Below are 115,343 nucleotides of genomic sequence, written 5' to 3'. Positions count from 1 at the left end.
CGTTCATACCCTCTTTTTGTCCATTTGTCCAGCTGAGGCTTCCGAAATCCGTGCTCTCTGGTAAGGACCACAACGATTTTATCATATCCCAAATCAATGGCTCTCTGATATGCAATTGGCATGGAACAGCCTCCATCCAGATATTTTTTCCCTTTTACAGGGATCATGCCGGATAAAATAGGGATACTGCTGGAAGCCTTTACTGCACTGACAAAATCATCGCAGGAACTTTTTTCAAAATATTCCGGCTTTCCCGTCTTACAACGGGTGGCAACTACCTCAAAGGTCTGCCGGGACTTCCAAAAGGTATCATAGTCAAAGGGAACCAGCGTATCGCATAATTCCCCAAACAGGAAATCAAAATTAAAAATTGAGCGGTTTTTTACCATATTCCGAAAGCTTAAAAACCGTTTATCATTGACATAATCCAAATCCACTTTAATGGTACGGCCGATCTGCTTGCTTACATAGCTCATGCCGCACATGGAACCGGCCGATACCCCATTTACATAGGACATTTCAATTCCCTGTTCCATGAACACATCCAAAACCCCGGCCGTGAACACCCCTCTTAAGGAACCCCCTTCTAAAACCAATGCTCCTTTTGTCATCTTTTATCACCTCGCCTCCTATTTTATTGCATTTCCACCGTCCGGTCAATCCTTTTTCCTAACTAGGAGAACTGGCTTTGGTATAATTTATAGTAGGCCCCCTTCTGATCCATCAACTCTTCGTGGCTTCCTGACTCCATGATATTTCCCTGATCAATGACAAAAATGCGGTCCGCCTTACGGATAGTGGAAAGGCGGTGGGCAATGACAAAGGAAGTTCTGCCCTTTAATAAGGCATCAATTCCCTTCTGTACCAAAAGCTCTGTATGGGTATCAATGCTGGAGGTAGCCTCGTCAAGGATCAGAATCCCAGGCCTTGACACCATCGTTCTTGCAAAAGCCAGAAGCTGCCTCTGTCCGATGGAAAGTCCTGCCCCTCTCTCGCTGATTACCGTGTCATATCCATTTTCCAGCTTCATGATAAATTCATGGGCATTGACTGCCTTCGCTGCCTCCATCACCTCATCATCAGAAGCCTCCAGACGACCGTATTTGATATTATCCCGTATGGTCCCGGAAAAGAGGAAGTTATCCTGGGTCATAATTCCCATCTGGCTTCTTAAGCTCTTTAAAGTCACTTCTTTGATTTCATGGCGGTCAATGAAAATACTACCGCTGGTGGTTTCATAAAAACGGCTGATCAGATTTACAATGGTGGTCTTTCCCGCACCAGTTGGTCCTACCAGCGCAATGGTTTCACCTGGCTTAACGGTAAAGTTTACGTCATCTAGAATCAGCCGGTCCGGCTCATCTCCATAAGCAAAGGATACGTGCTCAAAGACCACTTCCCCCTTTATCTCCGGTAAGATCACGGCTCCCTCCTGATCTGTTATTTCCGCTTCCGTATCAATGATATCAAATATACGTTCCGCAGCGGATATGTTGGTGGTCAGTTTATTGTAAAAGTTAGCCAGATTCCGGATCGGGCTCCAGAACATAGCGATATAGGTTGAAAACGCAAGAAACGTACCGATTCCGATATTTTCCACTCCAACAATCCGGATTCCTATAAAATACAGCAGGAAACCGCCCAGTCCCCAGGTTATTTCAACCAGAGGTCCGAAGCCATCCGCCACAATGACCGCATCCATAAAGGATTTATAATGCTGGTTAACAAGGTCATGAAATACCTCTTTTGTCTCCGGCTCCGCCGCAAAGCTCTGTATAATCCGGATGCCGGATAAGTCTTCATGGACATAAGCATTTAAATTTGATGTTTTTTTACGGTAGATCTGCCACCTTCTGTGTACTGTAGTTTCAATCAGAAACATGCCCACGGCCAATATGGGAAGGGTCAGCAGTGCCGCCATTGCCAGGCGGTAATTCTTTAACAGCATGATGACCGCCACACAGACGACCGTAAGTAAGTCCGGGATCAGCTGAGTCACACTGTCTGATAACACATCCTTTAAGGCATTTACATCTCCAATAATCCTTGCAAGCACCTTTCCCGTAGGACGGCTGTCAAAAAAGCCAAAACCAAGGGTCTGAATATGTTGATAAAGCTCTTCCCGGATATTCAAAAGCACACGGTTGGATACGTCCGCCATAAGGCGCATGCGTATCTTGGTACCTGCAAGGAATAAAAGGAACAGCACGGCTGCACCAGAACCCAGCCATAAAAGGCCTGCCATATCCTTATTAGCCACACAGGAATTGATGGCATATTCCATCATAAGGGGTGCTGACATGCTGATGGCTATGGTACCGGCCATGATAAAAAGAACGATGATGATCTCCTTTTTAAATTCCAGGAGATACCGATACAGGCGAAGCAGGGTATCCTTTTTAAAAACTTCCTTCTGATCTTCATCTATTCTGCTTGAATTGACTGCCATTTCATCTCCTCCTCTCCATACTGTACCTGATAGGTTTTATAATATTGTCCACGCATTTCCATAAGCTCCTCATGGGTTCCCCGTTCCACGATCCGTCCTTCCTCTAAGATCAGGATCTCATCGGCACGGCGCACAGCTGAAATGCGGTGGGCGATAATGATTTTCGAACTGTCCTTTAATTCCGCAAGATGGGCCTCGATCTCCTTCTCTGTCTCCATATCAAGAGCCGAGGTGGAGTCATCGAGAATTAAAAGAGGCGTTTCTTTTGCAATGGCTCTGGCGATGCTGATCCTCTGCTTCTGTCCCCCGGAGAGTCCGACTCCCCGTTCGCCGATTACCGTATCATACTGTTCTGAAAGCTTTTGAATAAAGCCGTCAGCTCCAGCCGAGATGGAGGCCTGCTGCACGCTTTCCCATTCCGTCGCATCCTTATTTCCAGTCTTAATATTTTCCGTAATGCTGTCCGAAAAAAGGAATACATCCTGCATGACCACCGATATCTGCCCCCTTAGAAATGCTAAAGGCAGATCCTTTACATTGATCCCGTCTAATAGGATTTTTCCCTTTGTTACGTCATAGAAACGCTCGATCAAATTGACAATAGAGCTTTTTCCCGAACCGGTGACTCCCATAATGCCAAGGGTCTTGCCCTTTGTTAAGGTAAAATCAATGTCGCTTAAAATACTCTTTCCATCCAGCTCAAAGTCCACATGCTGAAAGGCCAGTTCTCCCTGGACCGTCTCCGGCAGGACCGGGTTTTCCGGATTGCAGATGACCGGCCGCTCCTCCATGATCTTTTTGATCTTTTTGTTGGAGGCTACCGCTGCTGCAATATCATTGCTGAGCCAGCCCACCATTTCCATCGGCCAGATAATGTTATTGGCATACTCGGAAAATGCCCCCAGATCTCCAATGGTCATCTTATCATGAATAACCAAAATACCGCCTATAACAATAATTGCCATTAAAAGAACCTTTGATAAAAAGGATATGTTAGGCTGGTAGCGGACGATCAGTTTGGCCTGCTTCATATTTAAATCGTAATACCGCTTATTGTGTTTCTTAAATTTTTCGATCTCGTAACCTTCTCTTGCAAAGGCTTTTACGGTACGGACCCCTGCCAGATTCTCCTGTGCTACCGTATTTAATTCAGCGGTCTGCTCACTGATCTTATCGTAAACCTCTCCCAAACCATTTTCCATTTTAACCGCATACCAGGCGATCAGGGGGAGAATTACCAGCGGTATCAGTGTAAGGATGGGGCTTAGACGGTACATGCATACGATAACAATGACGGTGTGAATGGAACATTCTAACACCAGCATTCCCACAAATCCGAACGCATTCCAGATTCGTTCCGCATCATCCTTGATTCTGGCCATCAATTCTCCTGTATTGTGGCTGTCGAAATACCCCATGGACAGGGTCTGGATGTGGTCAAATAAATCCTTCCTTAAGCTGCATCCAATCCCGGATGCGGCATAGTCAAAAATAAATTCCTTTGTGTACTGAAGCACCGCTCTTCCAAGTCCAATTCCTACCAGCCCTAAAAGCAGCCTCATGAGAATCTGCATCTCTCCCCCCACAATGACATCGTCAATGATATGCTTTGTGATCTGGGGAGCCGCCGCATCCAAAAGAATGCTGACGATCATAGCTGCAATCGCCAAAACATACAGAAAACTGTACTTCTTTCCATACTTCCATAGATTTTTCATACTTTTCCTCCTTTATTTACTGCAAGCATGAATGGGTTATTCGCCCTTTTATGTAAAAAAAACCGAAAAAAACTGCATAGAGCGGTCTTTTTCGGTAAATAACAAAAAAAACCGCAGTCCATCCCGACTGCGGAAAAACTCATTGAAGCAGCTCCCGAATAGAGCTGACACTCATCCCGTGACACTTATGATCACAAGATTTTATCTTCACTGAGGCAGACTGGATGAATATAAAATAAATTCTCTATTCTATTCCTTCTAATTGCATCAAAGTTACGTTTCATAGTTTCTGCCTCCTTTTCTTGGAATTATTGGTATTTATTGTACAATTACTAGAATACAGCCAATTTTTTATTTTGTCAAGCAATATATCACATTTCTTTCTCTATTACATTTCTCCCAACCGGTCAAGCTCTTTTCCCATGCAAAAAAGCGGCTTTGGAACTGTATCCTGCAAAACCGCTTTCTGCCTGCTTGCCAATTATTTAACCGGATAAAAACCGGAAGGAGATTCAGTTAAATTGATCATGATATTCTTTGTCTGGGTGTAGTGTTCCAGAATGACCTTATGTGTCTCACGGCCGATTCCCGAAGTCTTGTATCCCCCGAAAGGAGCTCCCTCAGGAATGGAATTATAGGTATTAACCCACATACGTCCGGTCTCCACCGCTCTGGCAACCCGTATTGCCCGATTGATGTCTCTGGTCCATACTGCTCCACCCAGTCCGTACTGGCTGTCATTGGCCATAGCCACGGCCTCATCCTCTGTCTTAAACTTAATGATACATGCCACAGGTCCGAAGATCTCTTCTTGTGCCACCCTCATGTCATTTGTCACATTGCCAAGGAGCGTAGGCCTTAAAAATGCTCCGTTTTCCAGTCCGTCCTCCAGAATCTGCTCTCCGCCGCAAAGCACTGCCGCTCCTTCTGATTTTCCAATCTCTATGTAGCTTAAAATATCCTTCATATGCCCTTTGCTGATCTGACTTCCCATCTGGGTATGTTCATCCCACGGAAGACCGACCTTTACCTGGTTAAACCGTTTAACCGCTTCTTCCACAAACTTATCGTAAATGCTTTCCTGCACAAAGACCCTGGAACCCGCACAGCATACCTGGCCCTGGTTAAAGAGAATCCCCAGCTGTAAGCCATCCATGGCCATCTCCCAATCACAGTCCTCAAAGTAAATATTAGCCGATTTGCCGCCCAGCTCCAAAGTAGCCGGAATCAGCTTTTCCGCTGCTGCTAGGGCCACGTTCTTTCCGACTTCCGTTGAGCCGGTAAATGCAAGCTTCCGGAATCCTTCATGTTCCAACATATATTGCCCGGACTTGGAACCCGCTCCGGTAATCACATTAAACACCCCGGCCGGGATCACATCCTGGATTAGCCTTGCCAGTTCCAGAACGCTGAGAGAAGTGGTGCTGGAGGTCTTAAAGACGGAACAGCAGCCGCTTGCCAGTACCGGTGCCAGCTTCCAGGCTGCCATCAGGAATGGGAAATTCCAGGGAACGATCTGCCCAACCACGCCGATCGGTTCTTTCAGGATCAGACTTAAGATATTTTCTCCCAGTATACTGGCACTGCCCTCTTCCGCCATAATACAGCCTGCAAAATAGCGGAAATGCTGGGCACCAAGAGGTATATCCACCGTCAAGGTTTCCCTTATGGGTTTCCCGTTGTCCAGGGTTTCCACCATGGCAAGATGTTCCTTATTCGCATCTATGATATCCGCAATCTTATTCAGAATGGCAGCTCTCTGGTTTACCGGTACATTCTTCCAGGTTTCAAATGCCTTCCATGCTTCCCGGACCGCCTCATCCACGTCATCCTTTGTTGCCTCAGCGCACTCAGTCAGCACCCTCCCATCGGCCGGGCAGATTGTCGGAAATGTTTTTCCATCGGAAGCATCCTTCCATTGCCCGCCTATGAATAACTGATATTTCTTTAGAAGCTCTACATTCTGCAAAATTTTATCTCCTCTCTATTAACATTTTATGGTTCCGGATTCTTTAATTATGTATTCATTATACCTCAGGATTATATCTGTCAATTTAGTTACTTTTTTCACATTATTGTTATTTAATTATCTTTCTTTTTTACTTTTTAACAATTCATTCAGAAACCTATTCGTTCAAACTGGATTCCATTTATCAATGCGATTGAATGTTTTTATTTCTTTTTCCCGTATAGGATTTTTTAAGGTTTTTTCCAGCTATTTTTCACTTTTTATTGGGCCTTCTTTTTATCTTTAGCAGCTGCATCATATCACCGAATAGCGATTGATCCTTTATAAAAAACATCATCCATTTTCCATCATGATAGGTTGTTGATTCATCATATACCTTCTGAACTTCCGTAGAATAGTTCTGCCGTTCCCGTTCAAAAATTTCCCGTTCCCCTTTACCCATAATCACCATGAATCCAAAACAGTTCTCTCTGGCATATAACGCGCAGAGGGTTTTCCCGCCCCTGCGGTATTTAAACTCGTACCTCCAGGCTTTTCCGCCGCTGTTCCACATGCGCTCCATATCATACGTCTCATCAATTCTTTCACAAAGAATTTTCCATGACTCAAACAAAGCCTCTCCCATCAGGGAAGTCATTTCTTCTTGTGTTGGTTTTTTTTCCAGCATAGCATCCCCTTCTTTCAACAATCTTTATATTTTCTACTTTTCTCATGCATCATACCAGCCCAATTATGACAACAATATGTCACTGTTGATGAATCGGTATACCATGACACACCGTTCATGATTTTAAGATTGAACGGCGATACTCTCAGAAGCCCATTCTGCATTCTGCCGTATACTGCTGATTCAATTCTATTATAATATAATATCAGGAAAAAGGGACGAGATTTTCTGATTATGTTTATCAGCAGCTTTTATTTCCCTTCCGCGAAAAATAAAAAGCGGCAGACCGGAAGAATTTACTTAAACTCCTGCCGTCTGCCGTTTGCATTTATGATCTTCTATCTATCGTAAATTCAGTTACAAGCTCTTCTTCCCCACTTATGCAGTACTCCTGGTGAACCGGTGCTCCCCAGCTGTCATCACCGCCGACTCCTCTCATGGCACCTAAAATGTTCACTACCGTATATCTTGGTACCGGAAGCTCCTCCCTGTGGGTAGCCGCCTCCAGTTCCTCCGCCGTATAAGGGAGTACGGAAGCATCAAACACCTGGCCTGATGCGCAAAAGCTGATGGAATGTCCGTCCATGTCCGATACCTTGAGCCAGCGGACTCCGGTCCTGTTACCGCACTCCTGAGGTACCAGATAACGGGAAAGGTTGTTATCCGGCGTATCCTCATAGATCCCTAGCCTCGCTCCTTCATTCCTGTCGCAGTAATTTTCCTCAGGTCCTCTTCCATACCAAGTGAATTTCTTGGCTGTTTCCGGTGTGATAAGCCTCATTCCAAAGGCAGGAAGCTCTGGCAATCCCTTTTGCCCCCGGAATACGGCCTTTACATGAATCGTTCCCCTTCCATTCACTTCGTAGGTAACCTCTGCTGATGCCTTGGGAACCGTGGTAAGCTCATAGGTATAGGTCACCTTTATGCTTCCTTCCTTCTCTTCCACCTCACAATTCTCATTGCTGTAATAAGGGAACTTTCCTGCCCCATACCACACAGAGCTTGTCACGGAAAATTTATTTCCTTTATCATTATCCGTAGTCGCCCTCCAGTATACCGGCATCATCGGTCTTCCGATCCATTCGTTTCCGTCGTAAACCAGGGAAACGATACTGCCTTCCTGCCTGGAGAACAGAATCCGGAACCCCTCACCCATAACGCCGATGTTGACGTCGCCATGAATTACTTTCAAAGGCAGTCCGCAGCATTTTTCCTTATGTCCTTCTATTACTGAAACTGCCTCGCCAAAGGCTGTTTCATAGCCGGAATCAGCCCATAAGGCATCACTTTTAAGAAGAGCTGAAACCTGGAAAACATATTCTCCCGGCTCTGTGAAATCCGGTACCGGGACAGATTCATATCCTGTATCCAAAGGCTTTACCCATGCTTCAAAGCTCTTTTGATAAACCGGTTCCCCGTTCTTTAACACTGTATAGACAAACTCTAAGTCAGAGGTATCGGTAAACAGCCTTCTGTTTTCAATGGAAACACCTTTGGAATCAGGGATCAGCCGGATGTCCTGATACAAGTATTTCACCTCCTGGGCCTTTGGTGAAATGGTCCTGTCCCCGTAGACGATCCCGTTTCCACAGAAACTGTAATCCGTAGGCCTGTCTCCAAAGTCCCCACCATATGTCATGTGCTCTCTTCCGTATGTATCCTTCTTCATCAGAGACTGGTCGATATAATCCCAGATAAATCCACCCTGGTACATGGCGTACTTATCTTCCAGATCCGTATATTTCTTCATGCCTCCCAGAGAATTGCCCATGGCATGCATATACTCGCAGAGAATAAAAGGCTTCTTAGGGTCCTTCTCCAGATATTCCGCCACTTCCCAAGGCTTTGCATACATGCGGCTTTCCATATCACTGGTCCGGTCATACTCCCTGTTCCAGAATACACCCTCATAGTGGACCAGCCTGGAAGGATCACGCTCCTTATAAAACTCCGACATGGCCAGAATGTCCTCACCTGCATAGGACTCATTGCCGCAGGACCAGATCAGGATGCTGGGATGGTTTTTATCCCGTTCCAACATGGATCTTGCACGGTCTACCACGCAATTCTTCCACTCAGGAAGGTTTCCGGGCACATTCCAGGAAGGTTCGCAGGCTCCCATCTTCTGCCAGGAACCATGGCTTTCTAAATTTGCCTCATCAATGAGATAAATACCATATTCGTCACAAAGCTCATACCATAAGCTTTGATCTGGATAATGACAGGTTCTGACCGCATTGATATTGTGCCGCTTCATGAACCGGATGTCCCACATCATGTCCTCTTTTGTAATGGAACGGCCTCTTCTTACATTAAATTCGTGACGGTTGATTCCCCGGAATACCACCCTCTTTCCGTTTAAACACATCAAACGGTCTTTCAGTTCAAAGCGGCGGAAGCCCACCTTCTGCGTAACGATCTCTATTCCATTTCCCTGTTCATCGTATAGGGTGATGGTAAGTTCATAGCGGTAAGGGTCTTCTCCGCTCCACAGACGGACATTGGGAATACGGCAGGTTAATTCCACCGTTTTCCCTGACGGTACGGATTCCCAGGACGCTGCCGTCTCTCCAGCCCTGTCTTTTAATACGGCACTGATCCTTCCTCCGGTTTTCCCGGCTAGAGTCAGTTCTGCCCGGAACAGGCCATCCCGGTAATCATCCGAAACATCTCCGTGGACAAACAAATCCTCCACATGGCATTTTGGAACTGCATATAAATATACATCCCGGAAAATCCCTGAGAACCGGAAAAAGTCCTGATCCTCAATCCAGCTTGCACTGCTTCTTTTATATACCTCCACGGCCAGACGGTTGGTACCTGGAAGAACCGCTTCGGTTATTTCAAATTCAGAGGGAGTAAAGGAATCCTCGGAATACCCGATAAAGGTACCGTTCAGCCAGACGTAAAATGCCGTTTCCACTCCCTGAAAAGACAGGTACAGACGTTTTTCCTTCAATGGCTCTTCCAGTTGAAACTCTCTGACATAGCTTCCTACCGGATTGTTCTGTTTGTCCGTATAGGGGGGCCTGATGTCAGCCAGACCATCCCATGGGTACATGGTATTGATATACTGGCAGCCGCCGTATCCCTGAAGCTCCATATGACCCGGAACCTCAATGGTGCCAAAGCCGTCCAGGTTAAAATCTTTTTCGTAGAAAAATTCCTTTCTTGCTGCGGGATTTTCCGCGAAGGAAAATCTCCATGTGCCGTTTAAGGACTGGCGCAGCTCCATGTTTCCCTTTAACGCTTCCTCTTCTGTCTCGTAATAGGAGTGATCGGAATGGGCAGCCAGTCGGTTCACTGCGAAGACCCGTGGATCATCCAGCCATTCCAGTTTTGCGGTTTTCTGTTCCATTGTAAGAAACCTCCTTTTATAAATGCTCCAGATCCATTATAAGCGACTGTGAATCAAGAATCCATTGCATAGTTACGATTTATGTATCTATTATTCCTTTACCGCTCCCGCAGCGATTCCTGCAAGAATGTATTTCTGGAAAAAGATATAAATCAGGATGGTGGGCAGCATGATGATAATGATACCAGCCGCCAGCTTCTGCCAGGAACCCTGCTGGGCATTGGCGTAATTCATGAGAAAAGTGGTCAGGGTCCGAAGCCGGTTCTTAGGCATATACAGGTATGGAATGTACATGTCATTGATGATGGTAATGGCCTTGATGATCACCACCGTAGCTGTGGCAGGTGCTAACAGGGGGAAAACAATCTTAGTAAACAGGCCGAAATAGGAACAGCCGTCCAAAAGAGCGCTTTCATCAAGGGACACCGGAAGGGTCGAGATGAACTGCCGGTAGATGTAAAGCTGCATTAAGTCTGACGCCACATAGATTACCATTGGTGCACCCAGGGTATTGTAAAGCCCGATGCCGTTAATAATCTTAAATCTGGCAATTTCCGTAACAAAGCTGGGGATCAGCATGCCTAAGAAAAAAAGGCCCATAATCACCTTTTTAAGCTTAAACTCAAAACGCTCCAATATAAACGCAGTAATGGTGCCAAACAGCACATTAAACAAAATGCTGACTGCCAGTATGATGCCCGTATTCTTAAAGCCGATGAACAGATACTTATCTCCTAATACCTTTTTAAAGTTTGTAAATGTGATTCTATCCATCGGCGGCAGAAGCAGGGGGGATGTATTTACCATATCTGCCTTTGTCTTAAAAGCTGCAAACAAAGTCAGTGCAATGGGCGCAAGAACGACCAGAACCATGCCTATGCAGATGATCTGTTTGAAACTTTGTTCCATTGTACGTGTTTTCATCTTATTTTCTTCCCCCTTTCAGAATGATTCCGTGAATGATCTTGTTCTGAATCAGATAAATAACCACGATCATAATCATGATAGCTACCGCCATGGTGGAAGCAAGACCAAAGTTGCTGTATTTAAAGGCCGTATCAATGGTATAAAGCGTAAAGGTGGAGGAGGCATAGCCCGGTCCTCCGCTGGTCATAACATAAGGGATATCAAATACCTGAAGGGCGCCCCGGATGTTATCGAAAAGGACAAAATCCACCATGAGCATAATGGCAGGAATCTGGATGTACCGGAACATCTGCCATGCATTGGCCCCATCCACTCTGGCCGCTTCCTGCACATCCTGGGGAAGAGACTGTAGGGCCGCCATAAATAGGATCACATGGTACCCGGAAAACCTCCATAATGAAACAACGGTCAGGACAAAATTGACGATTTTAGGATCTGACAGCCAGTTCCTGATGAGATTTTCCAGATGGAATACAGTCAGGATCTCATCAAATGCTCCGTTAATAGGGGAAAAGAAATAGGAAAAGGCGTAGGAAATGGCAACTCCATTGATGATATATGGCATAAAAACCATGGTTTTATAAAATTTTGCCGCCCTGAGCCTGGAGGTCAAAAGAACAGCAAACATCAGTTCAATAGGTATGAAGATCAGATGTCCGAAAAAATATACCGCATTGTTTCTAAGGGACAGCCATAAGTCCCTGTTGCGGAACATAGCAGTGTAATTGTCAAAACCAATGGCATCGTAGGTCTTGGAATATCCATCCCAGTTTGTAAAGCTCATGCGGATCAGGTCAAAAGCCGGAAACACCACAAATCCAATAAGCAAAGCCATGGGAACGGCGAGGGAACATACAATAAACCTTTTTTTCTGTTTTTCCAGTGAATTCATAGAAACCTCCTGATATATGTCCTTGGAGGAAAAGGGGGCAGGATTCCATCACCCTGCCCCCCTTTCCATTCTGTTTATTTAATACCCAGCTTTGTTCTGGCCTGTGCCCATTTTGTATTGAGCCCATCCAGTTCCGCCTTAAGATCAAAGCCTTTGGTAAACATCTGAGCCCCAAGCTTCTTATAATCAAATGCGATTTCGTTCTGGATTGCCTGGAAATCGTCTCCGCCGCCGTCATACATAACCAGTTCCTTATCCGGCTGCTGCTCATCTGACTGGGCCAGAATAGGATCCTTCTCCTTTGGGAAGTTCTTCATGGAGGAGGCACTGGTCACATAGTTGATGTATCCTGGATACCAGTCTTCGCTGTAGAACCATTCTACGAAAGCCTTTGCCAACTCCGGATTTTTGCTGTGGGTGGTCACTCCCATAAAAGAATCCCCCTGTACAATGACGCGGAAAGGATCATCTTTGGAATCTCTTACCGGAAGATAGAAGGTACCCAGCTCAGAAGCATCGTCCGTACCGCTCTGAATATTCTGCAGACCCCAGTCACCCAGAGCAATGATGGCTGCCTTTTTCTGGGCAAACAGGGAGGTTACCTGGTCATTTCCCATGCCCAGAGGATCTTTGCCGAACACATTCTTGCTGAACAAACGGTATACCTTATGATACGCCTTGCTGATGTCCGTTCCATCTGCAAAAGGTGCGTCAGTCTTTGCCATGTCGTTCCAGTTCTGTCCATTGCCGCCCTGAAGTGCCGGCATGAATTCCATGTAGGGATAATCCGGCCATTCGTCTTTAGCTCCCAGCGCAATTGCCATGAAATCCGGGTCTTTTTTCCCATAATAATCCTGAAGGGTCTGTGCTGCCTTTTCAAAGTCCTCCCAGGTTGTGGGAACCTCAACGCCAGCTTCCTTAAACATATCTTTCCAGTAATAAACATATTCATAACCCGCTGTCATGGGAATTCCCAGAACCTTCCCATCCATTGCATATCCGGCAGCAAGCTCATTGTTTTTTGACGCTTCCAGATCGGATAAATCCACCAGATAGTCCTTAAACCTGGATAAAGTAAATGGTTTATTAAACATGACATCCGGAAGCTGGTTTGCCGATGTCCTCATCTTCATGGAATTCCAGTATTCTGAATCATCCTTGATCTTTTCTACTTCAATTTCCGCATTGGGATATTTCTCCTGGAATTTCCCAACCATATCATTTTCATCAATATAATCCATCAGGTTATTATCCCAGATAGCAAATACCAGACTTCCTTCCAGGTCTTCCGCTGCCTTTGTTTTTCCGGCTTCAGCAGAAGTTTCTTCCTGGCCTTTCGCCGTAGTTTCTTCCTTTTGGGTTTCTGCTGTTCCCTTTGACGGGGAGCAACCGGCCATAGTTCCCATTGCCATTGCTGCACAAAGTCCCAAAGCCAACACTCGTTTTCTCATTGTTGTAATACCTCCCTTGTTTTGATGATAGTAATTATGAAAACCAAAAGACGTTTTCATAATCAGATGGACGGCAGGAAAATGCACTGCCATTTTTCAGAAATACGAAAAGCGATTTCTGATCACTATATTATCATTTCAAAACAGCCTTCTCCATGAGAAATGGTTTGAAAACTTGATGTTTTGTCAGGTCTTTATTTCCGGTACCCTCCCGGACTCACTCCGCACAGCTTTTTAAACACTCTGGTAAAATGCTCTACGCTGTTATAGCCTACGCTTTGGCTGATTTCATATATTTTTAAATCTGTTGTCTCCATCAGCTCCCCTGCCTTCCGTATGCGGACCTCAGTCAAATAATTGCTGAAGGTCATTCCCTCCTCTTTTGTAAATCTGGTACTGAAATATTTTTCATTCAGTCCTACAAAACCCGCCACACTTCCCAGTGTCAGCTCCGGATTGGCATAATTGTCCATAATGAATCTCTTTGCCCGGATCATCATATCCGCCTGCCTTCGGTCCGTCTGGTGGGCATTATAATCCATGATCCATCGGAAAAAATTATTCAGCCATAGCTCCAGGCTTCTCATTCCATCCAAACGGCCGATTTTCACATAATAATTGATCTCCTCCACAAAAAGGGCGGTAATATCATCATGATTATCGGAAAGCTGCCAGGCCATATTGCAGATGATACAAAGGCAAACATCTTTCGCCGCCTTTAGCTCCATTTTATAAAGGTCTGAAAAGAGCCGTTTCTTTTCCGACCAAACAGACAGCTCATCTCCTACCATCAGTCCCTTTAAAAGCCGCGCATACTCCAGTCCGGTCTGCCGGACCTCTTCAAAGGAAACCACATCCTTTTCCCAAGGATCGCAAATCTTTGCTTTTCCTTTTAAGTACTTGAGCCTTAACCGCTCCCCTGCCTCTTCAAACCGGGTCAAAAAATCTTTGGATCCATTTCCCGGACTGCTGATTCCCACGGACACAGAAAGGTTCATAAAATGCTTCCACACATTGCATAGCTGTCTGCAGGCAGAAACCGAATTATCCATATACTGTCCCGGATCTGTTATCCGGTACAGCATGACATAACGGGAGGGCCCCACTGCCCCAAAAATGCACCGGGACGCCACCCTGGGGATCTGGCCGGCCAGTTCTATCATGGGTTTTATCAGTTCTTCTTCAAAATCCTCTCCAAACCGTGCAGACACCTTATGAAAATCCTCTATTTCAAATTGTATCACCAGATATTCCTGCTGAAAAAAGGATTCGTCAAGGGACCGTTTTCCCAATGCCATGTCCCCAAGAAGGGAGGAATCCGGGATTGCTGTCACCGGCTTCTTCTCTTCTCCAGTTTCGCCCTGTTGATCTTGAAAGACCTCCTCATCCATACGTTTCAGCATGGATACAAGGGTTTCCTCTGTTAATCCGGCTTTTAAAAGGTAATCACTGGCTCCCAGCCGGAACGCATCACGAACCAGCTTGAAATCGTCATAGCCGCTTAAAACCAGCACGGCTGGCATGTCTTTGAAACGGTTCAATTCCTCCAAAAGGCCAATTCCATCCATGACCGGCATCTTCATATCGGTGATCACAAGATCCACCGGGTGATCCTTTATAAAATCCAATGCCTGACGGCCATGAATGGCATCGGCGGCAATATGATACCCCTTCTCTTCCCAGTTGATCAGAGAACGCAGGGTAATCCGGACAATGGTATCGTCATCCACGATCAGGACATTTCTCATTGGTTTTCTGGCTCCTTTCTTCTTATGGGAATACGGATGGAAGTTTTGGTGAACCGTCCCTCGACGCTTTCCATCTCAAAATAACAGCTTTGTCCATAATTTAGGGCCAGCCTGGTCTTCACATTGGTAATCCCTATGCTCACATGATCCTTTTGCCCTTCCCATTTCCCCTCTCCCTTCATAATTCTGCGTATCTCTTCTTCTGACATCCCTTTTCCGTTATCCCGGATCTCAATAGAGAGTAACCCATCCTCCTCATGGGCCGTCAGCCACAGCTTACCCATTTCATCCATCAGGCCGCTGAAACCATGGACTATGGAATTTTCCACCACCGGCTGCAGAATAAGACGGGGAACCAAACAGGAACGGCAGCCTTCTTCTATGTCATAGTTTATCTCAAATCCGTCAGAATAACGGATTTTCATCAGATAAATATAACCGTCCAGGATCTCCAGTTCTTCTTTGAAGGTATAAAATCCCCCATTGCTGCGAAAGGAACAGGACAATATTTTAATGAGCGCCTCTGCCATACGGGCAATGGACTCGTATTTTGACATTTGGGCAATAAACCGGATAGAATTTAAGGAGTTCACCAGAAAATGAGGATTGATCTGAGACTGCAGCGCCCTGATTTCCGCTTCGTGTTTTTTCTGCTGCTGTTCCTCATTTTCCTGCATCAAATGTTTCAGCCGTCTTGTCATTCGGTTAAAGGAATGGATCATCAGGCGCAGCTCCGGCTGACCTTTTGGCTCCACATGAACCAAAAGATCTCCCTCTTCCACCCGTTTCATGCCTTCCACCGTAAAATGGATGGGGTCAATGATGCTTTTTAAGAAATAGCTGGAGAAACGGTAAAACAGAGCAAACAGGATGAGGGTAACCGCCACAATGACAGCTGCCGTCCGGTTAAATTTTCTTGTCAGGGTTTCATATGCAACCACACTGATAATCCTAAGGCCTGTCACCGGCTCTTCGGTCACCACTCCCATATAGGGTATGCCATTTGTCCGGTACTGAAACTCCCGCTGATTCAGGGAAATGTACCCGGGCAAAAGGTCCATGGTGCCTTCCGCATCAAAAATAACGTTTCCTGACTGATCCGTGATCATGGTGGACCCCAAAACCTGCTCCTTATTATAATCCTTGATCATCCGTCCGGTCTGGGAAGAGGTAAACAGCGCTGCCATCTCTATGACCCCGTCCCTGTCCACATTCATTCCAGGGGATAAACCTGCGGCAATGGTCAGAGTATAAGCATTTTTTCTGGAATTGGTCACACTCCGGTCATAAAAACCCACCTTTACCACGTTAGGCTCTGCCAGGGCCTCCTGATACCAGTCAGAGGCTTTTAATTCCCCTATGTCAAGAGTAATATCATCCTTCATATAGGTATGATCCCCGTCTTTCATATAAAACACGGCAGACAGGATGTCCTGCACCGGAACCATGGCATAATGAAAGGATTCGGTCAGGATTTTGGTATAACGGTATTTTTCAGCCACATCTTTTGTACTGGTTTTTGCTGCATTTTTAATGATTTCATTGTCGTTGACATATACGAAATGGGATAAACGGAGGGATACATCCTTCACTTCACCTCCCAGAGCCGATGCAATGTTATCCTGGGCACGCCGGATGTTGGAAACTGCGGAATCCACCATCATGGTACGGATAATAAGGATGGACAGTAAGATTATAAAAAGAATGGGGATGACAATAAGGGCGAAAAAGCTGTTATAATAAGAAGCCTTTAAATTCTGCTTTTTATTCATCCACATCTTTTTTCGCCCTCCTCTCTGTCATTGGTCCATGAACCTATTATACAGCGAAAAAACATATAAATCAACGGATCATCTTAACGGACAAAACTCTCCACCTTTGTCATGCTGCTGCCATGGCACATACCAAAACAATGCTCAATGTCCTTTTTTTCATTGTATTCCCTCCTGATTTGATTGTGTTTATGTAACCTCCATACGTCCCATTGGATTTACCATAGTTAAATTGTAGCGCCGGACCGGGCATTTAAAAATGGAAAATATCTTTCATAATATTCACTTTTTATTCACATCTCATTGACACCTTGTTAAAACATGCACTTTACATAATAAACAGTAAAATTTCTCTTTTGCATACAAATTGATACGATTGTATTCAGAAAGGGTCTGTTTTTCATTGACATTATACAGCAAATAAGCTACCTTTTAGATAGAAAAACCATTTCCATAAGAGAAATCTTTTCCTCCTGCAGCTTAAATGAAGTTGATAAAAAAGTTACGGGGCTTTCTCCCCGTGAATTCATACAGCAAAATACCGTCAACCCTGACGGAAATAAATAAGGAGTATACATCATGATCACAGAATATGCAAATAACAGAAAGAAACCATTGTCCTGCTTTCCCCCCTTTCCCCAGGCCTCAGACCGTAATGCCTGGAATTCTTTACCGGAGGATTTTAGAAGCCGCCTTATAAAAAGCGGGGAAGACTTTTTAAATTTCAGCTATCCTTCCTTAACTGCCGTTGATTATATGGAATTTACAAGAAACGGGAACAGAAGCCGTTTTCAGGAAAAGCTGTTTTTAAGAAGGACCGTTCTTAATGCTCTGGTTCTGGCTGAATGTGCAGAATACAAGGGGCGTTTTCTTGATGACATCATCAACGGGCTTTATTTAATCTGCGAGGAGAATGCCTGGCAGCTTCCTGCCCACAATTCCTATATCCGGGATACAGTCCCTTTCATCCTTCCCGATGTCACCCGCCCTGTGATTGATTTATTTGCAGCAGAGACCGCCTCCGTGCTGGCCATTGCAGAATATCTTTTAAGGCAGGAGCTTCATTCTGTCACGCCCTTCCTTTCAAAAATGATTGATAAAAATCTCAATGAACGGATATTCACTCCTTATCTAAAGGAGCACTTCTGGTGGATGGGCGACGGAACCAGTCATATGAATAACTGGACGGTCTGGTGTACCCAGAATATACTTCTCTCCGCCTTTACAAGAGAGCTCCCTCACCCCCAAAGGGAGGACATTCTGATAAAAGCGTGTAAAAGCATTGATTATTTTCTGGCGGAATATGGAGAAGACGGATGCTGCGATGAAGGTGCCCAGTATTACCGTCACGCAGGGCTTTGCCTGTTTAACTGTCTGGAGGTTCTAAACGGGATTTCAGACAATGCCTTTCTGCCTGTATATGAAATAAGGAAAATCAAAAATATTGCTTCTTATATCCTGACCGCCCACATTGATGACGGATATTATGTGAATTTCGCCGACTGCTCACCCATTGCGGGCCGGTGCGGAGCCAGGGAGTTCCTCTTTGGAAAGAGAACAAATAATGAAGCGCTTATGTCCTTTGCAGCATGGGATTACCAAAACAGTGAAGATCCTTTGACATTAGACGAACACAACCTGTTTTACCGTTTGCAGACAGTCTTTACCCACAGGGAAATGGTGGATTTTGCCAAATCTCCCATTGTACATAAGGATTTCTGGTATGAGAGTGTGGGGCTTTTCATGGCAAGGGATGAACAGCTTTATCTGGCTGTAAAGGCCGGAGATAATGACGACAGTCATAATCACAACGATACGGGTAGCTTTACCATTTATAAGGACGGAAAACCCATGTTTATAGACGTAGGCGTGGAAACTTATACAAAGAAAACCTTTTCCAAAGACCGCTATGACATCTGGACTATGCAGTCCCGCTATCATAACCTTCCTACCTTTTATGACGGGGAAAACCAGATCCTGCAAAGGGAGGGGGCAGAATACCGGGCGGAAAACGTAGACCATCAATTAGGAACCTCTGAATGCGGTATCTCCATGGATATAGCGGCCGCCTACCCGGATGAAAGGATCCGATCCTATACCAGAAATGCGGTACTAAAAAAGGGAAATGGAATCACCATTTCCGATCATTACGAAGGAACCCTTCCAAGCCCGGTATTGTCCCTGATGTTCTATGAAGAGCCATTTGTAAGCGGAACCACTGTTCAGGTAGGCAGTTTAGGAAGCTTCCATATTGAAGGTGCATCTAATATACAGAAAGAGGTGATCCCCATCACTGATGAGCGTCTGAAACTCTCATGGAAGCATGATGTATACCGGCTGCTGGTTACTATGGAGGATAAGAATCTTACTTTAAGGATCCGGTAATAGCAGGAAGCAGGCCAAAGCTTACCGTGCTTGGGATATTTGTCTCTATAGTTGTAGCATATTTTCTTATTGATAATATAATGTAGTATACCATGATGGTATAACGAAATATTCCTAATTTATTAAGCAAAATGGAGGTCACATCATGAATGATCTTGATATGAGAATATGTGAATGCGATTGTGATGAATGTGAGGACTGTACGTGTAACTGCACTTGCGAACGGCCCAGAAAGCACTTAAAGCCTAATAGGACAATATTAAAATGCGGCAGCCAGGGCGGAGTAACCTTACCGGTAGGAACGGTTGCGGGCGCTGCCTTTACTTTGGCTACTGTAAACGTTGATTCAAAAAATTTAAAAAATCCATGTATCAAATTTGAATTTGCAAGTAATATCGTAACAACCGCTGCTGTTATCACCCTGAATTTCCAGGTATTCAAACAGTGCAAAGGCATGCTGACTCCTATTCCCGTAGGGCCAATCTGGACTTTCTCACGGCTTGTGGCTATTACTGATGGAAACACCTTCTCCTTCTTCGTTTGCGACTGTGATATGTGCAACGATGACTGCTGCACTTACAGCGTAGTTGCTACGGTTGCCGGCGTTGCTACAGTTGGCGTTACTGCTATTAACAATGCATCCCTTGCTGCAATCATTGTAGATAACGACTGCTTCTAATTCCGGATTCCAATGGTAGGTACAAGGGCTGTATGTCCAATAGCTGCATAAACTAACTTTCTATCATAGATAGAGTGTTTAGCCGAACCAGGCTGAATGCTCTATCTATGAGCATTCATATAAGGAGCTGGGGCCAATATGTATAACCGCTTATTTTGTATGTCATGCCTTCCATATTATTCCTATCGCAGTGCAGCCAGCAGGAATCCACAGTCTGTCCAGTTTGGCCAGCCTATCCAGCCTACCCAGCCTACCCAACCTACCCAGCTTACACATTCCCAAAGCCTTGACAACAGTCCGTATGTACAAGAACAACAGAAGAGTTCCTGTGATCTCCCTCCCGCTAATGAGGTTTTAATAAAGAGTTCTGCTATGGGAGGAATCATTTTACCTGAATTTACAGACAAAAATGCTACCTATAACGTAGCATCTCTTAATTTGGATACCTACAGCTACAGGGATTTTTTCATTCATTTTAATTTTACCTGTAATATCGTTACTACCGGTTCCCGTATGCATCTTAGGTTTCAGCTGTTTAAACAAGGAAAAGATACGACAGTGCAGACTCCTGTCAGTTCAAGTCAGGTCTACAGCAGATATGAGGTCAGCGGGGAATCAAATACCTTTTCTTTCATAGCCTATGATCGTGACTCCATGGGATGCAGATGCTGCAATTACAGCGTATTTGTACAAATTATGGGCTTTGAAACCATGGGTACCATTACGATTACAAATCCAGTTCTCATTGCATCTATTATAGAAAATAACAGTGAAATTGTTTAGAGGAGAATTTCATGGCAAATCAATCGAATATAAAATTTTTAGATTCTACCATAACTATTGAAGAAAATACGTTTAGATGGGAAAATCATATGATAAAAACCGCAGATATTTCTCAAATATGGATGGGAAGCTGTCCCCATAAATCATTTCCAGTCCAATTCGTACTGCTTTTATTACTCATAGCATTGTCTGGTAACAGCCCTGCAAATATCATTGGCATTCTGGTGGCTGTAGTTCTGTATCCTGCTGCATGGCTGTACTGGGATCGGAAGCAAACCAGATTTAAGGGGATCAATGTAGAAATCAACTCAGGTAAAACCTATTCTTTTATTTGCAATAACGAAGAATTTACCCGTGAGGCCTACGACCTGATCAGCGGCCTTATTTCAAAAAACAACTATGCTTCCAAATTTCAAATCAGCTTTCTTGGAGATGGAAAGCTGATTGACAACTCCGAACCAGAAAAGGAATCTTTTTCCGGCAGCCAAATAATGAATATCATGGCAAGCGGAATCAATGAACCAATTATCAGAGAACTGCAAAAACTATATGCTCATTATACTGAAAATAATGAAATAAATAATGAAATTTTGATTTTGATCGAAAAAACGATTCATTCATTAAATGCAAATGATAAGATAGAGGTAACAAAATCCTTAAGTAATTTTATTACTATGGGACTAATTAAGGATTGCAATGAATTAGGGCTAAATGCTTTGATTAATGAAATAAAAGCGAATATTTATTGACCGGTAACTATTATGAAAGTTCTTTTGACCTTATACCGGCAGAGTAAACCGGCTTGTCCGCTTATTAAGACAGCTCCTTTTTGATAGGACTTATGCGATAAAATTCTTATCAAAAAGGAGCAATTTTTAACCATTTGTATCTGCTATTGAAATATATTAAATCCTCTGCAGCCATTTTTGTACAAGTCCTCTCTTCCCATCGAAAATAGTTTTTCTATCCTTTATCAGTGTTCATTTACAGATCTCTCCCCAATTATCCCGGGATAGTTTCCCTCCGGTACACAGTAATCCTGGTGGTACTATTAAGTCAATTTAATTTCTAACAAACTTGTCATTCAATACATATCATAAGGTATAAAGGAGTACGAAAACCCTTTATATTCTGATTTCAATCTTGTACAAATTGCTTATAAGCAGAAAATCATAATATCAACCTTAACAGGAGGGAATTATAATGAATAATTATAGAAATTGGGACGAAGATCACTGCTGTGATAGATGCTGTTGTTGCGGCCCAACGGGACCGCAAGGCCCCAGAGGCTGCCCTGGCCCAAGAGGCTGTCCAGGACCAACCGGGCCGACGGGACCGACCGGGCCAAGAGGTCCTCAGGGCCCAACCGGGCCAATGGGTCCTAGGGGCTTCCAGGGACCGACCGGACCGACCGGACCGACCGGGCCAAGAGGCTTCCAGGGTCCAACCGGACCGACGGGTGCACAGGGACCACAAGGACCGCAAGGTCCTGCCGGACCTCAGGGACCAATAGGACCGCAAGGACCGCAGGGAGTACAGGGACCGACGGGACCGACCGGACCTCAGGGTCCAACCGGACCGACGGGTGCTACCGGCGCTCAGGGGCCGACCGGACCAACGGGTGCTACCGGTGCTACCGGTGCTACCGGTGCTCAGGGGCCAACCGGACCAACCGGACCAACGGGTGCTACCGGTGCTACCGGCGCTCAGGGACCGACTGGGCCAACGGGTGCTACCGGTGCTCAGGGGCCAACCGGACCAACCGGACCAACCGGTGCTACCGGTGCTACCGGCGCTCAGGGACCGACTGGGCCGACCGGGCCGACCGGGCCAACGGGTGCTACCGGTGCTACCGGTGCTCAGGGACCGACCGGACCGACCGGTGCTACTGGCGCTACCGGCGCTCAGGGACCAACCGGACCAACCGGACCGACCGGTGCTACTGGCGCTCAGGGACCAACCGGACCGACCGGTGCTACTGGCGCTACCGGCGCTCAGGGACCAACCGGACCAACCGGACCGACCGGTGCTACCGGTGCTACCGGCGCTCAGGGACCAACCGGACCGACCGGACCTTCCGGTGCTACCGGCGCTCAGGGACCAACCGGACCGACCGGTGCTACTGGCGCTACTGGCGCTACCGGCGCTCAGGGGCCAACCGGACCAACCGGACCGACCGGTGCTACTGGCGCTACCGGTGCTCAGGGACCAACCGGACCGACTGGTGCTACTGGCGCTACCGGTGCTCAGGGACCGACGGGACCGACCGGACCAACCGGACCGACCGGTGCTACTGGCGCTACTGGCGCTACCGGCGCTCAGGGACCAACCGGACCAACCGGGCCGACCGGCGCTACTGGCGCTACCGGTGCTCAGGGGCCGACCGGACCGACCGGACCAACCGGACCAACGGGTGCTACCGGCGCTCAGGGACCAACCGGACCGACCGGTGCTACTGGCGCTACTGGCGCTACCGGTGCTCAGGGACCAACCGGACCGACCGGACCGACCGGTGCTACTGGTGCTACCGGCGCTCAGGGACCAACCGGACCGACCGGACCAACCGGACCGACCGGTGCTACCGGTGCTCAGGGACCAACCGGACCGACCGGGCCAACTGGACCCGCTGGTGCTACCGGTGCTCAGGGACCGACGGGACCGACCGGGCCAACTGGACCAACTGGACCTTCTGGTGCTACTGGCGCTACTGGTGCACAAGGACCAACTGGGCCAACGGGACCTCAGGGACCATTTACCCAATTACGGGGATTTGACCTACAGCTCACTGGAGGTACCACAGTAGCAAATGGAAGTCCTGTTGTATTCAATACCATTTTAAATAATCAGAGTCTTAATATCTCTTATAACACATCAACAGGCGTAGCAACACTGAATGCAGAACAAAATTACTATGTATCCTGGTGGGTAAGTACTGACGGTGCAGGTCCAGCAACTTATGTGGATTTTAATTTACAAATTAATGGAAGCAGTGGTATTTCGTCAAGCTCGCCAATCGTAACAGGCCAGTTAAGCGGAATCGCCCTGATTACTGTGGGCGCAATCCCATCCACCATTGCACTTGTTAACACAACTGGTCAGACCGTTTCATACGGTGCGACCCCAGTACAGGCACACATGGTTATTTTTGAAGTTTCCCAATAATCACTGGCACAAAGTCATTTTAAAGATCTATGATCTGATAAAATACGCCGGAAGCATATGCTTCCGGCGCATTTTTACATAGACAGCCGTCTATTCCCTATTGCTCTACATAAGCGGCGCAAACAATCTTAATGCCCGCCCTGCCAACATTTCATACCAGGGATAATTCCTGCAGTCTTCCATGGTGATCCTCCGGGACTGGGCCAAAGTATTATGAAAATCCCTCTGGATGTCCCGTATAACCTCATTTCGATATAAATATACCGCACATTCAAAATGCAGGTACAGGCTTCTGAAATCCATGTTAATGGTTCCAACAACCGCCTTGGTGTCATCACTTGCGTAAACCTTTGCATGAACAAAACCAGGTATGTATTCATAAATCTGAACCCCAGCTCTTATCAGCTCTCCATAATGGGATTTTGCAAGAAGAAATGCGTATTTCTTATCCGGTATCCGGGGCATGATGATAATGACCTCAACCCCCCGCTTGGCAGCAAAAGTAAGTGCCTGAACCATTTCATAGTCCAGGATCAGATACGGCGTCATAATATGGACATAATGCCTGGCAGAATTAATTATATCCAGATAAACCTGTTCCCCTACTGTCTCCTGATCCAGGGGGCTGTCTCCATAAGGGATCACAAATCCATCCATATTCAGCTCCAGAGGATAAAAATATTCCGGATCTTTTAAATATTTTCCATAGTCCTCAGGTTCCTTTTCAGAAATATTCCACATTTGAAGAAACATCATGGTAAAGCTGGTAACAGCATCCCCTTTCAGCATGATTCCGGTATCCTTCCAATGACCGAAACGAACCCGCCTGTTAATATATTCATCTGCCAGATTTATCCCACCGGTAAAAGCCGTAAGGCCGTCGACCACCAGAATCTTTCTGTGATCCCGGTTATTCTGGTACGTAGTAAATGCAGGCTTGATGGGGGAAAACATCTTTGCCTTGATTCCCTTTGCCTGCAATTCCTTTGGATAGCTGAATGGAAGGAGGACCAGAGAACACATGCCGTCATACATGAACCTTACTTCCACCCCTTCCTTAACCTTTCTTTCCAGAATGTCCAATATAGTATCCCACATTTCCCCACGTTCCACAATAAAGAATTCCATAAAGATAAACCGTTTTGCACCCTCCAGCTCTTTCTTCATTTCTTCAAACATGGCTTCTCCCAGTGGAAAGTACTGGGCATTGGTGTTTTTATATACCGGATAATGGCCTGAGTTTTTAATATAGCGTGCCAGATTTGCATTCCGTCTGCTGATCCTTGACAGCTCCTCCATGACCTTGGTATTTTGTGTCAGGTAGCTTTCCGTTTGCTCCATGTTGACTCGAAGCCTTTTGTTCATCAGCTTTCCCACGATTTGCAGCTCTACAAACAGGTAAAAAAGCGTTCCAAACACAGGAACTGCTGCAATAGGGACCATCCAGGTCAGTTTAAAGCTTGGGTTTTCTTCTTTATTCAGAATATAAATGATAACAAATGCACTAAGCAGCGCAAAGCCGCCATAAAAATACGCAAGGTAACGGCTTAAAAAACGGTATGACGCAAAAAGAATCGCCACTTGTACCATAAGAGAAACGGCCGCAAACGTGGTCCGTCCAAAAATAATTCTTAGCATCCTCCTGATCTGTTTCATTCTGTGCACCTCCCATGCTGCCTGTTCCATTGACGATATCTATTTCATTATACCGCCTGTCTCTTTTTCTTGCAACATTTGCAGGCTCTGAATCTCACCCAACGATGCAAAAAATAACGGGAAAACTGCTGGTACTGCAGTCTTCCCGCCGCCTTTTCGCCTATCTTACCGTTCCAATGCCTGCCTGATATCCTCCACAATATCCTCCGGGCTTTCGATTCCAACACTCAGCCGGATCATGGAAGGATCAACTCCAGCTTCAACAAGCTGTTCATCGGTTAACTGCCTGTGGGTATGGCTGGCCGGATGCAAGACAGAAGTACGCGCATCCGCAACATGAGTCACAATAGCAGCCAGCTTCAGCCCATCCATAAATTTAACCGCAGCTTCCCTGCCCCCCTTTAAACCAAAGGAAATTACGCCGCAGGTACCATCCGGCATATATTTCTTTGCCAGGTCATGGTACTTATCCCCTTTTAATCCCGGATACTTAATCCAGGCTACATCTTCTCTGGTGCTTAAATACCGGGCCACCTTCAGGGCATTTTCACAGTGGCGCGGAACCCGAAGATGAAGCGTCTCCAGTCCAAGATTTAATAAAAAGGAATTCATTGGGGAAGGAATGGATCCCAAATCCCTCATTAACTGTGCGGTAGCTTTTGTTATATATGCTTTTTTACCAAATTTTTCCGTGTAAACAATGCCATGGTAGGATTCGTCAGGTGTGGTAAGTCCCGGATACCTATCCCCATGAGCCTTCCAGTCAAAGTTACCGCTGTCTACGATACAGCCGCCCACACTGGTAGCATGTCCATCCATATATTTTGTTGTGGAGTGGGTTACAATATCTGCTCCCCATTCAAATGGACGGCAGTTAATGGGCGTCGCAAATGTATTATCGACGATCAGCGGCACCCGGTGCCTGTGTGCAACTTCGGCGAATTTCTCAATATCAAGAACTACAAGAGATGGATTGCCGATCGTTTCTCCAAATACTGCTTTTGTATTGGGCTTAAATGCCTTCTCAAGCTCTTCTTCTGACGCATCCGGGTCTACCAGCGTAGATTCAATCCCCATCTTCTTCAAGGTTACGGTAAAAAGATTGGTAGAGCCTCCGTAAATCGTTGCAGAACTGATCACATGATCCCCTTTTTCGCAGATATTGAGCAGTGCATAAAAATTAGCGGCCTGTCCGGAAGAAGTCAATATGGCCGCAACTCCGCCTTCCAGTTCACAAATCTTAGAAGCTACCGCATCATTGGTGGGGTTAGCCAGCCTTGTATAAAAATACCCTTCGTCCTCTAAATCAAACAGCCTTCCCATCTGATCGCTGTCGTCATATTTAAATGTTGTGCTCTGAAAAATCGGAAGCACCCTGGCTTGGCCGCTTTTCGGCTGCCAGCCGCCCTGAATGCAAACCGTGTCTCTGGAACGCCCGTTCTGACTCATCTTTTTTCCTCCTGTAAACCTTTGTCAAATGCTTCTCCTAGTTTAGCATAAATAGTTCTGGAAATAAAGTCCTAATTGCCTTCTTGAATTCCCGTTTTTTATACAGTATAATGACGGTATCATATCAATCTTAAAAGGAGACATCTATGGTAAAATCAAAGGTTTACTTTACGAATTTTCATGCTACTTTTCAGGAAAACCTTCCCCAGAAGCTTAAAAGGCTTATAAAAACAGCTGGAATGTTGGATCAGATAGACTTTCAGAACAAATATACAGCCATTAAAATTCACTTTGGAGAGCTGGGAAATCTATCCTTTCTTCGCCCCAATTACGCAAAAGCAGTGGTAGACCTAGTGAAATCCCAGGGCGGAAAACCATTTTTAACGGATTGCAACACCTTATATGTAGGGAGCCGAAAAAATGCTCTGGATCACCTGGATACCGCTTATGAAAATGGATTCTCTCCCTTTTCCACCGGCTGCCATGTTTTGATCGCCGATGGCTTAAAAGGTACGGACGAAAGCCTTGTTCCTATTGACGGCGAATACATAAAGGAAGCGAAAATCGGACGTGCTGTTATGGATGCAGATATCTTCATTTCTCTTACCCACTTCAAAGGCCATGAAAGCACCGGGTTTGGAGGTGCTTTAAAAAACATTGGAATGGGCTGCGGCTCCAGAGCCGGTAAAATGGAGATGCATAACTCCGGAAAGCCCCATGTGACAGAGGAAACCTGTATCGGCTGCCATGCCTGTGAAAAAAACTGCGCACACAGTGCCATCTCTTTCCAGAATAAAAAGGCCGGCATCGACCATAACCTTTGTGTCGGATGCGGCCGCTGCATCGGAGTCTGTCCCGTGGATGCCGTTGAAACAGATTTTGATGAGTCCAACGACATTCTAAATTGCAAGATCGCGGAATATACCAAGGCAGTTCTGGGAGACCGCCCCCATTTCCACATCAGCCTGGTCATGGATGTATCACCTTACTGCGACTGTCATTCGGAGAACGATATCCCGATCATTCCTGATGTGGGTATGTTTGCCTCCTTTGACCCTGTAGCCCTGGATATGGCCTGTGCTGATGCCGTAAACCGCCAGCCTGTCATGGCAGGGAGCGTTCTGGAAAAGCATGGCAGCCATCATCACGATCATTTCAAAGATACCCATCCCAACACCAACTGGAAATCCTCCGTTGAACATGCAGTGAAAATCGGTTTGGGGAATGGTGAATACGAATTAATCACACTTTAATACAGAAATTTCCATAACCTGTTTATTCTGAAAACAGCAAGCAAAGGGAGGGCACATCCGGTTCTCTGTGTCCTCCTTTTTATCTTCCTTTAATTCAAAGACTTGATCTTCTTCGTTTTAGGACGGGTTTCGCTCTCTCCTAAAGGTACCTTATCCCTTCCGATCTGCCAGACCGAAAGCTCCGAATCTTTCATCTTTTTTTCCTGGACATTTTTAGCAATAATAAGCTCTGGCCAGACAAAGGTAGTTTCCACAGCCTTCCCGTCAAAGCAGATTCTGGAATAAGGAGTAAAATTTTCTCCGTAAACAAGAACATTGGAATCATTGTATACCACCTGGTCAATCACGATGTCATCAATTCCCATTTTAAGGTTCGTAGACTGGTATGGACTCTCTCCGCCATACACCTCCCGGTCTCCATAGAGAATGTCATATTCCAGAGTTTTCATATCTCTTAAATAGCTTTCCTCCTCTGCTTTGGTGCTGCTGAAATAATTCTGATGGAACCTCATCATTGTTCCCTCATGTATGTTAAGCATATCCAGAACATGAGCCGCAAGCTGATATGCCTCTACATCCTTTTTTTCCACCGGGAGGTTCATGTTGTTCCAGATCACATATTCGGTCTGAAACAGGGAACGGTTTTTCATCTGATGCTGTGTCCATACAAATCCAGGCAAATGGTCCCCGTACATCACCAGAACAATTGGCTCCTTCCTGGTCCGTAAGGTATTGACAAGAGAACGGATAAACTGGTCCATTTCCCCGATCTGCTGGCAGTAATACTCAAAGCTTGGATATTTCCCGTGTCCCTGAACGGATATTGTGTAAATAAAGTCAGGGCCTTTCGTGGAATCCAGTGTTCGAATGATCTCACCGGTGAGAATCTTGTCCTTGCACCAGCCCGTAGGATTTCTCTCGATATTATTCATATATTCAATAGGGGTGAACGTATCAAAGCCAAGTTGGGAAAACACCCGGTTCCGGTCGTAAAAAGTAGCCTCATTGTTATGGATGGCATGGGCCTTGTAGCCAAGATTTTTCAAATCAAAGGCAACACTTTCGCAGGGAGTTTTCTTTAGCACAGTTTTATATGGATATTCACCCGGGCCGAAAAAGTCCAGATTCATACCTGTGATGGATTCAAATTCCGTATTTGCCGTACCTGCTCCAACAGAAGGTACGCTTAGATACCCGCCAGGATAATTCTTCTGCAGCTGATGAAAAAAAGGAATGGGATCGTAATTCACCGGGTTCTCTTTCCACAGAGATGGGTCAAAAAAGGACTCCAGTTGGATCATGATTACATTAGGCTTTGTGCCTTCAGACAGGGCATAAGTATTCTCAGGAACCAGTTCTTCATCCCGGATCTCTTCCATTGTCTCTGTTCCGTATCCTTCAGGCTTGGAGATTCCGGTGTTAAACAGGGAATTGGAAAAACAATATGGAAATCCGTAGCTTTTAAAGGCCTCTCCAATGTTTCCGAAGTGAACGGCAACCAATTCTGTTTTCATGGCCGCACTTGTTAATCCAAGCACAACAAAGCAGCTTATGGCTATAAGCACAGCTCCAAAGCCATACCTCACCTTTTCGCCGGAAACAGGCGCTTTACGCCATACTGCGGCTATAAATACCACAGCAAACAAAATACCGCAGCCCATGAAAATAATCTGCAGCCAGGTAAAGTAAACCGTGGCCAGACTGACCGCATATTTCACCAGGCGGAAATCCGCTGCAGTAAAAGGTGTTGTCCGGAATATAAGCAGGATTCCATTTACCACCCCCATAAAAAGCCATAGCAAAGATAGGGCAATGCATGTAAAAGCCTTGCGCTTTGTCACAAAAACAACCGTAAAAGGCAGAGTTATGATCAGGGTGTTGAGCAAAAAAACAGGAAAGCTTCCCCATATATAGGAACCAAGGCTTATCAGAGATTTTCTGCTGGCAAGTTCAATAAAGACATTGATCATGGCAGAAAGAGCAAAAAGCCTTCCCAGCCATTTGACATATTGTTTCATCCTATACCTCTTTATCTTATATCTCTTATCATTTTCTTATCATTTATAGCTTTACAGAATCGGATTTAGTCTATCACATTTTACTGAAAATTTACATACTTTTTTAAAAAAAGCGAAAATTGCCAAAAGAAAGACCGGCTTTTCAAAGCCGGTCTTTTAAGTAATTATTCCTGTTCTTCTGTTGGTTCAAATGCATCTTCACTTACCGTATTGATTCCAGCCGCAGGATTCAATTCCTCTGACGGCACTACTTGTTCCACTTCCTCTACATTTTCATCTTCTGTTTCAGCTTTCTGGGCTGCTTCCTTAACAGAGGCTCCGCACTTTCCACAGTAAAAGGTATTCTTCGGTACCTTGGCTCCACACTCTGCACAAATACGGGTTCCCTCGCTTTGGCTAAGTTCAATCTCCAGAGCGGCAATTCTTTCCCGGCTGGCCCTGACAGCTTCATAAGCCTTTGCGTAAGCTTCTTCCGGCTCTTTGTTCGCTTCATAGAATTGTTTTCCGATGACCGCATAAGCTTCTTCCAGCTTTGTTTTTTCTACGCTGATCTGCGTCTTTAGCTGTATCGTCTCAGTCAGCGCTTTTGCCTTGGTTGCAACCTCTTTGCCGGTATCACTAAGTGTCTTTCCCAGCTCTTCAAAAAATGCCATCCGTGATTCCTCCTTTGACTTATGCTTCTATCATTTTAACGTCATTGGAAGAAAAAGTCAATGAAAGACTGTTTACACATCTTTTTTTATCTTCTCGATATCCTTTTTTAAGGATTCCGGCAATCGTTCCAGTGATATGGCACAGGTAGCCTCACTTCTGTTTCCGCCGGATTCCATAACAGCTGAAAAGCTGATCCATTCTCCTGTCCTGCTGCTAAAAGGATTCATACTGGAATATTCCTCCATGATTGCATGGCTCATGATCTCACTGATTTGTTCCTGATCGGTGATCGTCATGTATTGTGATCCTTTATCCTCATAACGATAATTATAAGAATTAAATTGATAGGTATTTATGTTGATCTCTTTTACATTCTCAAAGCCATTCCAGCTTTGTACATCCACCTGACACTCTTTTAGCAGTTCCATAGTATTCTTAAAGGAAGGGTAGATGGGATAATACCCTCTAGAGGTGACATCACTGTATTTCCAGGAACTTTGGATTTCATCCCGTTTTGTTTCCGCCTCTGCCTGCATCTTTGTTAAGAACTGTATGGTGGCAACGGGATTTTCCTTTTGCATGGTCTCCACCTTTAAGCTTCTTAAATCCTCCTGATATGCTAAGAGCAGTTTTTCAGTCATGGCTTTATCCGTTCCGTTTCTGTCACGGCTGACGATATTCGTCTGCTCTCCCCTGCTTACCCTAACCCAGGCCGTATTCTCAGGCGTCTGGACAAGGATGGGATAAATGGCTTTCTTAAATTCCTGGTTTTCGAAAATCTCTATGATTTCCGGCCGGATTTCTTTACCGGGCAATCGGTACGACCGGTAAATGTCCTTTCCGTTCTTCCGTGTATATTTTATAGAGAAATTAAAACTTATGCTTCCATCCTCCCATTCAGAGGAGTAATCATTTCCATGATAGAGTTCCTTGTTTTTGGCCACCGCTTCCCGCACCAGAGCCAGAACCGGTGCCGTATCCTTCAGCTCCATGTGGCTGAATGCATAATCATCAGAATCCTGGTGTTCCCAGTAATAATCCCCCAGGGAATCCTGACGGGGACTTCCATAGGAAACCCAGTAGGTCGCATCCTGCATGGATATTGCAACGGATTCAATGGAGTTTTCTGCCGGAATATAGCTGTCATACCCGAACAGATCATAGCGGAAACCGCAGAAAATCACTGCAGCCAGCAAAGCACAGGCCACCATCTGTTTCCAGTGGGAAAACAACTTTCTGAATTCAAAGTGGTAAATGATCTCAATGACACCATGGGATAAAAGCATCCCACAAAGCAGTCCGAATACCGCCCAACCTATGCTGGAATGCATGGACCAGAAAAAAAGGCTTCCGCTGAGAGAGGCTAAAACCACAATAGGGATCCGGATCACCGGCATGCTCACCTGAAAAGCCATTGCTTTTCCTGCTGCTTCCGAGCCTCTCTTTTTATACAGCCAGAAAGAAAGAATGGTCACAACTGCTGTGACAGCCAGGACCGCAAAAATCCTGGCAGCCTGTGTTCCTGCCGGGGTTCCCGGCTGAAGCTGTTCTACATTCACCAGGAACAGGGCAAAAGCAGAACATTTATCCATGAAAGAGTTAAATATATTCCCGCCGCCCCGATAGCTGGTATAAAAAAAGCTGCTATAGCAAAATTCCAGGATTCCTATCAAGCATACAAAATAAAATTGCAATACCATGGTCCCAAGAATGCCGATCAGCACATTCCCGGTAAGGATCATGGATATCACCGTCACCGAGTACATCATGGCATAATGGATCATAAATAAAAGGAATCCAGTAAAGGCTGATCCCCATACCTGCGCAGGAGAAATGCCGTACACTGCAACTACTCCAAGGGTGATGACCAGGTTTATCCCGTATACAGCTGCAGGGATCAATATCCCATTAAAATAATTGACCCAGAACAAATGCTTCCTGTTAACAGGAATACCATGGTAAAAATCCACCTTCTGCCTGGAATGGAGATAGGAAAAACTGGTCACCCCCATGATCAGGGACAGGAGGATGATCAGCACCGCAACCCATCCGTTCTGGAATCCCAGCCACTGTTTCAGGTTGGATACAATGTATAAATAATCCACTTGATTCTTTATCCTCTCACTGAGGGTCAGTGCTGTCCTCACCGGAAAGGTAAAGAAAAATACTAAAAATGACAGTGCCATAGACCAAAGGCGTCTTTTGCCATCTTCTCTAAACAGATTATAGAATAAGCTTTTTGATGTCATATCCTGCCACCTCCGTCTCACTAATAAATATTTCTTCCAGAGATAGTGGTATGATCTCATAAAATACCGGCTGGTAGGATTCCATCAGACCTTCCACTTCTTCTCTGGTACCGCGTACCGTAATGGTATAGAGTTTTCCTCTTGTTTCTGTCTTAATACGCTGTAAGGCCGTCAGATCCTCGAAGGTTTCTCCATCCTTTAGGACACACTGCACCTTATGAATGTTAAGCTTCATGTCATCCAAATCCCTGGAAAGCAGTATTCCTCCCCTGTGGAGAAGACCTACATGGTCACATATATCCTCTAACTCCCTTAAATTATGGGAAGCAATAATTGGAGTTAAATTTCTCTCCGACATATCATTGGCAAAGATGCTTTTCACCGCCTGGCGCATGACCGGATCAAGTCCATCAAAGGTTTCATCACAGAACAGATAGTCCGTATTGGCACATATCCCGCATAAAACGGAAAGCTGTTTTTTCATCCCCTTTGAAAAAGTATGGATCTTTCTTCTGACCTCCAGCCCAAAGCTTCCCAATAAATTGCGGTACCGGTCCCTGTCAAACCTGGGATAGATCCTGCTGTAAAACTCCATCATATCAAGGGGTGATGCGTTATTAAAAAAGTACTGGTCATCGGAAATGTAAAAAAACCGGCCCTTCACCTTTTCATTTTCAAAGATCGGTTCCCCATCAATGGTTACCGTTCCTTCATCCGGCCTTAAAATACCGCTGAGCATTCTTAAAAAGGTACTTTTCCCAGCTCCATTGGTCCCGATAAGCCCAAATACGCTTCCATCCCGTATTTTCGCACTTACGTGGTCCACTGCCACAATATCATCAAATTTTTTTGTCAGATTCTCTGCTGTTATCATCCGCTCTCTCCTCCCCTGTTATATATACCTGTCTTATCCATTCCTCGGCAACCCAAGTATGAGCCTTATCCTCGGTCAATCCTGTCCGTTTTGCCTCCTGGATCCAGCTTGCAAGATCTCTTTTCAGTTCACTGTTTTTCAGAGCCCTTATAGAACTGGTATCAGCCACAAAGCTTCCTCTTCCTTTCACAGAATAGATGAACCCTCTTCGCTCCAGCTCCGCATATGCCCTCTGTATGGTATTGGGATTAATGGATAAATCAGTTGCCAAAGCGCGGACAGACGGAAGCTGCGCATCCTGTTCCAATACGCCGCATATCATAAGATCCTTTAGCTTTTCTACAACCTGTTCGTATATGGGCCTGCGGTCTTTGTAATCAAGCAGTATCATATTTCACCTCCTACTCCGTATTAACACTCCTAATACAGTTAGTATATCAAAAAACCTCTGACCTGTCAATCAGAGGTTCCTGTTTTTTAATATCTTCTGTCTTCCACGATCAAGGTACGAATGGCATTTTCCATAGCGCTCCAGTTAAATACATACAAGGTATAGGAAGCGTTGCCCCTTATATAGATATTAGAGGTCAAAAGGAGATTCTCCCCTAAGCGATTGGCATTGGATACGGAAACCATATAAAGTCCTGTTAAAGCATACCGGAAACTGGTGACTTCCAGATAATCCACGCTGGGAAACGTGATGGCCCCGCCATTTAGCACTACATGGATCTGTCGGTTTGTTATGGACAGATTGCTAACACGAAAGCATCCGGTATTAATGCCTCCATTGCAGAATACATCCTGGATTTCCATAATATCCAGTCCATAATCCGTATTGATGATGGCAACGGTGACCGCACGGTCAGCGTTCACCGTAATCTGTTTTTCAACATAAACATACCCGCTCTGACCGCCTACGGTTATCGTCTGCTGTGATGCAGAGACCCGGCCGTACTGGCTCATTTCTCCATTACTCAGTCCATTGACAGCCAGCTGATTGCTAATATATATGAGAAATGGATTATAACCGGCTGCCGCATTTAGGAACCGGACAAGCCCATTTTGCTCAGAGTTGCATAGATAGCATGGGATAATGGGTTTTGGAAACACAGTAATAACAGAACTGCTGGTCCCGGGCGGGGCTGATTCATAAAGCGGAAAATCCGGAAGAGGCGTTTCCTTTTCCAGATTGGGCGGAGGAGGGTTCTCATTGTTTTCTTCTGATGATTCCTCTCCTGTTTCCTCCGTGCTGTCACAATATTCTTCCTCTCCCGGAAACTCGTCTTCTTCCGGGGGGATCAACGGATTTGTTTCCATATCTGTATCTTTCTGCATATAAGATAAAATTCCCATAGAACCCCTCTTTTATGATAGTTATATAATAAGTTTATTCCCTCATGAATCCCCAGTGCCTGTCTTTCTTTAAATACTCCAATCCTTTTTAGGAAAAGTCTGCGAAAAAGTGGGGTATTATTGACAATATCTTCTTTTATTTTCAGCGTAACATAAATAAGTACTATTACATCATCATAAATCATAAATTTATATAAATTTTTTAAAAATTAAAAACAAACTTCGATAAATTTACTATATGTTTTATTAATTTTTTATGATATTATAAATATACATAATACAAAAGAAAGAAAGGTAAGAAAAATAATGAATGAATATCTGGCTATGTGGAAAAACTATTTTAATTTTCACGGACGTACAACCGTAAGAGGCTATTGGATGGCAGTGCTATTCAATGCTATTATCGCTATCTTATTGGGAGCGCTGAGTAATGTTTCGAATCTATTCGGAACTTTATCTATGGTATATGGGATTGCAGGTCTGATTCCCGGGATTGCTCTTGGAGTACGCCGTCTCCACGACATTAACAAATCTGGGTTCTGGACATTTATTGCATTAGTTCCCCTTGTAGGCCCCATTCTTCTTATTGTTTGGTATTGCTTTAAGACTGTGGATGAAGGCAATCGTTTTGGTACGGAACTGGTCTAATTACATCAGTTTAAACTCATTATATGAAAAAACGCTCCCTGCAGACTCTTCTTCTGTCAGGAGCGTTTTTTGTTTTCTTAATTTTTTGTGATTTCCCTGATCCGGTTCTTGAATATACAGAAAACAGGCCCGGATGGTTCATCCGGGCCTGTACCCTGTTGATCAATTATTCATTGCCGTATAAAGTAACAAGCTTCTTCAGGTATTCATACCTGTCTTTTGCATCTGCCTCATTCTTTGCAAATAATTCAGCAGCTCTCTCAGGATTCTTCATAGCTAAGGAAGCATAACGAACCTCGCCCTTTAAGAATTCCTGATATCCTTCTAATGCAGGAGCCTTGCTGTCTAAGGTGAACTTCTTCTCAGCAGCAGGATTGTAGCGGAAGTTGTTCCAGTAACCGCACTCAACAGCCAGCTTCTCTTCAGTCTGAGCCTTGGACATACCCTTCTTGATACCATGGCTGATACATGGAGCATAAGCGATGATCAGAGATGGTCCCGGATAAGCCTCTGCCTCGGAGATCGCTTTCACAGTCTGCGCATAATCAGCGCCCATGGCGATCTGTGCCACATATACATAGCCATAGCTCATAGCAATGCTTGCTAAATCTTTCTTTCTTGTTTCCTTACCGCCTGCAGCAAACTGTGCAACAGCACCTGTCTTGGTAGCCTTGGAAGACTGTCCGCCGGTATTGGAGTAAATCTCTGTATCGAATACCATAACGTTGATGTCTTTGCCGCTTGCAAGTACGTGGTCAACACCGCCGAAGCCGATATCATAGGCCCAGCCGTCGCCACCGAATACCCACTGGGATTTCTTAGCCAGGAAATCCTTGTCCTTAACGATGGCCTTGCAGGTATCGCATTCAATGCCCTCTAATGCCGCAACTAACTTATCGGTTGCAGAACCGTTGGTTGCACCTACTTCAAAGGTATCTAAGTATTCCTTGCAGGCTGCCTTTACTTCCTCAGAAGCCTTATCAGAATTCATAACCTCTTCTACCTTGGCCTTTAAACCACCTCTGATAGCGGTCTGAGCCAGCATCATACCATAACCATACTCAGCATTGTCCTCAAATAATGAGTTTGCCCATGCAGGACCCTGTCCCTTTGCATTAACGGTGTAAGGTGTGGATGGAGAAGAGTTGCCCCAGATAGAGGTACATCCGGTTGCATTTGCAATATACATTCTGTCACCGAATAACTGGGTGATGAGTTTTGCATAAGGTGTCTCGCCGCAGCCTGCACATGCACCTGAGAACTCAAGAAGCGGTTTCTTGAACTGGCTGCCCTTAACAGTATTTTCTTTAAATTTATCAATGACTTCCTGCTTAATAGGAAGGGTCTGGCCAAAGTCAAATACTTTCTGCTTCTCTGCGCAGTTTTCTTCCATGTTGACCATAACAAGAGCCTTTTCGCCCTTCTTTCCTGGACATACGTTTGCACAGGAACCGCAGCCTGTACAGTCAAATGCGGATACAGTCACAGCGAACTGATATCCTGGCATGCCTGTCATTGGAAGAGTCTTCATCTCCTCAGGCTTACCTGCTGCTTCTTCTTCTGTCAGGGCAACGGAACGGATTACTGCATGGGGACATACATAGGAGCAGAAGTTACACTGGATACAGTTTTCCGGAACCCAGCCTGGAATGGTAACTGCAATACCGCGCTTCTCATAAGCGGAAGAGCCGGATGGTGTGGAACCATCAGCATAATCGCTGAATGCGGATACAGGCAGGGAATTTCCTTCCTGTGCGTTTACCTTGGACTGAACGTTATTAACGAAATCAACAACATCCTTTCTGCCTTCCGTAATAATCTTATAATCAAGGCCTTCGTCCTCGCAGTTTTTCCAGCTTTCCGGAACTTCTACCTTAACTACGCCTTTGGCACCGGCATCAATGGCTGCCCAGTTCTTCATAACGATTTCTTCGCCCTTGCGTCCGTAGGTTGCCTTTGCAGCTGCCTTCATCAGTTCGTTTGCCTTTTCAGAAGGAATAATTCCGGTCAGTTCAAAGAATGCAGACTGAAGGATGGTATTGATACGTGTCTGGCCCATGCCGGTCTCAATACCGATCTTTACACCGTCGATGGTGTAGAATTTAATGTTGTGGTCAGCAATGTATTTCTTTACCTGTCCTGGTAAGTGCTTTTCAAGACCAGCAGCATCCCATGGGCAGTTTAATAAGAAGATACCGCCGTCAACCAGTTCCTGAACCATGTTGTACTTACGGATATAGGCCGGATTATGGCATGCCACAAAGTTAGCCTGACGGATCAGATAGGTTGATTTAATCGGCTTGTGTCCGAAACGTAAGTGAGACATGGTTACACCGCCGGACTTCTTGGAATCATAATCAAAGTAAGCCTGAGCGTACATATCCGTATTGTCACCGATGATCTTGATGGAGTTCTTATTAGCGCCTACGGTACCATCCGCACCAAGACCCCAGAACTTACAGTTCGTGGTTCCTTCCGGAGTTGTAATGATTGGTGTGCCTGTCTCAAGAGAGAGGTGTGTCACATCATCCACAATACCAATGGTAAACGGAGTTTTCTCTTTGTTGTTATAAACAGCAACGATCTGAGTTGGTGTAGTGTCCTTGGAACCTAAACCGTAGCGTCCGGTTAAGATCTTAACCTGATCGAACTTTGTTCCCTTAAGGGCAGCAACAACATCAAGATATAAAGGCTCGCCTAAGGAACCCGGCTCTTTTGTTCTGTCTAATACAGAAATAGTCTTTACGGTATCCGGGATAGCTTCGATGAAAGCGGCTGCAGAGAACGGACGGTATAAACGGACTTTTATCACGCCTACCTTATTTCCTGAAGCAAGCAGATAGTCAAGAGTTTCCTCAATGGTATCGTTTACAGAACCCATAGAAATGATGACATGCTCTGCATCAGGAGCTCCGTAGTAGTTAAATAATTTATAATCAGTTCCGATCTTTGCATTGACCTTGTCCATGTATTTCTGAACAATAGCAGGCAGAGCTTCATAATATGGGTTGCAGGCTTCTCTTGCCTGGAAGAAGATATCAGGGTTCTGAGCGGAACCTCTTAATTCCGGATGGTTTGGATTTAATGCACGGTGACGGAATTCGTCAATTGCCTCCATACTTACCATCTCTTTTAAATCTTCATAATCCCAGGTTTCGATCTTCTGGATCTCATGAGATGTACGGAAGCCGTCAAAGAAGTTAATAAATGGTACTTTACCCTCAAGTGCTGCCATATGAGCAACCGGAGTTAAGTCCATCACCTCCTGAACGCTGGATTCGCATAACATAGCACAGCCAGTCTGACGGCATGCGTATACGTCAGAGTGGTCACCAAAGATAGATAAAGCATGGCTGGCAACTGCACGTGCGGATACGTTAATTACACCTGGCAGCTGCTCGCCTGCGATTTTATAAAGGTTAGGGATCATAAGCAAAAGACCCTGAGAAGCTGTATAGGTGGTGGTCAGCGCACCTGCTGCTAAGGAACCATGTACTGCACCTGCCGCACCTGCCTCAGACTGCATCTCTGTAATCTGTACTGTCTGACCGAAGATATTGGTTCTTCCGTCTGTCGCCCATTCATCTGTCGCTTCAGCCATAGGTGAAGATGGGGTAATTGGATAGATAGCTGCTACATCAGTAAATGCGTATGACGCATGTGCTGCTGCATGGTTACCATCCATGGTTTTCATTTTTCTTGCCATTATTGATTTCCTCCTGCAAATGTGAATAAAGTTATAAATTGGTTCCCGTAAAGGGAAAGTGACCTGACATTATTATAACAATTATTCAACAAAAAGCAAATATTAAAACAGGAAATTTAAGTATTATTTTCGAAACAATCCGATAAAAAGGGACTGGAACGAATAATCTGTCCAGTCCTGTCTGATTATGTTCTGTTTTTAGTTAAATGGGTTGGGAGGAATCACATTCTGTCCACCGTCACCGTCCGCCGCTTCTGTAGCTGAAGTCGGTCCCTGAGTCTGGGAAGGCTGAGTTTCTGTGGTACCTGGTCCCTGAGTACCTCCGGAATTTCCGGCTGTTTCGTTGTTGTGGGGAGCAGTGGTTTCTGCGGTTCCCTGGGAACCTGCAGGAGTACTTTCAGCTGCAGAGCTTGCCGGATCCGTAGCCGGAATGACAACTCCCGACTGGTTCCGCTTGATCGTAGCAGGTTTTCCGCGATAGGTGCTGTTATGCAAAAGCTCATCGCTTACAACAACGCCGTTCTTTTTGGTTACCAGATTGGTCACCCAGCGGCTTCCTTTGGTTTCTGCCTTTACGATCTTTTCCTCTCCAAGCTGAAGGGTCTGATCCTCCTCATAAACCGGTGCGGGAGCATCAAGCTCCGCCGTTTTCTTCGATGTCATGGATAAGGTTACGCCCTCCTCCAGAATCGGAATGCCTACAATAGAGATCTTTAACTTCCGGTTTGCAAAGCTGGTCCTGATGGCCACAGCAGTGGAAGAATTATTGACAAACTTCATGTCAGGTCCTCCATAGCTGACCATGGCATCCTCACCTGGTGTCACATAGGAAGGCTCGTAGCTGTGAGCATGGCGTTCCGTCGTGGAAAGTCCCGCAAATACCACCGCATTATATAAGGTGGACGATACCTGACACACACCGCCGCCGGGCTCTTCGATCAATTCTCCGTTTAAATATGCACCAGCCGGACGGTATCCCTTTGCAGGAGAACGCTCCCCTGTGGCTTTATTGAAGGAAAACTCTTCCCCCGGCTGAATGATCAGGCCGTTTAAGGCACCGGAAGCCAGCTCAATATTTTTATTCCTGTCACTGTTGGCCGTGGTTGTAGTGGTATAAGTACCGATGACCTTATACATCTCCTTTGCCTGGGCCTCGGTGATCTTAGGAGCCACTTCCTTGCCTGAGGCCTGGATAACTGCCTGATAATCCTTGGCCTTTATCTGGGACATGATATCCGCAGCCAGTTTTTCCTGATCGATCACTACACCGTTTTTCTCTCCGGAATAGACAAATGTTCCTGTGTTCTTATCAAATCCTGATACGGAACCGTTCTTAGGCGCTACATCCCATTTTCCTGCAACGGCTTTCACCTCAGCCTGTACAGCCTCTTCCAATCCCTCGGAATCAAGAGTATAGCTTTCCTTTGGTTCTCCGGAATAGATCTCGTCAAGCAAGGCATCCACCTTTTTGTCCATCAGATTCTTAAGCTTATATTCCTCCTGGTTATAGGTGACCTTCATTCCCCAGGGATACTGCTTTTCAATCGCTTCCCGTGCTTCCTCCCTGGACATACCGGTAATGGTGATCCCTTCCACCTTTACTTCTTTCCGCAATTCCGGATCTGAAACGGTGGTGGTATTTACCTCCGTCTCCTTTGCCCTGCTGCCTCCCATAAGCTTAACGGCAGCCATGATGCAGATAAAGGAGGCTACGGCCAGAATAATTGCCAGAAGTATCTTTGTAATATTATACTGTGGCCCTTTTCTTCTTTTCTTTCCCCGTCTTTGCTGATAGGGGCTGCCCGTTCTGTAAGCCTGTCCGGTTCTGCGGCTTGCTTCCGATGCACTTTTACTGCTGACCTTCCGGGAAGAATAGGCTCTCCCCCCGCCTCTTTGTCTGTTATCTATCTGATTCATTTACTTCACCTTTTTACATGATTTTGTAGCTTTACATTGAGTAGTATACCATACTTTGTGGGAAATGCTATTACGAATTTATGAATTTTCTTAATTATTTTTCGAGCTTATTCTACATTTTACAGAAAGAAAAAAACATGTTACTATAGTGTTACCAATCTATTTCATTTTGGAGGTTATTATGAAATTTGTCGATTTGCATGTTCATTCCAATGCTTCCGATGGCACCCTTACCCCCTCCCAAGTGGTGGCCCTGGCAGCGGAGAACAATCTTGGGGCCATAGCCCTCACCGATCACGATACCATTGACGGCCTTTCGGAAGCCCAGGCTGCCGCATCCGGTCTTCCTATTGAAATCATACCGGGAATTGAGCTCTCCTGTGTGTACCAGGGAGAAGAAATTCATATCCTGGGGCTTTATGTGGATCCAACAGATAAGGCGTTCGTCTCCGAAACGAATACGCTTAAGGAAATTCGGAAAAAAAGGAACGAGGAAATGATACGCCGCTTCCAAAATGCCGGCATTTCCATCACATTCGATGAAGTAATGGCAGGAAATCCTGACACGGTTATTACACGGGCTCATTTTGCCAGGGTTCTCCTGGAAAAGGGCTATGTAAAAAGCATGGATCAGGCATTTAAAAAATACCTGGACTACAACGGCCCTTACTGCCCCCGCAAAGAAAAGATCTCCCCCGGGCATGCCATAAAAATCCTTACAGACTGCAAAGCATCTCCTGTTCTGGCCCATCCATACCAGTATCATCTGGGGGATAATAAAACTGAGGAGCTGGTCCGCTATTTAAAGGAGCTGGGACTTCATGGCCTGGAAGTCTATCACTCTTCCAACAACCAATATGAAAGCGGCAAACTGAAAAAGCTGGCCGGAAAGTATGATCTCTTTCCCACTGGCGGTTCTGATTTTCACGGAAGCAACAAGCCTGACATCAGCCTGGGTTTTGGCCGGGGAGGACTTAGGATAACCGATCTGCTGCTTGACGATATAAAAAGGATTCGGCGGGAAAAGGGCCTTTGACCCATTTAAGATCCCTGCATGGTTTCAGCCGATTTTCCCTTCGTCCATATATCGCGCAAGCTCTATGGCATAGTAGGTAATGAGAATATCCGCCCCTGCACGGTATATGCTCACTGCAGATTCGCATACCACCTTTTCTTCGTCCACAAACCCCGCCTTGGATGCTGCCTTTATCATGGAGTATTCTCCGCTTACGCTGTATGCGGCTACAGGAAGGTCATGGCGGTCCGCCACCTCTCTTATGATATCCAAATAGGAAAGGGCAGGCTTTATCATCACCAGATCAGCGCCTTCCGCCACATCCAGTTCCACTTCCTTTAAAGCCTCTTTCCTGTTATGATAATCCATCTGGTAGCTCTTCCGGTCTCCAAAAGCCGGTGCAGACCCGGCCGCCTCCCGGAAAGGCCCGTAAAATGCGGAGGCATACTTGGCGGAGTAAGCCATGATAGGCACATTTACAAACCCTGCGCCGTCCAGAGCCGCTCTCATGGAACCAATCCGTCCGTCCATCATGTCAGAAGGGGCTACCATATGAGCACCGGCTGCTGCATGAGAAAGTGCAATCATATTTAAATATTCCAAAGTCCTGTCATTATCCACATACTCTCCATCCAGGATCCCGCAATGACCGTGGGAGGTATATTCACACATGCACACATCTGTGACAATATAGAACCCCGGATATTGTTCTCTGATCAGGCGGATGGCCCGCTGGACAATTCCATCCTGGTCGTATGCCTGGCTGCCGTAAATATCTTTATGGGCAGGAATACCAAACAGCAGGATTTTTCCCACACCGGCATGTAAAAGCCGGTCCAGGATCACCGGGAGCTGGTCCACGCTGTAACGGTATTGTCCCTCCATGGAAGTAATTTCTTCCATTATATCTTTTCCTTCCACAACAAACAGGGGATAAATCAGGGACTCTTTTGAGACTCTTGTTTCCCGCACCATTCTTCTTAAGGTATCTGATGTTCTTAATCTTCTCGGTCTGTATATCAATTCCATATCCAATTCCTCCATTCTGTTCACACAAACGCAGCCAGCAAGGTAACGTAATGTTTTCATTCCTCCAGCCGTGAATGCTGCAGGGGTCAAATACCCTGCTGCAAGGTATTTGGCCCCTGTCCTATTATACACCCTCTTAACGAAGATTCAAGTAATTCTTGCACCAATGGAAAAGATTGCTTATAATAGGATTCATAAAAAATGAATCGAAACGAGGTACTGCTTTATGGAAGAATTCTATCAGGCAATTGAGGAAGCCATCTGTACAGCCGGCTATGAAGGCCCTGTGGATGGGGAAGAAATCTACAATGAAATCTGTGACGAAATTGAGGACAAGGAACCGGGGGCATACGTATTTATGTCAAAGAAAACGGATGATACTTTTTTTGAATACAAAATCCAGATTTTCCAGGACCAGTTTAATCTAAGCTCTATTGACATACACACCCCCCATCAGGTTTATCATGCAGATTTTGATTAAATGCGTTCTTTGGAAAGCCACAGGTCGGTAAGGGAATGTACCACATTTCCCTTGTGACCTGTGGTTGTTTTTGCCATGGCAAGAGAATTAAGGACCGCCTCCTCCGTGGCCTCTGCTGCAGCCATAAAGGCCGTTTCCAGGGCACTTTCTTTTAATATCCGGACAGAAAGGAGTTCTTTTTCCGCCTGTTCCGGAATCCGGTTCGCCGTAGTAAAGCCAATCATGATATCCCCGCTTCCGTGACCCATATAGGATCCGGTTCTGGAAAGCCCTACCCCTGCCCGTTTTAAAATCCTCTTTAGCTGGCGGTCTGAAACCGGAAGGTCTGTAGCTATAATCGTCATGACAGAACCTCTGTCCAAAGCCGTTGGCTCAGTCAAACGGGCAATTTCCTTTCCAACCGCCAAACCTCCCACCATGAGATTTTCCGTGCTCCCGAAATTTGACTGTACCATAGCCCCCAGAGTATAGGTCTCCTCTCCGATTTGAAACCGCCTGGATGAGGAACCGATCCCACCCTTTAAACCATAGCATACGGTACCGCAGCCAGCCCCTGCTGCCCCTTCTTCAAAATCAGAGGTTGCGTCTTCCAGAGCCGCTCTTACTTCTTCCAGGCCGACTACCCTGTCACAGATTTTATTTAGAACCGAATCATTGCATTCACCCACCACAGGATTTATGGAAGTGATCTCCGCCCCTTCCTTTCTGCACCGCTCCAGCATAAGATCCACCAGGGCATCGTGGACCTTTCCTATATTTAACGTGTTGGTAAGGGCAATGGGTGTTTCCAGGGTTCCAAGCTCTTCCACCTGTATGAGACCCTGGCTTTTTCCAAATCCGTTATGAACATAGGCCGCTGCCACCAGCTTTCGCAGGAAGGGATTATCCTGACAGGGCATAATAACAGTGACTCCTGTTTTATGGTCCCTGGTATTCTTGGTAGCATGTCCCACCAGAACTCCCTCCACATCAGTAATTTTATTAAGGGGTCCCGGAGCCAGATTCCCAATGATGATGCCATATTCCCGAATCCTTTTCACGATCCTTTCCTCCTTTTTCCTTTTTATGTTCTTATTATACATATAAACCAGAAAAAAAATTATATTTTCTGGTTTTTTCCATATTGTACCAGTGAAAAAACACTGTTATAATAAAAGAGTAGGAATTGACAATTATTTCTCGGATACTCCAAAGGAGGAATTCATATGAAAATTCAGAATATCACAGATGTAGAGAAATTCTTTAAGGTAATTGAGCAGTGCAAGGGGACGGTTGAGCTGGTTTCCATGGAAGGCGACCGGATCAACTTAAAATCCAAATTGAGCCAGTACCTTTCCATGGCCACGATTTTTTCCAACGGCAGCATCATCAGCGAACTGGAGCTGGTTGCCCATGACCCGGAAGACGTGGAAAGGCTCATCAAATATATGTATCAGGGCGAGTCAAGACCACCCGTAAAACGGGTGGCTTGTGAAAAGGGTATAACCCTTTGATACTAGGCCAGCGTCTCAAGGCGCTGGCTTTCACTTCGTTCAAGCCACTATGCTTTTGACTCGTCGCCGCCCCTGAAGGGGCCTTTGTAATACCGACTAACCCTTAAAAGGGTCCTCGTATTCTTTTACACTTAGTTTATCTTGCATAATATCCGCTTTTTCCTGCTCCTGTATATATTTTCGGATGGTGTCCTCATTTAGTCCTACTGTGCTTACATAGTATCCTTCCGACCAAAAATGTCGGTTTCCGAATTTATACTTTAGGTTTGCGTGGCGATCAAACATCATAAGGGCGGATTTGCCTTTTAGATAACCCATAAAACTGGATATGCTAATTTTAGGCGGAATACTTACCAGCATATGTACATGATCCGGCATAATATGGCCTTCTAAGATTTGGACCCCCTTATAATTACATAGTTGCTTCAAGACTTCTCTCAAATCTTCCTTGTATTGATTATAAATTACTTTTCGTCTATACTTAGGTGTGAAGACGATATGATATTTGCACATCCATTTCGTGTGTGCCAGTTCATTGGCTTTCTTCGCCATTGAAATCACCTTTCCTTTCTCTAATAGTGGCTTGGACACCTCTATTATAATCGGAAAGGTGATTTTTTGTATAACTTACTGACTCGCACCCGCATAGCGGGTGGTTTATTATTTCACATGGATTCATTTCTCTTAAAGAGAAACTCACCCATGTTCAACAGGCTAAAGCCCATAATAAAAAAGAGGGATTCCGTATCCCTCTTTTTTTATATGCTCTTATTTTGAGCCCATCGAATCTGCTACTATGCCTTTCTGTTTTTCAGCCTCTTATTTCTCTCCAGCCTTCCGTTTACGGTCTCCCTGAGAATGGCGTACAGCACAGAACTAAGAGGGATAAATATCAGCATACCCACAATTCCCATGGCACTGCCTCCGATGGTGACTGCCACCAGAACCCAAATAGAAGGAAGCCCCACGGAACCTCCCACCACATGAGGATAAATAAAGTTTCCTTCCAGCTGCTGAAGGACAAAGAATATGATCAAAAAAACAACCGCATCAAGAGGTTTTACCATCAGCATCAAAAATGCTCCGATGGCACATCCGATAAATGCTCCAAACATAGGTATAAGGGCTGTAAAGGCAATCAGTACGCCGATGAGAAGCCCATAAGGAAGCCGGAAAACCGACAGAGTAAAAAAGAACATGCTCCCAAGGATGACCGCTTCCAGACACTGTCCCGTCAGGAAATTGGAAAAGGTTTCAGAAGCCAGGGTTAAGATCTCAAGGGTTCGTGCCATTACCCCTTCCGGAAGGAATGCTTTCATCAGCTTTTGAAACTGGCGCGAGAGCGTCTCCTTCTGAAGAAGGATATAAACTGCAAAGACCAAAGCAATGACAAAGGTGGTCACTCCATTTATAATGGACATGGCAGCTGAAACCGTGGATGAAAGCACCGATCCCGCTCCGGTTGATAAAAATCCAACCACGCTTTCCAGAAAGGCCTTCCAGTCGATCTGGATTCCACTGATAGAATCTGCGATCTCAGGATTCTGGGCGAACAGTCTCTCCGCTTCCTCCTTAACCCCTGCAAGAAAAGCCGGAATGCTGTTTTGCAGACTTATAAGCGTTTCAAATAACTGCGGCATCACAACAAAAATCACAAGCAGAAGGACTCCTATTACAAACACCAGGGTAAGGCATAGGCTTAATGGCCTGCGGATCCTGCTTCCTTCCTTTACCGGCAGCATTTTTTCGATCCTGCGCATAGGTACATTCAGGATAAAGGCCATGACGCCTCCTGCAAGAAAAGGGGATATAAATCCGATCACTTTCATGACCATGGCAATCAGGCTCCTGTAATTCCAGCCTGCCACTACTACAATTACAGCAAATAGGATCAATCCCCTTATTTTTTTTATGGTACTGTCATTGAATTCCATCATTCTCTCCTTTTATGCTTCTTCCTCAAACGCTTTTCTGATATCTTCCGGAACGGCCTGGAAGGTTCCCTGGGCCATCAGGGCGTTTCCGCCTCCGCGGCCGTTTAATCTTCTATTTAATGCGTTACTCAATGCTCTCATGTCCTGTGAGCCGCTTCCAAGGGCATACGGATAGCTGCCTTCCCCTCCGGAACATGCCAGAACCACCCTTCCCTTCTTTCCTTCATACAGCATGGTGCAATACTGCCTTAACTCCACCGGCGATAAGTCACGGTCAAAAACCAGAAGAGGCCCATCCCACTCCGGATAGTCTCTGGTCTTACGTTCAAGAAGCTCCTTGGAAAGCCGGCTGATCCTTCCATCCTTTTTAAATCCTTCTTCTTTTAACCGGTCCACTGCCTCCAGAACCTGATCCGGCTTTGCAGATAAGAGAATAGAAATGCCGGATACCGCCTTCTGCTTATTACCGTAATCCTGAAGGGCCAGCCGTCCGCATACCATGGATACCCTGACACCGCCTTTATAATGGATCATCCCCGTCACCTTCAGAATGCCGATCTCCCCGGAAGACATGACGTGGGTTCCGCAGCATGCGCACACATCCCCTCCCGGAAACTCAATCAGGCGGACCTGTCCGGTCAGTTCCTTTTTGCTCCGGTAATCCATGCGGGACAGTTCCTCCTTTGACGGATAAAATTCCACAACCGGAATATTCCGCCAGATGATATCATTGACTTCTGCTTCTGCCGCCTCTATCTGTTCCAGGGTCAGGGGGCCGTTAAAGTCCACAGTCACCTCATCCTTTCCCATGTGAAACCCTACGTTATCAAGGCCATAATGCTTATGTACGATTCCGGACAGCAAATGTTCTCCGGAATGATTCTGCATAAGGCAGAATCTTCTCTCCCAATCTATCGTCCCAATCACCCTGCTGCCGGGTTTCAGCGGCTTATCTGTGAAATGAATAATACCTTCCGCCATTTCCCTGACGTCCAGGACTGCAGCTTCTCCTAAAGTTCCCCTATCAGCCGGCTGACCCCCGCCTACAGGATAAAAGGCTGTCCGGTCTAAAAGCACCTGAAAAAAACCGTCCTTTCCCTGGCGGCAATCCAGTACTTCCGATTCAAATGTTTTTACATATGGCTTGTTATAATATAATTGATCCATTGATTGCTCCTCATTTCTCTGTTGTTCTAATTATACACAACAATAGGATAAGTTCAATCACATCAAATCTAAAATTTCGAGAAAAATGTGGAAACAGTGGCAAGCTGGCCTTCATACACTTACAGTGTAAACAAATTATTTGGAGGAACCAATATGAGTGATCTGGCAGCAACTAACTGTGGATGCGGATGCGATTGCAACAACGGAGGGTGCAATAGTGGATGTGGCTTCAATCTGATTTGGCTGATCCTTATCCTGTGCTTCTGTGGTGGCGGCAGCGGCGGTTGCGGCGGCAGTTGCGGCGGCGGTTGCGGAGGCGGTTGCGGAAATGATGGATGCAGTTGGATTTGGATCATCATTCTTCTGTGCTGCTGCGGCGGCTTTGGTGGCGGAAATAACTTCTGCTGCTAAGCGAAACATAAAACAGGGCCCGATCTTTTACAGATCGGGCCCTGTTTTCATTTATAACGGCTCTGGCCGTTTTCTTTTCCAGGCCTTGGAAAAGGGTCCTGGTTGCTTCCTCCTTTTAAAGAGTTCCTGTTCTGTTTTATCTTCATACACTCTTCATCAATTTCATACACTGCATTACCATCTATGATTAATCGGCTTTTCATATCTAAATCACTCTCCTGTAATACTAATATATGCAGACGCATATATTGTCAACAAGAAAAGTAAGGAATCTCATGCCATGAACAATGAACAAAATGTCCGCGCAAATGATCTGGACTCCCTTATCGGCGACAATCATCTTCAGATGATGAAGGCTGCCCTGCCTTATATGAATGTATCCCAACAACGCTTTATCTCCTACTTCGTCAAAATAAACGAGCTGCAGCGCACCGTTAATCTGTTTGAAGACGGAGAAGTGGCCGCCATGGGAATCTGCTCCGCAGGAGAAAGGAACAGGTCCGACACCCCCATTGAAATGCTGAACACCATAAAGCCCTATGCCGATCCGGCAGAACAGGACTTCATTGATCTTATTATCAACTTCTTCCAGGGCTTTAAGCTGGCCGGATCATTCTCTGATCCTGTTCCCAGCTCCACCATTCCGGTCCAGGCTCAATCCGAAGGGCAGGGCAGGCAGACAAATCAGAATAATCAGAATAATCAGAATAATCAGGCAAATAACCACCGGCAAAATAATCCCTTTGGACGGATGTCTTTTGACCAGCTGAAAAATTTCATGCCTCCGGAGCAGCAGTCCCGGTTTGAAACCATGCAGTTAATGATGTCCGCCATGCAGCAGATGAATTAATCCTTGTTTCTCCCCTGATTCCCTTTACATATCTCCATAGAAAGGAAGAATAACGTCCATGAACGCTAACTGGAAACAAGACCCCAGACTAAAAAATATGAATCCGCAAAAGCTCTCCATGCTTACTGAATTTGCAAAACGGGTGGAAACCACCCCAAAGGACCAGCTTTTCCCAACCCTATTAAGCTTAAATGCGGAAGCCAGCCGGAAAGGTATTCAATTTAACGATCAGGAAACAGATCTTCTCATCTCCATCATGAGCACCAACATGGACCAAAACGAGAAAAAACGAATCGAAACCCTGCGGATGCTATCAAAAAATTTTATGAAGCGTAATACAAAATAAAAACAAGGACATTATGGGCGGACCCCTTAGGATCTGCTGTAATGTCCTTATTTTATCCTGCAATTACTTGCACACAATATTTACAATTCTTCCAGGAACATAGATTTCCTTAACAATGGTTCCGGTTATCTTATCCGGGATCAAAGCCTTTCCTGCCTCAATAGCCTCTTCCTTAGATACGTTTACAGGAAGCTTTACCACTGCCCTTGTCTTTCCGTTTACCTGGACCGCAACTTCAATTTCGTCTTCCTTCATGGCTTCTTCATCACATACCGGCCACTGTGCGTGGAATACAGAAGTCATGCCGCCAAGCCTTTGCCACAGTTCTTCACCAATATGAGGTGCAAAAGGAGCAACCAGAACCACAAAGGCCTTTAAGGTCTCTTTGTCAATGCCACCGGTCTTCTGAGCCATTTCAATAAATTTATTGTTATATTCCATAAATCCGGAAATTACCGTATTTAAGTTAAACTGGCTGAAACGCTGCTCAATATCAAAAATCAGCTTGCTGCGCAGACGAAGCATTTCCCTGGTGGGCTCCACATCCTTATTACTGCTTTCCGTCACCAGTTTCCAGAAACGGTTCAGGAAACGGCCGACGCCTTCAATTCCCCTGTCATCCCACTCTGCATCAAGCTCCGGCGGTCCTACAAAAAGCTCATACATACGGAGAGCGTCACAGCCATAGTCACGAACCAGGTCATCAGGAGATACAACATTTCCCTTGGACTTGCTCATTTTGATACCATTTTTTCCGTTGATCATCCCCTGGTTAAACAGCTTGGTAAATGGTTCGTCAAAGTCAACCACACCGATGTCGTTTAAAAATTTGGTATAGAAACGGGAATACAGAAGATGAAGCACGGCATGCTCCACGCCGCCGATGTACATATCCACCGGAAGATATTTTTTCGCTTTTTCTTTGGATACCAGTTCCTGGTCATTGTGACTGTCTACATAGCGCAGGAAGTACCAGGAGGAACCAGCCCATTGGGGCATGGTGTTCGTCTCTCTTTTTGCCGGAGCGCCGCACACCGGGCAGGTGGTGTTCACCCATTCGTCAATGTCCGCCAGAGGTGATTCTCCCGTGCCGGTAGGCTGGTAGCTTTCCACTTCAGGAAGGGTAAGGGGAAGCTGGTCTTCCGGTACCGGCACATTGCCGCAGTGGGGGCAATGGATAATGGGAATAGGCTCTCCCCAGTAACGCTGCCTGGAAAATACCCAGTCACGAAGCTTAAAGTTTACGGTCTTCTTTCCAAGACCACGTTCCTCAATCATTGCCGGAGCATCTTTTTTAAGGACAGAGGACTCCATTCCATTCCACTCACCGGAATTGATCATGGTTCCGCTTGCCTCGGTATATGCCTCGGTCATATTTTCAATTTCCCTGCCGTCCTTTGCAATAACCTGAATAATGGGAATGTTGAACTTCTTCGCAAACTCAAAGTCCCTGTCATCATGAGCCGGCACGCACATGATGGCACCGGTACCGTAGTCGGCAAGGACGTAATCGGAAAGCCAGATGGGTACCTTGGCACCGCTTAAAGGGTTAACCGCATAGCTACCGGTAAATACGCCGGTCTTTTCCTTATCCTGAAGACGGTCCACATTTGACTTCATGGAAGCATCGTAGATATACTTCTCAACTGCCTCTTTATTTTCCGGAGTGGCAAGGCCTGAGGCAAGAGCGTGCTCCGGCGCAAGCACCATAAAGGTGGCTCCGTATAAGGTATCCGGTCTGGTGGTATAAACCGTGACGGCCTCCTCTCTTCCGTCTACCTTAAAGTCAACCTCGGCTCCATAAGATTTTCCAATCCATTCCGTCTGCATCTTTTTGACCTTTTCCGGCCAGTCAAGCTTATCCAAGTCATCCAGCAGACGGTCTGCATAAGCGGTGATTTTTAACATCCACTGTCTTAAATTCTTCTTTGTAACTCCGGTTCCGCACCGTTCGCAGCAGCCGTTGACCACTTCTTCATTTGCAAGTCCCGTTTTACAGGATGGACACCAGTTGATGGGGAATTCCTTTTCATAGGCCAGGCCCTTTTTAAACATCTGGACAAAAATCCATTGGGTCCATTTATAAAATTCCGGATCCGTGGTGTTGACCTCCATATCCCAGTCATAAACGGCTGCGATCTCATTGATCTGGCGTTTGATATTACTTACGTTCTCAGCCGTGGATTTTGCCGGATGGACTCCCATTTTGATGGCGTAGTTCTCTGCCGGCAGGCCAAAAGCATCCCAGCCCATGGGGTGGATCACATAATGTCCCTTTAAAATCTGATACCGGCTCCAAACATCGGATATTACATAGCCTCTCCAATGGCCCACATGAAGGCCGCTTCCTGAGGGATATGGGAACATATCCAGACAGTAATATTTCTTTTTCTTTCCATCATCAACATTGATGGGGCTCTTTGCCCAGTTTTCCCGCCATTTTTTCTCAATGGCGCTGTGGTTGTATGATGCTGCCATAACAAATTTTCCTCCTTTTACAACAGGGTTTTTCCCTGTATCAAATGCCCGCAGTTTGAGAGATACCCGTAAGAGAACATAAAAAAATGCGCCTCTAACCGTTTATACGGCCATAGAGACGCAGAATCTACCGCGTGGTACCACTCTATTTCATACAAGTTTCGTATGCTCTCACTGGATATAGAAAAACATATCCCCCCGCTGTAACGGTCGGGACACCGGCAATGCCTACTCAGAAACAGAGCTTCCTTCAGCACGCTACTCAAAGGCCAGTTCAGCTGACATCCCCAACCGGCTTTCACCACTCGCCGGCTCTCTGCATGTTTCAGACAGCTTACTACTCCTAATCACAGTATTTTTGCTAACTACAAATGTAACATAATTGACGAATCGTGTCAACCGTAATTAAAGAAATCCCTGGCATTAAACCAAAGAAACCACAAAGGTCACGGCTGAAAGAAGAAAAAACAAGGTCATCCCAAGGTTGAAAAAAAGAACTTTCCATGCTCCTTTGCCCCAGTTTTCCATAAACCCCTGGTAAAACAACAGCTTTTTATGATTGATAAAAAACAAAATGGTTCCGGCAATCACCGCTCCAAGCATTAAAATTGAATAGCCTGTGGTAAGCAGCGGATGGTCTTCAATATGGAGGGCTGCGATGGAGCCGAGAAAATTTATGATCATGTGAAAAATTATGGTATAGCGGAGCTTTCCCGTCTGAATATAAATATAGGCCAACACCAGACCAATCAAAAAGGCATAAAAGAACTGGTAGAAATTTCCATGGCTTAATCCAAAGACAACGCTGGATGCCAGGATCGCCGCTTTATCCCCATAAAGTCGGATCCTGTCGATCAGGACCTTACGAAACAGAATTTCTTCACAGACAGGGGCCATTACCACCATGGTAACAAAAATCGACCAGGTACTTAATCCCTTCATTACTTCCTCTACCGGATTAACCATAGGCTTTCCCAACAGAGTACAGACAAGGCTCATTAAGCCCTGCCCCATAAGATTTCCAAAAAACAGGGCGCTCATACAGACCAGGAATCCGGAAACCAGCATTCCTGCTCCTGCTTTTCTTGCTTTTGGTCTGAATAAAACCGGCATATCCTTTACAATCAGACAGGCAATTACGCCTCCTGCAAGGTAATTCGCCAGGGAAACAAATACCATGTACCAGTTCCCAAAGGTTATTTCCATTCCAATCCGGGACAGTAAAAGAGCAATGACTCCTACCTCAAGCTGTATTACAATCGTTACAAGAAGGAATGCTCCATATCCAAATCCCACTCTTGAAAACGCCTTCCTTGCATTTCTTCTGTCTTCCACTATTCTCATACCTCCTGCCAGTTGGTATCAGTTTATCACAGATCAGAAAAAAGCGCAATTTGTCTCTTAGCCAAGATCCTCCGGTCCAAACCCCAGAGGAAGCAGTTCTTTTAAAGAAAACATTTTATATTCTTCCTTTCCCGCCGCCAATATGATCCGGAATGTCTCCGGATCACAAAATTCCATCATCACCTGGCGGCAGACACCGCAGGGGGGGGTAATTCCCATGGGAATCCCCTCTTTTCCCCCAACGATGCAAATAGCTTTGAATTCTCTCACTCCCTGGCTGACCGCCTTAAAAAATGCCGTACGTTCTGCGCAATTACTGGGAGTATAGGCTGCATTTTCAATATTGCACCCCTGATAGAAAGTACCGTCGGCTGCCAAAAGCGCCGCCCCGACTTTAAACCCGGAATATGGTGTATAAGCCCTGGCCATAGCCTCATACGCCTGACGGATCATTTCTTTAACAGGAAGCTCAGCCCCGGCTTCCTCTTCACCCGTTTTTACATGTTCCTCAGATTTTTCTTTCATATCCTGATTCCTTTCTGCTGCCTTCTCCTGTAAACCCTGTCCAGCATTCTCTGAGATCTACAATTCCAGGGCAATTTCCATCATTTTTCCAAATCCCAGCTGCCGCTCCAAGGCACTTAGCTTTTCTTCCCCATAAATCAAATCAGAAATCGTAAGCAAACAAAGAGCTTTTTTTCCCGCCGCCGCTGCATTCATGTAAAGGGCTGCTGTTTCCATTTCCACAGCAAGAACCCCCATGCTGCGCCATTTGTCATTGACCCCGGAATCGTGATGATAGAAAATATCACTGGAAAGGACATTGCCCACAACCACTTTTGTTCCCTGCTTTTCCGCTGCTTTTACCGCTTTCACCAGAAGCTCATAATCAGCAGTGGGAGCAAATGTACCAGGAAGGCCATACTGATAAGCGTAATTGGAATCCGTACAGGCTCCCATAGCAATAACCACATCCATAAGCTTCACATGGTCCTGCAACGCACCGGCGGAACCAATGCGGATAATCTGGTCCACATCATAAAAGTGATACAGCTCATAGGAATAGATGCCCATGGACGGCATCCCCATTCCTCCTCCCATGACAGAAAGTTCTTTTCCCTTATAAGTCCCTGTAAATCCAAGCATGTTACGGACCGAGGTTACTTTAACCGGATTTTCCAGATACGTCTCCGCAATATACTTTGCCCGTAACGGATCTCCAGGCATTAATACTGTTTTTGCTATTTCTCCTTTATTTGCCCCATTGTGGGCGGTTGGTGTCATCTCCATTTGATGGCCTCCTTTTTTATTTTTTATCCATACGGATCATCAGGCGTATCGCCTCTATAGCCGTGCGGATGGCTCCATCCGTATCATGGATAACGGGATTATCAAGGCCGAGTCTGGCCCGTTCCTGATTGGCTATCACCAGGAATACGGAACCTGCCCGCACCTTTAGGGCACTGGCAACAACAAAGAGTGCCGCCGACTCCATCTCCGAAGCCTTGCAGCCAAGTTCCACCCAGGCCTTCCATTTATTTAAGAGTTCATAGGATACTGGTTTTGTCTCCGGTGAATGCTGCCCATAAAATGAATCCTTACACTGGACAACCCCCACATGATGGGGTTTTTCCAGCGATTTTGCCGCCGATACCAAAGCACTTGTCACCTGAAAATCCGCGACCGCCGGAAACTCGATTGGAGCGTACTCCCGGCTGGTTCCCTCCATGCGGATGGCACCGTTTGCAATTACCAGTTCTCCGCTTTTTACCTCTGTATCCATTCCGCCGCAGGTACCGACACGGACAAAGGTGTCCGCACCGGACATCACCAGTTCTTCCATGGCAATTGCAGCCGACGGTCCCCCGATTCCCGTGGAAGTCACACTGACCAGTTCACCGTCTAAGGTACCGGTATAGGTTACGAACTCCCTGCTGTCTGCTATCAGCCTGGGATTGTCAAAATATCTTGCAATCAGAGCACACCGTTTGGGATCTCCGGGCAGGATAACATACTTCCCCACATCTCCGTTTCCCACCTGGAGGTGATACTGTTTTCCTTCTGTTTCAGAATAATTTGTCATTTCCAATCCACCTTCCCCTAAATTTCATTCTCATCAATTTTTTCTGCTACGACTGACTTGATCCGCTGGTATTGTTCCTCGTCAATGAGAATCGTCCTTCCCTCCCGGGAGATATACCCCTCCTCCTCCATATGTCCGATGCACCGGTTCACGGTCTTTACGCAAAGCCCTGTGCTGTTGGACAAATCTTTTCTTGTCAGCTGTATGCGGCAGATTCCCCGGCGGGAAGATTTGCGGTAAATCTGCAGGAAGAGCAGAAACAGCCTGTCACTGCCCTGTAAAAATAAAAACAACCGTTCCTTCCTTACCTGCTCCAGTAGATAGATCCCCATCGCCTTCACCTGTTCTAAAACCGCATGAATATCAGACAGCATCCAGCGGCTGAACTGGTCCTTGGACACACATAGAAACCGGCATTCCGTCTCGGTCATCAAAGTGGTCCGGTACTTATCAAATCCCATGAGAAATTCCATGGCCCCGAACACCTCCACCGGATAAAACCTTGTATAATCGTAGGTAATCTCCTGAACCCGGTAATCTGTTGCCTTTACGATGCCCTCCACCAGAATGTAAATGGTATCCACGGTTTCATTTTCATGAATAAAGGTGGTGCCTTTTTTTAATTTTACGATTTTAAACGCCTCCAGGAGCCATTTCGGTGCATTGGCCAGATAATTATTTAAATAATCCCGGGACTCACTGCGAAGCTCATTGATTAAAGACATCGCATCGTTCACGTTCTTCCTCCTTCCGATTCCTTCTTTTTCATCTTCCTATTATTTTTTATTTTACGTAATTGATACACCGGGAATCCTTTCTTATCTGGCATCCTTTTCGTATGGCTGCCCGCTGGCTTTTGGCGCAGAGGATTTTCCCACAAACAGAATCAGGATAACAATGGTAATGAGATATGGCAGCATGGCCAGAACAGATGAAGGAACCGCAAATCTTCCTCCTCCCAGGGTAACGGTCAGGGCCTGGGCTGCTCCAAATAACAGACAGGCACCATACGCCCCGTGGGGTGTCCACTTTCCAAAAATCACTGCCGCCAATGCGATAAATCCCTGTCCGCTGATGGCTGTGGGGGTAAACTGAGGGATAATGGCAAGGGTCATGGACGCTCCTCCAAGACCGGCCAAAACTCCGGATACCAAAACGCATACATACCTGATTTTATATACATGAAGCCCCATGGTATCTGCTGCTGCCGGATGCTCTCCCACGGCCCGGATATGAAGGCCCCATTTTGTTTTATAAAGTAAAAACCACAGGAAAACCGCTAATATAAGAGCAATGACAACGGTAACATCCACATTTAAATTCTGAACCGGCCCTGTGATTAAATTTCCAAACAGCTTCGGAATCTTATTGGGTACAGGCAATGACATGGTTGCGCCGTCAAAAAGAAGCCGGCAGGCAAACAGAGCAACACCGGGTCCGATTAAATTAATGGCAATGCCGGAAATCGTCTGGTCCGCCTTACATGTAATGCATGCAACGGCATGAAGAAGGGCAATGATACCTCCTGCCAGACCGGCCGCAAAAAATCCTGCCCAGGCACTTCCTGAATAATAGCCAACTGTGGCTCCTGTAACCGCTCCAATGGTCATCATTCCTTCAATTCCAATATTGGTAACGCCGGACCGCTCCGACACTACTCCTCCCAGCGCAGCAAATACCAAAGGCGTGGAATACATAAGTGTAATACCTGCAAACAGCATCAGACTGTTAAGCATGTTTTTTTCCTCCCTTCGAAAAACGGTCCACCAGCGGCGGGATTATGCGGGTAAGCGCAACAAAAAATACAATAACACCAATGACGATATTGATAATTTCTGAAGGAGCTCCCACTTCATACTGCAGGGACTGACCTCCATAAATCAGACCGCCGAACAGCAGTCCTGCAAAAATACATCCCACGGGAGAGCTGGCTGCGATCAGACAGACCGACAATCCGTTAAAGCCTGTATTTTCAAAGGCTGCCAAAGTCGCGATCCCGTGAGGAGAATTTCCTGTAATATAAAGAGCTGCCGCCAATCCGCAGATAGCTCCGGAAATGAGCATGGAGTGAAGGATGTTTTTATTGACATAAATTCCCGAAAATTCTGCCGCACTCTTGTTAAAGCCCACTGCTCTCAGTTCAAATCCTTTTGCCGTTTTATAGAGAAGAAACCAGATAAAAACGGCCAGAATGACTGCAATAAAAATCCCCACGTTTACATCAGTTTTCAGAACCGTTTGGCGCAAAAATTCATTTTGTGCAAGTGCTGTCTTTCCCGCCTCCGTTATCTTGTAGTTTCCCAAAATCATGGTATAGCCGGAACGGTTGATCGGGTAAGTTCCGATGGTATCCGGCTTATGAAACCGTTTTAACGTGCATATATAATTGGAGAAATAAAGAGCGATCCAGTTTAACATTATGCTGGTAAGAACTTCGTGAATGCCGAATTTCGCCTTTAAGAAACCGGCGATTCCTCCATAGACTGCTCCTGCAGCCACGCCAGCGAAAAGGACCAGGGGAATCTGGATCACCGGCGGAAAATCGAAAAGAATGCCAACCACAGTAGAAGCCACACAGCCCATAATAAACTGGCCTTCGGCTCCGATGTTGAATAGTCCGGTCTTAAACGCAAATGCAACTCCGATCCCCGTAAGAATCAAAGGCGTGCTTTTAATCATTACATTGGAAATGTGTTTCGGACTGGAAAAGACTCCGTCAAATAAGACGGTCAGTGAATGGACCGGCGGATATCCTGCCGCTGCGAGTATGATTCCCGCCACAATGAAACCAAAGAAAACAGCGATCAAAGTCATTGTCAATGGCTTTTTTATAAGCTTAACCGTTTTATCCATGATTCTTTCCTCCTGCCATTAACAGACCGATTGTATTTTCATCTACGGTTCCCTGATGAAACGTGTCCTGAATCTTCCCGTCGTAAATCACCGCAATGGTATCGGAAACATTCATTACCTCATCCAGTTCAAAAGAAATCAAAAGCACCGCTTTTCCTTTATCTCTTTCGTTGATCAAAGTCTTATGAACCGTTTCGATCGCTCCCACATCAAGTCCTCTCGTTGGCTGCACGGCAATCAGTATCTCCGGATTCATGGATACTTCCCGCCCGATGATGACCTTTTGCTGGTTTCCTCCTGAAAGCTCCCCCACCCTTCTGGAGCCGCAGTCCTCCGGACGTACGTCATATTCCTCAATGATGGCTTTCGTAAACTCTTCCATGCTCTTTCTGTTTAAGATTCCTTTTCTGGAAAACGGCTCTTTGCGGCACCGTTCCAGTATGGCGTTCTCATTCACAGTAAAGTCCAGTACAAGGCCTCTCTTCTGCCTGTCCTCAGGAATGATGCTGACCCCGCTGTCTATCACCGTTCTTGGATCTGTATTGGTAATATTTTTTCCGCAGACAATAATGCTGCCCTTTTCCGCCGGCACCAGACTGTTGATGGCTTCCACCAGTTCCTTTTGTCCATTGCCGTCAATTCCGGCGATCCCCACGATTTCACCCTTGCGGACCGTTAAATCCAGACCCTTAACTGCGTCCAGCTTCTTCTCATTTTTCACAACAAGGCCTTTGATTTCCAATACCGTTTCTCCCGGCTTTGCCGGTGTCTTATCTACCACCAGCTTCACTTCATGGCCTACCATGAGGGTCGCCAGTTCCTGGCCTGAAACCTTTTCTACGGAAACCGTATCAATGTATTCGCCCCGGCGGATGACCGTACAGGTATCAGAGGATGCTTTGATTTCCTTTAACTTATGAGTAATGATGATGATGGCTTTCCCATCCTTTACAAGATTGCGCATGATGGATAAGAGATCTTCTATTTCCTGTGGAGTCAATACTGCGGTTGGCTCATCAAGGATCAATAATTCCGCTCCCCGGTACAATGCTTTTAATATCTCCACCCTCTGCTGCATTCCCACAGAAATATCAGAGATCCTGGCATCGGGGTCCACCTCCAGACCATATTTTTCCACAATTTCCAGAATCTTTTTTCTGGCTTTTTTCATATCTATAACACCTGCGCGGGAGGTAGTCTCATTACCCAAAATAATATTCTGCGTGACTGTGAAATCCTCCACCAGCATAAAATGCTGATGAACCATACCAATGCCGTTTGCTATGGCCGTATTAGGGTTTTTTATCTCCACTTTTTTTCCATTGATAAAAATTTCTCCTTCATCGGCCTGATACAATCCATACAGTACATTCATCAGTGTCGATTTTCCCGCACCGTTTTCACCCAAAAGAGAATGAATGCTGCCCTTCTTAACATCCAGACTCATATCCTTCAAAGCGTAAAATGCCCCGAACCGTTTTGTGATTCCGTGCATCTGGACCGCATAATCGCTGTTTCCCGTGGACATCTCAATACGTTCTCCTTTCGTTTTTACACCGCAGGTCTTTATGGCCCTGCGGTGCAATTTTTCTCTCCTATTTCGCGATAAATGCCTGGTATTCCTCATTGGTGGTAGGCGGTGTCAGTTCCCCGTTTCTTATTTTGTCCTCTACCTTTAACGTATCTTCATAAACCCCTTCCGGCATGTTGCCGTGTTCCACAGGGATTCCTACACATTCTTCCTTTAAGCCGAAGGTAAGCGTCTGACCGCCGATTTTCTGCCCGTTTATTGCCTGCTCAGACACTTCCTGTACCGCTTTACCTACTAACTTAAGAGCTGATGTCAGTACGTTTTCCGGAGCCAGATATGCCTGGTCCCGGTCAACACCGATCACCCACTGATCCGCTTCCTTTGCAGCCTCAATGACGCCGGTTCCTGTTCCGCCTGCGGCATGATAGATAACATCGCAGCCATCAGAATACATCCTTGTGGCAATGGCCTTTCCTTTTGCCGCATCGCTGAAGCTCTCCGCATACTGCACGGAAACATCAATCTCTTTTCCAAGCTCTTTGGCCGCATATTTCACGCCGGCCTCAAAGCCATACTGGAACTGGTCAATCAGACCTGAGGAAATACCGCCTACAAATCCCACTTTTCCGGTCTGTGTCGTCCGTCCGGCCACATAGCCTACAAGAAAAGAGGGTTCCTGGGCCCGGAACATAACGCCGGTAACGTTGGAAGGTGTTTCCTCATAAGCATTGTCGATAATTGCATACTGGATATCCGGATTGCCTCCGGCTGCCTCCAGCACTGCATCCGCACAGGCGTATCCGACTCCCCATAATAAATCGGCACCGCTGTCTCCCAGTCTTTCCAGATTTGTTACAAAGTCTGAGGCCTGTTTTGACTCGATGTAATTTACCTCAGCACCGGTCCTTTTCTTTAACTCAGTTAAACCTTCCCATGCAGACTGGTTAAAGGACTGGTCATTGATTCCGCCTGTATCCGTAATCATTGCCACAGAAAAGCTGCTCTTTCCTCCGGAAGTCTCCTCCTGGGTATTTGCAACTTCTGTTTTTCCGCTACCACACGCCGTAAGTGACAATGCCATTACAGCTGCTAAACCAAACACAATCCCTTTTTTTGCTTTCATAAATATAATTCCTCCACTTTTTATTTATACAATTTGTATATTTTTAAATCCGCACGTAACAGCCAGCTCCTTCAGCCTCTCCATTTGTTCCGGCGGCGGACTTTTTCTTGTTTCCAGTCTTCCTCTTACTCCAAAATTTCGGAATGCAATAAGCTTCAGCCTGAATTTTTCCAGATAAGGTCTGACCTCATCTGCCACTCCGGCAATGACCTCCTCCATATCCACTTCTCTTCTTTCTGACGGACCGGTGCCGGGAGCAGTTTCCTCATCCAGACAGACAAGCCTCACCTCATACAATTTTCCCATCTGTGCCAGATATTTCAGATTTTTCTTAACATCACTGTTATCACCTCCGGTCAGCCGATGAAACACTTGGAAATCCCACGCTTTTACATCCAGCATCACGTTGTCCGTCACAGCCATGAGTCCGGGAAATACGGAAAAATCCACGCAGCCGTTGCTGTCCAGAAAACAGGAAAGCCCGGCTTTTCCTGCAAGCGTAAATAATTCTGTGAGGAACTCAGGATACAGGCTGCATTCTCCGCCGGATACCGTGATTCCCTGGATAAACGGCATGTTTTTTTCTATCTGTGCCCAGACCTCCGACGCCTCCAGCCACCGGACCTTTGGCGACGAATGATGGGGACAGATCCGGATGCAATGATCGCACTGGATACAGACTGCCTCATTCCATAGTACAGATTTACCAGAAAGAGACAATGCGGACGAAGGACACTGACCGATGCAAAGGCCGCAGCCGCTGCACAGCCTCTGCGTTTCCGGGTTATGGCAGTAAGCGCAGGCGATATTGCAGCCCTGAACAAACACTGCTGTCCGGCAGCCTGGTCCATCCACAACACTTAAGGGAATCATTTTGTTAACCGGGGCTCTCACGTCAGCGCCCTGACTTTCCGGTTTTCCAGATGAGCATTGCGGTAATTATCTCCACCCAGATGTACCGTATTCTGAAGGACTGCTTCCCCCTCATAATATTTTTCCATCTCACTCCGTTTCACCAGATAACCTGTAATCCGGACCAGATCACTGTCGGAAGCGTAAAAGCTTATGTATTTGTCCCCCAGAGAAAATGCTCCTTTTACGATATCCAGCATGGCAGCCGGATTATTTCTTGCCGTGGGATCAAAGGAAAAGATATCCGCGCAGCCCGTGGGAAAAAACTTGTGGAACCTGGCGCTGTGGCGAAGGTGGTCATACATGCAATCCGGTTCCATTCCTACAGGAATCCGTACTCCTGAGGTTATTCCGTGGTCCGAATCAATTCCCACCTGGGCATGAAGTGCGAAATGAAAGTCAAAAACCTCCGAATAAAGTGCCTTGGCCGTTTTTGCATAATCTGCAATAACCTCCATGATCTGCTCTGCCAAATCATCGGCTTCTTCCCTGCGGCCATAGGTCTTTTCCCCATCTTCCATCAGCATATTTGTGCATTCCGCCAACCCTACGACTCCGAACATGGCAAGGAATTTATCTCTGGAAATAAAGCCCTCCCTGGCAAGAAACGATGTTTCAAAGAAGTTGGATTCTTCCACCAGAAAACGAATTCTTTCATTCATATAATTTCCCATGGAATCAAGGCAGTCAGGTAAAAGCTTTGATAAAAACTGTTCCTTATTCTCAGCTTCCGATGCCAGCTTTGGAAGTACAATCCTTACCAGCGTGTAGGAACCGCCGCCCACTGGAAGGATATTATAGCAGCTGGATATGCCGTAATCTCCATAGGTATCCTTGTGCATCCTGTGGTTACAGACAGCCGGATTGGCACAGTACAAAGAGGTGTAAAGGGCAAGCTCTGCATAGGAGTCCGGTGTAATATCCCTGTCATACTTCAGCGTTAAATTGGGAACCGCATTCTGAAGCTCCTTTTCAAGCTTTAAAATCAATGTTCCTGCCCTTGTCTCCTCCGGACCCAGATTGGCATGGCAGAAGCCGTCGGTTATGGTCCGGTCCAGATAAACAAGAAACAGCTTAAGCTTCTTTTCCGCCTCCTCATCTGTCACCCCATCAAGAAACGGCTCAATGAGCTTATCAATGTTGCCCAGATAAACAGGATAGCTGGTAATGGATGGGACATGACGGTACAGAATCGTCAAAAACTGCAGCACTTCATCAAGATCTTTTGGCGCTTCCAGCTGTAAAAATTCACAGCCGGTTTTTACCGCTTTTTCATAATCCGGCATGACGTATCTCGGACGATAAGGGGCGTGTCCCTCATCCAAATCACAGATCGCTCCTATATCCATGTAGCGGCGTGTCTTCTCCGGTATGGAAAGAACCTCTAAACTATTTTCCGCTGCATGCGCCAGAGCTACCACCTTCTGCTCATAAGTCAGCCCTTTTGATGTTACAATGTTTAATATTTTATTCATGCATTCTACCTCTTTCATTTCAAGCCCTGCCCATGGTAAAAGGACTTATATCTCTTATGCTCTTGAAATATCCACATTGTAGCAATAATTTTTCATTATCAAAAGGACTCATGTCCTTATTGGCGTAATTATTATTCGATTTGTGCAATAGTTACATTTCTACCGGTGCCTTTTTGGTAATATTTTATAACTCCTTCCATAATCATTGCAGATCTCAGACAAAAATTTACGGAGGCCTGTTTACAATCCCTTTGGTTTTTGCATGGCACTGATTGTTCTTTCCTTTTTTATTGAAATTCATCCATGATTTTAGCGGCAACGGCAGGATGCCATCAAAAAAAGACCCGGGAGAGACATTATCAATATGCCTGCACCCGAATCTTTCCAGTTATTTCTGCATCGGTTTTTATACTTCTATCCGGTCAATCTTGGAAGCCCGCTCTTCGACTTCTCTCTTCTGCACATCTCCCGGAGCCAGCTCATAACGGCTGAATTCATATTCAAAGGTTCCGATTCCTCCTGTCATGGAACGCAGGTCCGTATTATAGCCGTACAGTTCGGACATGGGAACATCTGCCTCAATAACCTGCTTTCCACTGTGGTTGGAGTTCATACCAAGAACACGGCCTCTTCTGCGGTTTAAATCTCCCATAACATCTCCGGTAAATTTATCCGGAACTGTAACCTTAAGAGAAGCAATTGGTTCTAAGAGGACCGGATTTGCATCCATGAATCCCTTTTTAAAGGCCATGGTTGCAGCCATCTTAAAGGCAAGCTCTGAGGAATCCACAGGATGGTAGGAGCCGTCGGTCAGCGTGGCCTTTAATCCCACAACAGGATAAGCGGCAAGAGGTCCTTTTAAGACGCACTCGGCAATTCCCTTTTCAACTGCCGGGAAATAGTTTCTCGGTACTGCCCCGCCAAATACGCATTCATCAAATACGTAAGGAGTCTCTAAGTCTCCGGAAGGCTCAAAGGTCATCTTCACATCGCCGTATTGTCCGTGTCCTCCGGACTGCTTCTTATATTTGCCCTGGACTTCCACTTTCTTGCGGATGGTCTCACGGAAAGCAAATTTAGGCTTGCTCAGTTCCACATCAACCTTGTAACGGTTTAAAAGCTTGCTTACTACCACTTCCAGCTGCTGGTCTCCGATGGCATAAAGGAGGGATTGGCGGTTTTCCGTGTCATTCACTACCTTTAAGGTCCAATCTTCTTCCGTCAGCTTTGCAAGAGCACTGGAAACCTTATCATCGTCGCCCTTTGTCTTGGTCTTATACCGCATATAAGTATATGGAGTGGATATTTCAGGCTTATGGTAGACGATAGGGGCGGAACGAAGGGCAATGGTATCGCCGGTCTGGGTCACGTTCAGTTTGGACACCGCCCCGATATCTCCTGCTTTTAATTCCGAAACCTCAATCGCTTCCTTTCCTCTTAACACATAAAGCTTTCCGATCTTTTCCTCTGTGTCCTTATTCACATTATAGATGGCAGAATCAGGCTTTAGGGTACCGGTACAAATCTTAAGCAGGGAGTATTTTCCGATAAACGGGTCCACAATGGTCTTAAACACACGGGCAGACAGGGACACATGATCGTTATACTTGGCTGTAAAGCGCTCACCTGTGGAAACATCCACGCCGATGCACTCAAAGTAATCGGGGGATGGAAAATACTTATCTATGGCCTGAAGCACCATCTTGGCGCCCTGAGCGTTGATTCCGGATCCCAGCATGACCGGAACGATATTTCCTTTTATCACATGTTCCCGAAGAGCAGAAGAAATCTCATCAATGGTAAATTCATCACCAGAGAAGTAACGCTCCATATATTCCTCACTGGTTTCTGCCACAGCCTCCATAAGAGCTTCACGGGCAATTCCCAGATTCTTCTGGCTATATTCAGGAATCTCACATTCTTCATAATCACTGTTGACAGTAAAACGGCGGCCTGCCATCTTAACAACATTAACAAAACCTACGAACTTTTCGTTCTCACGAATGGGGAGGTGGAACGGTGCTATCTTTCTTCCGAATTCTTTATCAAGCTTTAATAATAATTCACGGAAACTTGCATGATCGTCATCCATATTTGTCACAAAGAAAAGTCTGGGAAGCTTGTACTTTTCGCAAAGTTCCCATGCCTTTAATGTTCCAACTTCAATACCTGCCTTACAATTCACAACAATAACTGCTGCGTCCGCAACGCTGATGGCCTCTTCCACTTCGCCAACAAAATCAAAATATCCGGGAGTATCAATCAGGTTAATCTTGATCGGTCCATCCTCTCCTTTATACTCTAAAGGAATCAGGGTCGTAGAGATGGAGAACTGTCTCTTGATCTCTTCTTTGTCATAATCGCTGATGGTATTGCCATCGGTAATTTTTCCCATTCTGCTGATGGCTCCGGTAATCAACGCCATAGCTTCTGCCAGGGTGGTTTTACCGGCGCCCCCGTGCCCAAGTAAGGCGACGTTACGGATCTGTTTGGTTCCATACACGTTCATAAACATTCCTCCTGTTCGGTATTTAAGTCTATAAGGATATTTTACTAAAAATGTCGTATAATTGCAAGCAAAAGGTGCAATTTGCACAAATATTTTTTCGTCATTTTTCTAATTATAAAAAAGAAAGAGGGTCAGCCCCTCTTTTCTCTTTTATTCCGTTTTATAGGTTTCTTCTATCCGTTTTCCCAGGATTCTGAATCCGAATACCTGGCCTGCAGAATCATGCTTTATTGCAGGGATCTGGCCGCTTTCAAAGCCGTATCAAGAGCACTCAACGCCGGTATCCCCACCTCAGTGCCCGGCATCCCTTCCCGGACTTTTTCTTCAACCATCTTCCGGATGATTTGATTTTTAACCAGGACACTGCCCCAGAGCCAGAGGTTCCGCCTGTCTTCCGGACTCTTTCCTGCCATCTTGGCTGCGGTATCCCGAATAAGGCCCCACAAAGCCTCTCCGCATTCCCGGTGAATGCGAACGGCTTCATGATCACCAAGGGCTGCCGCCTGATATGCAAACAAGGATAATCTGGCGATCTCAGACTTTTCCATAAGATTGGCATTGATAAAATCATCTATTTTTTCCAGCGTATCAAGCCCTGTCTCCTTAATAATAAGTGGTGTGAGAACAGGACATTTGATTCGTCCGGACAGCTCATCTCCTACGGCTTTTAAGACTTTTAACCCCATATCAAACCCGCTTCCTTCATCACTTATGATGTGGTTCCAGCCGCCGGTCCGGTATATGGTCCCGTCCTTATCTCTCCCAAAGCATACCGAGCCGGTCCCTGATATAACGACCAGAGCCGGTTCCTCCGTCATGTGAAGAAATACCTCACAGTCATTTAGCACCAGAAGCTTTTTATTTGGAAACCCCATTTCTTCAAAGATGGACCTGCAATCATGCTCATCAGACGGAGAATCAATTCCGCTGGCGGCCACACAGATCCCCGCACAGCAGCCGGGAGCCAGGTTCATATCACGAAGAGCCGGGAGCACCAGATCCCGGTATCGAAGCCGGCTTTTCTCCGCTCCATCTGTATTGAGGCTGCAGCCAGGTGCCGTAAATTCTCCAAGTACCGCCCCATGGGGATCGCAGATTTTAAGCCGTCCGTTGGTTCCTCCAATATCCAATCCTGCAAAATATTCTTTCATGTACCCTCCTCCTTATGGTTTTATATCCATGGCAGGAAACCTGCCGTTGTAAACATCTCCTTCCTTTCCAGAAGATATTTCTTTAATGAGATTTGCAGCGAGGTGCTGCATGGACATTTTTCCAGCTTTTCCATGGAACAGTCAAACCCCATGACCCGTTCCAGGATCTGAGGGTGTTCCGCCTTTATGGGCATTTTGTTAAAACGTTCCATAAATTTAATGATCCGGCTATTCCCCGGCAGGATAAACGCCAGATGAGGATCCAGAAGCCAGCTGTCGCAAACAAGAAGGCCTCCTCCGTAATATTCTTTTGCCGCCTCTAAAGCAGAATCAATCTTATCAGGCGAAAGATCCGCCCCTTCCGGGATGTGGACTGCTACCGCTTTTTCCCCCGGAGCCAGCTGCAGCCTCCAGTCAGCCAGAAGCAGGGTCTCCTCCTGATCCATGTTAAGTACTCCCTGCTTAAGATCCGCAAAAAAACCGGTCACTCTTTCATCCGGAAAGCTTACACAAGTTTCTGATTCCCTGTTAAGGCTTCTTCCATTGGTCCCGGAAAAATATCCATCCTGATCCACCTTAAGGCCAGGACATGCCAATGCCCTGTATTCACCGGTCTGTCTGTTATTAAAAATCAGGAAGGGAAATTCATAAGTTATCTCCTCAAACTGCAGGCTGCCGAACCGGAGAACTTTTCCGCAAACGGACCGGAACACCCACTCAATCTGATCAAGGCCTATCTTGCCCTTATGGTATTCTCGGTAGACCTTAATCCAGATTTCAATATCCTTCATGGATTCCAGAAAAACCCATTCCGGAAGTCCCTGATTCCGGAAATCCTCAAACACCTCCGGCAGCATCCAGTCAATATAAACCACCGGAAGCATATAGGCATCCAGATTCAGCATTTCTGCATGCTGTATCCCCAGTCTCATCGCTTCTGAGGCATTTTTCGGGTCCTTCCTTTTCAGCAGAAGCTCCCTGCACCATGTGTAGTTGCTCAGAAAAAAGGGATGACTGCGGAAAACGGCGGATGCCAAAGCAACCGCCTTTTGTGTATCTTCACTAAATATACTGTGTCTTATCATGATTTTCCATAAACCTCACTTTGAACCCGCCAGCTGTCAGCGTGCGGTCCTCCTGATTAAATTCCGGCCGAAGGCTTTCCGCATACATTGCAAACTCATCCAAAGACGGAAAGTCATGCTTACTGCCGCATATGCAGACGTATGCGATATCATCTCCATAGGTCCTGTATTCACAATCAAACAACTGGTCATCAACTGGTTCCATGACACCGCTGCACCATAGAGCCGCATATCCGTTTTTCTGTCTTCCTAACAGCCAATGATCCCTGATTCTGGATTCCTGGAATTTAGGAGCCGGGAAATAAGCGTGAGTAAAATGAATGGGATGCTCCTGGGGAATGTGGTAAACCGCTCCCAGAAGATTCCCTGCCTGAGCCAGAGCAGGCATCACTCCGTTTCCATACCAGAAGCCTGGTCTCATAGAACTGGAATCACAAGTTCCTCCCGGGTGGTTGGTGAATAAGTCCGTCTCTTTATCCAAAGCGGCATACCACATGTGCTGCTGATATCCATATACTCCCGGTTCAAAGCAGGTGGTTCCATGAAACCTTTCATTAAGGGACTTGGTGTATTCACAGGATGAGGGATCTGCATCCGGATCCAGAGTTAGATTCTTCCAGCGGCTAAATCCCGGATCCAGTCTTGGTGACTGAACGGAGGTCATACAGTATTCCGGGGTTTTTTTCAGATGAATCAGGGCATTTCCCGTTGAATAGCTACTCTCTGCCGGTTCTTCCATGAGCTTTATCAAACCATCCGGCAGCCGGTATCTGCTGCTGGCGTAAAAGCCCAGCCAGCCTTCGCCAAAGGAATAAGGAACTTCCGGATTAATGAGATTCATCAATGCCTGAGCACCCTGTTCAAAGGGATGGACCACTTCCCGGTACACTCGTCCCATGGGAGCGATAATAACTCCATCGTAGGTATGCCGGCAAAGCATTTCCAGAAGGCAGTCCGTGATTTTTACAGCACGGGCTGATATCTCCTGCTCCGAATAATCAATGACGTTTAAAAGAGCGGCAAAGGTGACGCACATATAAACGGTGCTTAAAAATTCTTCGAAGCCGTGTTCTTCCACATCCGTCAGCCAGCGTTCCACCTTAGCCCTGCCTGCCTTAAAAAGCTCCCTGCCGGTCATATCTGCACGGGGAAAGTATTCATCCGGATACATTTCCCCTGCATTCATGGCGCAGGTATAGAACATCAGGGAGTGATTCTCGCTCCAAAAGCACATGGCGTCGGAGCCTTTCTGGTCCATCCAGTACCTCCAGTTAAGCAGCACCTCCTTCGCCCGTTTTGCCATGGCGTCATCCACAGGATAGTTTTTTAAATACCGGATGAAGCCGCACACCAGAAAATCAGAACAATCGTAACGACTTTCAATCTGGTCAAGTGTCTCATAAAGCAGATCCATATCCTTTCCGTATTCCAAGCCAAGCGCTTTCCTGGCAAGGATGTTGGAAATGGAAAAGCCGAATTTGTCTCCTCTGGATAAGCTTTCCGCTGTTCCTATCCTGCGGTAAATGGCATCCCTGTTTTCTAAAAAGTCCTTATCTTCTGAATACACTGGCTTCTGGGCCAGGATATTTTCCACCTTTCTGGTGAGAACTGCGTGTTCCCTTCTGACCCTTACTAAAATTACCCCTGGCTTTTCTTCATTCAGGATCACTTTATCCCTGCCGCTGATCTCCTGCCACTCCTTCCGGCTCTCCACCTGGGCAAAATCAGGACTCTGGCTGTCATAAGCAAGCCAGGTCCCACGGGGGGCATTCCCCTCATAAGTCATGACAGAATTCCGTATACAGAGGGAACCAAGCCATTTCTCCACACATACCAATTCATCAGTCTTTTCCTCATCCGGCAAAACAACGGCAATCTCTGCCCCATGATCCTTAATCTGAATTCCGAACAGGGTTCTGGTATCCCGTACGCCCAGGGTCTGCAGACGGATGTAAATCTGATTGATCCCTTTCTTTAAGGGAAGCTTCATGGTCTTTTTCCGTATGGGTTTGTAAACAGGCGGGTCCATATGGCACACCGGCTCCCCGTTACACCAGACATCCACTGCGGCATAGGACCAAACAACTGCATTTACCGTTAAGTCCTTCTCCACCAGGATTCCGGTAACAGCATCAAGCTCCACCTTTTGAAGGGTGGAATAAAAGGTGCTCTCATCTACAAACCAGTTGCCATAGTGATAATAATACCTCCATGGCATACCAAGCCGGCTGGTTTCTCCCAAAGCCACAGGCCCTTCCGGAAGAGTTCCGCTTTTGTCCGCCACTATGGACCTTAAGTATGTTTCATAACGCAGCTGATTGTCATCTGATTCATGATTGATAAAACCAGTCTCTCTTGGGCCGGATACCAGGTAATTGGTAAGAAAGCCCATTCTGTTCAAATGTAATTTTTCCATCTTCTTATCCCTTCACTGCACCGGCAGTCAATCCGCTCATGAAGTAGCGGCTGGTGCACATGTAAATAACTATGATCGGTATGATTGAAATCGTTGAACCTGCAAACATCAGGTTCCATGCAGCCGTTCCATCCCCGCTGTTTTTTAACATGACAACCCCCACAGTCAGAGGGCGGAGCCTGTCGTTGGACATGGTGAATACCAGCGGCATAATGTATTCATTCCAGCCCGTGCGGAAGGAAAGAAGTCCGATGGTTGCGATAACCGGTTTTAAAAGAGGCAGTATTATTTTATAATAAATCTGGAAAAAAGTACAGCCATCCAGTTTCGCCGCTTCATCAAGTTCCCTGGAAATGGTATTCATAAATCCCCGCACCAGGAAAATATAGGTCGCCTGTCCCATACCCGTGGAAATCAGGATAATGCTTAGAAGGGAAGTGTTCATTTTCACTTTTACGGCAAGCTCAAACAGTGGTCTTAAGCTCACACTTCCTACGTTGACAAACATGAAAGCTACAAAAATGCTGTATAAGAATTCTTTTCCTTTAAATTTTTTTCTTGCAAACACATAGCCTGCCATGGTAGTTGTCAGAATGGTCAATATCATGACTCCAAGGCTTATGATAAGGCTGTTCACAGTATAGACTGCGAAATTGGCTTTTTCCCAGGCCTGTTTGTAGTTGTCAAAGATAAATGTTTTGGGCAGAATGCTGGTTCCTCCCAAAAGCAGTTCATTATTTGCCTTAAACGATCCCAGAACAATGTAAATGACCGGGTAAAGGGTGATGAACGAAACAACCAGAAGAAGCAGGAACAGAAGGCCTCGCATTGCTTTTGTCTTTTTTGAATATACGGTATGTGTCTTTTCCATATCTGCCTCCTTAAACCACATCATCCAGTTTTCTTGCAAAGTTCATGTAAATAGCTGTAATCACGCCGATGATAAGAGCCGCCACAATGCTGAGCACGGTTGCATAGCCAATCTGAGGTGTTGTCTGAGAACCGAAAATCAGCTTGTATATATAGGTAAACATTACCTCTGACCTGCTGTTTGGACCTCCATTGGTAAGTACCAGAATCGATTCGTAATCCTTCAATGCCGTAGTGATGGCCAGCATTAAAATCACCTTTAAAACAGGGCTAAGCATGGGCAGAGTGATATAAAAGAAGGACTGGACCCCATTTGCCCCATCCATTTTGCAGCTTTCGTAAACTTCTTCCGAAATGCTGGACAGGCCGGACATGAACAGAATCATATAGTTACCGAAACCTCCCCATACCGCCACGATGATTATGGAGATCATAACAATGGACGCACTTCCCAGCCAGTCAATGGGTGCATGGATCATTCCAAGCTTCTGGAGATAAGCATTTAATACACCGTTGTAAACCGCAAAGATAAAGCCGAATATCAGGCTGTAAACCGCAGAACTAATAACCGTAGGCATGAAGTAAATGCCACGGAAGATTCCGCTCCCCTTGATCTTTTGGTTCAGCAAAACAGCCAGAAGCAGGGATAAAGGGATAATGATCACCAGCTTCATAACGGCATATTCAAAGGTATGGAGGACGCTGCGCCAGAATACAGCATCCTGAAACATTCTGGTAAAGTTTTTAAAACCAATATAGTAAGCCGTAAACCCGTTGTAATCATAGAAAATATATCGGAAAAGCCAGCAGAAAGGGTAGATGGATATCACCACCAGCAAGAATACTGCCGGAAGCAGCATCAAAACGGAAGCAAAATCTCCTCTGCTGCCTGCCCGCTTCAATCGTTCCGCAAAGCTTAATTTTTCTTTCATGAGCCGTATCACCTTTCTTTAAAACAGGGGCTGCTTTTAGTTTTTCTAAAAACAGCCCCTCCGCAATCTGCACTTATTTGTCTAAGTACTCAATGGTTCCTGCATTTGGATGCATCGGGTCAAAGTCTTTGATCACAAGTCTCTTAATTTTGCCCATGCTTACATCATTGTCAAGCGCTTCATTGTATCTCTTGTTTAAATCTGCAATGGCATCGTCAGCACTGACATTGCCCAAGATCCCATTCCAGAGAGTTGCCACATAATCATCACCCTGGATCGCAACGGCCGGTACTGCCGGATATACGCTTTCGTAATCCTGTAATTTGAAATCCGCCAGTCTGCCGGTCTTAGAAGAATCAATGACTCCGCTCATATAGCCGGAGATGGGAAGACAATAGCCGCCCTCCAAGTAGCCCTTTAAGAAATCTTCGCTGGAGAAGAATTTAATGACTTCCCATGCGGCGTCTTTGTTCTTGGATGAAGAAAGCATCATATACCCCTTCTGAGGCTGAATGGTCAAAGCACCCTTTACTTCTCCGTCAAGAGTGGGAACGGTGGCTACTCCCCAGTCAAATTTTGTTACCGGAAACTGATCGGTAAACACACCTGCTTCCTGAGACGCATTTCCCCAAAGCGCAAATGCCCCCTCTGCAAACTGTGCTCTCATGGCGTCTACGCCCTGAGATACGGATCCCGGAAGAACACTGTTATCCTTGAAGAATTGGTTGCTTTTTTCAATCACCGGTTTATAACCGTCAAAATTGAATTTGCCATTCTTATAATCATAACGGTAAATTCCACTTGTCTCACAGGTTCCTTCAATCCATCTGATGAAGGGAACGCTTGAGGTAAAGGCGATTCCGTAATTTTTCCCGCCTCCGTTATCTGTTACCTTCTTGGCAAGGTCAATGACACCGTCCAGGGTTTCCGGAAACTCAGTAACGCCTGCCGCTTCCACCAAGGCCTTGTTGTACTCCATTCTTACACCGCTTCTCATGCCGGTGGGAATCCAGTAAACTTTGCCGTCAATCATGTCAATTCCTTCATACTGAAGCTTGCTGGCCTCGGTCACCTTCTCATAATCCGGATCTGTAATTCTTTCATTTAACGGCTCCAGGATTTTTGCATCTGCAAAAGTCTTTAGGTCAAAACCGCTCTGACCTGCACTGATGCCTGCAATATCAGGTGCCGTTCCGGAAGAATATGCCATGGAAAGCATATTTGAGTAATCATCCGTTACCACTGTTATCTCAATCTTAATGCCCTTATCATTGGTCTCATTAAACTCGCTGATCTTCTGATCCACGTACTCGGAGTCATGACGGTCATTGGTCCAGACCTTAATTACGGTTTCACCTGCAGAACCGGCTTTTGTGCCCTCCTTTGATTCTGAAGTCCCTCCTGCCTGATTCTGGGGTGCCGTTGTATCAGCCGTACCTCCACCGCTGGAACAGCCGGTCAGTGATGCAGCAGCCAGAACTCCTGCTATCATGAAACTCAAAGCTCTTTTTTTCATAACCTACTCCTTTCTAAACGTTTCATAATGTATTTGCCTTGATGATACTATTTTAACCATTTCAGTTTTCATATGACATGACATTTTTCATGTTTCATGTAACACTTTTAAACATTGTGCCCATGCTGACCGCAGAGCATAAAAAAGAAGGAGGCATCCCGTATGCCATTATACGGCACTTGGGACACCTCATTTATGGTTCCTGTTTTTCGGGAATGCGGATCACTACACTGTTTCTGTAATACGGAATGGTCTGAAAATCCATCTCCGCCTCCCCGTAATAGATCTTTAATCTTGTATAAATATTATGAAGCCCAATATGCTGGCCGCCTGCCGGTTCCGCCCGGTAAATTGCCTCACGGGCCTTATCAATATCAATGCCGCTGCCATTGTCAACGACTTCAATGAAAATCCTGCCTTCCTTCCGGTAAAATCTCACCTCAATGGAAGGAATGCATACCGCCTCCCCCCACTGATCTTCCCGAAAGCCATGTTTAATGGAATTTTCCACCAGCGGCTGCAAAATCAGTTTTAAAATCCGGTATTCCTTAAGCCCCTCTTCCACAAAGGGCTGGAAGGAAATGGACTGATTGGTCCTGTGGTTCATGATATTGATGTAAGCTTCCACATGGGCGATCTCATTCCTGATCATGATCAGCTCATCTCCATAATTCAAACCAATCCTCATAAAGGTCCCAAGATTATTGATCATGGAAGATGCCACAAGAGTGTGGTTGTTCAGCACTTCAAGATTGATGCCCTCCAGTGTATTATAAAGCAGATGAGGATTGATCTGTTCTGCCAGAAGCTGTATCTCCAGCTGGTACTTCTCATGCTCATCCTCCTTAATCTGGCTGATTTGGGACTGAATGGTTCTGTACATGGAATTGACCGCTGCATTCAGCTGGCCGATCTCATCATCGTATTTTGTCTCATAAGGCTCGTCATAATGATTTTCCTGGATCTGCCGGATACTCACCATAAGCCGTTCCAGGGGCGAAGTAATAAACTTTGACAAAAGAGCCGAAAATGCCACCGAGAATATGAGGCCGGCTCCGCCCATCAGAACAATGAATTGATTCATGGCTGAGATCTTTCTGTTTAAGGATTCCTTTGAAAGAACGCTGATCAGCTGAAGTTCTGAAAACGGAAGCATTTGGGAATAGACCACATTGTCTGTCAGGTCTGCAATCTGACGGATCAGGGTATCCCTGTTGTTTGCCTGTACTCCCTGAATAAAATTCTGGTTTTCCAGCACCATTTTCATAGACTGGGGATTTTTAAGGCTGATATTATTTCCCATGGAATCCACCACAAAATAAGAGCGTTCAAAGTAATTGGCATTGGACAGGGACAGCCTGCTTTGAAACTTCTGCAGATTTAACAGAACCACCAGCCTGGTGGCTACTTCCTCTCCCTTTGTGGTGATCACCACATTGTCACCGGGAGTCAGGGTTGACAGGGGGATGACAATGGGAATTACATCCTGCTGCTGTAAAAAGGGGCTTTGGCAGTTGGGAAGCCAGGTAATCTCATCTATGGCTCCATAAGCTGTCAGAAAATCGGAAAGGTTTTTCTCCGGTCTTACCCCGTAAGCGTAAACCGTATTGCAGGTTCCATCCTTATTGACCATAAACACCGACTCAATCATGCTGTTGCTGCTTACAAGATTGATGAGCTGGACCTGGACCCCTTCCTGGTTTATATAATTGCTCTCATCCCGGCCGCTTATAACCACCCGTTGTATTGCAGGGGTGGAAGCAAAGCTGATTACATTGGTAAGCAGGGTATCATACATGTTATTTAAAGATTCCGAGATCACGTTCATGGTGTCCTGCATCTGCATTTCTACCTCTTCATAATAAAGCTTGTTAAAATAACTTCTGGCAAAAATGCATATAAAAATAGTAAGCATAATGTCGATGCTGAACATGCAAAGCCGGATTTTAGACGCAATTTTCCTGTCCCCTATGAATTTAAAAACCGTTTCTTTCAACCGTTTTATCATATCTGCCTTTCCGATTACGGTATCCTACCGCTGTTTCTGTTGTAATCCGATGGAGCGACACCTGTATTCTGTTTGAACACCCGATAAAAGGACCGGTAATCGTCGTAGCCGATGGCAGCAGCCACTTCCGCTACAGGCAAATCCGGCATCCGCTCCATCAGGCCCTTGGCATGCTCCATTTTGATCCGGATCACATAATCCCTGAAATTGATTCCCGTCTTTAATTTAAAGTAGCTGGTAAAATAAACATCACTTAAGTTTACGTGCCTTGCCACGTCTTTGGCAAGGATCTTATCTCCCATATGGGATTTGATATAATACTCCGCAGCCTGAATGATCTGGTTCCTGGATCCGTTCTCTCCGGCTCCCTGCTTATTGGCACACTCTACCAGAAAGTCCTCCATATATGCTTTCAGTTCTTCCATGGTCCGTATGATATTAATGGGAAGGATGACTTCCGCCTGGGAAAATTCCTTACCGCTTCCCAGCTCCTTCTGAATGTCCGTGATCAGATAGATACACATTCCACGGATATAATTAGGCGGAGGCATAGGCACATAAAAAAGCTGGGAAAAGTATTCCCGGCAGGATTCCCGTACCTTCTCCGTCTGGTTCATGGTAATCAAATATATCAGATGATTATAATCCATTTGATTGGCTGCTGCAGGGGGCGGCGTGGTACACAGGATGCTTTCGTCAAAGATCCTCTGCTCAGTCTCATAAAAACGGTAGGACAGGCACATAAGTGCAGTCTTATAGGAATTGGAGCAGTCTGTTAGAGAAGCTCCTTCCTTACCGATTCCTACCGCTAAGTCCATGGTAGAATCCCGTTTCACTCTTTTTAAACATCTGGCTGCCAGAAAGCGGTAATTCACCGGCAGATCTCCCTGCTGCAGGGTATGAATGATCGCTAAAAGCTCGCCGGACCCCGAGACCAGAAATTCATATCTGGTCTCCTGCAGCTCCTCACTCACGATATCCAGAAGATAGTTTATCTGCTGAAACTCATCCTCCTGCTCTCTTTCCTCGTTCTTCTGAATGGAAAAAACCATAACCCGGAAGGGACTGTCATTTAACTTAAGCTCCAGCCTTCTGATTTCATCCCGTATCTCCTCATAGGAGTAAAATTCGTTCTTCAGAAGCCTCTTTAAAAACTTTTCCTTCGGCTCCGACTTAACATTTAAATAAGCGGAATAAGAATGGATATGGTTGGTTTGCAGGATCACTTCCTTTTGCTGCCTGATCTCCGTCACCAGCTCATCAATCTTAATCGGTTTTAAAAAATAATTTTTAGCACCAAGCTGGATCGCCTTTTGCGCGTATTTAAAATCTCCGTATCCGCTTAAAATAATGAAATTGGTTTGCAGCTTTTCATTTTTTACCCGTTCCATAAGCTGCAGTCCATCCATTCCAGGCATCCGGATATCGGTAATTACAATGTCCGGATTGCAGGACTTTATAATATCATAAGCCTCCCTGCCGTCCTCTGCGGTACCTACAATGGTAATGCCAAACTGCTCCCAGGGGACAACCGTAGACAGCCCGTTGCGGATGGCTGCCTCATCGTCCGCAATCAATAACGTTATATTTTTATTAGCATCCATGCCTGTTTCTTCCTCCCAAGGACCGCCAAAACCTTCTCTTCCGCTTCCTGAAACCACTGGTCCTCAGGATTCACCTAAAGGACATACCGTATTCTTCCCTAATAGAAAGAACATATTGATTTTCCTGAACCTGGGGATCACTCCCCGGACTCACGAAAAATACGATTGCTTATATGCTAAATATTCTATCACAACGATTTGAAATATTCCACTGTTTAGCTTTGCAACGTATTTGAAAATCCTTTTTGCAGTAATTTACGTTAAAGCGTCAAAGTTTAACGTGTAAAAGCGTTGACAAGTCTCCTTCCATGGATTACAATGGGGATTAAATATTTGCAAAAGAAAGGGAAAGAAACATATGATCATCATTATGAAGCCAAACGCTTCCGAGGAAGCGGTCGGTAAAATAAAAGACTTAATCGAATCAAACGGACTTCAGGCCCATTTATCAAAAGGGACGGAAGTGACCATAGTAGGCGTTGTCGGCGACAAGACAAAGCTTCAGGGCGCAAACATAGAAATGCTGGAAGGCGTTGATAAAATCGTTGCTGTTACCGAAACCTACAAGCTGGTGAATAAAAAATTTCATCCGGAAGATTCTGTCATTACTATCGGAAATGCAAAAATCGGCCCAGGACATCTTACCATGATGGCCGGACCCTGTGCCATTGAAAATCACCATATGGTCCTGGAAACTGCTTTTGCCGTAAAAAAAGCAGGCGCCCAGTTCCTTCGCGGCGGAGCCTATAAGCCAAGAACTTCACCGTACGCATTCCAGGGTCTGGAAGAAGAAGGGCTTAAATACATGAAGGAAGCAAGAGAAGCTACCGGACTTAATATTGTCTGCGAAGTCACTAGCCTGCGTGCCCTTGAAACATCCATAAAATACGTGGACATGATCCAGATCGGCGCAAGGAATATGCAGAATTTTGAGCTTTTAAAAGAAGCTGGAAAAGCAGGCATTCCCGTCCTGCTAAAGAGAGGTCTTTCCGCCACCATTGATGAATGGCTGAATGCGGCGGAATACATTGCTTCTGAAGGAAACCCCAATATTGTGCTTTGTGAACGCGGCATCCGTACATACGAGACTGCTACCAGAAATACCCTGGATATCAGCGCCGTACCGGTTATCCGTTCAAAGAGCCACCTTCCCATTATCATTGATCCTAGCCACGCCACCGGAGTAAGGGCATATATTGAGCCTATCTCCAAGGCTGCCATAGCAGTCGGCGCCGACGGTCTGATCGTGGAAGTCCATCCATGCCCATCCTGTGCCCTGTCCGATGGTCCGCAGTCACTTACCTTTGAGCAATACCAAAAGCTGGCAGAAGAATTACAGCCTTATGCCAGGCTGGCAGGGAGGAACCTTTCATGAGTGATGCCTCCATTGCCTTTATCGGGCTTGGTCTCATCGGCGGCTCCATTGCCAGAGGGATCAAGCGCGAAAAACCCAATACTAAAATCATGGCCTATATGCGTACCCATTCCAGGCTTTTGCAGGCAAAAGAAGAAGGAATCGTAGATGTCATCCTGGATGGAATCGGGGAAGCGCTTCGGGAATGTGATCTGATTTTTCTCTGTACCCCTGTGGAGTACAATGCAAGGTATCTGTCAGAAATCCAGCCCTTCCTAAAACCAGGAGCCATCATCACCGATGTAGGCAGCACCAAGGCGGATATTCACGAAGAAGTCCGACGCCTTCGTCTGGAAGGCCAGTTTGTTGGAGGACACCCTATGGCTGGCTCGGAAAAAACCGGGTACGAGAATTCCACTGACCATCTCCTTGAAAATGCCTATTATATTATCACTCCCACCGCTGCTTCCACAGAGGAACAGGTAAACCGTCTGGTACGGATTGCAAACATGATCGGCTCCATTCCCCTTGTTCTTGATTATCACGAACATGATTTTATCACCGCCACAATCAGCCATCTGCCCCATATCATAGCGTCCAGTCTGGTTAACCTTGTGAAGGCTTCTGACAATGAAGAAGGAATTATGAAACGGCTTGCTGCAGGAGGTTTTAAAGATATAACAAGAATTGCCTCCTCCTCACCGGAAATGTGGGAGCAGATCTGTATGACAAACAGCGGGAATTTATCTGTGATTCTGGAACGGTATATTTCCTCCTTAAGCCAGATCCTCCATGAACTGAAGGGCAATGACAATCAATATATTTACCGGCTCTTTGAAACCTCCAGGGATTACCGCAATTCCTTTTCAGAAAAGGTCCCGGGATCCATTGCCCCGGATTATTCCTTTACGGTTGACATGGCGGACGAAGTAGGTGCCATCTCCACCTTATCCGTTATCCTGGCCGCAAAAGGCATCAGCATCAAAAACATCGGCATCAACCATAACCGGGAACATGGAGAGGGAACCTTGAGGATTGCTTTCTATGACAAGGAGACTATGGACAGCGCATGGAAGCAGCTGGAACGGTACCACTACGACTTAATTTCAAATTAAAAGAGAGGGTCCTTATGAAATTTGCAAAAACCTCCCCTTTAAAGGGTGAAATAACCATACCCGGTGACAAATCCATCTCTCACCGCAGCGTAATGTTTGGCTCCATTGCAAAGGGAACCACAGAAATCAGCCACTTTCTCCAAGGGGCCGATTGTCTATCCACCATCGACTGTTTCCGAAAAATGGGAATTCAGATTGAAAATAACCAGAATACCGTCATTGTCCATGGAAAAGGACTCCGGGGATTAAAAAGACCGGAAACCATTTTAGACTGCGGAAACAGCGGAACCACCACCCGCCTGATCTCCGGCCTTCTGGCTGCCCAGGATTTTAATGTAACCGTAACCGGGGACGAGTCTATCCAAAAACGTCCCATGAAACGTATTATGGAACCATTGTCCTTCATGGGAGCTGATATAAAGAGCATATTGGATAATGGCTGCGCTCCTCTTTCCATCACCGGCAAAAGACTCCGGGGCATCCATTATACCAGCCCGGTAGCCTCTGCCCAGATAAAATCCTCCATCCTTTTAGCCGGCCTGTACGCAGAAGGGGAAACAAGGGTAACAGAACCCTATGTATCCAGAAACCATTCTGAAATCATGCTGAAACACTTTGGAGCCAATGTAAAAACAGAAGGAACCACCGCCTGCATTGCTCCTGCTGCAGAATTATACGGCAATCAAATCATTGTTCCCGGAGATATCTCTTCAGCAGCTTACTTTATAGCGGCAGGCCTGATAGTCCCAGGCTCAGAAATACTGATAAAGCAAGTAGGCATCAACCCCACACGGGATGGGATCATCCGCGTATGCCAGGAAATGGGGGCTGATATTACTCTTTTGGATGGGAATATGGATTCCGGAGAACCAACCGCAGATATTCTGGTGAAATCCGGTTCTCTCCACGGCGTTCCCATCGGCGGAGCCATCATTCCTACCCTCATCGACGAACTTCCCATAATCGCCGCCATGGCGTGCTTTGCAGAAGGAGAAACCATTATTAGGGATGCGGCGGAATTAAAGGTAAAGGAATCCAACCGCATTGATGTCATGGTAAAGAATTTGTCCGCCATGGGAGCCGATGTTCGAGAAACTGACGATGGCATGATCATCAGAGGCGGAAGACCTCTCCACGGCGCTGTCATAGACAGCAAACTGGATCACCGGATCGCCATGACCTTTGCCGTGACCGGGCTTTGCGCAGAGGGAGAAACAGAGATCTTGGGCGCAGAATGCGTAAATATCTCTTATCCAGGGTTTTATCAGGATCTGGAAATGCTGATGAAATAAACAGTTCCTTCCTGTAAATCAAGTCTTGGGATAATGGTAAAAAAATAACGTTCCACCTTTCGTCAAGAAAGCATAATGCCGGGAGAACATAAGTTCATTCCGGCATTTTTGATGATGGCAGTATAAGGAAAAGGCTTTTACAGCACTTGGATCTGGCACATCTTCATGGCTTCTAACGCATTCTCATGGCTCCTTAAAGTCACACCTGCACAACAGGAGGAATCCACCAGCACCGGAGTTTCCGGAAGAAAGGCTTTGACTAACAGGGCATTGGAAATGACACAGATATCTGTACATAATCCCACCAATTCAATGGATTTATACTCTCTTTCTTTCACATACGCTCCAAGAGCTGCACTTCCAAAGGTGTTTTTCTCAAAGTACTTTCCCGGAAACTCCTTTAGAGACTCCTCAAGCTCCCAGCCGGCAGTTCCCTTAATGCAATGTACCACCGGAAGCATTTTCCCCTCCTGAGAATCCAGATAATCCTCTTTGTGGGTATCCAGGGTGAAAATCACCTCATCTCCTGCTTCCTGATACTCCTCTATTTTTCTTTTTACCTTGGAAACAATGGACACCGCCTCCGGGGTTCCCAGGGAGCCATTTATAAAATCCTTTTGCATGTCAACTACAATCAATAATCTTCTCATGGACAAACCTCCGTTTATAAGCATTACAAATATTTTATCATAATTTACACTTTTTCGCACACTATTTTTATGGTACAATTCCTCCACATTGACTTATTCTGAGACTTTTTCAAATAACAGTTGACAAATCCCAACAGACGTATTAAGATACTGTTTAAATGAAATAAAAATAAACCGTTGAAAAAGAAGAGTAAGCGTTCCATGCAATATTTCAGAGAGCCGCCGTTGGTGGGAGTGCGGTATAAAGCTGATCGCTGAATGGACTTTTGAGGGCGGCCCCGAACCATTGTTTCAGTAGGGGCTGACGGAGACCACAACCGTTATGTAACGTGGCATATATGTTGGTATATGAAAAGTGGGCTTTTATAAAGTCAATTTGAGTGGCACCGCGGATTGTTTGATTCGTCTCAAGTACGTTTTTTAGCGTACTTGGGACTTTTTTTATTTCATCAGATAATCGGTCACTTACTCGTTCCGTCAGCGAAAAACCATTTTAAGGAGGAAATATTATGAAAAAATCAATCAAGACTCTGTTCCTTGCAGCCCTGGCGGCTGCCGCACTTACCGGCTGTTCTTCCAAGGCAGCCCCTGAGAAACCAGCGGATCACACTTCCGGCTCCCAGGCCTCTTCCAGTGGGGAAGCAGAAAGTTCTGCCAATCAGTCAAAAAGTGATGCTTCCAAAGACGGTGTCTCCTATACCATCGGCATCGGACAGTTTGCAGAACATGGTTCCCTTGACAACTGCCGGGAAGGCTTTTTACTGGGCCTTGCAGAAGAAGGAATCGAGGAAGGAAAAAACTTAACGGTTATGTATGAAAATGCCCAGGCTGACGGAGGTACCGCAAGCCAGATCGTAAACAACTTTCTTTCCAAAAAAGTAAACTTAATCTGCGCCATTGCAACCCCAATGGCTCAGTCCGCCTACAGCGGAGCAAAAAAAGCCGATGTTCCCGTTATCTTTACCGCAGTAACGGATCCTGTGGCCGCAGCCCTTGCAAAGGAAGACGGGACTCCTGCAGGAGAAATTACCGGTACCAGCGATAAACTTCCGGTGGAAAAACAGTTGGAAATGATCCGTAAGATCCTTCCTGATGCCAAGACCATCGGCATCCTTTACAGCACCAGTGAAGTGAACTCGGAAACAGCAATCAAGGAATACAAGGCCGCTGCAGCCTCCTACGGCTTTGAAATCGTGGAAGGTCCAGTTACTGCAACTGCCGACATTCCACTGGCAACTGACAGCATTTTAGAGAAGGTTGACTGCTTAAACAATTTAACGGACAATACCGTAGTAAGCTCTCTTCCGCTGATTCTTGATAAAGCAGGAAAGAAAAACATTCCGGTATTCGGCAGCGAGGTTGAGCAGGTTAAAATCGGCTGTCTGGCTTCCATGGGTCTTGATTATGTGGATTTAGGCAAGCAGACCGGCAAAATGGCCGCAAAGGTATTAAAGGGTGAAGCAAAAGCAAGCGGGATAAACTTTGAAGTCATCAAAGAAGCGGCATTTTACGGTAACTCAAAGGTTGCTGATTCTCTGGGAATTACGCTGCCGTCAGAGCTTACCGGCTCCGCTGCTGAAATTTTTACAGATATCACCCGATAAATTAAAGGAAGCTGGATTGGCCTGCAGGCTCATCAAACGGCTGATTTTCCAAGCTCCGCTGAATTATGCTTAGCTTTCATTAGAAAATTAAGCCAAAGAAATATACTTGGAGGAAGTTAAACCATGTCAATTATACTTGGCGTTTTGGAAGAAGGCCTGGTCTATGCCATTATGGCGCTGGGCGTTTATATCACCTATAAGATTCTGGACTTTCCGGATCTTTCCGTGGATGGAACCTTCCCTTTGGGAGGTGCAATCACCGTTACCCTGATTCTGGCCGGTATTAATCCGTTGGCAACGCTTTTTATTGCTTTTGCCGTCGGTGCCCTGGCCGGATGCATCACCGGCTTCATCCATGTTAAATTAAAGGTACGTGATCTTCTGTCAGGTATCATTGTCATGACTGCCCTCTATTCTGTGAATCTAAGGGTAGCCGGAAAATCCAATGTCCCATTTTTTAATAATGATTCCATCTTTGAAAACAGTTTTATAAACCGCCTGTTTCCCGGGAAGCTTGCAGATATCAGCGTTGTGATTATATTAGCGGTCATCGTGGTAATCGTTAAGCTTTTGCTTGATCATTATCTAAAGACCCGCTCCGGCTATTTGTTAAGAGCGGTAGGTGACAATGAAACTCTTGTTACCTCTCTTGCAAAGGACAAAGGCATGGTTAAGATCATCGGCCTTGCCATCGCAAACGGCCTGGCTGCTCTGGCCGGTTCCGTATACTGCCAGCAAAAAGGGTTTTTTGAAATCAGTATGGGAACCGGTACGATTGTGATCGGCCTTGCCAATGTCATCATCGGCACAAAGCTGTTTAAACGGATAGGATTCGTAAAATCCACGACCGCGGTGATTATCGGCTCTATCATCTACAAAGCCTGCGTGTCACTAGCCATTTATCTTGGTATGGAGGCATCAGATCTTAAGATGATAACGTCAGTGCTGTTCCTGGCCATACTGGTGCTCAGCAACGGCAGGGAAAAGAAGGTGAAACATTATGCTTGAACTTCAAAACATCAATAAATATTATAATCAGGGAACGGTCAATGAGATGTGTCTGTTCCAGAACTTTAATCTCACCATAAAAGACCGGCAGTTCGTATCTGTGGTAGGGAGCAACGGCTCCGGCAAGACTTCCCTGTTAAACATCATCTGCGGAAGCATTCCTTTAGACAGCGGTTCCATCCGGATCAGCGGTGCAGATATCACCGGTATGCCGGAGTATAAGCGTCAGCGCCGCATTGGAAGAGTCTACCAGAACCCGGCCATGGGGACATGTCCCAATATGACCATTCTTGAAAATATGGCTCTGGCTGATACCAAGGGAAAGCCCTTTAATCTGCTTCCCGGAACCAACAAGCAGCGGATCTCCTATTACAGGGAGCAGCTGCGTTTCCTGGGTCTTGGATTAGAGGATAAACTCCATGTGAAGGTTGGTGTTCTTTCCGGCGGCCAAAGGCAGGCCATGGCACTCCTCATGTCAACCATGACTCCCATTGAGTTCCTGATTTTGGATGAGCACACCGCAGCACTTGATCCAAAAACGGCTGAGATCATTATGGAGCTGACCGATAGGATTGTAAAAGAAAAGAAGTTGACCACCATCATGGTCACTCATAATCTGCGCTATGCAGTAGAATATGGTAACCGCCTGCTGATGATGCATCAGGGAAATGCCATTATTGATCAGGCAGGGGAAGAAAAGTCCAGTATTGATGTGGAACATATTTTAGAGAAATTCAATGAAATCAGCATTGAATGCGGAAACTAAAGGATTGATCCAGTTAAGACCACCCTGCATATTCTTTAAGAAACTTAAGCCCTGTTCAATCTAAAATTGAACAGGGCTTTTCTTTAAGGTGGTTTTTCGCTGTTTACATTGACTTGACAATATTATTTAGCCGCACTGGTCTGATATACTTGAAATACTGTTCGGGATTAAAATATAAGTAAATTAATCTACCTGGGGAAGTATCAAAGCAGTAACCGGTGCCTGCAAAATCAAAAGTTGCCATAGCCTTTTCTATCGTTTCCTCCACACTGCGATTTTCCTGCTCGTAATCAAACGGCCCGTGTTCAAAAACAATATACTCGGCCTCGGGAACATCAATCATAAGCATTTGCGTCGGTACTTCGCCTTGATAATCAAAAGGAAGACGTACACCATAACACTCCGTACGGGGGATCCCCCAATCACAAAGTCTGCCGTCCGGGTCATTCATGTACGCCATAACCTGACCGCCGCCGCCGTTAGTTTCGCTCCCACCATCGTCATCCAATTTTCCCTTGATACTATCGAGTAAGCCGCAGATTGTATCGCAGTCCTGTCCCGGTATAAGACTTTGCTTTTGCCAGAAATCCCAATACCCATTACTCTCATAGTTTTTAATGTGTAAAAATTTGTGTGCGGGAATGGTTACAAAATAAATTTTAACATCATCTGTAGATTTCATCATTCCAATCTCTCCCAGTCCTAAAAAGTAGCGGTCGAAAGGGTTTATTTTTGTACGAAGTACGACAGGATTAGGCTTTTTTCGATATTCCCTTGGAGTTACGCCATATGCTCCCTTGAAAGCTCTGGTAAAAGCTTCATGGGATGAAAAGCCATAATCAAAGGCAATATCCAAAATGCTTTTTTCACTGTCACGAACCTCTTTTAGTGCAAAGGCTAATTTTCTAAGCCGCAGATAATCCCTAAATTGCATACCCGAAATTTCTTTGAATTTTCTCGTTGTATAAAATTCGGAATAACCCAGCCTGCGAGAAAGAACACGTAGTGTCAAGGCTTCATCATTATAACTTTTTATACATTTGTCAATTTCATCAACGATTATTTGAATTTGTCTCTGCCACTCGTACATACATTCGTTCACCTCTTTTCAATCACCCTGCATTTATTATAAAGCAATAGAGAGATTACTGCTTGATTTTACTTGCTGTTATTTCATTTTTCTTTTTTCGTTTTGCGCCCCTTGATCACCTTTTTCGGCTCGGGTGACACTTTCCTGCTTATATTAAAAACAAGGCAGAATCTTTAAAATCCTGCCTTTTTCCCTTATTTTATGACTTATCTGCTCATCTCGCTCTGAGGGCCTTTGTCATTATGGTCTTTTATAACCGCATTGACCTCACTTAAATCAGAGGTGGGAAGATCTCCCGGTATGGTATTCTTTAAGGCAGCCGCCGCATTGCCGTACCGAACGGCCTTCATGCAGTCGCCACCGCTGCTTAAAAGGCCGTAAAGGGCTCCTGCAATATAAGCATCTCCGCTTCCGATCCGGTCCACAACATCTATGTTGCGGTACGGTTCTTCCTCGTAATATTCCTTTCTGGATGCATCGTAGATTACGGAGCCAAAGGTATGGCTTTTGGGGCTGTGTACAATCCTTTGTGTCGAGGCAACAACAGAAACAGGGTATTCTTCCGTAAAGCTTTTCATCATTTCCTTTACAGTCCCTTCCTTCTTAAATGTCAGCCTGGCGGTTTCTTCGGAACAGAAGAATATATCCACATAGGGCAGAATCTGTTCAATACACGCTCTGGCTTCCTCTCCCGTCCAGAGATTTCCCCTGAAATTCACATCAAAGGATATAATAGTCCCTGACTCCTTAAACTTTTTAATCATATCGACAGCTGTTTTCCTGGTATTCTCACACAAAGCCAGAGTAATGCCTGTGGTGTGGAAACAGGTGGTCGCCCGATACATTTCCTCGGGAAAGGAAGTAGTGCTGATCTGAACAAAGGAACTGTTCTTTCTGTCATAAATAACCTTTGGCTTTCTTGGATAAGCCCCATATTCATAATAATAAAGCCCCAGCCTGGCACTTAAGCTGTTGTCGTAAACAAAATAGTCATCACTGATCCCGTAAGAACGGACTTTATTCTTCACAAAATTTCCTATGTCATTCAACGGAAGCTGGGTAACCACACCGGTATGAAGGCCTAAAAGCGCAGCGCCGACGGCAACGTTTAATTCCGCTCCGCCTACCTGCTTTTGAAAGGTATCTCCCCGGACAAGCCGCTCCACTCCTGCCGGGGATAAGCGTAACAGCAGTTCCCCCAGGCTCAGTAAATCAAAAGGTCTGTCACTCATCTTGAACTTTCCTCCATTATTTTCAAATAGGGAGTCATTTCTCATGACTCCCCATCTCTTTGGCGCATAGCCGTTCGATGAGCCGCCAGGCAAATCGAACTTCTTTTTATTAATTATCTCTGAACACGTCCTGAGCCGTCGCCCCCTGCCAAGGTTTCCACATCTTCTCTGGTTACCAGATTGAAGTCTCCCGGGATGGTGTGCTTTAATGCGGAAGCTGCAACCGCATATTCCAAGGCACCCTTAAAATCCTTACCGTCAACCAGTCCGCAGATCACGCCTGCTGCAAAGGAATCACCGCCGCCTACACGGTCTACAATGGGAGTGACACGGTATTTTTTAGAATGATAGAATTCACGTGTTGCACCATCCATGATGCATGCAGACCAGCCATTGTCAGAAGCTGAGAAGCTCTCACGTAAGGAGCTGACCACATATTTGAAGTTAAACTTATCAATCATCTGATTGAAGATATCTACATAACCCTGTAATTCCAGCTCGCCGGAAGTTACATCGGTATTGCCTGGCTTAAAGCCAAGAACCTTTTCTGCATCCTCTTCGTTTCCGATACATACGTCCACGTACTGCATCAGGTTCGTCATAACCTTCTGAGCCTTTTCAGAAGACCATAATTTCTTACGGAAGTTTAAGTCCACTGAAACGGTTACACCGTGAGCCTTGGCTGCCTTTAAAGCCGCCTCAGTCAGCTCTGCCGCCTCATCGCTTACAGCAGGTGTGATTCCTGTGAAATGAAACCATTCTGCATCTTTAAAGATCTCATCAAAGTCAAAATTTGCTGCAGTTGCGGTTGCAATGGAGGAATGCGCTCTGTCATATACAACAGCAGATGCTCTCATGGCGGAGCCTGTCTCTAAAAAGTAAATACCAAGTCTTTCTCCGCATCTTGCAATGTGCTTTGTTCCTACGTTGTATTTTCTTAAAGCTGCTACTGCACACTCGCCGATTGGGTTCTTGGGAACTGCTGTCACAAACTGTACGTCATGTCCATAGTTAGCCAGAGAAACAGCTACGTTAGCTTCGCCGCCTCCATAGTTTACATCAAACTCATCTGCCTGGATCAATTTTTCATTATTTGGGGTAGATAATCTTAACATGATCTCGCCCATGGTCACAAGTTTTGCCATTTTCTATTTTCTCCCTAAGATTCTATTATTGTTTTATTATGAGCTTTTCTTATTTACGTGCAGCGGCCACTGCCTCAACGAATTCCTTTGCCTTTGCTGTAACTGCGGCAAAATCACCGGTCTTGGCGCCCTTTGTCAGGCTGCTTCCGGTACCAACGGCATAAGCTCCTGCCTTGATCCACTTATCCACGTTATCAACGTCAACACCGCCGGATGGCATGAAGTCACCCTGGGGAAGGGGGCCTTTAAAGGAGCTGATCGCTTCCGGTCCCATGATGTTGCCTGGGAAGATCTTGATCACGTCACAGCCGCACTCCAATGCTGTAATTGCTTCGGTTGGCGTCATAACACCTGGAAGCATAGGCACTCTGTAACGGTTGCACAGCTTAATCGTCTCAACGTTTAAGCCGGGGCTTACAACGTAGTTTGCCCCTGCAAGGATAGCAGCTCTTGCTGTCTCCGGGTCAAGAACCGTACCTGCTCCAATAACCACATCTGCATTTTTTCTATATTTTTCAGACATTTTTGCGATGAATTCAATTGGATTTCCTTCATCCATAGTCATAGTGATTTCAATGAAATTGATGCCGCCAGCAATGATGGCATCAACTACCTTTTCGCCCTGCTCAAAGTCTTTTGCGCGAACAACAGCAACCAGACAGTCTTTTTTCATCTTTGATAAAACCTGTTCTTTTTTCATTATCCTTCTTCTCTCCTTTTTTATTTTCGTATATACGAATTAATTTCATATTTACGATTCCTATACCTGAAATATTAATCGTTTCCAGCGGTTTTGTCAACAGGTATTCCTTATATTTTTCCAAGAAATCCTAACAAACGGGAAACCTCCATCCCCTTCCTTGAAACCAGCTGTCCCAAAGCCTCATAATCATCGGAAGGTTTATATAGGCTGGAGATGCTGATGGCCCCCAGCACGTTTCCATCACGGTCAAAAACCGGTGCGCCCACGCACTGCATATGCTCCTCCATTTCCCTGGCGTCAAAAGCATATCCTCTCTCCCGGACCTTTTTCAGTTCTTCAAGCAGCTGTCCCCTGTTTTTGATGGTCCGTTCCGTAAATTGTATGAATTTCAGCCGGTTAATCATCTGTTCCCTTGCCTCCTCGCTGCTGTAGGCAAGAATCACCTTTCCAAGCGAGGTGCAGTACATGGGATTTTTCGAACCAACGGTGGCTGTGGTAATAATAGGATTCTCCGGTTCGAACTTACATATGTAAACCACATGATGATCCGAGGGAATTCCAAAAAACACTGTTTTTCCAACTTCCTTTGAAAAAGCCTTAAGCACCGGCTCAATAATTCCTATAAAATCCAGATTGTTGGTATAATTAACGCCGATGCGGTAGGCCATCAGGCCTATGGTAAATTTTTGCTTCTGCCCCCTTGTCACATTTACCATGCCCATTTCGGCAAGGGTTGTTACGATATCGTAGGCACTGGTCTTAGGTAAGCCCAGCTTTTCGCAGAGATCATCCAAAGTAGCCCCTTCGGACGTTCTGGAGATCAGCTTTAAGATCTCCACGGTTCTTTGTGTGGTTCTATTTAGTTTCATGGTTTTGCCTCCATTTCTATGTCCTAGTATACTCCTGGAAACGGAGAAAAAGCAAGATGATTTTCGCATATACGAAACTTTTGTAAGTGTTTACAAAATACATGGGGTTTTTTCATATTCTTTGATTTCCGTAAATCAGGGATTGTAATATTTATCATAATTATGTATAATAAATTGGGTATGTAAATACTTACAATTACGGAGGTGATGCTTTTGAATATCTATGATGTTTCCAAACATGCTCACGTATCGATTGCCACCGTCTCCCGTGTCATCAACGGAAATCCCAATGTCAGCGAGAAGACCAGAAAGCGAGTCCTTGCCGTTATGGAAGAGCTTGGCTATACCCCCAATGTATTTGCCAGAAGCCTGGGATTAAATTCCATGAAGACCATAGGGATCATGTGCGCGGATTCTTCCGACCCCTGGCTGGCGGAAGCCATCTACTATCTGGAAAAGGAGCTAAGGGGCAACGGTTATGATTCCATACTCTGCTGTACCGGCTATCTTCCGGAAACAAAAAAGAAATATTTAGAGCTTTTACGTTCTAAGCGGGTGGACGCCATCATACTGACCGGATCCCATTATATAGAAGCAAAGCCAAAGGACAATGCCTACCTTTTAGAGGCTGCGAAGGATCTTCCCATTATGCTGGTTAACGGAAGCCTTAATGGAGAACAGATCTACAGTACGGTTTGTGACGACCATGCCGCAGTTTATGATGCGGCTTTACAGCTTTACCGCTCCGGCCGTACTTCAGTGCTTTACCTCTATTCCGGAAGCTCCTTCAGCAATTTGCGTAAGATTTCCGGCTACCGGGCTGCCGTAAAAGATGCGGGGTATGCGATCCGGGAAGAGCTTATGGTGCTCTGCCACAAAGACCTGGATGCTGCCTTGGAACGGCTGGACACGCTCTCCCGCTCCGGCGTCCATTTTGATGCGGTGCTGGCTTCAGAAGATATTCTAGCCGTTGCTGCCGTAAAATATGCAGACAAGGCGGGACTTAAGATCCCCCAGGATTTAAGCATCATCGGATACAACAACTCCATCCTGTCCAGGTGCACAACTCCGGAAATCACTTCCGTGGACAATAAGGTGGAAGCCCTTTGCACCACCACGGTAAACACTCTGATGAAGGTACTGGAGATGGGCAACGTACCAACGAAAACCACCATCACTCCGGAGTTAATGAAACGAGGTACTACTGATTTTTAATTCACATATTCAAGGAGGACTCTCTAACATGAAACAGTTTATGGACAAAGACTTTTTACTGTCTACCGACTCAGCCAAAGCTCTTTTTCACACCTATGGAGAAAATATGCCCATCGTAGATTATCACTGCCATATCAATCCGCAGGAAATCTACGAAGACCGGAAGTTCGATACCATCACCCAGGTATGGTTAGGGGGCGATCATTACAAATGGCGTCAGATGCGCTCCTGCGGCGTTGATGAAACGTATATTACCGGGAATGCTTCCGATCGTGAAAAATTCCAGAAATGGGCGGAGACCCTGCCAAAGCTCATCGGCAATCCTCTGTATCACTGGAGCCACTTGGAGCTTCAGAGATATTTCGGCTATACCGGTCATTTAAACGGAAGCACCGCAGAGGAGGTATGGAATTTATGCAATAAAAAGCTTGGTGAGGATTCCATGAGCGTGCGCAATCTCATCAGACAGTCTAATGTCAAGCTGATCTGCACCACCGATGACCCTGCCGATTCCCTGGAATGGCATCAGAAAATAGCCGCTGACCCCACCTTTGAAATAAAAGTCCTTCCCGCCTGGAGACCTGACAAGGCCATGAACATTGAAAAACCGGATTTTGCTTCCTACATGGCAAAACTATCTGCTGTAAGCGGCGTGGGAATCAAGGATTTTGCCTCCTTAAAAACAGCGTTAAAAAACCGTATGGAATTCTTCGCAAGCCAGGGCTGCAGCGTATCCGACCATGCGCTTGAATATGTCATGTATGCACCTGCCGGGGAAGAGGAACTTGATGCAATCTTTGCAAAGGGCCTTGCGGGAAAAGCCATCACAAAGGAAGAGGAGTTAAAATACAAGACCGCCTTCATGCTGTTTGTTGCAAAGGAATACAACCGCAAGGGCTGGGTGATGCAGCTTCATTATGGCTGCAAGCGTGACAACAACGCCCTGATGTTTGAAAAGCTTGGTCCTGATACTGGTTTTGACTGCATCAACAACTATGCTCCTTCCGCGCAAATGGCTGATTTCTTAAATGCATTAAGCGCAAACGACGAGATACCAAAAACCATCATTTACTCCTTAAATCCCAATGACAATGCTTCCATTGGCACCATTCTGGGCTGCTTCCAGAGCAAGTTCCCCGGTAAGATCCAACAAGGCTCTGCATGGTGGTTCAACGATCATAAGGCAGGCATGACGGAACAGATGATTTCTCTGGCAAACCTAGGAGCCCTTGGTAATTTCATCGGAATGCTCACGGATTCCAGAAGCTTCTTATCATATACAAGACATGAGTACTTCCGCAGGATCCTTTGTGAGCTTATCGGAGGATGGGTGGATAACGGAGAGTATCCGGATGACCAGGAGGCACTGAAAGAAATCATTGAGGGTATTTCCTATAACAATACGGTCAAGTATTTTAATTTTGACATCTGATATTTAAAGCTGGGGCTTTGGTCAGGACGTTCAAAAAAGGAGTCCGGTCTTTTTCGAAAAGACCGGACTCCTTTTTTTACTGTATGACCTTTACAGGACATTTAGCGGCGCATTTCCCGCAGTTGGTACATTTTTCATAATCAATGACCGCAACATTATGATCCATGTGAATGGCATCGAACTCACACTGTTTCGTACACAGCATACAAGCGATACAGCCAACATCACATTTTGCCTTCACATCCTTGCCTCTGTCATGTGAATTGCACTGAACCAGATGCTTTGACTTATAGGGAACCAGGTCAATCAGCTTGTTTGGACAGGCAGAGACACATTTGCCGCAGGCTACGCATTTCTCCTTATCCACCACTGCCACTCCGTCCACCACATGAATGGCATCAAATTCACAGGCCTTCACGCAGGAACCATACCCCATACAGCCATAGACACAGGCCTTTTCCCCGGAACCGGGAACCGCAGATATCATCCGGCAGTCATCAATTCCGTAATAATTGTACTTTACCTTTGTCTTATCACAGGTTCCTTTGCATTTTACAAAAGCAACCTTTTTTTCCGCGGTACCGGCCGAAACGCCCATGATTTGGCTGATCCTCTCCGCTACTGCCGCGCCGCCAACGGGACAGGCAGCAACATCTGCCTGGCCTAAGGCAATGGCCTTTGCCAGGGCATCACAGCCTGCATATCCGCAGCCGCCGCAGTTATTTCCCGGAAGCTCATTACGGACAAGAATCTCTTTCTCATCTACTTCTACTTTAAACTTTTCGCTGGCAATCCCAAGGAACACACCGATTAATATACCGATGACACCTACAATGGCTGCCGCTAACAGAATACCTGTTACCATGCTTTCGTCTCCTCCTTATTTAATTAATCCGGAAAATCCGAAAAATGCGATTGCCATCAGGCCGGAGGTAATCAGGACAATGGGGGAACCCTTAAAGGAATGGGGAACGTCATTGTATTCGATCCTTTCACGGATACCTGCCAGCATGACAATGGCAATGGTAAAGCCTACGGAAATACCCACTCCGTTGACAACACTTTCCAGAATGTTATATCCCTTCTGTACATTGGTCAGGGCCACGCCTAACACTGCACAGTTGGTGGTTATTAAAGGAAGATACACTCCCAGGGCTTCATAGAGTGCCGGCATGGATTTCTTTAAAAACATTTCTACAAACTGCACCAGAGCCGCGATAACCAGGATAAACACAATGGTCTGTAAAAACTCCAGATGCAGATTTACCAGGACTCCCTTGTATATGACGCTGGTCACAAATGCCGCAATGGTAATTACGAAAATTACAGCTGCGCCCATGCCGGCAGAGGTCTTCACATTTTTGGAAACTCCAAGGAATGGACAAAGTCCCAGAAACTGACTGAGCACTACGTTGTTGACCAATGCGGAACCAATGGCAATCAATAACAATTCTTTCATCTATCCATCCTCCTATTCATCTTTTCCGGAAACTGCATTTTTTGCTTCTGCTTCCTTCTTTGCTGCCTGCGCTTTCCTTGCTGCCGAAGCCTCCTCTTCCATCTGTTTTTTCCTGGCCTGAAGAACCTCGTGGTTGGACATGCAGGAGGAACCGGTGCAGGAAGCACAGTTGCCGCCGCAGGCTAATTCAGATTTCGGGGCAGAACCGTTGGTTGCCGAAGGCGCTTTAAACTTATTCTGAAGTGCTGTCAAAATAGACAATACAAAGAATGCACCAGGGGCAAGAACAAAAATAGCAACATGGAAATCTTCCGGAATAATGGTTTGCCCGAACACGGCACCGGAGCCTAACAGCTCACGCACAAGGCCGATACAGGTAAGAGCAATGGTAAAGCCAAGTCCCATGCCGATTCCATCAAAGGTGGATTCTATTACTCCGTTCTTGGAAGCATAGGATTCTGCCCGGCCTAAAATGATACAGTTTACCACGATCAGGGGAATATAGATGCCCAGCGCAGAATACAGGCTCGGTACATAGGCTTGTAACAGAAGCTGCACGATCGTAACCAGGGTCGCTACGATAACGATATATGCCGGGATCCTCACCCGGTCCGGAATGATCTTACGAAGGGCAGAAATAAGCATATTGGAAAACAACAGCACCACGGTCGTGGAAAGCCCCATGCCTACACCGTTCACCGCTGATGTGGTAACAGCCAGTGTCGGACACATACCAAGCATCAGGATAAAGGTCGGGTTTTCTTTTACAATACCGTTAAACAGACGTTCCATACATTTCTTGTTCATCTTCCCACCTCCTACCGTTCTATGCTGTGATGCACGTAATACAATGCGGCATTGACTGCATTGGTTACCGCGCTTGATGTAATAGTTGCACCGCTGATGGCATTGATCTCCCCGTCACCGGCATTGCCGGATTTGGTTACAGTCAGGGATTCCTTGGTCTTTCCTGCATACTGGCCTTTAAATGCCGGTTCCTTGGCCTTTAAGCCCAGACCCGGAGTATCACTGATTAACAGAAATTCAATGCCGTTAATGGTTCCGTCTTCCTTAATACCCACGGAAACCTTTACAGTCCCGCCGTAGCTGTCATCCGAACGGGAAGTAATCACGTATCCCAGGACAGTCCCGCTTCCATCCACTGCCTGAAGGGCATTGTCCACGCTTACTTTTCCGAAATTCTGGGAAAGCAGCTCTGTGTTACAGGTTTCCACGGCTGCCTTCATTCCATCATCCATTGTAAAATCAGCTGCTTCCGGAAATACCTTTTTATACGCAGCCTGATTCGCAGCCTCCGTAGCCTTTGCAATGGGCTCTTTCGTAATCTGATAAGCGCCGCCCAGCAAAAAGCCGGAAATCAAAGTGATCAGGAACAAAATTACCGCATCTTTCATATATCCGCCATTTTTCATCTTACTTGCCCTCCTTTCCAAATGCTACAGGAAGAGAGATTTTCTCAATCAGGGGAACCAGGATGTTGCTGATGATGATGGCATAGGAAACGCCTTCCGCAGAACCGCCGAAAAGACGGAACAATCCGGTAAGTACCCCCAGGAGAATGCCGAAAAGAAGCTGTCCTTTTGGAGTGATGGGACTGGTCACATAATCGGTTGCCATAAAGAATGCACCGAATATAAGACCGCCGCCGCATAAGTGAGTCAGAACATACGTCACATCATGACGGCCGAAAATAAATACAAATATTGCAAAGGTAATGAGATAAGCTGCCGGGATCCTTATGGAAATTATCCTTCTGAACAAAAGGTAGGCTGCACCCAGCAGCAGTGCGATCACTGACACCTCGCCAATGGTACCCGAAATCTTTCCAATAAACATAGCTGTTAAGTCAACGGCTTCTCCTGCCTTTAAAGCCGCAAGAGGAGTGGCGCCTGCAACCGCATCATTGTATGTAAACGTGGTCATCTTGCCTGCAAAAGAGATAAGCAGGAAGCATCTTGCAGCCAGAGCCGGGTTCATGAAGTTCTGACCAAGGCCGCCATAAAGCTGCTTCACTACAATAATGGCAAATACACCGCCCAGAAACGGTATCCATAAAGGGATGGCCGGGGGCATGTTAAGACCCAGAATCAACCCGGTTACCAGGGCACTTCCGTCTTGTATGGTAACGGGTTTTCCCATAAGGGATTCAAATACGTATTCGCTGAGTACACAGGACAATACGCTTACAAACAAGATTAAGGCCGCTTTTATTCCAAACTGATATACACCATACGCAGATGCAGGAATCATGGCAATGGCAACATCCAGCATAATATTCTGTGTTGTAACCTGATCCCTGGCATGAGGCGATGATGATACATTTAACAATTTACTCATGCTTCCTCCTCCTACGCTTTCTTTCTGCTTGCCGCAACTTCTTTGCGCATCTCTTTAAATGCCTGGGTAAGAGGCCTTCTGGCAGGGCAGATATAGGCACAGCATCCGCATTCGCAGCATTCCATGCCGTTTAATTTGATAAACCGCTCCATGTCAGACCGCTCCGCCGCTTCCATAATCATCTGGGGGACGATATTACCCGGACATACCTTTACGCATCTTCCGCAGCGGATACAGGCACTGGGCGCATGTTCCGCCACCTCGTCCTTTGTCAGGCAGGTAAGGGCGGATGAGGTTTTTGTAACGGGAACATTATAGTCAAACAAGGCCTGTCCCATCATGGGCCCTCCGGAAATTACCTTTGCAGGCTCTGCCTGAAAGCCGCCGGATGCTTCTAAAAGCTCTGTATAGCTGGTTCCGATCCTCACATTATAGTTCTGTGGATTTGCTATGGCATCCCCTGTTACTGTAATGATCCGGCGGATCAGGGGAATGCTCTTTGCAACAGCATTATAAATAGAAATCACCGTATCTACATTGTCTACCATACAGCCTGCATCTGCCGGAAGCATGGTGGAATTGATCTTCCGCCCTGTTACGGCATAAATCAGAGTACGTTCTCCGCCCTGAGGATATTTGGTCTGTAAAGGACAGACGGTGATCCTGGGCTCATCCTTTACAAGCTCTGTCATCTGCTTGATGGCTTCGGGCTTGTTGCTCTCAATGGCAATCACTCCCTTCGCGTTATCAAATAATTGAAGGATTATCGTAAGCCCTTTGATGATGCTTTCCGGCTCTTCCAACATCATCCGGTAATCGGAAGTCAGGTACGGCTCGCACTCCGCACCATTGACGATGACCGTATCAATTTTTGATTCGTCTTTTGGTGTCAGCTTCACATGGCTTGGAAATCCCGCACCCCCAAGTCCTACGACCCCAGCTTCTTTAACAAGGTTCCTGATCTCTTCCTTCGACAGAGATTTTGGATCACGCTCTTTGCCAAAACCTTCTACCGTCTGATACTTCCCGTCGTTTTCAATAATAACGGACTGGACCATAGAACCGTTGGCCACCAGCCTTGGCTCAATGGTTTTTACTGTTCCTGAAACGGAACTGATCACGCAGGCGGAAATAAAGCCCCCCGGCTCTCCGATCTTCTGTCCAACCAGCACCTGATCACCCGCTGCCACCAAAGGCTTCGCCGGTGCGCCGATATGCTGGGACAGCGGGAACACCATCTCGCCTTTTGGCTGCAGCACTTGTACAGGTTTGTTTTCCGACAATTCTTTTCCTTCATAAGGATGAATGCCGCCTTTAAATGTAGCCAGACCCATTAAACTAACCTTCTTTCTATACAATTCTTTGTCATTCCCGGCAAAAATTCACCATTTGCCTCCTGAAACAGTATAGCATAATTCCCAAGCCGAAACAATGCAAAATAAACATTGTATACTGTGTTTCATATACAATTCTTACTATTTATCAGGAAAGAAACCTTGCTTCAAGACGTTTTTATGTGTTAAGCAATTAACAAACCTTATAAAAGGAGGTCTTATCTTGTTTTCTCATAAATACAATTAATTCCAATCCATTTTTCTAAAATCCCCATAACCTGACTTTTTCTGACAGTGTTTTCAAATTTATACACCGCCCTTTGTGAAATTTTTGTTAAAATATCACTATTTTTAACGACTTTTTTCACGCCACAATCGATTTATTTTATCACTTATCTCTTTTACTTATTAGAATTTTTAATAAACAAAAGGGAGCATAGGAGAAAGAGGAATCACGAAGGATTGTATAACTGCCTTTTTCTCAAATGCTCCCCTAAGGGAATAAAGAGGCCCTGGCCTTTGTTTAATCCAGTTCCACTGCCCCGGTATAAAGCTGATAATATCTGCCTTTCTGTTTCAGAAGATCCTCATGATCCCCGCGTTCTATGATCTCCCCGTTTTCCAATACCATAATGGCATTGGCATTGCGTACCGTAGACAGCCGGTGGGCGATGACAAAGGTAGTCCGGTCCGCCATCAGACGGTCCATTCCCCGTTCAATATGCTTCTCTGTTCTGGTATCCACGGAGCTGGTGGCTTCATCCAGGATCAGGATCGGTGCTTTTGAAATGGCTGCCCTGGCAATGTTTAAAAGCTGCCTTTGCCCCTGGCTTAAGTTAGCCCCGTCACCTTCCAGCACCGTTTCAAAGCCGGCCGGGAGTCTCATGATGAAGGAATAAGCGGAAGCTGTTTTTGCCGCCTGGATTACCTCTTCATCCGATGCGTCAAGCCTTCCGTAACGGATGTTCTCCATAACGGTACCAGTGAACAGATGAGTGTCCTGCAGGACCATGGCAATGTTATGCCTAAGGTTTTCACGCCTGATATGACGGATATCCACTCCGTCAATGGTAATCGCTCCGCCCTGGATATCATAAAAACGGTTTATCAGATTTGTGATGGTGGTTTTTCCTGCTCCTGTGGAGCCTACAAAAGCGATCTTCTGACCAGGCTTCGCGTAAAGGCTTAAATCCTTTAAAATTACCTTGTCAGGATCATATCCAAAGGTCACATTCCTTAGCTCTACAAAACCGTTCATAGGCTCAAGCTCTGCCGCATCTTCTTCATCCGCTGGTTCCGGTTCTTCATCCATAATGGCAAATACCCGTTCCGCTCCTGCAAGAGCAGAAAAGACATTGCTCACCTGCATGGATATCTCGTTGATCGGACGGCTGAACTGCCTGGAAAAGGATAAAAATACGGTCAGTCCGCCTACATCAAACCCCCGGAGCACACAAAGCAGACCTCCGATGCATGCAGTCAGGATGTAGTTTAGCTGGCTTAAGTTTCCCATGACCGGCATCATCACGCCTCCGAAAAACTGTGCATGGATCATATTGTTCCTTAAATCCTCATTGAGTATTTCAAATTCTTCTTCTGCCGTGTCTTCATGACAGAATACCTTTACCACCTTTTGACCGCTGATGATTTCTTCTATATATCCGTTTACAGCTCCAAGGGAGCTTTGCTGGGCCGAGAAAAACTTCTGGCTTCTTGATGCCACAAAGCCGCCCACCTTCATCATCACCGGTATCATGATGATAGTCACCAGAGTCAGCCATATATTCGTATAGATCATGAGTGCCAAGGTCCCTATGATGCTTAAAGCTCCGGTAAAAAGCTGGATTAAGGTATTGCTCAGCATCTGTCCTATGGTATCCACATCATTGCTGAACCGGCTCATAAGGTCTCCGGTGTTATTGGAATCATAAAAACGCACAGGCAGGGTCTGGATCCTGCCAAATAAGTCATCCCTGATTTTTTGCAGGGCATTTTGTGCCACCGTCAGCATGATTCTGGATTGGACATAATTGGCAATTACCCCAATGAGATAAACGATTCCCATTGCCGTAAGACCTTTTGCAAGGCCTGTAATGCTTCCCCTTCCGCCCCCTAAAGGTGCGATGTACTGATTGATAATGGGACGCAGCATGTAAGAGCCGGCCAGCATGGCAAGGGTGCCCACAATCACACAGAAAAATGCCGCTCCCATAAAAACCTTATATTCATTTAAATAGGACATGAGACGGGAAATGGTTGCCTTGGCATTCTTCGGAAGACCGCCTTTCATCGGTCTGTTTGCCCCATGGCCTCCCATTGGCCCCCGGTTCCTGGCAGGTTGGGAAGAGCGGCCGTATCGCTTTTTTAAGCTTTCAATTTGTTTCTGCTTATCCATCATGCACCTGCCTCCTCTTCCCGTTCTCTCTGTGAATAATAGATTTCCTGATAAGCCTCGCAAGACACCAGCAGCTCTTCATGAGTTCCTATGCCTGCGATCTGCCCGTCATCAAGCACAATGATCTTATCCGCATTTTCCACGGAGCCGATCCGCTGGGCTATGATGAACTTGGTGGTATCCTTTAAAGTGGTCTGGAAGCATTGGCGGATACGGGCTTCCGTTGCCGTGTCCACAGCAGAGGTGCTGTCATCCAAGATCAGTATTTTCGGTTTCTTTAGAAGGGCCCTGGCAATGCAAAGTCTCTGCTTCTGTCCGCCGGATACATTGGCCCCCCCCTGTCCCAGATCCGTATCATACCCATCCGTAAAGCTGGAAACAAAGCCGTCCGCCTGGGCGCTTTCCGCCATGAGAATCACCTCTTCCATGGTTGCATCCTGGCTGCCCCACCGGAGATTCTCTTCAATGGTTCCCGAAAATAGGACATTCTTCTGCAAAACCATCCCCACTCCCTTTCTAAGATTCCTGATGGAGTAATCCTTTACGTCAATGCCGTCTACCAGAACTTGTCCTTCATCCGCATCGTATAAACGGGGAATCAGCTGAACAAGTGATGTCTTTCCGCTTCCCGTGGAACCGATAATTCCAATGGTCTCTCCAGGCTCCGCAACAAAATCAATGTGTTTTAAAATCATATCATCCGTTCCCTTTGTATACTGGAAGGAAACGTTTTTAAATTCCACCTTTCCCCTTATAACCTGGGCGGATTTTGCCGTCCCATGTTCATCCGTTAAATCAATTTCGGTATCCAGTACCTCTCTGACACGTCTTAAAGAAGCCATGGCCCGGGATGCCTGTAAAAACACCATGGACAGCAGCATCAGGGACATGAGAATCTGGACGATATAGGTGGTAAATGCGGTTAAATCACCTACCGGCATCTTTCCTGCAATGATTAAATTTCCTCCATACCATACTACAGCAAGGGTTGTGACATTCATGGCAAGCATCATCACCGGCATGCTGGCTACGACGATTTTCATGGCATCCAAACTGCCTTCTTTCAGATCCTTGTTTGTGACTTGAAATTTCTGTTCCTCGTAATCCTCCCTGACAAAGGATTTAATCACCCGCACATTGGTCAAAGCCTCCTGCACTCCGGAGTTTAGGCGGTCGATTTTCTTCTGCATAGCCTCAAATCGGGGAAACGCCATCTTTAAAATAATGAAGATAGACAGTATGAGTACGGGGATCACTGCCAGCAGTACTACCATCAGCTGGCGGTTCATAAGATAAGCCATAATAAGGCCTCCGATGAGCATCCCCGGCGCACGGAACATCATGCGCAGGCTCAACATAACCACATTCTGAATCTGCTGGATATCGTTTGTCAGTCTGGTGACAAGGGATCCTGTGCTGAAGTCGTCAATGTTGTTAAATGAAAATTGCTGGACTTTATGAAAAACATCCTTTCGCAGATCCGTGCTGAAACAAATGGAAGCCTTGGAAGAAAAATAGGAACCTCCGATTCCGCCTGCAGCCATGAATACGGCGATGGCAAGCATTCTCCCGCCCATGCTTAAAATGTATCCCATGTCTCTTCCGGCGACTCCGTTGTTAATGATCATAGAGGTCAGCTTTGGGAGCATAATTTCCCCCAATACTTCTGTCAGCATCAGAAGCGGGGCTAGGATAAAGGCTCCCAGGTATGGTCTGATATATTTCCAATATCGGTTCAAGTTATCAATCCTCTCTTTCTGTCATGTCCGTTTCTAAAGGGATTTGGGATAAATTGTCATAAATGCGGTCCAGATACTGCCCCATAGCAGCCAATTCTTCCTTGGAAAAATCTTGAAACATCCGTTCTTCCACATGATGGAAAAAATCCCTGCTGTGCTCCACCATATGCCTTCCCTTTTCCGTCAGACACAGTTTATTCATTCGGTTGTCTTCCTGGTCTACGGCCCGGGTGATGAATCCCCCTTTTTCCAGCTTCTTGACCGATACCGCAATGGTGGCAGTGGACACATAAAGGCGTTCTGCGATCTCCTTTTGGGAAGCATTGGAATGATCGGAAAGCATCATGAGAATCTGGTGCTGACTGCGGTATACCCCGGTTTGCCTTAAGCGTTCATCCAGGATACAGCGGTGCAGTTTCATAATCCTCATATATCTTATCATTACGCCATGGGTCGGTGAGAGGTTTCCCTTTAGTCCTTTATCCCGGAACGGGCACATTGGTTTCATCTGCAAATAATCCCCTTTCTGTTAGCTTGCTAATAATTAGCTAATTAACTACATAGCAGTATAGCACCATATGTCCTGTCTGACAACCCGGTAATTTTTGAAAATTTTGTGAATTTTTAATATCATAACCTATTTTTAAGCTTCCATTCTCAACTCTTAAAAGCCTTCCGCTATGCTGCCCCTATGGATTACTGGGTTTTCATATCGGTTCCTTAAACAAGCCGGATATCATTCCCAGGGTTTTACCTTTTCTATATCTTTTGGCTGCTTGATGGAATTGGAAATCTGAAGCATCTGATTCCACAACTCCTGGTATTCCTTGCTGCTTAAATCCTTGATCGGCCTTTGCATTTCGTATAATTCATGCATTTTCCCGTTTTTTATAGAAAAACTCTCCGGCGTATGGTACTGCAACTCAAAAATCTGGCCGTCAGGGGAGCGCAGGGTGGTATTGATTCCCTTGTAAGGACTCTGCCTGTCAAGCCAGTAATTCTTGATTTCAACTGTATCATATCCTGATTTCCAATAAAGCTCCATGGCCTTTAAGGTTTTCTTGGTAAGCTCTTCTGCGGAAGCTGTATAAGTATATCTTAATATATCCTTCACCTCATAATCCTGGCAGCCGGGGCCGTATTTTCTTTGAATTTTTTGTAAATACGAATCCCTGGATTTCATGCGGTTCTCCATGCCTGCCATTTCCATTCCAGCCTTCTTTGCCATTGCCCTGACCTGCCTTGTAATCTTTGGTTCGCACACCGCAGCCTTGTTGTAACAGGACATCCTCTTTACCTGGAGCCTGAAAACTCCATGATCATATTGCTTTCCATTGAGAAAGCGATTCCGCCACATTTTCTCCCCGCGCATTATCCCGCATTTCCTTTGATATTTTTATCATATCCTTCAGCATATGCCCCGGCTTTTAAAAATGTGTCTGTATTATTTATTTCATAACCGGACTAAGGGAATCCCGTACCGTTCAATTTATGTAAAAAGGAGGTCTGAATTTTATACAGACCTCCACTTTCCTATCTCTAGCAATTATTATTATCATCGAGCCAACGGCAGCGGGGATCATTACACCCATCTCTGAAGCCGGCCCAATATGCTTTTCTTCTTTCTTCTTCACAATTATCATTATTATTGTTGCAATTATTATTACAGATGCAATTACAATTACAATTACAATTGCATCTGCAGTTATTTCTGCAGCATCCGAAAAAGCAACTCATAATTCACACCTCTCTTTTCATTAATGTACTATATTATATGGGACATCTAGACAAGATGTGAAAAAGGGGAAAACAGGATATGGATCATTATCATTAAGGAAACCGATCTCATGCTGGACATCGGATACCTTCGATCCCAGACCCTAAAGCTGGACCGTCCATTGGTGATAAGCACTGGCTTGGGATCCAGGACTATTACCAAATATAATATGGGGATACGGGCAGGTCGGTGCTATGGGAACCTTTCATCCGCTGGGTTATGGATGAAACGGCCATAGACAAATCAATATTTTCCTAATGAAACTTAAAGTACAATAATAAAATGGCGCCGAGTACAATCCGGTACCAACCAAATACGGCAAAGTCATGCTTTTTAATAAAGCTCATTAAAAATTTTATTACTAAAATCGATACTGCAAATGCAACTACTGTTCCAATCCCTAATATAAGCAGCTCTTCCCTTGTAAAAGCAAGTCCGAATTTCAGTATTTTAATTGCACTTAATCCGAACATAACGGGCACCGCTAGAAAAAAAGTAAATTCGGCAGCCGCCACACGGGATACTCCAATAAGAAGCGCACCAATTATGGTAGCCCCTGAACGCGAAGTTCCCGGAATAATGGAAAGTACTTGAAATAAACCAATCATAAGGGCCGTTTGATAGGTAATGTCTGATAGGTCATTGGTAATGGGGGTTCGCTTTTTGTTCCAAAGCTCAACCACAAGAAAAGCTATGCCATAAAAAATTAAAGCTGCTGCAATCATCGCCGGAGTATGAAAATATTCTTCTATATAATCATCAAACAGGATTGTAACCACTGCTCCCGGTATGCAGGCAATCACTACTTTAAACCATATAGAAAAGGTTTCCTTTTTTATCATTGCTTTGTTTCTGTTGTTGAATTGAAAGGGAAACATCTTATCCCAAAATAAAAGTACAACCGCCAGAATCGCTCCTAGCTGAATAACAACAAAAAACATTTCCTTAAAAGCTGCACTGGCGTTTAATTGTAAAAACTCATCCACTATCAACATGTGTCCTGTGCTGCTTATGGGCAGCCATTCAGTAATGCCCTCCACAATGCCAAGAAACACAGCTTTCAGTATTTCCATAAAATCAAATCCCATTAATTTAAATCCTCCTTTAAAAATAGTATTTTCCATTAACCCTTTGATTTCAGGGTGCACATCCATTATCTTCTAGGATAAGAAAAGATACAAGAAACCGATTGTCACAGCGAAGAAAAGCTCTGACACCTTTCGTGTCAGAGCCTTATTTTCCGGTGCTCCGGGCTTTTACCACTTAGAATGCCCTTTCAGCAAAAGGATAACCTTTATCATCAGTAGTATAAATAAAAAAGCAGTTAAGTAAGGCTGACGGGTCATTATAAAAATCAATATTGCCAGTGTTTGCAGTATGATGGAGCAGGTTTTGGCGGCCCTTAATCCTTTTTCATTTACTATAAGCTGTATGGCCAGCTCTACGAGTCCCATCACTCCCATTAGAATTAATATTACAAAGTATGACGCGCGGATTATCGGAATCGTATCAGAATAAGCAAGCAATGTCACCGAACGGATATAATCACCCTCTTGCTGACCATAAAACGGCAGGAATATAAATGCAAAGGCCATCACATCTAAAATTCCATACATTAAACTATAAAGTTTACTAATATTCGAACGGTTTTCGGATTGGGCAAGAGTAATAAGCTCATTACCGGACAATAATTCATCAATAGATACTGCGAAAACCTTGGATATGCATTTGAGAGATTCAATGTTGGGGTAGCCTTTGCCGCTCTCCCATTTAGAGACAGCCGTTCTTGATACATATAGCTGCTCTGCAAGCTGTTCCTGAGTTAAATTATTCTGTTTTCTGAGTTGCTGCAGTTTCTCATTAAATTCCACGGGATACCTCCTGCTGCCTATTTACTTCTGAATGTCCAGCAACAGGTAATACGATTTCTTCCGGTATCAGCCATCCCCGGCGAAACCGAACAGACATGTATTTCATATAGTTGCATCCTTTCATTGTATAAGACTATTGTATTCGCTTAACCGAATGATATCAACCAAATAAATTATAACAATTCTTAATATTTACGAATAATTAACAAGGAATTGTCTTCTATCAAACAGGATCACAATTTTCAACAGATTGAAAAGATTTCCATAGCTTAAAGCAATTTCATAAACAGATTTCAGAACCAAAGCTAAAAAAAGCGGAATATCGGGCAGGCCAATTCCAAATGCTCCCAAAACTCCCCCTTCTATAACGGAAATGGAAGAATTTATCAACCGGGACTGCTTGGAATGCTGGTCTAAACGCTTCAAATATCTTTTTTCGGCTCTTTTTTCTATGGCAAATCATATTCCAACAATATCCTATCTTTATCATAAGTTTTCTCAATATAATTTATGTTCTTCTTTTTTTATTTGTTTCACATGCTTGTCCATTTGCCGTCTCATATATGTCTGCCTCTCTTTCCATGAATCCTTATACTTCGTGACTTTGAAATAGCATGATAATCCCATTGCACATCGAACGGATACATTTTCAGGAAAAACCAGTTCGAAAAGTTTACAGATATCCTTTCTGCCTTCCTTTATACATATTATGATTACTTATATCATATGATTAGATGTGCCTACATAGCACTTCAAGGAAAAGGCACCCTACATGATAGAGCAAAGGTCTAACTCCTGTCGGCCTTTGCTCTTTTTTATACGCCGCCAATTCCGGATCCTTCTTTGCTTTTTGTCCGCCTCTGTTTATTCACCAGCAATGTACGCGTTTAAATATTGATTTCTCTGATATAGACTTTAACTTCGCATATTTGAATCATTTCTTCAGCCATACCAGACTGGCTTAGGCAATTATGGAACGTTTCCACCACTTTTTCATCTGCCATGGCAACAGCATTTTGAATATCTGCCATACAAGATTCATTGATACTTCCACAATAGTGAACCGCTTCTCCTATCATGCCGCTTGCGACGTATGCAACTTCATTGGCACACTGCATAACAATGGATTCATTTTTCTGATCAAAATCTGGAATAGTGAAATTAATAATCACTTCATATAGTTTGGTCCCTTTTGACCCGCAGGGGACTTCCACCTCCTGGCAATGATCGAAATAACAGACTCTTCTTGTACATTTCGAGGGATACGGCTCATTGATTTTAAACCCCCATATCTTGACTTCAAAGCTTGGCATGATAACCTCCAAAATAAATCCTACGATTTAGTATATGATACATATGCTAAAAAGTAGATCAAAGAAGACACCCATCGACAGGCATTTTCAAAAAGGAGGAAATAACTTCCGAGACACTCTGGGACTAAACAACACGATCTGCAGCACAAAAAATAAAAAAGCCCAGCAAATGCCAGACTTTTTGAGTGGAGCAGACGGGAGTTGAACCCGTGTCCAAAAACCAATCCCCTGTTCTTCTACTATCATAGTCAGTTTATTGACATTCCCTCCACTGCCCGGGAACTAACACCCTGACAGCTTCAGTAGCTTCATATTACGTCCGCATGCTCAAAGCTTTGCACACGTCGTTTCTCACATCGTCGATGCCGGGATCTTAAAGTGTGAGTGCCTTAAGGCCGACAAGCTGCATTAAGCAGCTAATGCTAATTCGTTATTGTTAGCGTTTATATTTAGGTTTGCCATTTGACGCATCGCATACGGATAGCTTCACCAGCTTCATAGCCCCTGTCGAAACCAGTACTGCCCCTGACTGGTACTCTAAAGAGCATTCTCATACTAACATGAATAAAACCAATTGTCAAGACCTCTGATTGATCTGCCCTTCCTGCCCTGCAGCATGATGCCTTCGGACCATTCCCGCCGGGAATGATCCGGCACCCAATTCTTTCCATTAAATTTTTATCCCAAATCTGAAGCACCTGACTCCGTTTACTTCGCCTGCAGTGCAGCCATTGTAAAGTAATTATAAGGCTGGTTAAAATGAGGCAGGAAGAAAATATCGGTCAGCTTTAACCGGTCGATGGTGACCTGTTCCTGGATCGCAAGAGAGAACATGTGTATTGCCATGGAAATATCGTATTCCGAACACAACTGGGCCCCCAGGATGATCCGGGTTTTCTTATCGTAAACGATCCTGATTTTTACTTTGTAATTGTCATGGTCTATAAAGGCCGGTTTCTGAGTATCCTCGTAATCCACTGCCTCCGCATCATAACCCAGCTTTTTTGCTTTTCCATAAGTAATTCCTGTAGAAACCATTTTCAGGTTCCAGATACATATCCCATTGGATCCCTGAACACCGATGGATTCCAGGGGAGTCCCGCAGACATTGTGGGCAGCCACGATTCCGGAACGAACGGCATTGGTAGCCAGTGCAATATAGTTTGTTTTCTGGATGGAGTTGTCAAAAACAGTTGCACAATCTCCGATTGCATATACATCCGGCCGGCTGGTCTGCTGCCGTTTATCTACTAAAAATGCACCGTTGGGGAATAGCTCCAGATCTTCCTTTCCCAACTGATTGTTAGGCTTAAAGCCGATCCCCAGTATTACCATATCAGCATTGTATTCCTTTTTGTCGGTGACCACTTTTTCTACTTTGCCGTTTCCAGTCAGCTTTTTCACGGTTTCCCCATAAACCAGCTCAATGCCATGACTTTCCAGATTTTCAGACATAATATCTGAAAATTCCTGGTCATAATAGCCGGACAGGCAGGTGTGCATATTATCAATCAGGGTAACATTTTTTCCCACTCGGCGAAATGCCTCTGCCAACTCAACGCCGATATACCCTGCCCCTACCACAACCACATTTTTCAAAGAATCATGGTGCAGCTTATCAATGACATCCTTCGCATTCTGAAAAAGCTTTACGTATTGCACGTTGTCCAGCTCTTTCCCCTCAATATCAGGAGAAATGGGCAGGGAACCTGTTGCAAGAATCAGCTTATCGTATTCCTGCTGGTATCTCCGGCCATACTTATCCTCAGCATAAACAAGCTTTTTATCGTAATCAATGCGGTCCACCTTGGTTTCCATGTAGACTTTCGCACCCTTTTCTTCAAAAATATCTTTGCTGCAATAAAACAGGCCTTCGGATGAATGAATCTGGTCTCCGATCCAAAGAGCCATGCCGCAGCCCAGAAAACTGATGTTATCATTGGAATCAAATATAACAACCTTCTTGTCTTTATAATGATCTAAAATTGTGTTGATTGCTGCCGTTCCGGCATGGTTTGCTCCGATTACCACAATGCGTTCCATAAATAACCTCCTTAAGAGTTGTTTTTCTAATTATAACATATCGTTAAAATAAAAACAATTATTATTATTAAAATTCCTCTGTTATTTTTTCCACAAAATTTTCCTGCTACAGATCATCCAACAGTGCACTGCTTTTTGCATAGGCCGTACTTTTCGCTTCAAAAAAGTCTGTTTTGATCAGATTGGCATTGCTGAACTGGTTAACCCATGACATACTTTCCGGCTCCTTGTCATGCCCCTCATAAATGCGGCCCCAGCCAAGGCTTGCACACCGTAAATTTCCCAGATACATGATGTAGTCCGTAATCATTTCCTTCGTAAGCCCGGGTACCTCATCTCCGATGGCATAGCATCCCCAGGCAATCTCCTGTTCACAGCCTTCCTTAATCATGGTGCGGTAAACCTCTATCCGCTCCCTGGAAAACAGCTTTGGCTCCTCCTTTTCCAGTTCCAGAATGATATTGCGGAACAGCCACAAATGTGTGTTCTCATCCCGGTTGATATAACGGATCTCCTGGGAAGAGCCGGTCATTTTATGATTCCGTCCCAGATTATAAAAGAACATAAATCCGCTGTAAAAATATACGCCTTCCAGGATAAAATTTGCCACAACCGTCTTCATAAAGGCATATGGGCTTTTGTCCTTTTGAAATTCATTATACAGGTCGCCGATAAAGGTATTCCGGGCAAGAAGACGGGGGTCGCTCTTCCATTGATAGAGCACATCATTCCGCGTCTGTGGCTCACAGATGGTATCCAGCATATAACTGTAGCTCTGACTGTGAACCGCCTCCTGAAACGTCTGAATAGAAAGACAGAGATTGATCTCATTGGCAGTCACATATTCCCCGAGAGCCGGAAGATTGGCTGTCTGGATGCTGTCTAAAAAAACCAGAAAGGATAATATTTTATCATAGGCTCTCCGTTCCTGGGGGCTTAACAGGGGATAATCCTTTCTATCCCTGCTTAAATTAATTTCTTCAGGTATCCAGAAATTATTCATGGCCTGGCGGTACCAGTCACTGACCCAGGTGTATTTCATGTTATTAAAATCATTGAGGTTTGTAGTGTTGCCGTTGATCATCCGCCGTTTTCTTACCTCGGTCTCCCCATCCGGATGAAACAGGGGTCTTTTTTTTAATTGTTCCATATCAATCGTTTCACTTTCTACAGTTTGATAGCTGCCGTCCCTTAACTGGAGCAGGCTTCGCATTCTTCCACTTCCAGACTCCTGGACCGGATGTAATAAATGGTTTTCACGCCGCATTCCCAGGCCAGGATATAGAGTCCCAGCACCTGGCGAAGAGTATAGTCATTGGTGATGTAAAGGTTCATGCTCTGGGCCTGGTCCACATGGCGCTGGCGTACGCCGGCCGCCCGTACCGACCACTTCTGGTCAATGTAATGGGCATTTTTATACTTCCAAAATGTTTCCGGCGATAAATCCGGTGCCACCCGGGGCACCAGACCGCTCTTTTTTTCCTCCAGATAATACCGGTTCAGGACAGGATCCAGCCCTGCCGTGGTTCCGGCGATCATGCTGGTACTGCTGGTTGGCGCTATGGCAAGAAGCCAGCCGTTTCTCATGCCGTAAGCTGCCACCTTTTCCCGTAGGCTCTTCCATTTTTCAGAGCAATATCCCCGTTTGTCAAAATACGCTCCCGTCTGCCATTGGCTGCCTTCAAATAAGTCATATCTCCCTTTTTCCCTGGCAAAATCACAACTGGCCTGGATAGCAGCATAGTTAATTGCCTCAAACACCCGGTCAGAGAATTCCAGATGCTCCTGAGATTCCCAGGAGATTCCATTCTTTGCCAGCATGTGGTGGTATCCGCTCACTCCAAGCCCCACCGGCCGGTAGCGAAGATTGGTGACCTTTGCGTAGGGAATAGGGAAAAAGTTTAAATCAATCACATTGTCCAAAGCCCTGACAGCGGATCTGGTCAATTCCGCCAGCTCTTGTGTATCCGTCAAATCAATCTTTCCAAGGGAAAGACTTGCCAGATTACAGACCACAAAATCTCCCGGTTTTGTTACAGTAACAACCACAGTCTCTCCATCCACCCAACGGATCTGCTGCTCTAATTGTTCCACAGTACTCATATTCTGAGCAATTTCCGTACAGAGATTGCTGCAGTAAATCATGCCGCAGTGGCTGTTGGGATTGGCCTCATTAACAATATCCCGGTTAAAGGTAAAGGGCGTTCCTGTCTCCACAGCACTTTTTAACACCAGGCGTATGATGTCCTTTATGGGGATGATACGCTTGTGGATGCGGCTGTCACTGACGCAGTCCAGATAACGCTCTTCCCACTGGATTCCATAAAAGTCTTCAAGTGCCCAGCCCTTTACCGTCAGGATCTCATGAGGGCACATTAAATACCAGTCCCCTTCTATGTTCTCCTTTGCCTGCTTCCAGAACAAGTTGGGATAACAAACCCCGGGGAAAACATCATGAGCCTTCATGCGGTCATCTCCGTTATTGGTCTTAAGGGTGAGAAATTCCGGAAGATCCTTATGCCACACATCAAGGTAAACAGCCACCGCTCCCTGACGCATCCCAAGCTGGTCCACGGCCACTGCAGTATCGTTCGCCAGCTTGATCCAACGGACCACACCTCCCGCAGCTCCTTTAAAACCGCGAATGGCGCTTCCTGCGGCACGGACCTTTCCAAAATAAAGACCCATTCCTCCTCCGAATTTGCTGACTTTTGCAAAGCTGTCAATGCTCCGGTAAATGCCATCCAGGCTGTCCGGCACCGTATCAATAAAGCAGGAGGAAAGCTGGTGGTAAGGCTTTCTGGCATTTGAAAGAGTGGGTGTTGCCATGGTTACCTTTAAGGTACTGAGCATATGGTAAAACCGTTTTACCCAAGCCTCCCGGTCAACCGTTTCATTCATAGCAAGATGCATGGCTATTCCAAGGAACATCTCCTGAGGAGTTTCCAGAGGCGCATTCTGATGGCTGCGGATCACATACCTGTTAAGCAGAAGTTCCAGCCCGGAATAATTAAACAAATGGTTTCTGGTCTGATCCATATACCCTTCGAACCGTTGGATTTCTTCTTTGTTATAATTCTCCAGAATGTAATCTCCATAAAGTCCCTCTTCTGTCAGAAAACATATTTTATCAAAAAAGCTTCCAATCTTCCGCCTGCCAAGTTCTTCCTTTAACCGGATATTAAAACGCACCATAAGAAGCCTTGCTCCTATATACTCCCAGTCCGGCGCTTCCTGGGTGGTCAGCTCCACTGCCGCCTGGATCAGCGCCCCCAGCCGTTCCTCCAGGTTCATGTTCTTCTTGCAGAATCCTGTGAATTTTATGGAGAGGTGTTTTAAATCATAGGATGCTGATCCCCACTCCTGCCGGATCCCATCCAAAACTTCTTCCAGCTCCCCCAACTCTTTAAAGGATTCCAGAATTTCCTGTTTTCCGTTTCTATTATCCATTTCATATTCCTGCCATTCCAGATTTATATTGATATCAATAACTGTTATTGTATCTCACATGTAAAAATATACCACAAGATATAGTTAATTTCAACCATACACCCACAAAATATTCCCTGTTCATCCATTTTTTCTTTTTCACCATAAATGGAAAAACGCCTGAAACCTTAGTAAATAAGATTTCAAGCGTATTATACCGAATATCAATAAATTCTATCTGGCGCCGCGTACAAACGGCTTTCCAAGGCCTTCCGGTCCATGACTCTTTCCAACCGAACCCAACAGGGCAGCCAAGGTGATCAGATAGGGCAGCATGGACAATGCCTGAGAGGGGAGAGGAACTCCGATTGCCTGAAGGCGGATCTGCAAAGCATTGGCAGATCCGAACAATAAAGCAGCTCCCAGCATACCAAAAGGAACATAACGCCCCAGGATGACAGCCGCCAAGGCAATGTAGCCTCTTCCAGAGGTCATATTTTCTGAAAAATTCCCCACCTGTACTAGAACCAGATAAGCACCTCCGATTCCCCCAAGCACCCCGTTTAAGATCATGGAAATATACTGGTACCGGTAAACAGGAATCCCTGCCGAATCTGCGGAACGTGGGTTCTCGCCAATGGCAGCAAAGGAAAGACCGGTGTTTGTCTTTTTATAAAAAAATGATACGCCCACGACCATGAAATACAAGAGATAGGTCAGGATGTCCTGATAAAAGAACGCGTTACCAATCAGGGGAATGTCAGCGAGCACCGGGATCCTCAGCCTCATAATCGGCTGGATTTGCTGGTAGGATTGTCCGCCTGACATGAGTTTATATAAAAAGCTGGTCACTCCAAGGACAAATATATTGATGGCAATTCCGCTGACCGACTGGTCCTTGGACAGCCTGATGGACAAAATCCCATGGATCATGCTGACAGCCGCTCCCCCCGCTGCGGCGCAAAAAAGCCCCACTGGTATACTTCCTGAGAAAAATGTGCCTGCAAAAGAGAAAAAAGCACCGGAAAGCATAACGCCTTCCATACCAATATTCAGTATTCCGCTTTTTTCCGAAATCGTCTCCCCAAGCCCTGCATAGGCAAGAGGCACTGCCATACGTACGGCTGCCGATAAAAAGGCAGTCAGAAAGCCGACGGTTAAAATCTGGTCCAGCATCTATTTTCCCTCCCTTGCTCTCATTTTTCCGGCCAGAAGCTCCCTGCCCAGAATCAGCAGCACAATAAAACCGATGAGAAAATCCACAATGGAGGACGGAACCCCCATCTGCCTTTGCATGGAATTTGCCCCTACCTCCAGCGCAGCAAATAAAACAGAGACCACAAGCACTCCGGCCGGATGATTGGAGGCCAGAAGAGTGATAAGAATTGCTGTATAGCCGCAGCCTCCCGACATGCCTTCAAGCAGTTTTTTCTGAACTCCCAGTACCTCCACAGCTCCTGCAGTTCCCGCAAGGCCGCCGCTCAGCACCGCCGACAGAATGATGTTTTTCACCACTGAAATACCATTGCATGCCGCAGCCCGTTTGTTAAAACCGACGACTCTGAATTCATAGCCTGCTGCTGTTTTTTCCATGAGAAACCAAACAAAGAGCACGGCACCAAGGGCTATAAAAATGCCCGTATGGACTCTGGTGGGGGCTAGAAAACGCAAAAGTACTGCAGATGCATCGATCTTTTCCGATTGGGGGATACTTCCGGCCGGATCCATGAGAAAGGTCCGGACTGCGATTCCTAGAAGATTTATGGAAATATAATTAAGCATAATGGTACATATGAT

The 115,343-nt window shown here is 45.7% G+C and carries 94 protein-coding genes, 1 other RNA gene and 2 other annotated features (2 of these 97 only partly in view); of the genes, 21 read left to right on the top strand and 74 right to left on the bottom strand.

The features are described 5' to 3' along the window. From CLOSA_RS08735 to CLOSA_RS08685, 11 genes are all read right to left on the bottom strand, one after another. Positions 1-611, bottom strand: the 5' portion of a protein-coding gene (locus CLOSA_RS08735) for a patatin-like phospholipase family protein (protein WP_013272412.1). The gene continues 250 nt to the left of window position 1, outside the view; only the first 611 of its 861 coding nucleotides appear in the window; its start codon is at positions 609-611; the stop codon falls past the left edge of the window. A 62-nt stretch (positions 612-673) separates the two neighbouring features. Then, positions 674-2,449 carry an ABC transporter ATP-binding protein gene (locus tag CLOSA_RS08730; protein WP_013272411.1) on the bottom strand — a complete coding sequence of 592 codons (1,776 nt, stop codon included), beginning with the start codon at positions 2,447-2,449 and terminating at the stop codon, positions 674-676. Beyond that, on the bottom strand, positions 2,425-4,167 hold the full coding sequence (locus tag CLOSA_RS08725) for an ABC transporter ATP-binding protein (protein ID WP_013272410.1): 1,743 nt from the start codon (positions 4,165-4,167) through the stop codon (positions 2,425-2,427). The genes CLOSA_RS08730 and CLOSA_RS08725 overlap by 25 nt, the downstream gene beginning before the upstream one ends. Before the next feature lie 481 nt (positions 4,168-4,648). Then, positions 4,649-6,136: an aldehyde dehydrogenase family protein gene (locus CLOSA_RS08720; protein ID WP_013272408.1), complete on the bottom strand. Its 1,488-nt coding sequence runs from the start codon at positions 6,134-6,136 to the stop codon at positions 4,649-4,651. Positions 6,137-6,389: 253 nt separating this feature from the next. Next, positions 6,390-6,803 carry a DUF3788 domain-containing protein gene (locus CLOSA_RS08715; RefSeq protein WP_013272407.1) on the bottom strand — a complete coding sequence of 138 codons (414 nt, stop codon included), beginning with the start codon at positions 6,801-6,803 and terminating at the stop codon, positions 6,390-6,392. Between the two features lie 328 nt (positions 6,804-7,131). Then, entirely contained in the window at positions 7,132-10,161 is a 3,030-nt protein-coding gene (locus tag CLOSA_RS08710) for a glycoside hydrolase family 2 TIM barrel-domain containing protein (RefSeq protein WP_013272406.1), read from the bottom strand. A gap of 90 nt (positions 10,162-10,251) precedes the next feature. Beyond that, complete coding sequence (locus CLOSA_RS08705) at positions 10,252-11,085, bottom strand: carbohydrate ABC transporter permease (protein ID WP_013272405.1); 834 nt, start codon at positions 11,083-11,085, stop codon at positions 10,252-10,254. Between the two features lies 1 nt (position 11,086). Then, the gene (locus CLOSA_RS08700; RefSeq protein ID WP_013272404.1) at positions 11,087-11,980 is read right to left on the bottom strand and encodes a carbohydrate ABC transporter permease; all 894 of its coding nucleotides are present in this window, start codon (positions 11,978-11,980) and stop codon (positions 11,087-11,089) included. Between the two features lie 74 nt (positions 11,981-12,054). Beyond that, positions 12,055-13,431 carry an ABC transporter substrate-binding protein gene (locus CLOSA_RS08695; RefSeq protein ID WP_013272403.1) on the bottom strand — a complete coding sequence of 459 codons (1,377 nt, stop codon included), beginning with the start codon at positions 13,429-13,431 and terminating at the stop codon, positions 12,055-12,057. 194 nt (positions 13,432-13,625) lie between these two features. Beyond that, positions 13,626-15,179 (bottom strand): response regulator transcription factor, encoded by a 1,554-nt coding sequence (locus CLOSA_RS08690; RefSeq protein ID WP_013272402.1) that lies wholly within the window; start codon positions 15,177-15,179, stop codon positions 13,626-13,628. Then, the gene (locus tag CLOSA_RS08685) at positions 15,176-16,957 is read right to left on the bottom strand and encodes a sensor histidine kinase (protein WP_013272401.1); all 1,782 of its coding nucleotides are present in this window, start codon (positions 16,955-16,957) and stop codon (positions 15,176-15,178) included. Before CLOSA_RS08685 ends, CLOSA_RS08690 begins: the two co-directional genes overlap by 4 nt. Positions 16,958-17,530: 573 nt before the next feature. Between CLOSA_RS08685 and CLOSA_RS08680 the strand changes: the two genes are divergently transcribed. The 5 genes from CLOSA_RS08680 (at position 17,531) to CLOSA_RS08660 (ending at position 23,960) form a co-directional block, all read left to right on the top strand. After that, a complete protein-coding gene (locus CLOSA_RS08680) occupies positions 17,531-19,336 on the top strand; it encodes a heparinase II/III domain-containing protein (RefSeq protein ID WP_013272400.1) in 1,806 nt (601 codons plus the stop codon). Between the two features lie 145 nt (positions 19,337-19,481). After that, positions 19,482-20,015, top strand: coding sequence for a DUF4489 domain-containing protein (locus CLOSA_RS08675; protein WP_013272399.1), 534 nt, complete (start codon positions 19,482-19,484; stop codon positions 20,013-20,015). Between the two features lie 138 nt (positions 20,016-20,153). After that, on the top strand, positions 20,154-20,798 hold the full coding sequence (locus CLOSA_RS22640) for a DUF4489 domain-containing protein (protein ID WP_013272398.1): 645 nt from the start codon (positions 20,154-20,156) through the stop codon (positions 20,796-20,798). Between the two features lie 11 nt (positions 20,799-20,809). Further along, on the top strand, positions 20,810-21,547 hold the full coding sequence (locus CLOSA_RS08665; protein ID WP_013272397.1) for a DUF6232 family protein: 738 nt from the start codon (positions 20,810-20,812) through the stop codon (positions 21,545-21,547). A 454-nt stretch (positions 21,548-22,001) separates the two neighbouring features. Next, complete coding sequence (locus CLOSA_RS08660) at positions 22,002-23,960, top strand: collagen-like domain-containing protein (protein WP_013272396.1); 1,959 nt, start codon at positions 22,002-22,004, stop codon at positions 23,958-23,960. A 105-nt stretch (positions 23,961-24,065) separates the two neighbouring features. On the opposite strand, the gene cls is transcribed toward CLOSA_RS08660, so the two are convergent. Both cls and CLOSA_RS08650 read right to left on the bottom strand, forming a co-directional pair. Continuing rightward, positions 24,066-25,616 carry a cardiolipin synthase gene (cls, locus tag CLOSA_RS08655; protein WP_013272395.1) on the bottom strand — a complete coding sequence of 517 codons (1,551 nt, stop codon included), beginning with the start codon at positions 25,614-25,616 and terminating at the stop codon, positions 24,066-24,068. A gap of 165 nt (positions 25,617-25,781) precedes the next feature. Then, positions 25,782-27,065 carry an O-acetylhomoserine aminocarboxypropyltransferase/cysteine synthase family protein gene (locus CLOSA_RS08650; protein WP_013272394.1) on the bottom strand — a complete coding sequence of 428 codons (1,284 nt, stop codon included), beginning with the start codon at positions 27,063-27,065 and terminating at the stop codon, positions 25,782-25,784. A 146-nt stretch (positions 27,066-27,211) separates the two neighbouring features. Between CLOSA_RS08650 and CLOSA_RS08645 the strand changes: the two genes are divergently transcribed. Beyond that, positions 27,212-28,318, top strand: coding sequence for a DUF362 domain-containing protein (locus CLOSA_RS08645; protein WP_013272393.1), 1,107 nt, complete (start codon positions 27,212-27,214; stop codon positions 28,316-28,318). A gap of 89 nt (positions 28,319-28,407) precedes the next feature. On the opposite strand, the gene CLOSA_RS08640 is transcribed toward CLOSA_RS08645, so the two are convergent. The 6 genes from CLOSA_RS08640 to CLOSA_RS08615 all read right to left on the bottom strand — a co-directional run bounded on the left by CLOSA_RS08640 (position 28,408) and on the right by CLOSA_RS08615 (position 35,466). Then, positions 28,408-30,336, bottom strand: coding sequence for an LTA synthase family protein (locus CLOSA_RS08640; RefSeq protein WP_013272392.1), 1,929 nt, complete (start codon positions 30,334-30,336; stop codon positions 28,408-28,410). 164 nt (positions 30,337-30,500) lie between these two features. Next, on the bottom strand, positions 30,501-30,989 hold the full coding sequence (locus CLOSA_RS08635) for a zinc ribbon domain-containing protein (protein WP_013272391.1): 489 nt from the start codon (positions 30,987-30,989) through the stop codon (positions 30,501-30,503). A 72-nt stretch (positions 30,990-31,061) separates the two neighbouring features. Next, positions 31,062-33,239: a DUF6449 domain-containing protein gene (locus tag CLOSA_RS08630; protein ID WP_013272390.1), complete on the bottom strand. Its 2,178-nt coding sequence runs from the start codon at positions 33,237-33,239 to the stop codon at positions 31,062-31,064. Further along, entirely contained in the window at positions 33,214-34,113 is a 900-nt protein-coding gene (locus tag CLOSA_RS08625) for an ABC transporter ATP-binding protein (RefSeq protein WP_013272389.1), read from the bottom strand. Before CLOSA_RS08625 ends, CLOSA_RS08630 begins: the two co-directional genes overlap by 26 nt. Continuing rightward, positions 34,079-34,504, bottom strand: coding sequence for a GntR family transcriptional regulator (locus CLOSA_RS08620; protein ID WP_013272388.1), 426 nt, complete (start codon positions 34,502-34,504; stop codon positions 34,079-34,081). The genes CLOSA_RS08625 and CLOSA_RS08620 overlap by 35 nt, the downstream gene beginning before the upstream one ends. An 86-nt stretch (positions 34,505-34,590) precedes the next feature. After that, a complete protein-coding gene (locus CLOSA_RS08615; protein WP_013272387.1) occupies positions 34,591-35,466 on the bottom strand; it encodes a DUF4397 domain-containing protein in 876 nt (291 codons plus the stop codon). Between the two features lie 306 nt (positions 35,467-35,772). Between CLOSA_RS08615 and CLOSA_RS08610 the strand changes: the two genes are divergently transcribed. Next, a complete protein-coding gene (locus CLOSA_RS08610) occupies positions 35,773-36,114 on the top strand; it encodes a DUF805 domain-containing protein (protein ID WP_013272386.1) in 342 nt (113 codons plus the stop codon). Positions 36,115-36,280: 166 nt separating this feature from the next. On the opposite strand, the gene nifJ is transcribed toward CLOSA_RS08610, so the two are convergent. Both nifJ and CLOSA_RS08600 read right to left on the bottom strand, forming a co-directional pair. Further along, positions 36,281-39,820: a pyruvate:ferredoxin (flavodoxin) oxidoreductase gene (gene nifJ, locus CLOSA_RS08605; RefSeq protein WP_013272385.1), complete on the bottom strand. Its 3,540-nt coding sequence runs from the start codon at positions 39,818-39,820 to the stop codon at positions 36,281-36,283. Between the two features lie 198 nt (positions 39,821-40,018). Further along, positions 40,019-41,737 carry a VanW family protein gene (locus CLOSA_RS08600; protein ID WP_013272384.1) on the bottom strand — a complete coding sequence of 573 codons (1,719 nt, stop codon included), beginning with the start codon at positions 41,735-41,737 and terminating at the stop codon, positions 40,019-40,021. Between the two features lie 181 nt (positions 41,738-41,918). Here CLOSA_RS08600 and CLOSA_RS08595 point away from each other — a divergent pair, with 181 nt between their 5' ends. Further along, a complete protein-coding gene (locus CLOSA_RS08595) occupies positions 41,919-42,773 on the top strand; it encodes a PHP domain-containing protein (RefSeq protein WP_013272383.1) in 855 nt (284 codons plus the stop codon). A 24-nt stretch (positions 42,774-42,797) separates the two neighbouring features. Here CLOSA_RS08595 and hemB read toward each other — a convergent pair whose 3' ends face one another. Further along, positions 42,798-43,781 (bottom strand): porphobilinogen synthase, encoded by a 984-nt coding sequence (gene hemB, locus CLOSA_RS08590; RefSeq protein WP_013272382.1) that lies wholly within the window; start codon positions 43,779-43,781, stop codon positions 42,798-42,800. A gap of 226 nt (positions 43,782-44,007) precedes the next feature. Here hemB and CLOSA_RS08585 point away from each other — a divergent pair, with 226 nt between their 5' ends. Further along, on the top strand, positions 44,008-44,262 hold the full coding sequence (locus CLOSA_RS08585; protein WP_013272381.1) for a hypothetical protein: 255 nt from the start codon (positions 44,008-44,010) through the stop codon (positions 44,260-44,262). Here the strand turns inward: CLOSA_RS08585 and CLOSA_RS08580 are convergent. Beyond that, positions 44,259-45,344, bottom strand: coding sequence for a P1 family peptidase (locus CLOSA_RS08580; protein WP_081443012.1), 1,086 nt, complete (start codon positions 45,342-45,344; stop codon positions 44,259-44,261). The two genes, CLOSA_RS08585 and CLOSA_RS08580, sit on opposite strands and share 4 nt — an antisense overlap. A gap of 123 nt (positions 45,345-45,467) precedes the next feature. Here CLOSA_RS08580 and CLOSA_RS08575 point away from each other — a divergent pair, with 123 nt between their 5' ends. Continuing rightward, on the top strand, positions 45,468-45,755 hold the full coding sequence (locus tag CLOSA_RS08575) for a hypothetical protein (RefSeq protein ID WP_013272379.1): 288 nt from the start codon (positions 45,468-45,470) through the stop codon (positions 45,753-45,755). Between the two features lie 96 nt (positions 45,756-45,851). On the opposite strand, the gene tnpA is transcribed toward CLOSA_RS08575, so the two are convergent. The 3 genes from tnpA to CLOSA_RS08560 form a co-directional block, all read right to left on the bottom strand. Continuing rightward, positions 45,852-46,307: an IS200/IS605 family transposase gene (gene tnpA / locus CLOSA_RS08570; protein ID WP_013271927.1), complete on the bottom strand. Its 456-nt coding sequence runs from the start codon at positions 46,305-46,307 to the stop codon at positions 45,852-45,854. Between the two features lie 242 nt (positions 46,308-46,549). Beyond that, entirely contained in the window at positions 46,550-47,689 is a 1,140-nt protein-coding gene (locus CLOSA_RS08565) for an AI-2E family transporter (RefSeq protein WP_013272378.1), read from the bottom strand. A 12-nt stretch (positions 47,690-47,701) separates the two neighbouring features. Beyond that, positions 47,702-48,856, bottom strand: coding sequence for an alanyl-tRNA editing protein (locus CLOSA_RS08560; RefSeq protein WP_013272377.1), 1,155 nt, complete (start codon positions 48,854-48,856; stop codon positions 47,702-47,704). Between the two features lie 153 nt (positions 48,857-49,009). On the opposite strand from CLOSA_RS08560, the gene CLOSA_RS23565 reads away from it, so the two are divergent. Then, positions 49,010-49,267, top strand: a complete 258-nt coding sequence (locus CLOSA_RS23565; protein ID WP_041708578.1) for a hypothetical protein — start codon at positions 49,010-49,012, stop codon at positions 49,265-49,267. A gap of 47 nt (positions 49,268-49,314) precedes the next feature. Here the strand turns inward: CLOSA_RS23565 and CLOSA_RS22880 are convergent, their stop codons facing one another. Beyond that, entirely contained in the window at positions 49,315-49,470 is a 156-nt protein-coding gene (locus tag CLOSA_RS22880) for a hypothetical protein (protein ID WP_013272375.1), read from the bottom strand. A gap of 77 nt (positions 49,471-49,547) precedes the next feature. Between CLOSA_RS22880 and CLOSA_RS08550 the strand changes: the two genes are divergently transcribed. Both CLOSA_RS08550 and CLOSA_RS08545 read left to right on the top strand, forming a co-directional pair. Next, the gene (locus CLOSA_RS08550; protein ID WP_013272374.1) at positions 49,548-50,117 is read left to right on the top strand and encodes a hypothetical protein; all 570 of its coding nucleotides are present in this window, start codon (positions 49,548-49,550) and stop codon (positions 50,115-50,117) included. A 58-nt stretch (positions 50,118-50,175) separates the two neighbouring features. Beyond that, entirely contained in the window at positions 50,176-50,463 is a 288-nt protein-coding gene (locus CLOSA_RS08545; protein ID WP_013272373.1) for a hypothetical protein, read from the top strand. 63 nt (positions 50,464-50,526) lie between these two features. Here CLOSA_RS08545 and leuS read toward each other — a convergent pair whose 3' ends face one another. The 21 genes from leuS to CLOSA_RS08440 form a co-directional block, all read right to left on the bottom strand. Then, positions 50,527-52,941, bottom strand: a complete 2,415-nt coding sequence (gene leuS / locus CLOSA_RS08540) for a leucine--tRNA ligase (RefSeq protein ID WP_013272372.1) — start codon at positions 52,939-52,941, stop codon at positions 50,527-50,529. 111 nt (positions 52,942-53,052) lie between these two features. Continuing rightward, positions 53,053-53,301: a binding site (T-box leader), on the bottom strand. 63 nt (positions 53,302-53,364) lie between these two features. Further along, a complete protein-coding gene (locus tag CLOSA_RS08535) occupies positions 53,365-54,276 on the bottom strand; it encodes a CPBP family intramembrane glutamic endopeptidase (protein ID WP_013272371.1) in 912 nt (303 codons plus the stop codon). A 66-nt stretch (positions 54,277-54,342) separates the two neighbouring features. After that, complete coding sequence (locus CLOSA_RS08530; RefSeq protein ID WP_013272370.1) at positions 54,343-54,810, bottom strand: cytidine deaminase; 468 nt, start codon at positions 54,808-54,810, stop codon at positions 54,343-54,345. Between the two features lie 57 nt (positions 54,811-54,867). Then, complete coding sequence (gene deoD / locus CLOSA_RS08525; protein WP_013272369.1) at positions 54,868-55,575, bottom strand: purine-nucleoside phosphorylase; 708 nt, start codon at positions 55,573-55,575, stop codon at positions 54,868-54,870. A 16-nt stretch (positions 55,576-55,591) separates the two neighbouring features. Continuing rightward, positions 55,592-56,368, bottom strand: coding sequence for a uridine phosphorylase (udp, locus tag CLOSA_RS08520; protein ID WP_013272368.1), 777 nt, complete (start codon positions 56,366-56,368; stop codon positions 55,592-55,594). Positions 56,369-56,385: 17 nt separating this feature from the next. Next, the gene (locus CLOSA_RS08515) at positions 56,386-57,105 is read right to left on the bottom strand and encodes a Crp/Fnr family transcriptional regulator (protein ID WP_013272367.1); all 720 of its coding nucleotides are present in this window, start codon (positions 57,103-57,105) and stop codon (positions 56,386-56,388) included. Between the two features lie 81 nt (positions 57,106-57,186). Then, the gene (locus CLOSA_RS08510) at positions 57,187-58,104 is read right to left on the bottom strand and encodes an ABC transporter permease (RefSeq protein ID WP_013272366.1); all 918 of its coding nucleotides are present in this window, start codon (positions 58,102-58,104) and stop codon (positions 57,187-57,189) included. After that, a complete protein-coding gene (locus tag CLOSA_RS08505) occupies positions 58,097-59,221 on the bottom strand; it encodes an ABC transporter permease (RefSeq protein ID WP_013272365.1) in 1,125 nt (374 codons plus the stop codon). The genes CLOSA_RS08510 and CLOSA_RS08505 overlap by 8 nt, the downstream gene beginning before the upstream one ends. Beyond that, positions 59,214-60,749 carry an ABC transporter ATP-binding protein gene (locus tag CLOSA_RS08500; RefSeq protein WP_081443086.1) on the bottom strand — a complete coding sequence of 512 codons (1,536 nt, stop codon included), beginning with the start codon at positions 60,747-60,749 and terminating at the stop codon, positions 59,214-59,216. The genes CLOSA_RS08505 and CLOSA_RS08500 overlap by 8 nt, the downstream gene beginning before the upstream one ends. 67 nt (positions 60,750-60,816) lie before the next feature. Beyond that, positions 60,817-61,875, bottom strand: a complete 1,059-nt coding sequence (locus tag CLOSA_RS08495; protein ID WP_013272363.1) for a BMP family ABC transporter substrate-binding protein — start codon at positions 61,873-61,875, stop codon at positions 60,817-60,819. Positions 61,876-61,899: 24 nt separating this feature from the next. Beyond that, positions 61,900-62,769, bottom strand: coding sequence for a YjjW family glycine radical enzyme activase (locus CLOSA_RS08490; protein WP_013272362.1), 870 nt, complete (start codon positions 62,767-62,769; stop codon positions 61,900-61,902). After that, complete coding sequence (locus CLOSA_RS08485) at positions 62,766-64,262, bottom strand: YjjI family glycine radical enzyme (protein ID WP_013272361.1); 1,497 nt, start codon at positions 64,260-64,262, stop codon at positions 62,766-62,768. The genes CLOSA_RS08490 and CLOSA_RS08485 overlap by 4 nt, the downstream gene beginning before the upstream one ends. Positions 64,263-64,668: 406 nt before the next feature. Continuing rightward, the gene (locus tag CLOSA_RS08480) at positions 64,669-66,771 is read right to left on the bottom strand and encodes an elongation factor G (RefSeq protein WP_013272360.1); all 2,103 of its coding nucleotides are present in this window, start codon (positions 66,769-66,771) and stop codon (positions 64,669-64,671) included. A gap of 227 nt (positions 66,772-66,998) precedes the next feature. Then, on the bottom strand, positions 66,999-67,922 hold the full coding sequence (locus CLOSA_RS08475; protein WP_013272359.1) for an N-acetylglucosamine kinase: 924 nt from the start codon (positions 67,920-67,922) through the stop codon (positions 66,999-67,001). A 20-nt stretch (positions 67,923-67,942) separates the two neighbouring features. Next, positions 67,943-69,007, bottom strand: coding sequence for an acyltransferase domain-containing protein (locus CLOSA_RS08470; RefSeq protein WP_013272358.1), 1,065 nt, complete (start codon positions 69,005-69,007; stop codon positions 67,943-67,945). After that, the gene (locus tag CLOSA_RS08465; RefSeq protein ID WP_013272357.1) at positions 68,985-71,423 is read right to left on the bottom strand and encodes a hypothetical protein; all 2,439 of its coding nucleotides are present in this window, start codon (positions 71,421-71,423) and stop codon (positions 68,985-68,987) included. Before CLOSA_RS08465 ends, CLOSA_RS08470 begins: the two co-directional genes overlap by 23 nt. Before the next feature lie 4 nt (positions 71,424-71,427). Then, positions 71,428-72,294 carry a carbohydrate ABC transporter permease gene (locus CLOSA_RS08460; RefSeq protein ID WP_013272356.1) on the bottom strand — a complete coding sequence of 289 codons (867 nt, stop codon included), beginning with the start codon at positions 72,292-72,294 and terminating at the stop codon, positions 71,428-71,430. 10 nt (positions 72,295-72,304) lie between these two features. Then, entirely contained in the window at positions 72,305-73,225 is a 921-nt protein-coding gene (locus CLOSA_RS08455; RefSeq protein WP_013272355.1) for a carbohydrate ABC transporter permease, read from the bottom strand. 73 nt (positions 73,226-73,298) lie between these two features. Next, the gene (locus tag CLOSA_RS08450; protein WP_013272354.1) at positions 73,299-74,741 is read right to left on the bottom strand and encodes an ABC transporter substrate-binding protein; all 1,443 of its coding nucleotides are present in this window, start codon (positions 74,739-74,741) and stop codon (positions 73,299-73,301) included. Positions 74,742-74,934: 193 nt separating this feature from the next. Next, positions 74,935-76,749, bottom strand: coding sequence for a sensor histidine kinase (locus CLOSA_RS08445; protein ID WP_013272353.1), 1,815 nt, complete (start codon positions 76,747-76,749; stop codon positions 74,935-74,937). 14 nt (positions 76,750-76,763) lie between these two features. Continuing rightward, complete coding sequence (locus CLOSA_RS08440; protein ID WP_013272352.1) at positions 76,764-78,353, bottom strand: response regulator; 1,590 nt, start codon at positions 78,351-78,353, stop codon at positions 76,764-76,766. Between the two features lie 358 nt (positions 78,354-78,711). Between CLOSA_RS08440 and aroF the strand changes: the two genes are divergently transcribed. Genes aroF through aroA form a run of 3 tightly spaced genes read left to right on the top strand, consistent with a single transcriptional unit; the run spans position 78,712 to position 82,114 of the window. Then, positions 78,712-79,728 carry a 3-deoxy-7-phosphoheptulonate synthase gene (aroF, locus tag CLOSA_RS08435; RefSeq protein ID WP_013272351.1) on the top strand — a complete coding sequence of 339 codons (1,017 nt, stop codon included), beginning with the start codon at positions 78,712-78,714 and terminating at the stop codon, positions 79,726-79,728. After that, on the top strand, positions 79,725-80,822 hold the full coding sequence (locus tag CLOSA_RS08430) for a prephenate dehydrogenase (protein ID WP_013272350.1): 1,098 nt from the start codon (positions 79,725-79,727) through the stop codon (positions 80,820-80,822). The genes aroF and CLOSA_RS08430 overlap by 4 nt, the downstream gene beginning before the upstream one ends. 14 nt (positions 80,823-80,836) lie before the next feature. After that, on the top strand, positions 80,837-82,114 hold the full coding sequence (gene aroA, locus CLOSA_RS08425; RefSeq protein WP_013272349.1) for a 3-phosphoshikimate 1-carboxyvinyltransferase: 1,278 nt from the start codon (positions 80,837-80,839) through the stop codon (positions 82,112-82,114). 137 nt (positions 82,115-82,251) lie between these two features. Here the strand turns inward: aroA and CLOSA_RS08420 are convergent, their stop codons facing one another. Next, the gene (locus CLOSA_RS08420; protein WP_013272348.1) at positions 82,252-82,764 is read right to left on the bottom strand and encodes a cysteine hydrolase family protein; all 513 of its coding nucleotides are present in this window, start codon (positions 82,762-82,764) and stop codon (positions 82,252-82,254) included. Positions 82,765-82,932: 168 nt separating this feature from the next. Further along, positions 82,933-83,177, top strand: a binding site (T-box leader). Between the two features lie 96 nt (positions 83,178-83,273). On the opposite strand from CLOSA_RS08420, the gene CLOSA_RS08415 reads away from it, so the two are divergent. The 3 genes from CLOSA_RS08415 to CLOSA_RS08405 all read left to right on the top strand — a co-directional run bounded on the left by CLOSA_RS08415 (position 83,274) and on the right by CLOSA_RS08405 (position 86,142). Continuing rightward, positions 83,274-84,368: an ABC transporter substrate-binding protein gene (locus CLOSA_RS08415; protein ID WP_013272347.1), complete on the top strand. Its 1,095-nt coding sequence runs from the start codon at positions 83,274-83,276 to the stop codon at positions 84,366-84,368. A gap of 123 nt (positions 84,369-84,491) precedes the next feature. Continuing rightward, entirely contained in the window at positions 84,492-85,376 is an 885-nt protein-coding gene (locus CLOSA_RS08410; protein WP_013272346.1) for an ABC transporter permease, read from the top strand. Beyond that, the gene (locus CLOSA_RS08405; RefSeq protein WP_013272345.1) at positions 85,369-86,142 is read left to right on the top strand and encodes an ABC transporter ATP-binding protein; all 774 of its coding nucleotides are present in this window, start codon (positions 85,369-85,371) and stop codon (positions 86,140-86,142) included. The genes CLOSA_RS08410 and CLOSA_RS08405 overlap by 8 nt, the downstream gene beginning before the upstream one ends. A 103-nt stretch (positions 86,143-86,245) precedes the next feature. On the opposite strand, the gene CLOSA_RS08400 is transcribed toward CLOSA_RS08405, so the two are convergent. The 5 genes from CLOSA_RS08400 to CLOSA_RS08380 all read right to left on the bottom strand — a co-directional run bounded on the left by CLOSA_RS08400 (position 86,246) and on the right by CLOSA_RS08380 (position 91,181). Continuing rightward, entirely contained in the window at positions 86,246-87,232 is a 987-nt protein-coding gene (locus CLOSA_RS08400; protein WP_013272344.1) for a helix-turn-helix transcriptional regulator, read from the bottom strand. A 206-nt stretch (positions 87,233-87,438) separates the two neighbouring features. After that, entirely contained in the window at positions 87,439-88,464 is a 1,026-nt protein-coding gene (locus CLOSA_RS08395; RefSeq protein WP_013272343.1) for a sugar kinase, read from the bottom strand. A gap of 113 nt (positions 88,465-88,577) precedes the next feature. Further along, positions 88,578-89,609 (bottom strand): sugar kinase, encoded by a 1,032-nt coding sequence (locus CLOSA_RS08390; protein WP_013272342.1) that lies wholly within the window; start codon positions 89,607-89,609, stop codon positions 88,578-88,580. A 49-nt stretch (positions 89,610-89,658) separates the two neighbouring features. Then, complete coding sequence (locus tag CLOSA_RS08385) at positions 89,659-90,309, bottom strand: bifunctional 2-keto-4-hydroxyglutarate aldolase/2-keto-3-deoxy-6-phosphogluconate aldolase (protein ID WP_013272341.1); 651 nt, start codon at positions 90,307-90,309, stop codon at positions 89,659-89,661. A 110-nt stretch (positions 90,310-90,419) separates the two neighbouring features. Further along, positions 90,420-91,181: an IclR family transcriptional regulator gene (locus tag CLOSA_RS08380; protein WP_013272340.1), complete on the bottom strand. Its 762-nt coding sequence runs from the start codon at positions 91,179-91,181 to the stop codon at positions 90,420-90,422. A 213-nt stretch (positions 91,182-91,394) separates the two neighbouring features. Between CLOSA_RS08380 and CLOSA_RS08375 the strand changes: the two genes are divergently transcribed. Further along, positions 91,395-92,396: a LacI family DNA-binding transcriptional regulator gene (locus CLOSA_RS08375; RefSeq protein WP_013272339.1), complete on the top strand. Its 1,002-nt coding sequence runs from the start codon at positions 91,395-91,397 to the stop codon at positions 92,394-92,396. A 28-nt stretch (positions 92,397-92,424) separates the two neighbouring features. Continuing rightward, positions 92,425-93,828: a glucuronate isomerase gene (uxaC, locus tag CLOSA_RS08370; protein WP_013272338.1), complete on the top strand. Its 1,404-nt coding sequence runs from the start codon at positions 92,425-92,427 to the stop codon at positions 93,826-93,828. 76 nt (positions 93,829-93,904) lie between these two features. Here the strand turns inward: uxaC and CLOSA_RS08365 are convergent, their stop codons facing one another. From CLOSA_RS08365 to CLOSA_RS08275, 20 genes are all read right to left on the bottom strand, one after another. After that, entirely contained in the window at positions 93,905-94,693 is a 789-nt protein-coding gene (locus CLOSA_RS08365) for an RnfABCDGE type electron transport complex subunit B (RefSeq protein WP_013272337.1), read from the bottom strand. Between the two features lie 15 nt (positions 94,694-94,708). Continuing rightward, entirely contained in the window at positions 94,709-95,287 is a 579-nt protein-coding gene (rsxA, locus tag CLOSA_RS08360; RefSeq protein ID WP_013272336.1) for an electron transport complex subunit RsxA, read from the bottom strand. A gap of 12 nt (positions 95,288-95,299) precedes the next feature. Continuing rightward, positions 95,300-96,094: an electron transport complex subunit RsxE gene (rsxE, locus tag CLOSA_RS08355; RefSeq protein WP_013272335.1), complete on the bottom strand. Its 795-nt coding sequence runs from the start codon at positions 96,092-96,094 to the stop codon at positions 95,300-95,302. Positions 96,095-96,105: 11 nt separating this feature from the next. Then, positions 96,106-96,720 carry an RnfABCDGE type electron transport complex subunit G gene (locus CLOSA_RS08350; RefSeq protein WP_013272334.1) on the bottom strand — a complete coding sequence of 205 codons (615 nt, stop codon included), beginning with the start codon at positions 96,718-96,720 and terminating at the stop codon, positions 96,106-96,108. Position 96,721: 1 nt separating this feature from the next. Next, entirely contained in the window at positions 96,722-97,645 is a 924-nt protein-coding gene (locus tag CLOSA_RS08345; protein WP_013272333.1) for an RnfABCDGE type electron transport complex subunit D, read from the bottom strand. 11 nt (positions 97,646-97,656) lie between these two features. Beyond that, positions 97,657-98,979 (bottom strand): electron transport complex subunit RsxC, encoded by a 1,323-nt coding sequence (gene rsxC, locus CLOSA_RS08340; protein WP_013272332.1) that lies wholly within the window; start codon positions 98,977-98,979, stop codon positions 97,657-97,659. A 523-nt stretch (positions 98,980-99,502) separates the two neighbouring features. Further along, complete coding sequence (locus CLOSA_RS08335) at positions 99,503-101,374, bottom strand: ABC transporter ATP-binding protein (RefSeq protein WP_041709031.1); 1,872 nt, start codon at positions 101,372-101,374, stop codon at positions 99,503-99,505. Further along, positions 101,374-103,113 carry an ABC transporter ATP-binding protein gene (locus tag CLOSA_RS08330; protein WP_013272330.1) on the bottom strand — a complete coding sequence of 580 codons (1,740 nt, stop codon included), beginning with the start codon at positions 103,111-103,113 and terminating at the stop codon, positions 101,374-101,376. The genes CLOSA_RS08335 and CLOSA_RS08330 overlap by 1 nt, the downstream gene beginning before the upstream one ends. A gap of 4 nt (positions 103,114-103,117) precedes the next feature. Then, positions 103,118-103,621 carry a MarR family winged helix-turn-helix transcriptional regulator gene (locus tag CLOSA_RS08325; RefSeq protein ID WP_013272329.1) on the bottom strand — a complete coding sequence of 168 codons (504 nt, stop codon included), beginning with the start codon at positions 103,619-103,621 and terminating at the stop codon, positions 103,118-103,120. A 228-nt stretch (positions 103,622-103,849) separates the two neighbouring features. Next, positions 103,850-104,485 carry a hypothetical protein gene (locus tag CLOSA_RS08320; RefSeq protein ID WP_013272328.1) on the bottom strand — a complete coding sequence of 212 codons (636 nt, stop codon included), beginning with the start codon at positions 104,483-104,485 and terminating at the stop codon, positions 103,850-103,852. Between the two features lie 659 nt (positions 104,486-105,144). Then, entirely contained in the window at positions 105,145-105,978 is an 834-nt protein-coding gene (locus CLOSA_RS08315) for an undecaprenyl-diphosphate phosphatase (protein ID WP_013272327.1), read from the bottom strand. A 168-nt stretch (positions 105,979-106,146) separates the two neighbouring features. Beyond that, a complete protein-coding gene (locus tag CLOSA_RS08310) occupies positions 106,147-106,761 on the bottom strand; it encodes a helix-turn-helix domain-containing protein (protein WP_013272326.1) in 615 nt (204 codons plus the stop codon). Positions 106,762-106,953: 192 nt separating this feature from the next. Then, entirely contained in the window at positions 106,954-107,187 is a 234-nt protein-coding gene (locus CLOSA_RS23560; protein WP_041708571.1) for an EcsC family protein, read from the bottom strand. A gap of 461 nt (positions 107,188-107,648) precedes the next feature. Beyond that, complete coding sequence (locus CLOSA_RS08300) at positions 107,649-108,074, bottom strand: hypothetical protein (RefSeq protein WP_013272325.1); 426 nt, start codon at positions 108,072-108,074, stop codon at positions 107,649-107,651. Between the two features lie 183 nt (positions 108,075-108,257). After that, positions 108,258-108,600, bottom strand: a transfer-messenger RNA (tmRNA) gene (gene ssrA, locus CLOSA_RS22100). 182 nt (positions 108,601-108,782) lie between these two features. Beyond that, on the bottom strand, positions 108,783-110,117 hold the full coding sequence (nox, locus tag CLOSA_RS08295) for a H2O-forming NADH oxidase (RefSeq protein WP_013272324.1): 1,335 nt from the start codon (positions 110,115-110,117) through the stop codon (positions 108,783-108,785). Positions 110,118-110,223: 106 nt separating this feature from the next. After that, positions 110,224-111,267, bottom strand: coding sequence for a ribonucleotide-diphosphate reductase subunit beta (locus CLOSA_RS08290; protein WP_041709028.1), 1,044 nt, complete (start codon positions 111,265-111,267; stop codon positions 110,224-110,226). A 41-nt stretch (positions 111,268-111,308) separates the two neighbouring features. Further along, a complete protein-coding gene (locus CLOSA_RS08285; protein WP_013272322.1) occupies positions 111,309-113,567 on the bottom strand; it encodes a ribonucleoside-diphosphate reductase subunit alpha in 2,259 nt (752 codons plus the stop codon). Between the two features lie 213 nt (positions 113,568-113,780). Beyond that, a complete protein-coding gene (locus CLOSA_RS08280) occupies positions 113,781-114,722 on the bottom strand; it encodes an ABC transporter permease (protein ID WP_013272321.1) in 942 nt (313 codons plus the stop codon). Further along, on the bottom strand, positions 114,723-115,343 hold the 3' portion of the coding sequence (locus tag CLOSA_RS08275) for an ABC transporter permease (RefSeq protein WP_013272320.1). The gene runs 414 nt beyond the window's last position; 621 of the gene's 1,035 nt are visible here — the last part of the coding sequence; the start codon falls outside the window, past its right edge; its stop codon occupies positions 114,723-114,725. It lies immediately after the preceding gene.

This window comes from [Clostridium] saccharolyticum WM1 (assembly GCF_000144625.1).
Classification (GTDB): domain Bacteria; phylum Bacillota; class Clostridia; order Lachnospirales; family Lachnospiraceae; genus Lacrimispora; species Lacrimispora saccharolytica.
The sequence above is the reverse complement of the archived record's forward strand: the minus strand, read 5'-3'. Positions and strand labels throughout refer to the sequence as shown.

Coding starts and splice junctions, on each gene's coding strand:
- CLOSA_RS08510 (WP_013272366.1), bottom strand. CDS start 58,104: ATGCTTAACAGTCTGATGCTGTTTGCAGGTATTACACTTATGTATTCC.
- CLOSA_RS08600 (WP_013272384.1), bottom strand. CDS start 41,737: ATGAATCAGATAGATAACAGACAAAGAGGCGGGGGGAGAGCCTATTCT.
- CLOSA_RS08660 (WP_013272396.1), top strand. CDS start 22,002: ATGAATAATTATAGAAATTGGGACGAAGATCACTGCTGTGATAGATGC.
- CLOSA_RS08675 (WP_013272399.1), top strand. CDS start 19,482: ATGAATGATCTTGATATGAGAATATGTGAATGCGATTGTGATGAATGT.
- CLOSA_RS08300 (WP_013272325.1), bottom strand. CDS start 108,074: ATGCCAAGCTTTGAAGTCAAGATATGGGGGTTTAAAATCAATGAGCCG.
- CLOSA_RS08505 (WP_013272365.1), bottom strand. CDS start 59,221: ATGGATAAAACGGTTAAGCTTATAAAAAAGCCATTGACAATGACTTTG.
- aroA (WP_013272349.1), top strand. CDS start 80,837: ATGAAATTTGCAAAAACCTCCCCTTTAAAGGGTGAAATAACCATACCC.
- CLOSA_RS08345 (WP_013272333.1), bottom strand. CDS start 97,645: ATGAGTAAATTGTTAAATGTATCATCATCGCCTCATGCCAGGGATCAG.
- CLOSA_RS08650 (WP_013272394.1), bottom strand. CDS start 27,065: ATGAGTCAGAACGGGCGTTCCAGAGACACGGTTTGCATTCAGGGCGGC.
- CLOSA_RS08465 (WP_013272357.1), bottom strand. CDS start 71,423: ATGGAAAAATTACATTTGAACAGAATGGGCTTTCTTACCAATTACCTG.
- CLOSA_RS08320 (WP_013272328.1), bottom strand. CDS start 104,485: ATGCGCGGGGAGAAAATGTGGCGGAATCGCTTTCTCAATGGAAAGCAA.
- CLOSA_RS08380 (WP_013272340.1), bottom strand. CDS start 91,181: ATGAAACTAAATAGAACCACACAAAGAACCGTGGAGATCTTAAAGCTG.
- CLOSA_RS08280 (WP_013272321.1), bottom strand. CDS start 114,722: ATGCTGGACCAGATTTTAACCGTCGGCTTTCTGACTGCCTTTTTATCG.
- CLOSA_RS08725 (WP_013272410.1), bottom strand. CDS start 4,167: ATGAAAAATCTATGGAAGTATGGAAAGAAGTACAGTTTTCTGTATGTT.
- hemB (WP_013272382.1), bottom strand. CDS start 43,781: ATGGAATTGATATACAGACCGAGAAGATTAAGAACATCAGATACCTTA.
- deoD (WP_013272369.1), bottom strand. CDS start 55,575: ATGGAGATGACACCAACCGCCCACAATGGGGCAAATAAAGGAGAAATA.
- CLOSA_RS08385 (WP_013272341.1), bottom strand. CDS start 90,309: ATGAAAAAAGAACAGGTTTTATCAAAGATGAAAAAAGACTGTCTGGTT.
- CLOSA_RS08325 (WP_013272329.1), bottom strand. CDS start 103,621: ATGAAACCAATGTGCCCGTTCCGGGATAAAGGACTAAAGGGAAACCTC.
- CLOSA_RS08615 (WP_013272387.1), bottom strand. CDS start 35,466: ATGGGAATTTTATCTTATATGCAGAAAGATACAGATATGGAAACAAAT.
- CLOSA_RS08315 (WP_013272327.1), bottom strand. CDS start 105,978: ATGGGATTTGATTTTATGGAAATACTGAAAGCTGTGTTTCTTGGCATT.
- CLOSA_RS08335 (WP_041709031.1), bottom strand. CDS start 101,374: ATGGATAAGCAGAAACAAATTGAAAGCTTAAAAAAGCGATACGGCCGC.
- CLOSA_RS23565 (WP_041708578.1), top strand. CDS start 49,010: ATGAGTGATCTGGCAGCAACTAACTGTGGATGCGGATGCGATTGCAAC.
- CLOSA_RS08715 (WP_013272407.1), bottom strand. CDS start 6,803: ATGCTGGAAAAAAAACCAACACAAGAAGAAATGACTTCCCTGATGGGA.
- CLOSA_RS08430 (WP_013272350.1), top strand. CDS start 79,725: ATGAGTGATGCCTCCATTGCCTTTATCGGGCTTGGTCTCATCGGCGGC.
- CLOSA_RS08440 (WP_013272352.1), bottom strand. CDS start 78,353: ATGGATGCTAATAAAAATATAACGTTATTGATTGCGGACGATGAGGCA.
- CLOSA_RS08480 (WP_013272360.1), bottom strand. CDS start 66,771: ATGAACGTGTATGGAACCAAACAGATCCGTAACGTCGCCTTACTTGGG.
- CLOSA_RS08645 (WP_013272393.1), top strand. CDS start 27,212: ATGGTAAAATCAAAGGTTTACTTTACGAATTTTCATGCTACTTTTCAG.
- CLOSA_RS08665 (WP_013272397.1), top strand. CDS start 20,810: ATGGCAAATCAATCGAATATAAAATTTTTAGATTCTACCATAACTATT.
- CLOSA_RS08625 (WP_013272389.1), bottom strand. CDS start 34,113: ATGATAACAGCAGAGAATCTGACAAAAAAATTTGATGATATTGTGGCA.
- CLOSA_RS08485 (WP_013272361.1), bottom strand. CDS start 64,262: ATGAATAAAATATTAAACATTGTAACATCAAAAGGGCTGACTTATGAG.
- CLOSA_RS08415 (WP_013272347.1), top strand. CDS start 83,274: ATGAAAAAATCAATCAAGACTCTGTTCCTTGCAGCCCTGGCGGCTGCC.
- CLOSA_RS08595 (WP_013272383.1), top strand. CDS start 41,919: ATGAAATTTGTCGATTTGCATGTTCATTCCAATGCTTCCGATGGCACC.
- CLOSA_RS08730 (WP_013272411.1), bottom strand. CDS start 2,449: ATGGCAGTCAATTCAAGCAGAATAGATGAAGATCAGAAGGAAGTTTTT.
- CLOSA_RS08405 (WP_013272345.1), top strand. CDS start 85,369: ATGCTTGAACTTCAAAACATCAATAAATATTATAATCAGGGAACGGTC.
- rsxA (WP_013272336.1), bottom strand. CDS start 95,287: ATGAAAGAATTGTTATTGATTGCCATTGGTTCCGCATTGGTCAACAAC.
- CLOSA_RS08545 (WP_013272373.1), top strand. CDS start 50,176: ATGAACGCTAACTGGAAACAAGACCCCAGACTAAAAAATATGAATCCG.
- cls (WP_013272395.1), bottom strand. CDS start 25,616: ATGAAACAGATCAGGAGGATGCTAAGAATTATTTTTGGACGGACCACG.
- CLOSA_RS08290 (WP_041709028.1), bottom strand. CDS start 111,267: ATGGAACAATTAAAAAAAAGACCCCTGTTTCATCCGGATGGGGAGACC.
- CLOSA_RS08395 (WP_013272343.1), bottom strand. CDS start 88,464: ATGAGTGACAGACCTTTTGATTTACTGAGCCTGGGGGAACTGCTGTTA.
- CLOSA_RS08470 (WP_013272358.1), bottom strand. CDS start 69,007: ATGATAAGACACAGTATATTTAGTGAAGATACACAAAAGGCGGTTGCT.
- CLOSA_RS08685 (WP_013272401.1), bottom strand. CDS start 16,957: ATGTGGATGAATAAAAAGCAGAATTTAAAGGCTTCTTATTATAACAGC.
- CLOSA_RS08630 (WP_013272390.1), bottom strand. CDS start 33,239: ATGACATCAAAAAGCTTATTCTATAATCTGTTTAGAGAAGATGGCAAA.
- CLOSA_RS08635 (WP_013272391.1), bottom strand. CDS start 30,989: ATGGCATTTTTTGAAGAGCTGGGAAAGACACTTAGTGATACCGGCAAA.
- CLOSA_RS22640 (WP_013272398.1), top strand. CDS start 20,154: ATGTATAACCGCTTATTTTGTATGTCATGCCTTCCATATTATTCCTAT.
- CLOSA_RS08585 (WP_013272381.1), top strand. CDS start 44,008: ATGGAAGAATTCTATCAGGCAATTGAGGAAGCCATCTGTACAGCCGGC.
- CLOSA_RS08550 (WP_013272374.1), top strand. CDS start 49,548: ATGAACAATGAACAAAATGTCCGCGCAAATGATCTGGACTCCCTTATC.
- CLOSA_RS22880 (WP_013272375.1), bottom strand. CDS start 49,470: ATGAAAAGCCGATTAATCATAGATGGTAATGCAGTGTATGAAATTGAT.
- CLOSA_RS08700 (WP_013272404.1), bottom strand. CDS start 11,980: ATGAATTCACTGGAAAAACAGAAAAAAAGGTTTATTGTATGTTCCCTC.
- CLOSA_RS08475 (WP_013272359.1), bottom strand. CDS start 67,922: ATGAAAGAATATTTTGCAGGATTGGATATTGGAGGAACCAACGGACGG.
- CLOSA_RS08690 (WP_013272402.1), bottom strand. CDS start 15,179: ATGAGAAATGTCCTGATCGTGGATGACGATACCATTGTCCGGATTACC.
- CLOSA_RS08450 (WP_013272354.1), bottom strand. CDS start 74,741: ATGAAAAAAAGAGCTTTGAGTTTCATGATAGCAGGAGTTCTGGCTGCT.
- CLOSA_RS08575 (WP_013272379.1), top strand. CDS start 45,468: ATGAAAATTCAGAATATCACAGATGTAGAGAAATTCTTTAAGGTAATT.
- CLOSA_RS08400 (WP_013272344.1), bottom strand. CDS start 87,232: ATGTACGAGTGGCAGAGACAAATTCAAATAATCGTTGATGAAATTGAC.
- CLOSA_RS08695 (WP_013272403.1), bottom strand. CDS start 13,431: ATGAGAAAACGAGTGTTGGCTTTGGGACTTTGTGCAGCAATGGCAATG.
- CLOSA_RS08455 (WP_013272355.1), bottom strand. CDS start 73,225: ATGAAAGAAAAATTAAGCTTTGCGGAACGATTGAAGCGGGCAGGCAGC.
- CLOSA_RS08620 (WP_013272388.1), bottom strand. CDS start 34,504: ATGATACTGCTTGATTACAAAGACCGCAGGCCCATATACGAACAGGTT.
- CLOSA_RS08500 (WP_081443086.1), bottom strand. CDS start 60,749: ATGTCCACGGGAAACAGCGATTATGCGGTCCAGATGCACGGAATCACA.
- leuS (WP_013272372.1), bottom strand. CDS start 52,941: ATGGCAGCATCATACAACCACAGCGCCATTGAGAAAAAATGGCGGGAA.
- aroF (WP_013272351.1), top strand. CDS start 78,712: ATGATCATCATTATGAAGCCAAACGCTTCCGAGGAAGCGGTCGGTAAA.
- CLOSA_RS08410 (WP_013272346.1), top strand. CDS start 84,492: ATGTCAATTATACTTGGCGTTTTGGAAGAAGGCCTGGTCTATGCCATT.
- CLOSA_RS08640 (WP_013272392.1), bottom strand. CDS start 30,336: ATGAAACAATATGTCAAATGGCTGGGAAGGCTTTTTGCTCTTTCTGCC.
- CLOSA_RS08365 (WP_013272337.1), bottom strand. CDS start 94,693: ATGGTAACAGGTATTCTGTTAGCGGCAGCCATTGTAGGTGTCATCGGT.
- CLOSA_RS08580 (WP_081443012.1), bottom strand. CDS start 45,344: ATGTATAATAAGAACATAAAAAGGAAAAAGGAGGAAAGGATCGTGAAA.
- CLOSA_RS08565 (WP_013272378.1), bottom strand. CDS start 47,689: ATGGAATTCAATGACAGTACCATAAAAAAAATAAGGGGATTGATCCTA.
- nifJ (WP_013272385.1), bottom strand. CDS start 39,820: ATGGCAAGAAAAATGAAAACCATGGATGGTAACCATGCAGCAGCACAT.
- uxaC (WP_013272338.1), top strand. CDS start 92,425: ATGAAACAGTTTATGGACAAAGACTTTTTACTGTCTACCGACTCAGCC.
- CLOSA_RS08390 (WP_013272342.1), bottom strand. CDS start 89,609: ATGGCAAAACTTGTGACCATGGGCGAGATCATGTTAAGATTATCTACC.
- tnpA (WP_013271927.1), bottom strand. CDS start 46,307: ATGGCGAAGAAAGCCAATGAACTGGCACACACGAAATGGATGTGCAAA.
- CLOSA_RS08560 (WP_013272377.1), bottom strand. CDS start 48,856: ATGGATCAATTATATTATAACAAGCCATATGTAAAAACATTTGAATCG.
- rsxE (WP_013272335.1), bottom strand. CDS start 96,094: ATGAACAAGAAATGTATGGAACGTCTGTTTAACGGTATTGTAAAAGAA.
- CLOSA_RS08610 (WP_013272386.1), top strand. CDS start 35,773: ATGAATGAATATCTGGCTATGTGGAAAAACTATTTTAATTTTCACGGA.
- CLOSA_RS08710 (WP_013272406.1), bottom strand. CDS start 10,161: ATGGAACAGAAAACCGCAAAACTGGAATGGCTGGATGATCCACGGGTC.
- rsxC (WP_013272332.1), bottom strand. CDS start 98,979: ATGGGTCTGGCTACATTTAAAGGCGGCATTCATCCTTATGAAGGAAAA.
- CLOSA_RS08495 (WP_013272363.1), bottom strand. CDS start 61,875: ATGAAAGCAAAAAAAGGGATTGTGTTTGGTTTAGCAGCTGTAATGGCA.
- CLOSA_RS08420 (WP_013272348.1), bottom strand. CDS start 82,764: ATGAGAAGATTATTGATTGTAGTTGACATGCAAAAGGATTTTATAAAT.
- CLOSA_RS08285 (WP_013272322.1), bottom strand. CDS start 113,567: ATGGATAATAGAAACGGAAAACAGGAAATTCTGGAATCCTTTAAAGAG.
- udp (WP_013272368.1), bottom strand. CDS start 56,368: ATGACAAATTATTCTGAAACAGAAGGAAAACAGTATCACCTCCAGGTG.
- CLOSA_RS08460 (WP_013272356.1), bottom strand. CDS start 72,294: ATGGAAAAGACACATACCGTATATTCAAAAAAGACAAAAGCAATGCGA.
- CLOSA_RS08705 (WP_013272405.1), bottom strand. CDS start 11,085: ATGAAAACACGTACAATGGAACAAAGTTTCAAACAGATCATCTGCATA.
- CLOSA_RS08530 (WP_013272370.1), bottom strand. CDS start 54,810: ATGAAAGAAAAATCTGAGGAACATGTAAAAACGGGTGAAGAGGAAGCC.
- CLOSA_RS08680 (WP_013272400.1), top strand. CDS start 17,531: ATGATCACAGAATATGCAAATAACAGAAAGAAACCATTGTCCTGCTTT.
- nox (WP_013272324.1), bottom strand. CDS start 110,117: ATGGAACGCATTGTGGTAATCGGAGCAAACCATGCCGGAACGGCAGCA.
- CLOSA_RS08350 (WP_013272334.1), bottom strand. CDS start 96,720: ATGAAAAATGGCGGATATATGAAAGATGCGGTAATTTTGTTCCTGATC.
- CLOSA_RS08445 (WP_013272353.1), bottom strand. CDS start 76,749: ATGATAAAACGGTTGAAAGAAACGGTTTTTAAATTCATAGGGGACAGG.